This window comes from Bacillus cereus group sp. BfR-BA-01311, from assembly GCF_022664295.1.
In the GTDB taxonomy this organism is placed as follows: Bacteria; Bacillota; Bacilli; order Bacillales; family Bacillaceae_G; genus Bacillus_A; species Bacillus_A cereus.
Genome location: NZ_JAKUHC010000014.1, coordinates 1 through 103,750, shown reverse-complemented (window position 1 = coordinate 103,750; position 103,750 = coordinate 1). Strand labels below are relative to the sequence as shown.

The window sequence follows — 103,750 nt, the reverse complement described above, 5'->3', positions numbered from 1 at the left end:
GTCTTCGTCCTCTTCTTCGTCTTCGTCCTCTTCTTCGTCTTCCTCTTCTTCGTCTTCGTCTTCCTCTTCCTCTTCTTCTACTTCGTCCTCTTCTTCGTCTTCCTCTTCTTCGTCTTCGTCTTCCTCTTCTTCTACTTCGTCCTCTTCTTCGTCTTCCTCATCATCGTCTTCTTCCTCGTCTGTAAAGATAACTTCTGTTTCATCAACATATTGAATTTCAACCTCTACACCATTATGTGTACCAGATTGAATTATTTCAGCTAGAGCTTTTAGAACTTCCTGTAAATCACCATCTGAATTAACACTAAAGCCATTCTCAACATCTAATTTTATTTTTGCTCTTTTCACATCAGCCATTTACCTAACTCCTTCAATATATTTTTATATATACTATGTTGAAAGAATATGAAAAGATTAATCTATTTGCGGAAATTTCATTATCCATTTTCCTTAGCACTCTGTACTAAGTTTGCTATCCATGGGCTTTTTAATGGCTGATCGGGAGTGATAATTTTGACTTTTACTTTCGGCTTTTCTATTGGAGTTGGAACGACCTCATCTTGTTCCGGGTTTTGTTCTTCTAGTTCTATTGCATTTTGAGTCTCTTCATCTTTTACTTTATCAATTATTGTAGGTTTTTGTGGAGATTGCTCTTCTAGTTCTATTGTCTTCTTCTTCTTTTTCTTTTTCTTCTTCTTCCTCGTCTTCTGAATCTCTTCATCTTTTACTTCATCTTTTAACTCGTCTTTTACTTCACCTTTTTCTTCATCAATTATTGTAGGTTTTTGTGAGGATTGCTCTTCTAAATCTAGCAATCCGATTTTGGGTAACTCTTCTAATTCTATTTCCTTAATAATCGCTAAATTCTCTAGCACCGAAGATTCATTTAGTACAATATTTTTTTGCTGCTCATACTCTGACAATTCCCATCCCATTGGACCGGGTGGAGAAAACACAAATTTCTCTAAATCTAAAATAGGGATTACTATTTCTTCTTGTTCTGAACTCATTTTATTTCCCTCCGCTATTGCTCTTGATTTCGTGATAAATATCAGAAAAACTTTGTAAAAATTCTTCCTTAGAGTCTTCAAGTGCTATGATATTTTGCAATGCCCAAATATACTTTTCATCAGACCACGAACGCTTTTGTCCTAAATAGTATTTATGTGCAATTGCACAGAATAAGTGAGGGAACGATAAATCAGTCCAAAGAACACGAAATTGTTTTTCTGATAAGGAATTTTCCGAATCATATGCACTCAACATATGAATTGCTAAATTAGTATCCCAAACTGACATTTTTTTCATCACTTTATTTAAAATGATACGTAGATCCCTCACGGGTAAATCACTTGTAATAGAATGTAGCTCTTTCATAAACACAGCATCATCTATTTCTGCAAACCTTGCTAAAGTAAAATCTTGCTGACAAAAACTATTAGATGCAATAACTTCTTTTGTCCATTGGTCATAATATGGATCATCTATTTCTTGTAATGCTCTCTTACCACGTGCTAACATCTTATCGACGTACTCTAAAAACATCGTTGAAAATACATCATCTGGAAAGGAGAGTGCAATTCTTTTGTTTCCTTCTAATTCTTGTAATTTCCATCTGTATAATTTATGCCATTTTCCTAATCGACTCCGAATTTTACTTTCTTGCATCGGAACATATCCTTCTGATGCTTGATGAAATTTACCTGCATATATGAGTACCTTTTCTAATTGTTCTTTATTATAATAGATGACTTCTTTCCCTTGATGCTTATCATATAGTACATACGCATACCCATCAGATCCGATACAAAAGCCCCCTCTTTTTGTTTTATGAATATTTGTAATTGGTAATCCATTTTGAAGGAGATGTAAATGTGCTCCAGCAATAAATAGCATCCTTTTGGGGTGCATATGTGCTTGTTTTAATATTTTTAATCCTTCTTCTGTTTCAACTTCCCACATTGTTCTCCCACTTCTGCTTGATTGTAAAATGATATTACTTACTTCAAATGGATAAAAGCTAAGGACCTTTTTTAAATGTTCACTCTCTAATCCAGTTGTTTCTTCCAACTTTCATCACCCTCCTCTTAAATTTTATAAAACTTCCCCATACACTTTCATTAAATCCATAGCGACTCGGTTCCAATTAAATTCTTTTTCAACCTTCGCACGTCCATACTTCCCTATCTGTTTTCTTTTATTTTCGTTATTTAATAGATTAATTATCTTTTCTGCATATGCATCAGGATTCTCAAAGTCATTGACAATATATCCATTTTTTCCTTCTTCAATAACTTCAGGGTTACCACCTCGATTACTTGTGATAATCGGTAAACCCGCTGCCATTGCTTCGTAATGTACCCTAGCAAGAGGCTCTTGCCACTGTGAAGAGCAAACAAAAATATCTGACATAGCATAAAGTGTTGAAATATCCTTTGGCTTAACAAATTTAATAAAGACTACATGTTCTGGAAACATCGCACCTAAAGTATATAAATGTTTTACATAATTATTTACATTGTTATCTCCAAACCATTTTGAACCAATAAAAACCATTACAATGTCTGGATTCTTCTCAATTATTTTCGGAAGAGCTTGTAGCAAAATATGAGGACCCTTTACTTTGCTCAAGCGCCCAACAAACAAAACTATTTTTTTATTTTGTAAATTCAACTGTTTTTGCACATGACTTTTAACTTTTGTACCATTCGCGGTCCACGAAGGATAATATTCATTTACATCTACACCAGAATATACTGTTCTTGTCTTTGCTTTTGCAGTTTGAAAGCGCGAAGTAATTGTTTTTCCTATATAATCACTAACTGTTACAATTTTGGAAACAGCAGCAATACATGCTTCGCCCTCTTTATCACTTATCTTTTCGTATGCAAACATTTCATTATGCACACTTAACACGAATTTGGTCTGTGGTGCCGCCTCACGTAAGATTGTAATCCAATTGGGACGATTACATAAATGAACCACATCATATTTTTCCTGTTTCAAATGTTTAATAACATCAGGCAGATACTCCTCTTCTGGAAAACGTATATACCTTACTCCTTTGTTTTTTTCTTCCGACTTTAAATTAGGATCTGTTATAGAAATAACTGTCACATTTTTTCCATTTGAAGCAATAATGGAAGCAACAGAATCTATATAAATTTGAATAGCTCCACCCCGTACAGCTGGTACAGGTAGCTTTTCAGTGGATATTATCGCAATTTTCATTAAATCGCCTCCCTGTTTCATAAAATACAACTTTCTTCATATGTTACGAAGGAACCCTTATATTTGTGAGTTATCAAGCATTATTTCATCTTTTATAATTAAATTTGGTAAATAGTACTTTTTCTTCTTAAAGGCAAATGGCTAGAGCAAAAATGGTCATGTACCATACAGTAATAAGAGAGTATAAAAGGATGGTGGTATATGTGGAGAATCAAAATGAAGAAGCGGTGTATACATTATCGCCCGAAGAGGAGCAAAAATTAGTAGCATTGGCAGAGACAATGATTCAACATTGGGACATTCAAGCGACTACAATCGAATTAATACAAGGTGGACAACTAGCCTTAGTATGGAAAATTCATACTGCAGATGGACCATTTTGCTTAAAGAGAATTCATCGCCCTGAAAAAAAGGCTTTATTTTCTATTCACGCTCAAGATTATCTTGCCAAAAAAGGCATGCGTGTTCCGAGCATAATCCCAAGCAAAGTGAATCAGTTATATACAAAACACGGTCCATTTTTATTTGTTGTTTATGAATGGATTGAGGGAAGACCATTTGAGCTTACAATGCAAGAAGACCTTGAAATGATTATGAAAGGGTTAGCGGATTTTCATGTAGCTTCTATCGGCTACAAACCGCCACCAGGCATACCTATCTTTACAAAACTGGGACGTTGGCCCAATCATTACATTAAAAGATTTCAACAGATGGAGATTTGGAAAACTTTATCCGCAACTATGCCGGATGACCCATTTTCACAATTGTACTTGACTGAAATCGATGCTTTCATTTCAGAAGCAAAACACACACACCAAAGACTATTGGAATCTGAATATACAAAATGGACTGATGAATTACAAGAATTCCCTAATTTATGTCATCAAGATTATGGAACAGGAAATTCCTTATTAGATCCAAGTAATCAAATTTGGGTAATTGATTTAGATACAGTTTCTTACGATCTTCCTATTCGAGACTTGCGTAAAATGATTATTCCTCTCCTAGATACAACTGGTGTTTGGAATGCAGATCAATTTCAAATTATGATTAACGCATATGAGTCAGTTTCCCCTTTAACAGCTGAGCAGAAGAAAATTATGTTTATTGATATGTTATTTCCTTACGAATTGTATGATGTGATTCGTGAAAAATACGTCAGAAAATCACCATTACTTGCTGAAGAACTTGCTGGAGCTATGGAATATGAAAGAATAAAGTCAAAAGCTTTAAATATGTTAATAGAGGAATTTTAATACGCAATACAAACCGTTTTGATGCAAAGGTTACTGTTATCTTTTTCCGACAGAAAGACGCTTCCTCAAAAATGTGAAGGCATGAAACACCCATTTTAGGTGGAAGTTAAATGTTGGTAGGCATAAGTCTACGTTTTTTCGTTTTTACTAGAAACAAGAATAAAAAGCCTTAATTGTGCGAACCATTGTTTGAAGTTGTTTTGTATTTAATCGTTTTCTTTCTATATGGAATCATACTTATAAGAAAGCGGGGTAAAGGTTAACGTATCATTTTTTCACTGACGAGCTAACTCAATTAAAAAAGAAAATGATACGGGAAGCAAGATGTAGTTATATCAAAAACGTTTATTGTTAGTCAGCTATGTTCAAATTGCATTTACCAAAATAAAGACGTTAAAAATCTTAATCTTCGTGAGTGTGATTGCCCTTCTTGTAGTACACATAACGATAGATATGTTAACGCAGGACTAAATCTTAGAAACGAAGCTATCCCCCTCTTAACTACAGGGATAGCTTAATTGATTAGAACCACTAGGGAGTTAAGTGAAGATTGTTTCAGCAAGGTTCTGTAACGAGGAGCATTTAATAAAGGCATAGAACTTACACAGACTGTTCAATTCAAAATTATAATACACTTCCAAACAAAATATGTACAAGCTGACTTTATTTAATGCATGCCCCTAAAAGGAGTTTGTAGAATAGCCCCTTCAATATAGTAATTTTTTGCGTGCAAATAAAAAGAGCATCAACTATTGTTAGATGCTCTCATATATAAAGTGGTTTCCCCACACTCCATTTTATGCTTGTCCTTCTCAAAAGGTGTAAGCAAAAAGACGCTTTATTTAAGCGCCTTCTCAAAATAGTTGATAGCTCTTACGTATAGATGAACATTTCTCGATGTTACTGCTATTCTATGCTTAGAATTATCTAATATGCATCCAGTCCTAGAGGAGTAAGGAGTGTTAATCTAAAATATATTGGAAGTAACAAAGAAAAAAAGATAATATTCTTGATACATTTTTGATTTAATATTTTCATATAATATAAATCAACATTAAAATTCACTCGTTATCCTATTGTTTTTTACATTTTAACTAGAAAACTATTCTACATCACCAATCGCTTGAATAGACTCTAGTTTAACATTAATTCTGTTCGGATAACCTATAATATTACCAGTTGAATTACTTGTTACTTCAACATTTGGTCCACTAACAGTCACTAAATTTTGACTCACATTCATTATAATGCCTTTAATATGAATTCCTTCTAAAAACAATACAGTACGTAAATGAAGTAACTGATAGGCATATAAAAGTTCTCTAATCTCATTTGTTACCCCTGCAAAATTATTGATAGAACTATTCACTACTGAATGATAAGAAGAAGATCCCTTTGATTCTGAAGAAGAGTTAGAGGACATTTTTGATTTTAATAAAGCGTTAGAAGATTTATCTGATTCAGCTGAAGAATAAACCATTCTTCTTGATCTATACGGAGTAAAAAAAGGAATAGGATTTACCTCAAATAATCTAAATTTACGTTCTTTATTTTTAAAATTAGAACAAAACTCACACAACTGTATCCCCCCTATAAAGATATGTACTATATAATAAACAAGTTATAAAAAAATGTACCAGGTATTTATACTACCCAGTACATTTTTGAATTTATTCTTCTGGTTCTTCTGCTTCTTGAGCATCACTAACCGATAAAATATCGTTAATTTTAACACTAATTTGATTTGGACTTTCAATAGCTTCACCACTATCGTTGCTAATCACTTCAACGCCTTCAAGAGTAACTAAAGTTTCTCCAATTCGTGTAATAAGGCCCTTTACATGAAACGACGGTAAAAACAATCCAACTCTTGCTCCTACCAATTGAAATGCTTCTAATAAAGTAAGAATTTCAGTGTCTATTTGTTCTGCAGCCATATTTTAATACACTCCTTTCCTACTAAATATTAATAAATAACTATGAAATCCTATTAAATTAGTTCATCATTACTTATCACAATAGAATATGTTCAAGGTTAATAAATGAAATAGACAAGTTGGCAAATACTTTTTCTAGTCATACATTATTAAGATATAGTATGACTAGAAACAATCCATAAAAAAATCCTTATTAAACAAATTTCATGTTTACATAAAAAATCCACACTTAACTAGACTCCTATACTCACACCATCCTTTCTAGACGAGCATAAGATGTACTGACGAATGAAAGGGGGTAATTTTATGGGTTTTGGTTTTGGTGGAGGTTGTGATTTCAATAGATGTGATGATCGGAGAGATCATCACAGAAAAGAAGAAAGAGAAGACAATCGAAGAGAAAAGAATAACAATCCAGAGTTATTACAATTCTTAAGAACATTAACTCCTGGTACTTGTATTGTTCTTCAATATGATTGTCAACCACCTACAAGTGCAACATTTCAAGGTTTTCAAGGAAACAACGTAATCATTTTATCTGACTTTGATTGTTTCCCAGGATTGGCACGTATTGCAATTAACAAAATTAACGTAATCTCTATAAATTCACCTGATTGTGATCGTTTCTGTTGCAAGCGTAAGCATTGTAGAGAAGATGATCATAAACATGATCATAGCGACGATTATTAAAAATGAATGAATAGAAATACCTTTCCTTTAATTTTATAAGCCACTTTGCAGAAAAAACACCTATTAAAAAATAGGTGTTTTTTCTTTCCTAAATTTACTGAACTGAACGTAAATAACAAACCATTCCACATAGCGGACATATACTATTGTAAGGTCAGCATCCAAATGACCCAAATAAATACCCACGCCAAGAAATAAAACTACAAAGTATTTCTTGGCACCTTTTACATAAAACAAATAAGTTATTAAAAAATGTACAAACCTAATTTAAAACTTACACATATAATGTACTCTACCTCTCTTATCATCTTAAAAAGGGATTTATTTTATATAAATCCCTTTTAAGTATTTAAATACCTAATATAATCTACATAACGTAATCAATCCTCAAACAAATAACATAATAATTCCTAAAAACAAAATAAGATAAGAGCCCTCTCCTCTTATCTTTTACTTATCTTTTACTTATATTTATTTAAAGTGCTATTAAACTACGCGTCGAACACTGATCACGTCTAAGCTTGTCACATTAATGTTCGCAGCATCATCCACCCAAATAAGAAATCCATCCTCTATACGAATAAAGACGCCTGTTCCATTGATCTGAAGTCCGCTTGAAAAAACTTCAATTCTGTCGCCTTCTCGTAAACCGTTTAATCTTGAATTTGCCAATTCTTTCACCTCCTCACAGTCCTTTCTTCATCAGCTTCTATTACGTTTAACACATTCACATTATTTTAAATACTATTAAGCTATGCGTCGAACACTAATAACATCTAAGCTTGTCACATTAATGTTCGCAGCATCATCCACCCAAATAAGAAATCCATCCTCTATACGAATAAAGACGCCTGTTCCATTGATCTGATCTCCGCCTGAAAAAACCTCAATTCTGTCGCCTTCTCGTAAACCATTTAATCTTGAATTCGCCAATTCTCTCACCTCCTTACAGTTCTTTCTTCATCGGCTTCTATTACGTTTAACACATTCACATTATTTTAAATACTATTAAGCTATGCGTCGAACACTAATAACATCTAGGCTTGTCACATTAATGTTCGCAGCATCATCCACCCAAATAAGAAATCCATCCTCTATACGAATAAAGACGCCTGTTCCATTGATCTGAACTCCGCTTGAAAAAACTTCAATTCTGTCGCCTTCTCGTAAACCATTTAATCTTCTTCGTCCTTCAAGATTTCCCTGTTCTCTTCTTTTTCGGTTTCTATTACATACATCACATTCACATCTACGTTCAAATGACATTTAACATACCCCCTTCGCCCTAAAAAATTTATTTGCATTATATATTATGAAAGAAATAGATTAATTGATTAGACTTACTTCCTCTATCAAACATCCAATTAACTAATTTATCAAAAAAAAATCACTAATTTTAATAATTGTACAAGCCATTTTGTATTACTTACATACATTAACAATGAGATGATCAACATCTTACTATACTCCAAATCCCAAATTACCTGTTCGTTAACTATCTTTAAAAAATGGAAAAAAGGCCAGTTTTCAACTGGCCTTTTTTCTTACTTACAAAGATATATATTTTGGAAATTAAACACTCCCTTACTAATAACTACATATATTATATAGTGCTCCAACACACTGCTAAATAAAACTCCACGAACAAAAAAAGAACTTATTTTCTATCTGTCAAGAATTTAGGTTCTTTTTTTTATATTTTAAATCACTTCGTATTGATAATAGGATTTTAATTCCCTTCCATATAATCGATTCTATGCTCTTTATTCAGCATTTCCTTTACTATAGGAGTTCCTCTCTCACCCTCAAAAACTTTTGCAGTATGAAAGCTAAGATTCAGCAACTCCACCTGTGTTATCACCACAATTCTTTTTAATTATTTACCGGTTTGTTGCACGAATCCGACATTTCTAGCAGAATTTCTTGAAATATTTGGAGAGAAGAAACTTTAGATTTCTTGAACGAATAGTTGTAATTCATCAGATACAGAAATAGACATACAAAAATGCTATCCTTTCCTATGATTCTATAGAAAGAATAACGTATTTTTTGCTACTTAGGGATATTAAAATTACTTAAGTTAATAGGAATTTTGTGAGCTCCCCATAAGAACCAGTTTTATTAAAACCCTGTATACCTCTTTCAAATGAAACTTAAATTACTTACAGCATTAGCTTGTAGCGCATTACTTATGGAAATCGCTGCTTGTAGTTCAAATGAGGAGACTGCGAGTGAAGCAAAACCAAAACAAGAAGCTGAGAACGCTACAGATTTAGAACAAAAAAATTTGGAAACATGCGTAAAGATGGGAAACGTATCCTTACTCTGAAATTAGTTTGGGATAAAGCTGGCTGTGTGTTTAAATTTAGTAAAAAAGAAGATTTAAATCAGTCTAAGAAATACTATGATGAGTTAAAGAACTCAGCTCCAATGCTTTTCTCGCATGCCTATGCTAAGGGGGATTTCCTTTTACAGATGAATGTCGATATGAACGATAAAGAGTTTAATAAATATAAAGAAATTATGGATAAAGTAGCGAAGTAAAAAGTAGTATTATTGCGTAATACGATGACATTTACTCGGAGTCCAATACATAGTATCGATATATGACATGAGCTCATTTTGGAAAATTCCTTGTCAAAAAGAAGCATATGTGATGAGGAGGACATATTTTAAACTATATTCCAATGGAAAGGTGGGGAAACTTATATGAATTTACACTACAAAAAAAATTCCATTATAACAAGCACGCCTTATTTTCCACATATTGATTTATCAGGACTTCCTGAAGTAACAAGAATATCTTTATGCTTTCCTAAAACTCCAAAAACGAAAAAAACACCAAAATCCCCCAAATTAAAAACATTGTGCTTTAGGCAATTTATAAAGCATAAAATCCAGTTAGTTCCTCCTGCAAAAAAAGGAACCATCAAAGTTGATAGACAGATATTTACTATGATTGAAAAGGTGTGTTCAGAAGTAGTCACTATTTCAGGATTTATCCGCAAGACTGTTACTTATACGGCATTAGCTTATAACAAGGTAATACCAAACTATAGGATACAAGGTGACATTCCCTTTCAAGGTCTTATAGAATCAAAAGACATTAAAAAGGAGCATCAATTTAGCATCCTCGCTGATACTTTTGTATGTGAAGCCAACTTTGAAAACCCAAAGGAATGCCAAATATACAAATCTCCCCTTGCTTACAATTTTATAGAGACCGATTTCGTAAAAGTTTCCATAAAAATGAGTAATTCGTAAATTAATATTTTCTTATTTTAAATATTAATTTAACTCATGCCAAAGACTAACTTTACAATTCCTGTTCTTTCTAACCTTTTTTATGATTAGATCGGCTCCACATAATTTACATTTCTCTTCAATTTCCAATAATTTTTTAAAAAAATTGATTGCCCTAAAAAATTTCTGAAGAGACGAAAGTCCCGATTGACAAAAGCTAATAATTAGTGTGAGATGGAGAAAACCCTCATTGATTAAAGTTTCACTTTATTTTTTCGTAATTGATGCAGCCTTTTCTTCACCCGTTTTACCAAACTTGAAAAAAAAGTGGAAACACGCATGATATTAATATAGGTAATATCCCTTATTGCTATTTCTTGTGTATTACTACGTTTCCTTAAATAAACATGTTCATTCGTGACTTTGGTAATCCGTCCTGTATAAACTTCTTTTTGATCGTATAGTTTTATATATGTCCCTTCCCATAATTGCAAATGATTTATAAATGCTTCTTCAAAAAATTGTTGTTTTAAATTTACTTGTTCTGCTACGGTTTTTCCAAACTGCAGCATCAATTTTTTTCGGAGATTTTCATCATATATTAAGTGCTGATGAGATGTAGAAATATTAGGTATTGCATACGGGATATTCGCGTTTTGAATCGCTGTATATGGGATAAAAATACGATCCATTAATGTTGTAAGCACAACAAAGTCTCGGCCAATTTCATTTACTTTCGCTATTGTATGTAAGCTACTCCCACCCCGATTTGAAAAAACTTCCACGCGCTGATAACGTTTATGCTTAAAAAACTTCATTAGCATCATGACTTGTTTTCGCTCTGGTAAGCATTCACCAAGTACTTTTAAATTAGTACCATGCATGTATTCTTGGAGCATCTTTAATTCATGAGTCGGTAAAGCACTAGCTGGAGATATATATCCTTCTTCTCTTTTTTCCCTATAATCGAAAACAAGACGATCCTTATCACGAACTTTTATTATGTCCTTCTGCATAAAAACCTCCTATTTTTTCATTCATCATAGATATTTTATGATGGTAACTCATAGTTTAGTATGGAGGTGAAAACACGAATGAATTTTTTAAATGCAATTCTTTTATTTAGCTATTTTTTTATAGCAGCTATTTCATACTTCTATTTATACAAATCTCGGCATCTCATTGGTTATCACTTAGGTATGAATATTGCAATGTTATCTAGTACAGCGATTGGTTTAGCTGTCGGTACCGTTCTCGGATCACAATTCCCTTTAGATGAAGGTGTCATTACAATTGTCACAACGATAATTGCTGTTGCTGTTGGTATTGTATTTGGAGCATTAGTTGATTATCAGACAATTCTAACCGGTGTAGCAAGCGGTATTATGTCTGGACTCATGGGGCCAATGCTTGGTTTACACTCAACACAGCCCGCTTTCTTAATTATTTGTACAACTATCGTCGTATTTCTATCTTTCATTTTGCTGCGCTTTTCCGTTCGAAATTAACGAGTTTTTAGTGGAGGAGCGATTTAGTTATGTGCACACTTCTTAGATGGAAACGTATAATCATCTTATTTAGTTTTATCTGTCTTTTTTTGCAAACAAAACATGTTATTGCAGAAACGAACACCATACAAACGACTCCTAAACCCAATCAGAAATTAACAAATACTCCATCGAATCTTTCAATGACTTTTTCAGCTCAAATCAATACAGAAAAAGCTACTGTTCAAATTTTTGATGAAAAAGGAACGAGTAAGGTTGAAAATTCAATTAAATTTTCGAATAACGAAACAACTTTATCTATACATTTACCTCCATTAACAAGCGGGGTTTATACAGTTATTTATTATATACCCTTGCACACTGGGGAAGTAATTCGTGATTCTTACATATTTACAATCGATACACTGTCAAAAGACAAAGCAAAACAGTCCATCTTTTCGTTTCTTTCACTCTTTCAACTTAAGTATGATTCTCAATTTTGTGGAAATATTTTCGCAACCGTTTCAAACAGCACCTGGATTATACTCCTTTACTTGATGAACGTACTTCATTACGTAAGTATCATTGTATTAATTGGATGGGTTATATGGGGAAGTTTGCTTAAATCTACTGATTCTACAAATTTCAAAAGTTATCAAACTAATCTTTTTATTTTCCAATTATTTTTTTTGCTCGCGACATTACTTTTACTTATAATCCAATCTATTAGTACAATTGATTTCGATATGAATCAAAAAATATTAGCAATACCTATAGATATATTGTATGGAGTTTCCTGGATTTCCTTACTTTCACTTGCTTTCATAGGCTTTTTCTTTCTTTCCCGCTCAAATGTATTCTGTATTATATGGATAATCCTTATACTGTTTTTTAAAAGTATGACAGTCTATACCCTAACTATATTTCCATCTCCTTTTACAATAATTCTTGAAAATATTTATTTATATATTGTTGCTGTTTTAGGAGGAGGTTACTTATTTATAGCTACTTTTCAAAAGCGACTCTTTGTTCAATCACTTCTCCCTAAATTCCATCTATATGCTTGTATTTTGGCAGCCATTTTATTCACCTATAATCTGTTTATTTATTTTACTTATTTGAATTTAAATACATCTGGAGCAACTTTCTTCACAATTCAATTACTAACCATTCTCCTTTGTTCGATACACCTGTACATGTTTATCAAACAGAAAAAAAACACCTTTCTTTCGCTTTGTTTTCAGGTAATTTTATTATTATGTAATATAATAATTCACGACTGGATAGGAGTATATAATCATCTATTTATGTAAAAAAACACCAATAAAGTACGAATATTTTTTCACATCATTTTTTATATTTGAGATAGAATGCCATTCTTTTTAATTAGAAGGGGGCTTGGTATAATGCTGAGGGAATATCATGTGGTTGCCATTCCAATTCGCATTGTTATTAACAACTATGGCGATCACGATCCTGAAGGTAAGATATATGTTTTAAAAGAGAATGTCAGTAAAGTAAAAAAGCTCGTAGAGGAAAATCCTTTTTCAACAGTAGACCTCGTGCAACCACTCGTTATTCGTGCCAATGTAGGAGATACCGTAAAAGTAACCTTTGAAAACCAATTACCTTTTAGCACTTCCATGCATATTCAATTAGCAGAGTACGATGTACAGACTTCAGATGGAGCATTTGTTGGAAATAACAAAAACACTACTGTTCCACCTGGTCAAAAACGAATCTACACTTGGGAAATCATCCGTGAAGAGATTCACCTTTTCTCTGATTTAGGTAATCCACTTTCCAGCGAAGAAGGAAGTAATGTACATGGCTTATTTGGTGCATTAATCGCACAACCAAAAGGATCTACATGGACAGATCCTATAACAGGCTTACCTATTAACAGCGGAATTTACGCTGATATCCATAATCCACTATTACCTTCATTTCGGGAATACGCATGGTTTTTCCATGATGAAATGGAAGTCAAAGATTTAACAGGAGCTAAATCAATTGACCCTCATACATTACAACCTGGGGAGACACATTCGGTTAACTATCGATCTGAACCGATGCGAAACCGCGTTCGTCTTATTCAAGAGGGGATTGTTTGTCCTGATTGTGAAGGTGAAGAAGTTCATCATGATTCCTGGGTATTTGGCGATCCAACCACCCCTATTTTACGTGCTTACGTAGGAGACCCTCTTAAAATTCGTGTTATTCATGGTGGGGTAAAAGAAACACACGTCTTTCATTATCACGTCCATCAGTGGCTATTTGAACGTAACAATGTTAATTCCTTAGAAGTCGATTCATTATCTATCAGTCCGCAGAATACGATAACCGTTTCACCTTTATACGGTGCAGGAAGCTCACAAGGTGCATTTGGCGATGTTATTATTCATTGTCATCTTTATCCTCATTTTGGTGAGGGAATGTGGGGAATGAATCGTATTTTTAATACATTACAAGACGGAAACCAGTTTTATCCAAATGGTGTGCCTATTGCAGCACTACAGCCGCTTCCTGATCGGCCAATTCCACCTGCACCAACACGAGAGAAACCAGGATTCCCGAACTTTATTCCTGGTGTGTTTGGTTGTAAAGCTCCCCGTCCACCACTTGGAATTGTAGGTGGCCGCAAGTCAACAGAGCTTGAAATCAATCAATTTGATCCAAACGCTCGTCCGGGTGCCGTATTTGTGAACCCTTGTCCCGAAGGAACAAAAGTAGAACGGGTTTTTAATGTCGTTGGTATTCAAGTACCTATTATATATAACGAAGAAGGCTGGAATGATCCAGAAGGTCGTATATTTGTATTAGAAGAAGATGAAGAAGATGTGTTATCTGGTCGTAAAAAACCAGAACCTTTTGTCATACGTGCGAATGCCGGTGAATGTATTCGTATTAACTTTACAAATAAGTTTCCAGAAACATTAGGCGGAAATGCATTTCAACTTGTAGAACGAACATATGAAGCAGCTACTCACGTACACTTCGTCAAATTCGATCCTCTCGTTGCCGATGGTGCTAATGTTGGCTGGAATTATGATAGTAGCGCTTTACGAGGTGAAACAATTCAAATGCAGTGGTTTGCAGATGTTGAATTGAAGGCTGTTTTCTTTCATGATCATTTATTTGCGAATTCACACCAACAGCATGGTTTATTTGCAGGAATATGTATTGAACCAAAGGGATCCCAGTTTCTCGATCCTCGTACAGGAAAAATTTTACGGTCTGGTACACAAGCAATCATTACAAATCCACTCATACCTGATTTTCGTGAATTTGCCTTGTTTGTTCATGATTTTTCGCTTTTATTTGATCGTAGGGGTAAACCACTTAATGCACCTGAATTTTCAGGTTCTGAAGGTGACCCTGGCGTTATGGCCATTAATTACCGAAATGAACCGCTATCAGCACGATTAACAAATCCTGAAACTGACCCAGCTTTTGTTTTTAGCTCTTTCCTTCATGGGGATCCTGTGACACCATTATTACAAACTTATAATGGTGATCCAGTACGCATTCGATTATTTCAAGGCGCTCATGAGGAATCTCATAGCTTTAACTTACACAGACAAAGTTGGCGTAGAAATCGTCCGGATTTAGAATCAGAATTTACTCAACAACAAACTATTGGAATATCAGAAGCTTTTACAGCAGAATTTGCGGTTGAAGGCGATGGCGATTTTGATATGCTGTACTATTACGGTGGAATTGATGATATTTGGCTCGGAGCTTGGGGAATTTTCCGGACATTTAAAGAGCGGGTTCCAAAGCTATTCCCTCTACCAGACCGACCGCAACCACCAAAAAGAACAAAACCATTGCCAAAACCTACCGAGGAGCAACCTCCACCAGCAACAGATCCTGGTGAGCCTTGTCCACCAAATGCACCAGTTCGAAAATTTGAAGTTGTTGCATTTCAAACTAAAATTAAATATAACAAAGCTGGTGATAATGATCCCGTTGGTATTATTTTCGCTTTAAAAGAAGATGTTGAAAATATAAAGAACGGGAAAATAAATCCCGAACCACTTATATTACGTGCGAATACCGGTGAATGTGTAGAAGTTACTCTCCACAATCAATTAACAGAGCCATTTCATAACGAAGGAGAACTTCATGGTTATCCAGAAGTGCCCGATGAAGATATTGTTTTCACGCCATCCAGACGAATTTCTCTTCATGCACAAATGATTGCATATGACGTTCTTGGCTCAGATGGTGCTACAGTTGGATTTAATCCAGATCAAACCGTGGCACCAGGGGAAAGTATTACGTATCGTTGGTTTATTGATCGTAATTTTGGCGCTTGTAATCTCTGGGATATGGCTGATTTACGTAATCACCGGCACCACGGAGCTTTTGGTATGCTAATTACAGAACAAACTGGCGCTCTTCATCTCGATCCTATAAAGCGCACACCAATCCGAACGGGTAATCAAGCAGTTATTTCACATCCACTTTTCCCAGAATTTCGCGAATTTGCTTTATTAATGCATGATGGTGTTCGCCTTGTAGATAAAAATGGAAATCTTATTATTGATCCCGAAGCAATTTTTATAGCACCGGAAGAAGGACTAGAAGATCCAGAAGATCAAGGATCTCGCGGCTTTAACTACCGCTCAGAACGTATCATTCATCGCTTAAAGCAAAATCCAGATGTTTCAGCAGTATTTAGTACAAAAATTCACGGAGATCCTGCTACACCGATATTTTTAGCACATGTAAATGATCCAATTATCTTTCGTTATACTTTCCCTGCTGACAAACCTCGAGCACATGCTTTTACAATACACGGACATTCATGGCTTCGAAATGAGAATAATTTAAACTCAACCTATATCGGTCTCCAAGGAGAAAATAGCGTTGGTTCCAGAGCAAATATAGTCCTTGCACATGGAGCTGGTGGTCTAAACGGCAGACCTGGCGATTATATGTACCGTTCGGGTAATATTCGCTGGGACATTGAACTTGGTATGTGGGGGATACTTCGGGTACTAGGAAAGAGTAATGACAAACTCCCTCCTTTACGAACCCCCTAAAAAATAGGCTATCCCCGCTTTGTAGGGATAGCCTTCATATTCATTGTATCAAATACACTCTAAATCACTTCTTCTGCATCAGGTTGGTCAATCACAATTACATCTCCATCTTTAAAACGAATTTCTCTTATATTTACCCATAATATTGTCACTATTACTTTTTGTTTCTGCAATACGCCGATAAAATCTGTTCCCACTTCTTGAATCTTCCCAACAATAACCTTTTCATCATTCTCATCACAACGTATTGTTACTTCTATTCTATTGCCGATATTTTTTAAAAGCTGGAAATTTAATCTTTCCTTTAAACCATTAAAATTTAATGGGACCAACTCTTTACATATAGGATTTCTATTACCTATCGATTTGTTCACTTGTGATTCTTTAACAATGGGGACTTCTATTTTTTTCTCTAAAGTATTCTGTTCCATTTTCCGATTTTTACCTTCTAAACCTTCTTTCTTTTTTACTGATCCAGGAATATTTAATAAAGGGCGTGACACCCCACTATTTTGTTTATCAGACCGCAAAAGACAACCTCTCCTTTGACTCATTCTCTTCTTAGCTTATGAAAAATAGAATAAAAAAGAGACATACCAAAAACAAAAGGTGTTTTTTCTTTTTTATGGAAATAAAGGTACAAACCCCTGCATAATAATAAATTGATAGTAAAAATTCATAATGAAAGGGGGATATGCGTATTTTCTCTTGGTACATACCATGAGATTTCACGCTATACGTATGTCAAAAAACAAATCAAAACCAAAACATGGAAAACGACCACCTGAAACAGTCGATTGTTCACCACCCAAAAAAATCCCTTTAGAAAATACAGCAACTCTACCTGAAAATCAAGTATTTGTCGATTTATTAGGAAAAAATATTTTATTGTCTACACGTGCTGATCAACTAAATATTTTAGGGCAAACATTTCGTCCTATTTTCACTGGAAAACTTGTAAGGGTAACAGATGGCTTCATTACACTTTATCCTGTCATCATTAAAATGAATAATGCACCATTTTTTCAATTCCCTACACCTCTCGATTTTGCAATTGAAATGATCGTCTTCTTCTTACCCTTTGATCCTAATACTAAGTTTCCAATTCCATAATAATAAAGGTGGTGTAAAAAATGGAAAATCAAGATCAACTCAAAGAGAAAAATCCGCTTCCTCCAGTGTGTAAAAGCTCAGTTAACAATCCTTTAATTAATGAATTACGCCGTGCTAATGTTGCACAAGAATTTGCAAACCACATCGGTTCTCGGGTTTTTATTCTAATTGCACAATTTCCTTTTATGATTATCGGTACCATTGTTGAAGTCCAGGGGGATTACGCTTTTATTAAAATTGAAACAACTCATATTAATGAATTTGATAATATGACGGCTCGTTTACATATTGACGAGATTGAAGTATTCTTTATTGAAGACGGGAAATTTAAGATTCCAAACATTCAACAAATCCCAGGAGTTTAAGCTAAAAGGCTATCCCACTTGTAAAGGGCAGGTGATAGCCTTTTTTTCGTATACAATGGGATGAATGATGACACAGAAAGTATGACAAACGCATTTATTATACTAATCATATTTTATGAAACGAAAGGAGCCCTCAAATTATGAAAATGGACAACCCAAACCCAATATGGACTCCAACTTATTTTAATACCACTCCCTGTCCTCCATCATTTACCTGCTTTCCTGATGCCCCACCGGTCTTCCCTTCTCCTAACAGCTCACTTCCACAAGAAGAATTAGATCAATTACAAGCGTGCATTGAAGAAGCAAATAACTTACTCCATATTATTTCAAATCCAAGAAATCCAGAAAACACAAGAGCCTTACAGCTTTTTCTTTTAACACTTCGTGGTTTAAAAGTACAAGCAATTATTGCATGTGACAATACTCAGGAAAAGCAAATAGGCACTTTAACAAATGCAGGGAAGGATTTCATTGAGTTAACCAACGAAAAAAAAGGAAAAATACTGATCCCATATCTACAACTTTGTTTATTGAAACGGGATTGTAATCAAAATCCTATACCTCAACCTTTACCGTTTAACTTTACTCCACCTATTCGCCAAAATTTAATATTACATTTTGGAAAAACAGTAGCAGCAAATCCCCTTTTAATTAATACTTTCTTTGGTATTTCTTTAGCACTTTACTTACAAGGATTTATCGGAAAGAAAATTACAATTCGACTGCAAAATGAAGAAAACCTTATACAAGGGGTTTTAATTAGTGTTCAGGAGGGAGAGGAAGATGCAGATGACGTTTTAAGTCCTCCAGCTAAAATAAAAATAAAAGTTGATAATAAGATTGTAGACGTTGATTTAGATGACTTATGTTTTGCTTCCGTCTGTCCTCGTTAAAAATACTGTAGTGATTGTTTTTAAATATTTCAGCTTCGATTATATAAGCTTATACAAAAACGCTTAAATATGAACAGCAATTTTGTATTTATGTATCTAACTAAAGCCTTTCACTAACGCTCCGGTTATTGACATATATGAGGCGGCACACGAATCTATATGGTCTATCGTGGGAGTATCAAAGGAAGCAGATGCTCAAAGAATAATATAGTAAAGAATAAAGAGATGTTCAATTAATGCAGATATTAACAGAAATACAAGATAGCATGCGCCTTATAGCAAATTCAGAACAGAAGAAATCGTTTTGAAGTCGCTTGTTTGGTAAATAAATTAAAATCTAATGGTGAGGAAAAGTTTTTTCTATTTGAAACAAGATAAGAAGTAGGTTTTCCGTCTATTAATAATATTTAATTTTTAGCACTATAAATGTTAGTCAAGCATATATTATAGTATTGGAATTGGTTTCACTCACTTATTTCAATTTTATAGTTTCCTTCCAAGAACACCAACGGACATTGGTGTTCTTTTTAAGTAGGTAGATTTTGAAAAATAAGAAGTTTTCTTAGTTACAAATTTATAAAACAAAGAAGCACTCAAAATGAGTGCTTCTTTGTTTTATAATGCTATTTGTACTTGTTGTACTTGTAAAACTTTTAAAGTAAGATCTAGTACAATTTTTTCACGAAGTGTGTCAAATGTGTCATTTAATTCCGTTGGACAAGGAGAAAAGTCTAATTCAAAGAAATTAGCGCTGACTAATTCGCAATATGGTTGTTCGTTATAAACAACTGCATTTTCGAAGAAGTATTTGTCCAAACGTGGTAAATCACCGTCTTTTGGGTTAATAAAGTGAGATGTTGTGTCTGAGGAAGCTGCTATTAAAGGTAGTGTTAGAAAATCCCCCTCTGTTAAATCTGCAAAACCAGAGAACGGAACATTTGCAATACGATCAAATAATACTGAATTACACCCGCTACCTGCATATTCAATATTTTTACGAATATAACCTTGTACAAATAACTTTGCTCTTGTAACTCGGCGGAATTCTGTACCTGGTACTGGAGTGAATGCTACAGGAACTAACTTACACTGTGTTAAAAATACGTTTTTTAACACACGTTTAATTTCGGATGCTGAAGGTGCTAATGGGACATCTGATTCTACAACAATTTGAATTGTTCTTTCAGCTAATACAACTGGGATTTTTACAATCGGTGCTCCTGGTGTAAGAATTGGTGTTGCAGTCTCATCACTTAGTGGTGTTTGAGTTTGTCCTACCGTTTGACATGGTACATTGATTGGACATTTTTCGCTCATATTATCTAATCTCCTTTTAAAATTACTTTAGATTTTTAAAACTGTTCAATGGCAATATATTCGTTATTTTTATTGATGTATAAGCTTGTATAATAGGTTTTCAATTTTTTTTATTTTTTGTAGATATTTTATTGGCTTTCTCATTAAGAATTTTCACGAGTTGATACTTTATTAGTCATTCCTATATAAGCGTCGGATATTTCACATTGAATTATTAGAGAAAATCCCTTAAGAAATCAGGGTATATTTTTCGGGAAAATGAAAACAATACAAGGGTTTTCACTGATATAGATGAGTTAACATTTAGAGATTTAATTCAAGCTAGAAAAGAAGCTGGAGTAAACCTCGATCTGGTGGCTTCCTTAGCAGTGATACGAAGACAGAAACCAGAATCACCGATACAAAGCGTGCACTCTTTGATAAATAGGGAATCAGAGGACGATTTAATTCCGCACAGAATGCAATATGAGATTCAAAAATTAACGCATTTATTTCAAAGGCCACTAGAACAAATTGAAAATATGCAAAAAACGATTGAATATTTTACAAAACGAGATACGACTTTTGATAAAAAAATTGAAGAAATTTATCAAAAAGCAAAAAAACTTGGTGAAAGAGATAATAAGATACAAGGTTTAACACTTGCTTGCATTATATTTTTTACCAGTTTCCTAGAATAATAGAAAAATAAAAAAACTCATCCCTTATGAAAAAAGGATGGGCTTTTTTGTTTGCTATCGATAAAAAGACGCTGTGCTAACTATTATAAATACTGTATTTAAGTAATTAGATTCTTGAAATGGAGGTGAATTTTTATATTGTATGAAAAAGGACAGGAGATTTGAAATGCGTAACTTTTGCGCGAAATAAAACAAGTCCCTCATTCCCTTCAATCGCGTTGATACAACTCTGTCTCTATAACATCTCCTTGGACTTCACAAGAAAATGATATATAACAAGATAAAATTACTCATTAAATTACATAAGAACGAAACATAGTAAACGGATAAAATTTAACACTTCATAATTATTGGTATTATCTTACTAATATTACGCATTAAGTAATAATGATATTAATTTTTTTGGAGGTGTACACATGTATAATAAGAAATCTCAAAATGCCTTTAACCCAGATGAATTTTTGAGTGCCGTTACCTTGAATTCAAGTTTAGTTGGGCCTACATTTCCACCTATCCCTCCCTTTACATTTCCGACTGGACCTACTGGCAATACTGGCTCGACCGGCGACACTGGACCTACCGGTGACACTGGACCTACTGGCAACACTGGACCCACCGGCGACACTGGATCTACTGGCAACACTGGACCCACCGGCGACACTGGACCCACCGGCGATACTGGGCCTACTGGCAACACTGGACCCACCGGTGATACTGGGCCTACCGGCGATACTGGGCCTACCGGGCCATCTGGTGGACCAATGGGACCCACCGGGCCTACCGGGCCATCTGGTGGTCCTATTGGTCCAACTGGACCTACTGGACCCATCGGCGACACTGGATCTACTGGCGACACTGGATCTACTGGCGACACTGGACCCACCGGCGACACTGGACCTACTGGCGACACTGGACCCACCGGTGACACTGGACCTACTGGCAACACTGGGCCTACTGGCAACACTGGGCCTACTGGCGACACTGGACCTACTGGCGACACTGGACCCACCGGTGACACTGGGCCTACTGGCAACACTGGGCCTACCGGCAACACTGGGCCTACTGGCAACACTGGACCTACTGGTAGCACTGGACCTACTGGCAACACTGGGCCTACTGGCAACACTGGGCCTACTGGATCAGCTCTTATTAACCAAATTTATGTAGCAAATTCAAGCAGTAACAATGTTTCTGTCATTAATGGAGCAAATAATGCTGTTATTGCTACCATTCCTGTTGGCACCAGTCCAGTTACACCTGGAGTTAATCCATTAACTAATCGGATTTATGTAACAAATAGTACCACCAATGATGTTTCCGTAATTGATGGATTAACGAATACTGTAATTAGTACTATTCCAGTAGGTATTAATCCAGATGGAGCAGGAGTCAATACATCTACTAACCTTATTTACGTTCCAAATTTTAATAGTTCGAATGTTTCTGTTATTAATGGGGCGACCAATACCATAATTACTACTATTAGCGTCGGAAATGCTCCAAGGGGCGCTGAGGCTAACCCATTAACCAATCGGGTCTATGTAACTAATCAGGGTAATAGTAGTGTATCTGTAATTAATGGATTAACGAATACCGTAATTGCTACTATTCCAGTGGGATCTAATCCAATTGGAGTGGGAATCAATTCATCTACTAACCTTATTTATGTGGCAAATACTAACAGTGATAATGTCTCTGTAATTGATGGATCAACGAATACTGTAATTACTACTATTTCTGTCGGACTTGAACCAAGGGGAGGAGTCGGAGTTAACTTATCTACCAATCTTATTTATATACCAAATCGTGGGAGCAATAATGTGTCTGTAATTAGTGGCGCAACTAATACCGTGATTGCCACTATCCCTACTGGAACTCAGCCAGGTAGTTTTGGTTCAAAGGGAATAGGAGTTAACTCATCTACTAATCGAATTTATACTGTTGTATCTGGGCCTCCTCAAAATGTTACCGTAATTGATGGATTAACAAATACTGTGATTACCACTATTTCTGTAGGTTTTTCGCCAAGGGGGATAGGAATTAATCCTTAAAAGCACACTTATACTCAATAGATAGGTAAATAAGCTAGCCTAGTGACAACAAACAATATTCAAAAGCTATTTTCAGCTTCATAACCAATTTTAAGTACTTCTTTTAATATTACTAGCGTTTAATGATTTGAGCAGTTAGCTTTTGCTAGCTGCTCTTTTAGTTAAAATAATACTGTTGTTTAGTTTTATTGTCATCATCTTCCTCACCATTACTAACTAATTATTCTCAAAAAATTGGAGATAACTGGTCTCTTAATATATATTATGGATAGAGAAAAATATTAAATACTGAATCACATAGTTCGCACCGGTGAGACAATTGTTCTCGATTCATTAACAAGGCTTGGAAGAACCATTTATCAATGTAACCTATAATGGAAACGCCACAAATGATATTATTCAAAGTGCTGTACGAAAAGCAACTGCAAACATCCTATCGGCTTTTGCTGAAAAAGAGCGTCTAGATATCAAACAACTACAAGCTGAAGGGATTGCTTTAGCAACAGGATGGTGGCGATTTGGCCCCAACCACTGTTCGGCATTGGTGGCAAAATTCGCTTCCGTGCAGGATATTGAAGTCAGAATAGGTGAGTTGAGGTGGAAAAATCGTAAACCTCAATCCCTCATACATTAGGTTATCTTGATTTGGAGAATGGTTTAATCCTAGAACGTGTGCTACCTCATGCGCCACCAACCATGCAAATCTCTTAGAATCGCCGGTCCCATGAGGACTAAAATTACAATTCACTACTGCTCCCGGCTTTCCATTTGGATAAACCGCACAGCCTGAAGGGAACCCCGAAGAGTCTGTGGTTATATTATCAACTAAATAAATCACCAATTCATTAGGACCAACATAATTGCGATTATTAAAAAGTTCAATTATCTCCTGTGAAGGCTGTTCATTTCTTCTGCATTCGCCCACATGGATATCTTTAAGCTGTTGCAAGTTGGGATTATTACTAAGATCCTCTGTTGTACCTTGGTAAACAGCTATTCCACCTTGTGCAAAAAGATCATGCATAGCTTGAAACTGTTCATTAATCCAATTTATTCTCTCACTAGAAAGAGACACTAAGGTCTTAAAGTGTACAACAACACTGTGGATGGCTCTCGTAAATGACGATCTACCGATGCGAGTTCCAGACCTAAAATCCCAGTCGCGCTCAGGCCCCTCGCCCTCGCCAGTGTATTTGAACCAAAACAGATTATCATCCTGGTCAACAGCCATGATAACATGCCCGATTCCTCCAAGAGTGGTTACGCCTCCGAAAGCATACTTCATGTCCTTCCAGGAGCCACGGTCAATCACATTACCGGAATTAGGATGCCAGCCAAGGGTTCCTGAAAGATCGTCCTCGCCATTGCCGCTATATGAATACCAATACAGCTCCCCATTTTCATGAATTCCGAAGATGGCTCTTCCCGATCCGTGAATGTTTCTAAAGTTTTGCCAACCATTTCCTATCCGATTACCGGAGTTAGGATGCCAGCCAAGGGTTCCTGAAGGATCGTTCTCTCCAATGCCGCTGTATGAATACCAACGCAGATCGCCGTTCTGTTCGACAGCAAAGATTTCGAGCCGTGCCGTGCTGGATCTTCCTGAATACGGACGAACGAAGATACGGATGAATTTTTGCCAACCGTTTCCAATTACGTTTCCGGAATTTTGGTGCCATCCAAGCGTACCGTTCACGTCTAGCTCGCCTTTCCCATTGTAGGAGTACCAGTGCAGATTCCCGTTTGGGTGGATTGCCATAATGTCACCGTCACCGCATCCAAACACATGCAACATATGACCGAAGTCTCGGCCAATCTGGTTTCCTGTGTTAAAATCCCAATTATGCTCATTCGCTGGGTGCCACCATGGCTCACCTTGGCCTAAATATTTATTCCATTCGAGAGAGCCGTCTCGGCCCTTCAAACTATAGAAGATTCCCTGCAAGGGCAATCCACTATCAACCGGCGTCGTTCCATTGCCACCATGAAACATCCTATAAGTTCTCAGCATGTTCATCTCTCCATAATAAGTTGTCATCTGAACCCCGATTGTACGACAAAACTATCCTATCCTTTCCTGTTTGAAATTACATAATTAGATTAGGAACTTTTTCCGATGAATATACGTTCCATAAAATAACAAACTATTGGAGGAATTATCCGGAAGTGGAGAATTGACAAGGGTATACGTGGTACTCAAACAAAAATAAATTCACCTACAATCCATATTCATAGGGGGGAATCTTCACATCTTTTTTATAAATATCGTGACTTTATTTCAAATCTACACATAGCGCTATACTCCTTATTTAAGTTAAGAGAAGGAATATTTTATATTTAAAAGTAATTGGCAATAAAATAGGCGACAAATTTAAATTAGATGGTAGATTTTAAGCGTTTGATAAAAGCAAGACGAATACTTACAGATTTATTGTTGATACAAGTAGATAATATTTTAAAATAGAAGGTGTTTTTAATTCGACTAAGTGATCAATCGCTCAAGTAATATTCCCTCCAGTTGGCAATAAAGAGCATGGTGGAACGTGGAAATAGCCATCATTCCTTTTAACTTTTGGGAACGGTTCAGAATATGCTTTTGCTTATGGTGGCTTCTCCGCTAGGATTAATACGGACATGTTTTTACTTCATCTCATTATTAAAATTTCATATTAAAAAAGGAGCAGCATTGATTATGCTACTCTCGAAAACATTGCGAACAAGTGTAAATGTGTATTTGTGTACATTTACACATATTTCATATTAAAAAAGGAGCAGCATTGATTATGCTACTCTCGAAAACATTGTGAACAAGTGTAAATGTGTATTTGTGTACATTTACACATTTATCATAAAAATAAAATATCGCTAGATCCAATTGTTCATTAGTCTGCTTATAAAAAAAACAGTGTGAATATAAAATTGGAACTTCCCACAACTCCCATCCTGTAATATCAAAATCTTCTTCTTTTATATACGAAATACAATTATGAAGACGTACTAATGATTCATCATCTTCATTTTCATATTTTCTTTTCTCCAGTTCATAAAATTTTAAAAGATACTCTTCTAAAATTTTTTTATACTTCCTGTACTATTTTTCAAGAGTTCATTTGCAATTTCTACCTTCTCCATTCAAAACTCCACCTTTAAAATTTTTTATAGAAAAAAGGAGCAGCATAGACTATGCTACTCCTGAAAATGAGTACATACATTAAATGCTCCAATTACATAACAAAATTAGCTTTGCAATACGTTCCTATTGAGGATTTTCATCAATACAGCATCGATGAATTTTTTATAGATATTACTGATAGCATCCATTTATTCGCCCAAGATCCTTACGAATTCGCTATGAAATTCAAACGTGAAATATATGATCATACACGAGTTGAATGTACAATCGGAATTGCTCCTAACCCACTCATGAGTAAGGTTGCCCTAGACATTGAAGCTAAGAAGAACAAAGATGGAATTGCTTTGTGGCAGTACGAGGATATACCTACCAAACTATGGAGCATACGACCCCTTAATAAATTTTGGGGCATATCATATAAAACAGAAGAAAAGTTAAATAGAAAGGGAATATACTCTAATGGAGATTTAGCCAATTATCCCCTTAAATACTTAAAACAGAGTTTCGGCAAGATTGGAGAAGAATTACACTTACATAGCCACGGAATCGACTTTAGTCGCATTTCAGAAAAATATGTTCCCGCAACAACTTCTGTTGGAAAAAGCCAAATTTTAATGCGTGACTACACAATAGAAGAATTCCCGATTATTCTACTGGAGCATATAGAAGAAGTTTGTTATCGGCTTAGAAGACAAACTAAACTTGCTCAAACCGTTCATTTTTCTGTCGGTTATAGCAAGAATTATAACGGTGGTATTAGCAAAACACATACTTTAAGCCGTCCAACTAACTTAACAATGGATATTTATAAAATTTGTACATACTTTTTACATCAACAGTATACTGGTGAACCCATCCGCAGTATAAACATCTCTTTAACAAACTTACTTCAAGAAGGAGAAGAACAAATTTCTCTTTTTGATCATGTCAGGAAACGAGAATAAGAGGTGAAGTTAACAAAAGTAATGGATGAAATACGCACAAAATTTGGGAAGAACAGTATTTTACGAGGGATTTCCTACACACATAGCGCTACAGCTAGACATAGAAACACACTAATAGGAGGACATAGATCATGATTAACGCTAATATGCCAAAAGGAAGAGGTATGGTGAAATTCACTCCGTTTGCAGCGATGCCTGAACAGTTTGCTGGTATCCGTGAAATCATTAAAGAGAAAAACAAAGTAACTCGGCCGATCTTATTGATCGAGAACATGTTATTGTGTTCCTTATTATCTGAAGAAGAAATACTAATTACATATTATGAAGATGGTTATTTACTCTCTATCTATATGACTGTTGTCGGTATTGACCAGCAACATAGCGCTATAATATGTACGGATGCTTTTTATAACAAGATGAAGCTGCAATTTTCTAATATAATAGAAATGTAGACAGCGATTTTTCATGTAACTTCGAAAAGATTATTTCTATATTACTAGGAACATCTACATTAGTAGATGCATTTCTGAATTTACTTTAAATAAAAAACTGCAACTGATGTTGCAGTTTTTTATTTATTTCTCCTCCTCTTATTTCTTACTGTCCTTATATAAAAAGTTCTTTACTAACAAACCACTTAATAGTTGCATTTCCGAATGAGTAAAGAACTTTTTTATTTCTTATCACTTACTTGCAAATTCAAGATCCAGTCTCCCTGATGCTGATAATCTCAAATGACCATCAAATTCCTTCTCGGATTTCCCCTTCATTTTCTTAATTAATCCTGTTTTCTTTCCATTTTATATTTACAATTTTTCTAAAAATAAAGTTCAACTTCCAAGAACCAAAGATTGTAAAAAAGACCTCAAAACCAATAATGACCCATTCTAATACATGATGGTCTTCATTAGGACTATCACCAGCCATAACAAGCCCCCTTGTTCTCTTCTCAGAAAAATCATACAAAAAAGATAACATAGCGCTATGTTATCTTTTTATCTCTCACGACCTATTTGTGAACTGCCCCCTGTCAAGTAGACAGGGGAATATGAACATTTTGTATTTTGCTTGTAAGAACACAAAAAACTGTTTCTTATAAGGGATTAGATTTTTGATTTTATTTTTACGTCTTATTATATTAAGGAGTTGTAAGGTTATCTTATTCACAAAAGAAAAAGGTTTTTTATACAAAAACTTAAGGACCTATAACTCTTGAACATACTGCTACTATTACTTTAGAAAGGATGCATGATTGATATGGAAAAGGAAAATGTATTCAAATGGAAGCATTATCAACCTGATATTATTTTATTAATGGTAAGATGGTACCTACGGTTTTCGTGATTTGGTGGAAATGCTAGAAGAACGGGGGTTATCTATTTCTCATACAACGATTATGCGTTTGGCTCATCAGTATGGTCATGAATTGGACAAACGAATCCTTAGTCACCTCAGACAAACAAACGACTCTTGGAGGAGCGATGAAACATATATTAAAGTAAAAGGTCAATGGATGCATCTCTATCGTGTTGTTGATTCGTAAGGAAACACAATTGATTTTTCCCTAAACAAACGAGAGAATCAAAAGCTGCAAAGCGCTTTTCCAAGAAAGATTTGTGGTCTTTTTATGTTTCCAAGACCCGTGTGATTACAGTAGACCAAAAAACGGCCAACCCTATGGAAATCGAAGAATTGAAGAAAGAGAAAAAGATGCCTGTAGGCATTCAAATAAGACAGATAAAATAACCTAATAACATTGTAGAGCAAGATCATCGTTTTAATAAAAAAGTCCAACTTATTTACTGGACAAGTCTGTCCAAAATGAAATGAAGTTTATTCATCAACTATTAGGAATCTATATAACTCTTTCAAATAAATGTAATCTTTGCAACAAAACCAATTTTTATATTGTAGCAATAGACATTGTAACTAATCCCTACCTAATAAATTTCATATTCATCTAATATATCCTTCAGTTCAAACCAATCATCATCTTCAAAAACATTATCAAGTTTGGAAAGCTTAAATTTTAATTTCTGTACAAAAATAAAAATGCTATCGGCCAATTCAATTAATTGATTATCATCTAACTTAAAAAGTGTATCTCCATATAAATATTGCCAAACATATTCTGTTACTTCTTTATCTTGTTCAGGCGAATTTTCTATACATTCAATGATGTAAATAAAATCTTCTTTAATCTTTTCGTACACTTCCTCTAATGCCAATTTTTTTGGTATCTGTATTTGATTTTCAGTTAACGATTGTATTAATTTTTCCTTTTGTTTTTTACTCAAACTATCGCTATTAAACTTGGTTTTCAAATCAATTAAACGGTCATATTCGGTATTAATTAAATTTATAATTTTGCTCTGATTAACTCTTAAAAAATCAATGTCGATATCCGTATAAATTCCGTCTGTATTGATCCTTCTAATTAAGCTGTTTATATTCTTACCAATATAGTTTATTTCTTTAGTCAAATCCCTATAAACTTTCATATCGACATTAAGTTTAAAATGAGTTTTTGCTGAATCAATAAGAAATGCTGAAGTCGATTTATATCCTAATTCTACAGCTTTATTTTTTATCATTTCTTTATCTTTTTCATCTAAAGTTATTTGCAAATATGTTTTATGAATAAACCCCATAATTTCACCACCCATTTTATTATTTAATCGAGCGAAGCGACAACAAATATATAAGTGATTTTGTAAAAAATTGCTTATTTATATTTGTAAAGGTCGTAGGAAAATCCTACCAAGTCAAAAACAACGTTTTTGGGGATTACCATGGTAAACCCGTAGCTTGCCCATTTACTAATACCCCAAAATCTTACCACCTTTTCCAGTTATGTGTCATAATATGTTAAACATTTCATAAAGAAGTTGATATGGAAATGGTGAATATAGATGATACACAGAGAATGCAATGGAAGTTGTAGCACAAATCTTTAAATTATCGGCACAAGCCTTATTACATATTTAAAGATCATTAACAAATTTACAAGAAACTAAAGAACAACCTACAAAAGATAATATTCTTGATGAAAACCCCAAAATTAGTAAACAAAAAATCAACGAACTTATTAAAAAAAGAATAAAAATGATAGTGTAATTATTTTAAACATAATTTCACAAATTATGTTTAAAGCAGCACTGAAATCAATACAAAATATCCTATAAGATATGACAATTAGTTTAATAACCACTGACATTTTCAGCAGGCAATGATTATTTTATCTACTTTGAGTAGTTAATTTATTCTAAACAAGAGGGGACGTCCTTCTCTTTATACATTATGCTGATCAAACTTATTAAGAAAGATGGCAAACGAACCTATTTTCAATTATGAATTTTTAAACTAAATAAAAACAGTGACATAGCGCTATGTTACCGTTTTTATTTAGACGCCAACCAGAAAGCAACTCTCCTAAGTATGAAAGCTTATTAATTAATAGAATACTACTTATTGCAAGCCACCCATTTTTCATAAAGCATTCCTTTTACGAAAGCATTGAATCTCTTTACTTGTTCAACCATTAAAATCCTTTTACTTTAATGTTGGTCTAGCCAATAAGCAAATAATTCGCTAACACTTATGTTATGGCTTTTTGCAATTCTACGAGCTTTTTCCTTGTGAGATGGTGTGAACATAAGTGACATTTGTTCCTTTTTTTCTTTTCCTTGTAGAATATTAAGTTCAGGATTTTTAAGAAGCTTTAACCATCTCATATTCCACACCTCGACTCCCATTTCTACAAAGGAATCTGTTAGCTCCCACTTAATACCTTCACTTTTATGTTCTATAATCACTCCTTTTTCATTAATCCACTTATTTCCAACCTCAGTAATTGCTAACATTTGTTGAGTATTTTTCATTTGCACTCTCTCCTTCTCTAATCAGCTAACTATTTTTCATCTACAATATTGACTTACAAATCCCTTAAACTCCTCCACGATAAGGAAAATAATCAAATGTTTGAAAAAGAAATAATCCATATGCATATATTACCACCAAAAAAGGAACATAAGCTCTATAATTACTTAAAATTACTTCGTTATCTAACTTTACTTATTATTAAGTTAGTATTTCTAACTTTTGTGGTATGTAGCTGACTGATTAACTATACTCACACTATGAGAACATTAGGAGAAACTATTAAATATTTTAGAAAAAAGACAGGTTTAACCCAAGAGGTATTTGCTGATGAACATGGTTTTAGTCATGGTCAAATGAAACATTGGGAAACCGATCGACACCAACCAGATGTTGAAAGCATCAAAACTTTAGCGTCGATTTTTCGTATTTCTACAGATGCCCTTCTCAACTTCGAGAATGAACAAGATGATTCACTGCTAGCTTTACTGCAAAGCGACATCAAAAAAGCCTACGAGGAGCTTGATGGGCGTCAGAAAGGACGTTTTGCCAAACAGGTTTCTTTATATGTGGAAATGCTACAAAGCAACAAAGACATATTATAATTTTGATTCCATCATAAAAGAAATCATTCTCGTTTAATAAAGGTAAAGTTTTGCATATTTTTACCCCATTATCCATTGAGGGCTACGGCTCTCTTTTTTTATTTTCTTTCGACGAAATATGACAAAATGGTTGTAACTGAATTTGTTATGATTGGTGCGGAAATCTTACATTATGGTATTTACAAAGTCCTCCCAAGGCATAATAGGTTCTAAGGCTACATATGGTTCCATCCCTTGCTCTCTTGCTTGAATCAATGCCGAACCTAAGTCAGCAAAGTGGATGACCTTTTCATTTACAGCCTTCCCGTTTAATTTTTGTATTTCCTCTTGTGTTTTTCGTCCCTTAGATAGTAACAACGTAATCTGTCTGTCATGAATCTCAAATGCATGATCTACAAGGTCCTGGCTCAGATGAAAAAGATGCAAAACTAGCAAAGCAAACTTTTTATTTTCCTTAAACCTCCGGAAGGAACGCGATTCGTATTTGGAATCTAAGCAAGACAACTGCAATAGTCGTTTGGGATGAATTTTTTTACATCTACCCGTAGCTTTAAATTTCTAATAACCTGTAAACGCTGTATGACTTTGAGAAAGGCTTCCGGAGAAGATTGACCAGGGACCTCTCGAAGCCAGTGTCGTTTTATTGTATACAGGACTTACTTTAAATAGTGATTTCAGCTGTTGCTTTTGCGTATCACTTAGGGGTGATACAACAGATTTAAACATTCGTTCCTCCGCACAATCGTTGTCATAGCAGGTAAAATGACCTTACGTTTTCGTAACTCCTGAATGGTTGCATGAATGAGATATTCTGCATTTCCATTCTCTAAAGCTTGCTGAAGCGTATATTGAGCAATTTTGTGATACTCCTGCAAGGACAGGTTCTGATAACCATACCATTGTCTCAACTCTTCTAAGTGTTCGTTACGGATTGCTACTCGCTGTGCATATTTCGAGTATTCTTGTAGAGAAACCCCAATTTATTTGGAAATATAAGTAATAATTTATTTAGGTACATCTTTGATTTGAAGTAAAGTCCAGCCAGGGTAACGAAGAACACCAAGTTGTACAGCAATCCCTAGTCGGTTATAATCTCTTCCGTGCTTATTGATGAAATCAATATCTTGTGAAGTAAAGGTGTAATACATTTCCACATCATGTTCAATCATTTCATTTGGAATAGATATGAACATGGTCGTTGCTCAGGTGTCAGTAGTTCCTTTCCTCTCATGATACACTTCTCCTATTCACTAGATTATGCTTTCTTACCTAAATAACGATATAAAGTTGTAGCTCCAATTCCTGTGGCTGTTTCGACAGCTCTTATATATCCCTTCATTTTTTAAAATTATAGATTAGCTTTTTAAAGCTAATCACAAAGAATATGTATCAAATAAATACTTTCTAAAAAGTTGATTCCTTAACATACGAGGAGATCGGCTTTTTTTATAGAATTTTTCTTAGCGTATAAAATCCGCGTTTTGCCGTCAGGACCCTATCTAAATCAAATAATCCAACACTAATACTTTTACTCCTCAAGATTTTCTTTGCATTTAATTTAACATTCGGCTCACTCATCTCCAAGCTCTACTAGGGGTATCGCCAGCATTTTGTAAAATAATCTACACTAACCGAAAAAATACAATAAGCTGCCCATATGGACAGCTCATTTACACAATTATCATTATTGATGGCAAACAAAAAGACTCATTCTTTCTTACATGAATGAGTCTTTTTATAAAATTTCTCATAGGAAGTAAAACATCATAAACAATTTTACCAATGTTTTCGATCACAATGATGTTTATGCTTCCAACAATGGCAATGGTGTCTATGCTTTGAACAATCATCATGATGTTTGTGTTTCCAACAATCACAATGGCGTTTATGTTTTGAACAATCATCGTGATGTTTGTGTTTCCAACAATCACAATGATGTCTATGCTTTGAACAATCATCGTGATGTTTGTGTTTCCAACAATCACAATGATGTCTATGCTTTGAACAATCATCATGATGTTTGTGTTTCCAACAATTATTATCCCAGCTCATTTTCTTATCCCCCCTTTGCAAATAAGAGTTATATTATTTTATGTTTTAATAAAAGGAATGCTTGTTTACTAACCTATCTTATATTTTCTTTTTCTTACTTCATTCTTTATATAAAAGTTGAAAATTTAGGAAAGAATAGATTGTTTGTTATCGTTAAGTTTAAAAGCTTAAAAATAAGAATCTCTTTTAATTTTCAAGAAAAATTCTCTATGAATAAACATTCATAGAGAATTAACATAACGTCCTATTATTGCTAGTTGTATCCGAATACCGTAAAAATTGCTAATCCATTAGGGAAATCTAAATCTCCGGCACCAAACTCTCCTACACGTATAGGGGTTGTAGGATTGATAATATTATAAATTTCTATCGTGTCATCATCGATACCGCCCTGTCAGTACTAGATATATAAAGAAATTTATCTTTCACAATAATAGGAGGGACAGCAGGTGGAAAAGCAGGAAAAAGTCTACGACAGCATTTCTTTAGTTTTTGAAAATATGAGTTCAAAATAATTCATCTCTTTTTTTGAAACTTAATATAATTATTTATATTTGAATCTAGTAATTTGGCTTGTATATTTGTTCATATTTATCTAATAAAAAGCAAAATTTTATACAGTTTTTCGGTTAATGCAATAACAGACAAGAACCCTAAAATCGCACCAGAATAGGAATGTATAAAAAAATGCATAGATCCATAGAACAAAAAAAGACGATTCCCCTGTGAGAATAGGAATTCGTCTTTTTCTTCGCTACCGATAATGAGACATTATGTTAACCAAATATGAATATGGTATTCATCATTCATGTTTATTGAAAAAGCACGGACAAGCGTACAAGAAAAAAAGACTTTTCTAACATTTAATATATTAAATATTACTAGAGAAAGGAGCTTGATTATTCTTGTTCTCAAAAAATAGACACTTCAATCCTTACAATCTGTGCAATCCTTGCGCGTTTCCTCCAATTCAAGCACAAGCAGAACCGCGATCAGCGTTTAGGGCTGCCAATGCAGCAACTACACAAAGTGTAGGACCTGCTGATTTGACTCAAATTGCATATCCAAATAAAGTATTTGATTTAAACAATGAATATGACCCAATTACATCAACCTTTACTCCAAAACAGGATGGAATATATTTAATTATTGCAAGTTTGAGTTTTAATCCAAATGTTCCCTCAAATTATAGTTTGAGGATGTTTATTGATATAAATAGGGAAACGGCCGCGGCGGCTGATAACGATTTTTTTGGTGAAGAAGTAACCGTTACGAGTAATCTGTTGAATGTTTCTACCATTACACAATTATCTAGAAATGATAACGTGCAAATTCTTGCACAAGCTACCGTGGATGGTATTACTGTACCTGACCAAATTTTTATGCACTTTGAAGCAGTTAGATTCCCTTTTCTAATATAATAAATAATAAAACAAGTTTATTCTTTTAACTACTGATAACGATAGTTATGTAAATAAGCTGTCCTGATGGGCAGCTTATTGTATGTTTTTACTTAACGTGGTTTTTTCCGAAATGCTGGCGGTACCCAAATATTACTTAACATGGTAAAATAATATTTGGATGGGAGTCCAATACATATTATTAAAATTAAAGTGGTTCAAGTCGGAAGGCACCTTAGGGTGTCTTTTCTTTATGAAAAAATCCCCACACAATGTGCAGTGACCAGAACAACTTCCTACCTTTATCTTAATAAAGTTTAACTATCTTCAAATTGAAATCCGTAATCGTGACCACACCTCAACCACTCTCTTCCAAAACTTCCAAATCCACTATCAAAATAATATAAGGCCCTCCATACTGACCTACCTGTTCTTTTGTCATAAACTTCAAGTCCTAATGTGCCAGTACGTAAACCAGGGGTATCATTATGCCCATTTCTAAAATAATTTTGCCTTCCAGAAGCATTAGGACCAGATAGTATTGCTGAAGTAAAATGGGTATAACTTCGAGGAGCATTTTGGAATTTTCTCCATCTTTCTTCGAAGGTATTCCATCTACCATAATACTCTTTTCCATATTGTTTAATCCATACTCGAATATTATATTTACCTGGCCCTTTTCTGTGATTATAATCAACAGCTACGTATGATGTCCCATGATTTGTAGATGGACAAGAACCAAAACTATCACATCCACATCTTCTTCGAAAATTTGGATTTTTCTCAGCCCAATAGTTAATTAATACAACTGGATCAGCTCTAAGCCCTTCTGATTTATCGTCTGGAACTAAAACACTCGGATTTTCTACAGGACCTCTCCCAAAGTGACTATTTTGATATTTCTGCGGAATTTGTTCGTAAGTTGAATAGTCGGGATACACATATTGAATAGGATAGTTAATCTCAGGATAATAATATCTTTCATAATTTGGTATAAACTCAGTTGGTAAATATAAATTATTACAAGGTACATAATTATAAAATCCATCATAATAATACATTAACATTACCCCCTTTAAATCAATACAACATATGACATGTAATCATTAATTGATTTAAAGGACAAAATAAAAAGGGCTGCCTAAAAATGAACTGTACCCTATAAAATGGACAGTTTAATAAAAAGCCCTGGAAAATCAAGCACTTAAAAGATGGTTCCGATATTCGATCGGAGCCATCTTTTTTAATGTCCACTGATAGGGGTAAATCAATTATTTCACTACCTTATACATAGCTTCTTTATATTTATTAAACTCATCATCTTTCATATCACCATCCATCTGTAAAAAGGAAATTCCCTCCGTACATCCAATTCGGAAGATTTAAACCAAGCATAACAAATCCAGCTACAACTATTTTGTCATATTTATGTAAAATAAAAATAAAAAAGAGAGATTCCGCTTATGTGAAGATCATTTGTCTAGTAATGAGCATTTAATAATTATGATAAGTACAAGCATCATAAGGAGGTGTATACATGAATGAAGAAAATGAATTTTTGAGTGGAGCAGCATTTAATCCGAACTTACTGGGTCCTACATTGCCACCTATCCCGCCATTCACTTTACCCACGGGAGCAACAGGTCCTACTGGTCCGACCGGAATAACCGGATCGACAGGCCCTACTGGTCCAACAGGACCCACAGGGGAAACCGGATTAACGGGTCCAACAGGAATTGGAAGTACTGTAGCTTATGGAGCATTGTATGATAGATCTAATACACTTCGTACAGCAAATGTAGGCCAAAAAGTGATTTTTCAGAATCTTGGTCCATCTTTGGGAACAAATCTTAATTTATTAAATAATAGTATCCAAGTGTTGAGTGGTGGAATATATGAAATTAATATGGATTTAACAGCAAGAGTCTTTAATCGTGATTTAACCCCTGCAAATACAGTTTTAAAATTTAGGTTATATATTAATGATATTACACCTGTTCAAGAAAGTGAATTTGAAGGTACGACATCTATAAGTACAGATGTCCCTGCAAACGTTTTGAATGCGTATACCATCGGGAAAACAGTATTAATTAGATTAAATGCAAATGATTCATTAAGTATTATAATTGATGTTGCACAAGGTGAAGTTTCTTCTTATGGAAATCCATCTTTAGTGGTAACAAGAATTGCAGATTAATATCGGGCGTTAGAGAAAAAATTTTAATAAGAAGATGAATAGTAAAAAGAGGGCCGTCAAGTTCTCTTTTTTACATTTGGTGAAATTATGAAGCGAATGTTTATTTTAAGATGATATGTTTCCGTCTTCTTAACAAATACAGAGTACAAATATCATTTTGTCATCCCGCTGCATTGATTAGGTATGATAAGTAATTCACGGAGGTAACGTATGTCAAAAGAAAAGATTTACATGATGCGGCAGTAGACCAAAATTTAATTGGTCCGACACTCCCCCCTATTCCATCATTCACATTGCCAATAAGGGTCTCGCTAACAAAATACGAATTTCTAAGTTAAAAAACTGGGTTTTACCGTACATTAACAAAGTTCCATAAACGATCGTTTATGGGGAATTAAGACAAAAAATGAGACTGTTTTTGTAACAATTGTTGCATTTTTATATATTTCAATAAGATATAGTATAATAATAATAGATAATATAAAAAAGATATTCGAACATTATATTTAAAACATATTATTCATTAAGAAAAGGATGATGACGATGACAAAATTATCTTATAGTGGTTTAAAATATGGGGAAAGTGATGTAGAAATAAAATTATTGGTGGATATACAAAATGATTAGTTTGAGGTAACACATACCAAGGAAGTGTCTCAAGTAATGAATAAATCAACAGGTGAATATATTATAGTAAATCGAAACACCTTGAAATTTGAGGTTGTTTCATAATACGAATAAAATATAAAACAATTAAACTCTATGCAACTGCCTATATTGTAGACCACTCAACAACCTTATAACTTAATTTTGTGTTAGTTAATTAATTATATTGCAATAGACATTCTATATTTATTATAAGAAAAAGAGACTCTATCGTTTTAATAAAGTCTCCGCCCGCCATAACTAGTTATCTTTCCTTAACGTCTTTTTTAGCCTTTTATTAGCTACATACAAATAAGGTTTGCTCTTAAAAACTCCATGTTTGAAATAAGAATAACTACCTTTTAAAACTGTAATCTGAAATCTTTCAGACTGTAACAGCACCCAATACTTACCTTCATCAAGAACCACACCAGATACATTCTTACCATTAGCAAAACATACAGTAATTTCATCTCCGACAGAAAAAACATATTCTGTTAGTTTTTTATGACCAGCTGTTTTCATTTCCTCTATATAAAAATCATTTAACTCCAATAAAGGAGTATGTTTTACATGTGCAATATAAGATAAGGCACTCTTCATAATTGTACAATAATTGCCTTTCTCTGTTTTGATATACAAATAATAGGCACCCTCAGATAACACAAATCCTTTCATACGCTTACCATCTTTAAATACACAAGAAACCTTCTCCCCTATCTCAAACACAAATGATGTTTTCTTATCCTTAGGATTAAAATTAGGGGATCTTTCTTCAACTGTTGCAAACTCTTCATGCCTAATATATTTCACTTCTGCAAAATTAACAGTTACCTGATAAAAACTATCGTCCCCCTCCACATCTACAACACAATAATATTCTTCAATGGTCATAACTTTCCCTTTTAACAAAGTGTCATGACCAAGTAACTTAATCTCTACAGTAGCCCCCTCATAAATACATAGGAATGTCTATATCTGCCCTTGTTATCACGATCTATAGAATAATTTTTACCCATATAACACACCACCAGTATAATAAATTTCTAAAACAATCTAAGTAATTTCACATACCATAATGAATCTATAACTAACAATAACAAAAAATTAACCCCAAACATCAAAGAAAAAAACATATATTAAACGCATAACGCTATAGCTGTCTCACCAAAGAAGCTATCGTAGATATAATTATGTATTGGCACAGTGGACAATTAAATTCAACCAGCTGGTAACCCCTCGATGATGCTATGCGACACTGTTTCTTCTGCCATAGCGCTATTACTTTTTGCTTGTAATAGGATATTACCCATTTTGGGGAATATCTTGTTTAAATAGCTTAAGTAATTTTCTTTTTTTTGCCCTTTTTCACGTAATGCAAATGAAATTAACATTCCAATTGTTGAAAATCCCGTTCTTGCTGCTTTACCTTTCCCTTCTACAGTCTTATATATTTTATTACTCTTCTTCAAGACAGTATTTAAGGTACTTCTAGGTATATTAAGCGCTTCACATAGCTCTTTTTGTGTAAAGTATAACACAGGTTTATTCTTAGAATTCATTGATAGGAAGGCAGCAATATCAGCTTCCCACTCATGCCAATGCGAACGCACCCGATCTTCACGCTGCTTTTTATGTTTTCTCCAAAAGGCAGCTGGAGATCGAAAAGAATTTACCTGCCCAGGTGTCGTATACATTTGAAGGAGTCGATCGATGTAATCTTTATGTGCAGCTTGGTACTTCCCAGAGTATGCTGACATTACAATTCCTCTAACCTCTTCATGATCTAACGGCTGTTCCAGGTTACTATTAAATTGGTCCATCATATCTAAGGTTTCCCTAATTGACACTTCACTTTGAAAACACGCTAAAGAAAGGGTGAAAATCGCATTGTTTCGCCCTGCTTTTGTTTGTTTTGGTGCAATGTTTGTGCAATTAATAACTTGTTTAAACCATGCTTCTTCTATCTGTTTTGGTTGTTCTACAGGTTTATTTTTAGAAAAAGGTGTCTCAATTACATTATGTTCTCCTGGACTTACAAAAAACTTTTTACCCTTATTATCATCTTGGCGTTTACTCCACTCCTGCAACTCCTTGAAAGAATAAAGATTTTCCTCAAAGAACATAATCATATTCTCTTCCGATGGCATTCTGAAGAAGCCAAAGTGATTACATGTTAAGTCCACTTGTGGTAGGCTTTCAGCAAACATTTCTCTCAAGTTTTGAGATATTCTTTTTGCTGATTTAATAGCGATATAGTTCTTTTTATTTGTTACATATACAGCTTGATCCAATACATAATACACTTGATATCCCTTTGTAGTTTGAAGAATCATAGTAGGCACACCAAAGCCAGCATTTAATGCAACATCGTTAATTGCCGTCATTGGGAATGACTTTGAATCAATATCGATTACAAAGCAATTGATTTGCTGTAAATTTTTTTCTGTATGGCCAACAATTGTACGAAGCCTATTTTCGCTATATGTACCAAAATTATATACATTCGGTGTCCAGTGAGAAGCTTGTCCTACATGATCCAGTACAGCTTCTTCAGAAGTTAATACAACGCCACGCGTCCCGAATTTCGCACTTAAATCTTCTTTTTTACGTGTAATGAAAATAGATCCTTTTTTATTTTTCTTACCGTTTAGAATCTTCTTTTCAAATTTCTCTTGAGCTGCAATAGAAACAAGTGCAGCGTTTGAATTTTGATGTTTATATTTACGAACACCATTATGAAGTATAAGATTAATAGCTTTCTGTACTGTATTCATGTTGGATCTCCTTTCTACTAGATTTAAAACAATAAAAAAAGGTGAGCAGTTAAATCACTGCTCACCTAAATAAATAGACTCCCCGAATTGTATACAAAGTTAGAAAAATCCATAATTAAATACACTTATAGATGCACTTAAATAAGGGTTTCTATCTTTACAAATCTACACTAATTAACTATACTAATAGGAGATATTTCATATTAGTATAGTTAATTAGAACGGTTTGGGAAGTTTACTCACTGATACAGCAGTGACGTAAATGGAATACAAGATGTTTCCAGCAAATTGTATTCACCAAGAAGTAGAAATGTTTCCAGCAGATCTACTTCCTCTGTCCACGAGATTTCCAAGTCTCATAGACAGCCGTTCTTTTTTATTTGTTTTTTTGTTTATGTGTCTTATATATCCTACAAATTCTTCCGAATTTTTTATGTATATTATCAAACTAAATCGAATTGCGTTGAGAAACTTGTTGTCTATAACGTTACAACAAGTTTTTTTGTTTGTAAACAAGGAATTTCAACAAAACTCCTTTCATTTACACATGTGAACATGTGTAAATGTGTAAATGTGTAAATCGCCTCTCATCTGCTTTTATTCTATTAATTAGACAAAAATCATCGGAATGATTTTTACACTTGTGTAAATGTACACTTGTGTAAATGTGGACGTGATTATTCATATTGATCCATTGAAATCTTATTATATCAGCGTTTATCTTTTAAATGTGAACTTGTGTAAATGTGGACATGTGAACTTGTGTAAAAATACATTGATGTTTTTTTAGCCTAGTAGTATAATTGCATTAAAGAGTTTTTACACATGTGAACTTGTGTAAATGTGTATATGTGTAAACGAACGAAAAGTTTTTTGGAGGGATACATATGGAATTAAAAAGACCATTAACTATTACTGTAGCAAACAGTAAAGGTGGCGTTGGTAAGTCTACTATTGTAAGACACTTATCTTATCATTTAGCTTTAAAGGGATATAAAGTTCTAACAGTTGATATGGACCCGCAAGCCAATACAACAAAAACAATGATCTTAACAAGAAAAAGAATTAATGATGAATACTTTGCTTTTGACAAAACATTAATGAGAGCTGTACAAGATGGTAGTTTAGAAGACATGCAGTTGAATATAATGGAGAATTTAGATTTACTACCTTCTCATAGTGACTTCGAAAACTTTGAAACTTTACTAACATCAAGATTTGGTCATACTGAACCTTCGGATCCTAACTATCATCAAGTAGAGGCTAATAAGATTAATTACTTTAGACACCTATTAGAACCTTTGAAACAAAATTATGACTTTGTTATCATTGACAGTCCACCTACAGCATCTTATTATACAAAAAGCTCTGCAATAGCAAGTGACTATGTACTCGTTGCATTCCAAACACAAAGTGATAGTTTAGATGGTGCTAATGATTATATCTCTCGATTCTTAAGAAAATTAGTAGAAGAATTTAATGCTCCACTTGATGTAATCGGCATATTACCAAATCAATTACACAGTGCTGGTAAAATCGATGCAACAGTATTACAAGATGCAAAAAACATTTTTGGAGAAAATAATTTATTTAAAAATTTAATACCTTACGCTAAAAGAATCCAAAGCATTCCACGTATCGGTTTAAATAAAGATCAATATTGGGACAAGAAATTATTTATTGAAGTTTTTGAACCATTTACAGATGAATTTTTAGAACGAATTGAGAAAATGGAGGAATTGAGAAATGAGTAATAACATGGGGTTTTTCGGAAAAAAGGAGGGCGGGGAGAAACCTGGCGCTAAAAATAAAGGAGTGAAAATTGATGTTGGCTATAAAGCTGATGTCATTCCCTCTACACCTTATGATCCTAGTTTACCTGCAAAAGCAACACTAGTGAATGGCGATAAGCGTGGTACTATTCGAATGCCTTTAGAAACTAAACATGAATTTGATGCATTACTTGAGATTTCAGAATATCAATATGCTTATGAACTGCTTGGTGAAATGCATAACTTATATATGGAAAAATTGTCTCCTGAACAACTTAGACTATTCCACGCACAACTTGAAAACATCAAACGCAAAGCTGCTCTTAAAGAAGCAAAGAAACAACAAAAGAAATAAAAATAACATGTGTAAATGTGTACATGTGGTCTTTTACACATTTACACATGTTATACCTAAATAAAACATATAGACTGATATACACCTTATATATATGTGTAGTAGCCATAAACCGCTATATTTTTTTAAAATAAACTCTGTGTACATGTGTACAAGTGCACATGTACACAGCTAGAAAGGAGCGATAACCATGCGAACCCTCGGTATTATAAGTTTAATAGTCATAGATTTAGTACTTTTAAATGTAATTTCTCTACATACAATTGGAACATTATCTCTCATAATAGGGCTTTTAATAGCAATTATGATTGGTACTTACTTTTTATATTATATTGTTCTTAGCTTCCTAGCGCTTTTCACTACTATCGTTGGAATTATTATGGTTATCTGCTCAATTTCTTATCCCTTTCTAGGCTAATGTAGCTAACCCCTGGGAAGATTTATATGAATCTTAATGAAGAATTAAAGATCATTCTTAGATATAAAAAGTTATTACCTGAAGCTTATTCAATTGGAGGAGATGAGGAAATTAAGTTTATTCGTAACGGTCATATATATATGTACTTCGCTATCACTTCACCATATAACGAGACACGTTATTATCTAATAGACGATTCATTGGATACTTATCAGCTTAAAGGCAATAAGTAGCTATATTCCATGACTCTATAGCGCTATAGCTCTTGAGAAAAGAGAACACGAATGATGCCAGAATAAAATAGAAATGACTCTAACATAATTGAGGAAAACATGGATTTCTATAAACTTTCAGTATTGCCTTCCTCTATACCATTATAAATATCTCCAATTTTATTTGCTTTATATTGAAGAAATTCGTTCTCCTTAACCCATTCAAAAAGCTCGTCAATCTCCGTGTTGGTACAAAGAGTTGTGAATATATAGAAATAAGATCTCGCATGTATCGCTTCAAATGAGGCAAATACAGTTAAAACAGCTTTTTCCTGCAAGTCGGTTGCAAAGGCAGCAATCAGATACCGTATTGGTGCTACATTTTGATATCTCGCTTATTTCATTTGCTTCGATACTATTGCTGACACTGTTAGTTTTCGAAGTAGACAAAAAGTTCAATGCCCGAGAACTTTTCATAAGGAAAGGGATGCGGATCCAATTCTATCTACATACAATTTACATCTATGCGGTTATTTACGGTGGAGCACTTGTACGACATATGAATGCAAGTCTTGTTTGTGGAGACTTCCCACTTTGCTCCAATGCTGATTTCTAGCCTTTACGGTTTAAGCATTTCGCAGATGGTGCATATGCTACACCTTGGAGCATCTATGCTAGTACTTATCTGTTCCTTCAACATTATGCTTCAGGTAATCCGCCATTATAAAGAACGTGCAGTGATGGTTAAGGGGTGGATCCTTAACTTTTGCTTATTGGTAGCACAATCTCTTGTGGATGTACTTGCCATCTTCACAGGAATGAACTTATTTATTTCCCTACTGCATTCGTTGATTATCAGCATCTATTTCGGAATCATGACTTATTTTTTTATCCTCTTGTCCTTCCGAAGTGCAAAATTTGAAAGAGATTATTAAAAGAGAGACTGGGACGAAATAAACAAAAGGGGAATAAGACGCAAAAGCCGGGAAATTTATCACAATGTAGCTATAAATTATTAGAAGAAGTATCCCTTTCGGATGCTTTTTCTTTGCTATATAAAATTTACATAATAAATGAGGGATTAACTAAACTAGACATCTAAAATTGTAACAGTAATTAATAGTCTCACACATTGATTCATAACTAAAATATTTTAAATACACGTTTGTTTAATTTTCCTATCCCTAATTTATTCATCAAATACATAAAAAAGATAAGAAAACTCTATTTATATATATTTAAGAATTATAGTTAGAGATAATAATAATTCCATTTTATTTTATTGAATTAAATATAAATATAATCATAGATTTTTAGATAAGAATGCACCATTCTTCTCCATTTACCTATGTCTATATTTTATCTAATTTATTATGATATCAAAATTGATTTAAAACGTTTTATATAAAATCAATAAATGGGATTTTTAGAGGAAAGGCGGGCTTTTATTTTTAATTAACACAATTTTCAAACATTAAAACTCTGGATGTTAATATTTGTTATATAATGGAATCAAGCCGTAATCAATATGGTTTCCCCGTTACGAATAATGTGATAATTTATGTGTCCTGTGTATTTGCTTTTCTTATTGTATTTAGAGTAGAACCTTCTAAATACAATAGAAACAATAAGGAAGTATTTATCTTTCGTTTACTAACTAAAATTTTGCGATACAATTAATGTAGTAGAACCTATGAAGAAATATGATATTAAGCGTTCTTCATTTTATAAATTTACTAAACAGTATGAAGAAGCAAAAAAAGGGAACCCTAACGAATAATTAATGAAGATTCAGGGGGTACCAAATGGAATATAAAACAAAGGTAATGATTGGGGATTACGTTCAATTTTTATATCGTAAAAATCCTAATTTACAATTAATCGGATATGTAGTAAGTGTTCTACAGAATACAATTGTTGTAGATATTACAGAGCTAATGGGAATTGAAGTAGATGATCTTAGGCAAGTAGTAAAACATGGTTGCTATAATAAAGTGGTTCATAAGCAAATCAAAAATAATGTTTCATAAAAATTGCGCCTAGATATATCTAGGCGCAATTTTTATGGTAAGTAGTTCAATTTATTATTTTACATCGAGAGAGGCAATCTATTTCAAGTATCTATATTGCTTTATATAAATGAATTTTCCAAGCGGATTTGTTTGATATAAATATTTTTTCAAGAGATAAATTATTTTCTGCTGCATTTTCAATTGGGACAGCAGAAAATATGTAACGACCACCCATTTTTTTAAAATGCTCTATATTTAGCTCTACATTTTCCAAGCTTTTGTTCGAATTTTTTGTAAACATATAGTGTTTTCCAAGTTCTTCGATGAAAATATAACAGCGGCCACCCCATTCATCAAAATACGTACGAATCGTTTCATTCTTCGCTAGTTCCTTCTCAATTATTTTTCGAAATTCATATTTATATGATAGAGGATAAAAATTGTTATATGTATCAAGTGTATAGAATCCATTGTACTGTGCGATAGCAGGATGTAAACCAATATTAGCGACACGGTACTGCTCCAAAGGTAAATCGATATACTCTTTTATCTTCTGGAATTGTTCTTCTGCAAAAAATTCCTTTACTGAAGGTTTATTTTGAAAAATAATTTCCTCATTAAAAAAGCTTAATAAAATAATTTGAGCAATCACAAAACCTGTTACAGCGTGTCTCCATATTTTCCCTTGTAACCATAAAACTTTTAATCCAAGAGCGAATAATACATAAATAACTAACGGTCGCAAAAAATGATAACGTGCAAAATTGAATGTATCCAAAATGTGAAAACGTTTTGTTAATGGAAGCCAACCTTTATAAAACCAAAAAGCATACCAAATTGACAAAGCTATATTAAACCAAAACAAAAAGACAAAGACTTTTTCTTGCTTCCATTGTTTCTTAGTAATGATAAAATAAAAAGCAATAAGTATGACAGGTAAAATGACAAATGTATGGACTGTCATGACATGGGTATGTCCGAAAAGAAAATTTTTTACTGTGAGGCGGAGAGACCGCCATAACGATAATTTTGCATGAAAATATTCGTCTCTACTGTTAGGTGCAGTAGAGAAAAAGAAGGAAGATACTAAGCGATATTCTACAATCATGTAAATGAGCGTCATATAAATAATTGAAAAAAGAAAACGAAAGTTCCATTCTTTTTTTTTAACTAAGTCTACTAACCAAAGAACCCCTATGCCGCTTAAAAAAAAGAAAAAACCTAAAACAATACTCGAATATAGAGGAATAAGAGTAAGTACGAAATAGTTCTTCCAAGATCTTTCACCTTTTCGAATATTTAAAAATGCCCAAAGTGCAAGAGGCATTCCGAGAGTACTAAGCATTCCTGACGGCCAGAAAGGAGTAAGAGCAAAAGCTAATGAAACTCCTATTGAAATGATCCTCCATTCCTCTCTAGGTAAAAAATGTTGTTTTAAAAGAATATACATCCCTATAAACGCAACCACTCTTGTAATCGTTTGACTCAATGCATACGCAACCATATTTGAAAAAAAAGCATACAACCAAACAATACCACTAAATTCCGTGCTAAATGCGTTTCTTGACAATTTATTGTTTATCACTTGTGGAATGGTAGCATCCATTGGACCTATTATCTCTCCGCTCCTTGCCAAAACCTTATACCAGGACAAATTGGAATCAAGGTTATCATGAACACGAATATGCGCATTTTCTCCAAGAATAAATAAAGGCGATAAATAAAGAATGAGTATAATTGCTGCAAAAATAAGGAACTTGTTTTCTTTTTTATTCTGGTTTAAAAACATTGATTGCACCTCAAGAAATTTTTGAAAAGTTTATTTATAAAATTTCCTAAACGAAAGAAATTATCCTTGGGTTATCAAGGTGCTATAAGTTTAAAGGTGAAATAGAAGGGGGAAACATCGGATGAAAATGGTATTATTTTGTGATCTTGATTAGTTTTAAGAAAGAAAATTGTACGTTTAGACATAAATTAACCGGTTCCTTGTAAGATAAAGAACCGGCTATCTATTTACTGTTTTTTTGATGGGGTTATTGTCTTGTAATGGTGATGATTATTAGTTTGGTTACTATGTTTCTTTTGGTTGTTAGGTATAATTTAACCAGAAAATCCCATATTTACCAAGTTTACTTTGGATGGAATAAATGTGGTACACCTTATGATTCAAGTTTACTAGCAAAGGTAACACTAGTTAACGGTGATAAGCGTGGTACTATTCGAATGCCTTTAGAAACTAAACATGAATTTGATGCATTACTTGAGATTTCAGAATATCAATATGCTTATGAACTGCTTGGTGAAATGCATAACTTATATATGGAAAAATTGTCTCCTGAACAACTTAGACTATTCCACGCACAACTTGAAAACATCAAACGCAAAGCTGCTCTTAAAGAAGCAAAGAAACAACAAAAGAAATAAAAATAACATGTGTAAATGTGTACATGTGGTCTTTTACACATTTACACATGTTATACCTACATAAAACATATAGACTGATATACACCCTATATATATGTATAGTAGCGATAAATCGCTATATTTTTAAAAAAAGAATTTTGTGTACATGTGTATAAGTACACAAATGCACATGTGCACAATTATGAAGCCGCGATAACTATGAAAACCTTCGGTATTATAGGCTTAGTAGTCATAGCTAGAATCAAACCTATAGGAAATGCCAGGACTTCTATCCAACTTATCCCTTCATTTTTCCTTGCTATATAGAACGTAGTTATACCGATAATTAAAACTCCTAATACAATTAAAATTAATCCTAGTGTCATTCACCTACCATCTTTTCCTATTTATATTACCATAAATAAACAGCCTTTATAATTACTTCTTTATAAAATAAAAAAGCAGCGAATTCGCTACTTTTAATTAACAATGATACAGTTGACCACGAATTTCGCCAGTAGGATGCTGTACTGTATGAACATTAATATAAATGTTTCCAGCGATGATTTCATTTACAAGAGCATCTAATGTTTGACCAGCCAACGGCCCAACCAAATCTTCTTGAGTGATTATTCCTGTAAAAGTTGCACACTCTATTGAAACTGGATTTGTTATAGGTCCAAATAAAAAAGCTACAACAGGACCGTTTGTTCCTTTTGCTCCTAGATGCAGATGGGCAACTACTACATTCTCTAAATCGAATAACTCCACCTTAAATTTTAAACTAAGCTCGTCCCGGCTCAATTTAAAGAAAGCTTGTCCTCGTGCATCTGTTTCTACTGGTGGAACTTCATTTCTACCACGTAACTTTGCGAAGAACATATTTATCACTCCTATGCTTTTTATTTACTCCTAATATATTCATGTCCTTCTTAAATGGTGACAAAATAAAAAAGCAGCTGTTAGGCTTTAACTGTTTATTATTTACTTATATTTCTTCTTCATTAAATGATTTTAGTACATCTCTTTTTAAATCCAATCTCTTGCAAACCATCTCCTTGAATTCTTTCATAGATAAGAAATCCACTAATGGATCATTCAACACTTCCCATATACCTATCAGTTCTGTATATTTAGGTGTTCCCATAAAATATTCATGTGATTTTACAGCTTCAAAGTGTCTATAGAATTCCCAATGACATTCTTCACATAAAGGAATAAGGTTTTCATATTCGTTTGTTTCGCCTGTTTTTAACGGAATTTTATGGTGCAGGTGAACATCTACTTTTGAAAAACATTTTTCGCATATTTTAGGTTTCTTAGGTTTCTTCCAGTATTACTTACTTATATTTCGAAATTCCTGCTGTAGCTATTCATATTCCTCCATCATAGTTCCCCCTCTTTTAATTCTTTCGCTTTAGCGTAAATAGTAGAAGGCGGAACTCCCGTCATTTTTGAAATATCATTTACACTCAATCCATTCTCTTTCCTATTAAAGAATAAGTTCATAGCCTGCTTAACCTGTTTTTCATCCTGTCCCTTTCGCCCCATATGTTTGCCTATTGCTTTAGCTCTTTCTCTTCCTTCAGCTGTTCTTTCATTAATCAAATCTCTTTCAAACTCAGCAATAGCTCCTAACATAGTAAACATTAATTTACCCGCAGGCGTTGAAAAATCAATTTGTTCTTTAAGAAATACCACCGCTATTCCTCGATTACTATTAGCTCCACTGTACTTTTCAGAATATACTTTGTCACATCCATCTTCTATTAACCTTTCAATTTGTTCATCTAAGTATTGATCTTTTGTACTTACCCTTGCATAACCAACAATAGCCATCCAAATCAACTCAAAATAGTCTAAAAGTCTTAAGAAAGATATACTTTTAGACTATCTTTTAGCCATTAACAACTATCTGTTTACAAAATTTTTGCACTATAAATTTTAATTGTACAAAAGGATCAATTTTTAGACAGGGAAAAAGAAATTTTCGCCTTCTTTGTGTTCGTTTGTTTTGCTTAAATAGGTTAATCTATTAATTCTTATAAATCTTTAAATTCAATCATTACATATTACCGTTTTATTCATATACTATAGTAGATTGCTAGAAAGGAGGCGTAACCATGGATAGTTGCGTTGTGTTTGTAAATGGACAACCTTTTTTAGTTCTTTCAGTAGCTGGTATTGAAATTGCTAGATTAGAGATTTCTCTTCAAGTAGCATTAGCTCTAAGAGTGCTTGGAATACCAATCTGCGATTAATTACGATATCAAAAAAAGAGGGCATTAGCTCTCTTCTTTTATTTACCCCTTATCTTTCCTTAACAACAAACAAGACACCACCAGATCACGGCAGCGCCTACGATAATTGCTATTGGTTTTATCATGCGTAATTCCATCCAATTCATGGTTACTATTCTAAATAGACCAACGATGTATTATAATCCTTTATATACCCAAGGAGGTTTATCATGCTCAGCTTTCATAAAAAACTACCCATCTTAGGATTCTTTTTGTTTTTATACGGTTTCATCAGTATCATCGTTTTATTACTATTCCTTAACGTGTAGCAACAAAGCGTATAAATATATGTTTAATGTGTAATTTCTATATAACAAAGAAAAAAGCACCCTATTTTCCAGAGTGCCTTAATTTCATTTATTTAAATTCAGTATTTTCCATACACAATTCTTTCATTTGCTCTAATGGCGTCTTTTCAAGATTATTTAACTTAGTCCACGGTATTACCACTTCTCTAGAAGAATCCTTAGCAGTTCCATAATAATTATCACTACTATCGTCCGCTATTTTAATCTCCCAATTCCAAACTACACTTTTACGACCAGTACCTAATGGTTTAGTTACTTTAATTGGTAAATAGACATTCTCTTTGATGTCCGCTATTGTTATTACTTCTTTATAATCCATACCTCATCTCCTCCCACGTATATATATTTGACGTTATATATAGAAATCCTACATAAATAAAAGCCTATTTCTTAATCGAATTAAAAAATTGGCTTTCTAAAGGGGGGAAGAGAGAAAACAAATGGCAAAGTTTCTCTTAGATCAAGGTTGAGTGCTCTCAACCTTCTCCAAGCCACCGCATCAACTAGTATCGCTACACGCCCTGTGTTCAGTGACTGGGGGAAGACTAGGAATCTTCTCGTTTATGCTCCATAGAGCTGTTTCAATACTTCGGCTACTTAATGTCATGTTCACCTTTGCTGGCCAATATCGAATTATAAAGGATTTATATCAAGACGTATGCGTTTCTTCCGACGCCTTGTTTGAACCAATACACTAGAGGGACGGAAGGAGAATGTTTCCGCTGTATTGGCTCAAACAAAGAGTGGAGAGCTCTTTGCTTGCTACATCAATAAAGCTCTTAAGTAATTACTGATGTACTTGGCGAAATAATATTGGTCTTAAAATTTCATGTAAGCATCGCTCATTCAATCATGAGCAACCACCCCCATTCCATTTTCAAGAACCGACATATTAGAGAGAAATAGACTTATATTTATTATCAACCTAGAAGGTGGATTCCAAGTTGATTGATAAACATAATAGAAACAGCATGCCGAATGCGAGTTATCTCACACCCGCCACACTGGAATATGTCATTGTAATTAAATCATTGGTCTTTTCGTCTTAACGCAGGTTCGTACCGCCTTGCCCGCTCTACTATGCGGTATACGTTACCATGACATTCTCGCATAAGAACGTTTCACTTATAGGTGTACTAATCCTCTTCGATATGCGGTTGTCAAAGGGCTGTCCAAAGCTCTTTAATGAGCTTGTAAGATAATGATAAAGCGATTCAAACATCTAGATATCCTCCTCTTTTTCACCACTTTATAGGCTATTTATCGACGTTTTTAACCAAGCATTAATTGTTATTAAATAGAAAACAAAGTAGAATTTACTAGTAAATGTATATAATTATGGAGGTTAATTATGGAAAATAAAGTTAATCTTTACCTCCCAACTCCTCACTCTCTTCACGTATTTGCCCAATTAATGAAATTACAGAACCAACTGCTTGGATCCAACTCCCTACAGTATCTATTAACTGGCCTTCTTCATTTTCATTCGTTTCACTATTTACTTGAGTGTCTGTATCTTTCTCCACATCATTTTCTTGACTGTACTGCTGCTCCTCTCTGTTACTTTTCAACTCGTAAATACCCCCAATTGCCTGCAATGAGTTTCCTATAGATTGCAATAAGTTCCCTATAATATTTAAAGATTCATCTTTATCCGAAGTATCCTCAAATTCATCTGCTAAAGCTGTAAGCCCTCCTAATGCCTGTATCCAATTCCCAGCAATCACTAATTTAATTTGTGTTTGTTCTTTAAAATCAATAATTAATCCAGATATTACAGTTACATTACCAATTGATTGGAGTTCATTCCCAATCTGTTCAAGAGATATTTCCCCTTGACCATCAGCCTCTAAAGAATTTCCAACTGCTTGTAATACGTTCCCATATATATTCAAATCTTTCCTTACATTAACACTTATAAAATGGAAAGGCGTGCTTCCAATAGCAGAAGTAATTGTGCCTATAGCTGCTAGCAATGCACCAAATATTTCTTTCAGTTGGTTCTCCATTTATAACCTATCCCAACATTAAGTAATTACTTTAATCCTATTCAATCACATATCTCTCTGTTAATAATTTTAACTGTCTCTTAGCCTTCTCTTTTTTTATTATAAGTGTCTAATAAAAGGAAATCCCCTTAAAAATTACGCTCATATGTTAAGCGTAACTCTGTATTATTCTGATGCATATCACTGACCCAGCTTTTTAAAACGACTATACCTTTAAACCTATTAAAATACTCTATTCATTATTCTCTCCACATAATGTAAAATGTTCAAAAAACTCATATTCATCAGCGAAACATTCTAAGCAGTTTGGACAGATATACATTTGTATCACCACCTTCTTTTTAAATAAAGTTTTATTCATTTTTATTCCCACATAACATTCACAATTCCATTTATACTATAGCCGTATCTGAACATTACATATCATTACTTATAGAACACCTGATTTTTTTGTAAAATCAGTGGTTAGCTAATTGAGCTACTGCTGGTTTTTAACAATCTTTGTAGGAATACAAGTATATGCATAATTTCTGAAGTGAGATCCATACTATATTTAGGTCTTAACATCTAAAACTCTTATTTCAGCCTTAGACCTAATAAAGCGCCCTCTCTCTTCCTCCGGGCTAAGCAGTTAGCTTTTGCTAGCTGCTTTTTTAAATTCATCTGAATAAAATCCCGAAACTCCCACATAATATCTACAAGCTGTTCAATTCCTGAATAGCAACCGTTTTCTTTTGTTTTCACCATTTAAGCAGGTTTTGAATATATTAAATTCTACCTTTTTCTATAACGTGAGCTGGCCACTTACGCTATTTTTACAAAGGGCACTAATTAATAGTGCTCTTTTTACTTTTTTCTACAAAATGAAATTTTTATTTAACTTTCTTGCATAACATTTTCACTTCTGCTCATACTATGGTTGTAATTCGCAATTACACCAGCAACATTTAATAAGCGCCGTTTTCTTTTTTTACCAGAACAGCTAGCTAATCTCGCTAGCTGTTTTATCATTTATTGAGTACAAAACATCGTTTTTATAAAAAACTTTTCACCCTTAAAACAGACAAGCATATATTATTGTATGGGGCACTCCAGTCCATACGTACACACCTTTTAGTCTAAGAGCACATTTATATGTGTGCTCTTTTTTTATTTACTTTCAAATAACGATTTTGTCTTATTCCTTAACCAACTAAAACCATGTTAAAATTAACCCATAATCTGTAAGGAGGTATGTAAAATGCTTTCACCGTACACATGTGTATCTTGTGATCAACCTCTTATACAACACGATGAACATACGTTTATTCATTACTGCACTAATCAAAATTGCGAAGAAGCAAAATTGCATTTATCTCTGTTGGAAGAGATGGGGTTATGAACCCAATCTCTTTTTCTTTACAATAAGAATTTTGTTAAAAAATTTATTAAATCCTCCATCCTGGTACATTCTATATCTAAAAGGATTAATCATGAAAACCTTAAAATACATCGCTCTTACTATTGGATGAATCACATTAATATCTCTTTGGTATGCTATATTCTTTTTGTAATCATTTCTTTGTCGTACTTTTAGTTTTTTATTAAAAATTATCACCATTATGCAAAAGTCACATATATTATTTATGGATTGTTATTCATAATTTTGGGCGGAGCACCCTGGTCAGGTGCTCTTTTTTACTTACTAATCAAATAACTATTTTATATTAAATCCACACACCCGTTAGAAGCATACATACGATATCATGTAGTATTCTTTTTTAATATTAGTTTTTATCCGTGATCGCTTTGGATAGCGCTCTTTAATTTTCATTACGAGAGCGGATTTTATAATGTTGTACAAGCACTACTTCGCTTTATTAAATAGACTATATAAATATTCAAAAGAAGGGAGCCTTAAATTCATATGGCTGATTACTTTTATAAAGATGGTAAAAAGTATTATAAAAAACAGTCACATTCGAGCAATCAAAAAAACAACTGTTTTATTGAGACGCATACAATTGCAGGTTCTGAAGAAAATGTAAATGGAAATATACCTGTATCTGTTTTCCTTGAAACTACCACTCCACAAACTGTATTTGAGGATTTCACAAACAATCACAATAAAACGTTAATTCAGTTATTTGTTGTTGGTATGAGTGCACCCGTTCAAGTAACTATTCTAACAAGAAGATCTAGCATACCAATTACTACTACATTACAACCCGCTCAAACAAAAATATTTCAAGTTGAAGATTTTCAAAGTCTTACTCTTACAAGACAGGAAGGTCCTACTAGTCTAGTTAGTTTATTTGTTCAAAAAACATTTTGTATCTGCTGTAACGATAATAACGATTCATGTGATGAATATTACCACGAGTGCAATTAATAAATTAAATCACCAGAAGAACTCTTTATATAAAGGGTCTTTTCCTTTGCCTCCCCTCATTGACTCCCGTATCAGTTAACCTAGGGATTACACTTGGTTCTGCCCTGGGATCGGTTGTTATGGCAAATGGAAACATCCAAGACTTATCGGTGGGTTGGGGGACTAGTGGCCTTGATAGCTTCCTTGTTATCATTCATGAGCTATAGATACAGTAATACACAAACAAAAAATCTAGTACAGTGATTTCACCATTTATAAAATGTTTATAAGGTGGAAAAAGCCATTGAGTAAATTCAGTGGTTTTTTCTATTTTTAAGCTGTATAAGATATACAGTTTTACGTCGGGTAGGAAGGCGACCTCTCGATGGCTCCCCCCTCAGAGCCGTACTTGTTAATTTCTTAACATACGGCTCAAGCATACCTTTATCCCAATATCTTAGAGTACACGATTCCTGCTAGTTTCTTGTTATATCTATATTTCTTAGCTGCTGATAACTGATCAGGTGTTGGTATTGGATCTTTTACAGGAAACATACAATGATACTCAATATGGCAACTTTTGATGATTTCCAAAAAATATATCAGTGGATGTTAATATTTTTATATAATATACTTGTCAAAGTATTACCCCTTTAGTTTCTAGGATGGACCTGTAAGATATTTTGTTTGTCCCGTATATTCACCTTTAACTAAAAAGAACTTGTAGTAATTCCTACAAGTTCTTTTTGTTTTTCTGATTAAATTGGAACAGAAACTTTCAAACACCCGTTTACCATTCTTATTTCTTCTTCTTTTCTGTCGGTTGGCTTTGTTTAGCGAAATTTGATGAATCATCGAAATTCGGTTGCTTTTTACCAGCATTATTACTTCTACCTTTTCCCATATGTAATGCACCTCCCCTCACCCTTACTATTCCCAATAAAAAAATCCTCTTGCATCCAAGAGAATTTTTTATTGGGCTCTTATTAATAATGTCCAACTGTGCTCATAGCACTTCCAGTCTTGTCATACCATATTGGATGCTGTTGACTATGAATTAGTCATGCATAATATGTATCATCCCTTATTTTTTATGGCGTTTTACGATTTAGGTCTTGATAACGAATGGCCAGTATGCTGGAACAATACGAAAGAATTAGAGAAATGCTAAATTATTTGAATAAAGTACCAAAATCAATTATAACTGAAGATATGAAAGAACAACTGCAAATAGAGCTTGTGCAATTACTACAAAACAAAGAGAAAATATTGATTTCATACTATCGTGACGGGATGGTCCACGACATGTACATAAATATATTACATATCGAGCCGATGACGAGAACTATATATTGTACGGATGAGTTTAGTTTGGATACCGGGTTTAAGTTTTATGTTAAGATAAATTTATTCAGAGAATGGGAGGGTGCATATATGTATGAACCGAGGATGAAAGAAACTGAAAATAGTGTAATTGAATTTATTGAAAGTGTGGAAAATGAGAAGAAGAAGGCAGATGCCTATCAGTTATTAAAAATTTTTGAAGAAGTAACTGGTTACGAGGCAAAAATGTGGGGTCCTAGTATAATAGGCTTTGGTTGCTATCACTATAAGTATGCATCAGGACGTGAAGGGGATGCACCTTTAGTGGGGTTTTCACCAAGAAAGGTGAAAATTAGTCTTTATTTGACCTATGAAAGTGAAGAAAGAGAAAAATTATTAGTGAAATTTGGTAAGCACACGAAGAGTAAGGCTTGTATTTATGTTAATAAATTAGCTGATATCGATATCGATGTTTTAAAGGATTTAATTAAACAGACAGTAGAAACATATCAGAATCTTTATCCGAACGAATAAAGTTATTGCGTGATTTTAAGGAATCGTGAACAGTTGGGCTAATTCCATTTGATTCCAAAACACTTTAAGGTTCTGACTTTATCGATTTCCCTCTATTTGTTTGTGGGATATAGATTAAGTTCAAACAAAAAGCTATAAGTTCCCCTCTGAATAAAACTCAATATTCCGTTCATACTATAACTACATCTAGAGTTATATCCCTGTTGGAGGCAGTTAACTTTTGCTAGCTGCTTTTTTGTATTAAAATAATAAAAATTTTTGTTCTTTTTTCTTTTTCACATCATATATTTCTATCCTAGACTTTCCGCTCAGAGAGTTACCTCCTGCCTTAAAGAACACTGATGTATGGTGCTCTTTTAATTAAATAAAGATTTTGTCAAAGAACTTCTTCACCTTTTAACTAGACAAGCATATGTTATTGTATGAAGGTTCCCCTTTCATAGAAAACTATCTTTCTTATCAAAGAGCATGCTTATATACATGCTCTTTTTCACTTGTTATGAAATAAGGATTTTGTTAACATTATATAAATGATATTAAGTATGATTTTATGAACATTTCGTATTAATGTGTTCTAATTAATTATGCCTATTATCTAAGATGGCATATCAGCAATAATTTATTATTTTAGCCAAGAAGACTCCTTCCTCAAGGAACGCGAAGTGAGTAGGTGGGAGATGAATTGGCTCCGGCGAAAACTCCGGTTTGACTTGAGACAAATCGTACACGTATTACCTGACCTGCTGCTAAATTAATAATAGGTATATATGGAATTTGGATAATAGAAGTTTCTGTACTGGCAGCTATGGGCAAAAAATCTCGCGTTATGTCTATAAGCATATTAAATGGCACTGCATCTGGACCAAAAGCAACACTAACTGTAAATTGATAAATACCGATTATAGGGGCAGTAAAACTGCTAGTGCCTGCAGAATAACCACCTCCATTTTTAAATATCACATTGCCAAAGCTCATCTATTGTATTAAATCAGGTACGGGAAAAAATTGTTAATCATTTTTTTCTGCACGAAAGTTAATGTTGGGTGCTGATCCCTATTACTCCAGTCAGGCTAGTAGGTCCTGGTGGTAATGTAAATGGTGGAATAAGGTGGAAGTGTCGGACTAATTAAATTAGGATCAAATGCCAGTCCGTTTAGAATCCCATGTGAATTAAACTCATTCTCTTCTGACATACGTCACATCCAAAAATATTTACCATACCTAATAAATGTAATGGGGTGACAAAATGATTTCTTTTTTACTATGCCTATTAAGGTAATATTGTCCCGCAAAAAATAACTATTAGGTGACTGAACTAAAGTTCCGTCTACTTCTGAAATGAATATCACTATCCAAATAACGAAAAAATGGTTAATATAGTCGGACTATCTAAATTCCCACCGTTTCACCATTAGTATTCGCCACATATAGAATATCTCCTGTTATAGCTAATCCAGCAGGATCATTTAAATTTCCACCATTAAACTCTCCTACACGTACTGGAACTGTCGGATTGGAAATATTATAAATTTCTACCGTGTCACCCTCAGCATTTGCTACATAAAGAGTCGTACCTTCTAATTCACTTTCTTGAACAGGTGTAACGTCATTAATATATAACCTAAATTTTAAAACTGTATTTACAGGGGTTAAATCACATTACTATCAAGCTAACAAAATAAAATCACCCCTAAAATGAAAAAGAGGTGAAGAAAACAATAAAAAAGCTTATCATTAAGTGCTAAAAGATAAGCTTTTTTGTCTATACTTATTGAATTTTATTATATTTATTCCATGCTAATACAGTATTGAACTACCCCCTTTTCTAAACGAAGTAAAAGTGGGGGTAGTTCAATTTACAGATGAACAAACATCCTATGATTGTTCATCAGTCATTATTAACTCCTTAATTAATTTAATATTATTAAGGGTCTCCTCATCAGTTGGTAAGTAACGAAGAACCATCTTATTATGATGATAAGTCTGTTTATAGTCTTTTAGCTGAAAGTAGCAAAATGCTAATTGTTTATGCGGTAACCAAGTTTTAAAGGGTTGTTGTTCAATGAAATGAGCAGAATTGGCTGAAGGTGCTTCTATAGCTTGATCATACCAATAGGCAGCTTGAGAAAACTGATTCTTCTTAAGAAAGAATTCACCTAGGCGACAACTAAATTCTGGTTGAGGAACATCATATTCTAAAGACTGAAATGTGATTTCTATTTCTTTTTTAAAATTTCCGATTAGATGATAACAACTAGCTAATTTATGCATAACAAAAAGCCTATGTTCTAATTGGATATCTTCGTAGTCTAAGAACTTGTTATAAAATTCAATGGCTTGTTTATATTTTTTATGTTTATGTAATTCTCGGGCATAATGAAATATATCGTGAACTGTCAGCTTACCTTTATTTTTTTTCAAAAATTGTTCATATAGTTTGAGATTTCGATCTGATTCATTATCGGCATAATTTTTTTTATGGGTGACTATGATGTCACTTTCGAGAGAATTATACTGTTCATGAATACTTAGATCTTCATGAACAACGCCGTGCCATTGAAAATTTTTACTTCTTTTAACTAATCTATTGCGGCGAATGCTAGTTAAAACATTATTAAATTTATCAATTTCTGCGTGATAAATCATGGAAACCGCATCAATTTTTTGAGTGATTGATTGTTTTAAATCAAGTAGCTTTTTACGTTCTTCTGGTAAAAGTATATCATCAGCGTCTAACCATAAAATGTAGTCCATTGAAGCTTGATGGAAAGAATAATTTCGAGCTGCTGAGAAATCATCTATCCATTTAAAATCTAAAATTTGTTTCGTCCATTTACTAGCTATTTGTTTCGTTTGATCTGTTGATCCTGTATCTACAATAATAATCTCATCAGGGATGTCTTTAACTGATTCTAAACATCTATTAAGTGTTTCAACTTCATTTTTTACAATCATACATAAACTAATTGTAATCATCTACGCACCTCTGTTATAGATATCTTTATTTTATTTTAATTTGGATTTTCCACCTAAAACGTAGTACCTAAACGAATCTCAATAGGTGGGGCTGTAAGTAGTTCACGTTGTGGTTCTCGAATTGGTTTTATAGCTCGTAGTTCAACTATCATTTCAAGAACGATATTCCGGTACTTATTCACATCATCTAATATCTCTGCCCCAGTTTTCCCTTGATATTTGTTTGCATCTACAATGATTATAATTTTTTCAATTAACCAATCGCCTCTATACCCATAATCTGCACGCCAATAACAAGGTTGGCAAAAATAATCAAATGAATGTAAAAAATATTGTCTCACATGCGTTGGGTCTTCAAAAGCACTATCACTTGATCCATAAGGCACTTTAAAAACTGCTTTTGCATCTGGTTTAGCAATGCGATGTAACTCTTCCATTAAGAATAAAGGATATTGTATATGTTCTAATAAATGTTCAGCTAAAAATTCATCAATACTATCATTTTCAAAGGGTAAACGCTTATTTTTACAATCATCTAAATTAGCGACAACATCTACTCCATCTTGTTTGACTACATCAAGGTTTATCCAATTTTCGAGAATGGTCCGGCCACAACCTAAATGTAGCTTTTTCTCTCCCATAATATCACCTCATTTTAGTTTATTTTTATTTATGTTTTTCTTAAAAAATGCTAAATGTAATTTTTCACATGAGATATTACCTTAATTTCTGGTACAATCCATGACCATCAAGCTATTTTTTTGAATTATCCCCAAAACGAAAAATTATACTATTAAAAGTAAATATGGAATTAGAATGCAATCAATTATTGCAAGCATGCTATCTAGCTGTATAGCTAATGTTGTGAGTCATACCTAATTAAACGATTTCTATAACAACGAAAAAGACTCTCCTAAAGAATAGAGTCTTTTCTCATAATATTTACATAGTTTTCGGATGTGAAAGTAACCTTAGTTATCACGCCTAGTGTTTTATATTCGGTTTAAGGATTGACTCCTACTCCAAATGGACCATTCCCCACTGGAATAGTCGCAATCACACCATTTGTTAGCCCATCAATCACGGAAACGTTGTTACTATTTAGATTTGTTACGTAAATAAGGTTAGTAGATGTATTAACTCCTACTCCAACTGGATTAATCCCCACTGAAATAGTCGCAATTACAGCATTAGTCGCTCCACTAATCACGGAAACGTTATTATTATAGCCATTTGCTATATAAATTTGATTAGTAGATGGATTGACTCCTACTCCAACTGGAGCCCCCCCCACCGAAATAGTCGCAATCACGCTATTTGTTAGCCCATCAATCACGGAAGCGTTGTCATTATTAGCATTTGTTACATAGATAAGATTAGTAGATGGATTGACTCCTACTCCAACTGGAGAACTCCCCACCGAAATAGTCGCAATAACAACATTAGCCGCCCCACTAATCACGGAAACGTTGTTATTATTAACATTTGATATATAAATGCGATTAGTAAATGGATTGACTCCTACTCCCTGTCTAGTACTCCCCACTGGAATAGTACTAATCACGGCATTAGTCGCCCCGCTAATCACAGAAACGTTGTCATTATTAACATTTGTTACGTAAATCCGATTGGTAGATATTAACCCCGTTGGTCCGGTTAGTCCCATTGATCCTGTTGGTCCGATTGACCCAGTCGATCCTGTCGGAAATGTAAAAGGAGGAATTGATGGAAGTTTCGAACCAATTAAATTCGGATCAAATGCCGATCCGTATAGAATCTCATGTAATTCAAACTCATTTTTCTCTGACATATGTCACCTCCGAAAATATTTATCATAACTTAATAAATGCAGTTAGGTGACAAAATGACATTAATAAGGACTTCCTCTTTTATATGTTGTAAAAATTGAACGGCTGCTTGATTAAATCGTTGGTTCAGTCCTTCTGTTGATGCTTCTAAACAGCTAGATAACTGAGTTAAAGACATCGTAGCGACATTTTGGTTCATAGTTTCGTTGCACAAAACCAACATCTCTAGCAAGAGTTCGTAAGATATTTGGGAATAAAAAGCTTTGAATTTCTTGAGCAAATAATTGTAACTCATCAGATACTGAAATAGACATATAAAAACGCCATCCTTTCCTATGATTCTACAGAAAGAATAGCGTATTTTTTGTTTTTTTGTGCACATGTGTAATTGTACACATGTGCACAAAAATACCCCTTCATACAAAGGGATAGAGCGGTACAAATTTATTTCAAAGGTATATCAATTTACTTGATACAAACTGCATCTACTTATATAAGAAAACTTATAGAACACCATAAAAAAAGGGCTGTAAGCCCCTCCCCTTACAATCCCTCATTAATCACCATTAAAGGATAAAGCGTTCATCTAATACCATATACCCATATAAAATTATACTCTAACTCCACATTATTTATAACTAAAAGGATTCGGAAATCAACTCCTTTTTTACCTATTCCTTTTCTTCATCATATTTCAAATTTACCCACCTATCTTTTAACTTTAGCCCATTTATAGTTGAATTCTCCACCAAAATCGTTGGTCACAATATCTTTGACAAAAGAACGTTGTAAATATGATCTTCCTTGTTGGTAGATCGGCGCTACTGCTCCATCTTCTAATAATATTTTCTCTGCGTGTTTCATTGCTTCCCAACGTGCCTTTTCATCATCAGCTAAATCGGTTTTCACCTTATAAATTAGTTCATCATATTGCTTATTTGAATACTTATCAAAGTTATATGTACTATCTGTCGAAAATAAGTCTAAGAAAGTAATAGGATCAGGAATATCAGGCCCCCATACATCAATACCTATGTCATAATCACTACTTAATAACAATTCAATTTGTTGTTTGCGTGGCTGCGGTTTAACATTCACGGTTAATCCGTTCAAATTCTTTTCAAGTTCCCCCTTAAAATACTCTGCATTTCTCTTCGCTAACGCATTGTCACTAGTTAGCAACTCCAATACTACTTCCTCTTTACCTAGCTCTTGTTTGGCTTTCTTCCAGCTTTCCTTCGCTGCATTCACATCATATTTTGCTAAATTTCCATTTTCTTTCCGGAAGTCTTTTTCATCCGTTCCCCTCGCAAAATTGAACGGTACAATCCCTTCCGCTGGAAGTGAACCATTGTTTAAGAGCTTTTCCACAAAATCTTTCTTATCAAACGCCTTACTGATTGCCAATCTTACATTTTTATTTTTCAATATCTCGTTTTTCTGATTCAAACGTAAGAACTGTACAGTAACTTCAGGACGTTCCTTGAAGTCAGGATTATTTCTATATTTATCAACAAATTCACCTGTTAGCCCTACACGATCAACTTGACCCGATTCATATAAATTCTCTTCTGTCGACTTATCTTTTACAATATCGAAGTTTATTTCATCTAATTTAACTGTTTTAGAATCCCAGTAACTCGCATTCTTTTTAAGTTGAAAACCTTGCTCATGCTTCCAATTATCTAACGTAAATGCTCCGTTATATATTAATTGATCCGCTTCTAGGCCATATTGATTCCCTTTTGATTCAAAGTACTTTTGGCTTATCGGTAAAAACGTTGGAAATGTTGTCAATTGAATGAAATAAGGAACAGGTTGTTCTAATTGCACTTCTAATGTTTTATGATCTATTACTTTTACCCCCAACTGATTTACAGGCAACTCTTTGCTGTTTACCTTCCTCGCATTCTTTATATCAAAGAACAAAAACGCATATTCTGCCGCTGTATTAGGATTCACAGCTCTTTTCCAAGCAAAAGCGAAGTCTTCAGCGGTAACAGGCATTCCGTTTGACCATTTTGATTCTCTCAAGTGAAATGTGTACGTTTTTTTATCTTCACTCACATCATAAGATTTCGCCACACCAGGAACCACTTTATTGTCTTCCCCAAGCGTATATAGACCTTCAAACACATTACGCATTACATTCATTGATTCATTATCAGTCGCTTTTGTTACATCCATTGTTGGGATCTCCGCTATATACGGCAAATTAATGGATTGTTTTCTTTCATTCTTGTTAGTTGCCTTCGCTGTATTACCAGTCTCTTTTTCCCCACTGCTACAAGCTGTTAGTAAAAGACTAGATCCTATAATAGAAGCCACAACCGGTGTAACTTTTTTAAACATCTTACTTTCTTCCTCCCTAAATGTAAGGCTCATTTAATATAATTGTATTATCTGTATATTTAACTTTAAAGACAATAAGAAGAACACTTTCCTTTTTCTAAACGTATTCCAACATCTTTTTTCATTATATATGTTGCATCTAAATAATAAACCTCTTATTACTTTACCATTAAAAACGTAACACTCTAGAGATTATTGTGTCAATCGCTAAAGTTTATTTTTATTACGGTACGTGAAATTATTAAAAATAATAATAAAAAAGGGCAACAAGTGAATGCTACAACCTCTTATTACAAAACAAATAAAAGTAAACACGAATAGCCCCATATTGATTTAGGGCAAATCAACCAGGCGATTTTCACTATGTATTGTTAGTAAATCAAATAACAACATATATCCCTATTGTGACATTTTTTCATACACTTGAAATATATAAGTGCACCAGGCTATGTATGTGCTCTGTTGTTCTCAAAATTCTTTTATTTCATATAATTCAATTCTTATATAAATTACGGTATGTGGAATTATAGTTTAGCATAAATAAAAAGGACAAGCATATTTTCCCTTTTATCACAGAAATGAGTACACTTAACAATAAATGTACTCATTTCCAAAACTTCCACCAGGATTTCCTTTTTGCTGCCGCTATTTCTTCCTGTGCTGATACAATAGTACGTTTAGCATCTTGAATCTCTCTGACCATCTTCATAAGATTATCATCTCTTAGCTCTAACCTTTTTTCTATCCTTTCTTCACGTTCCTTACGATCTTTCATATCTTCCATTATTACTTTATTTCTTTCTTTAATATCCTCTTCGATTAATTTGTTTCTTTGATCTATACGATTACCGAGTCTCTTTTCCATTTCTAATAGATTCGCTTGCTGCACCTTATTAATTTCTTCTATCATAGCGCTATATTGTTGCTGGAATTGATACTGCATCTGATAAGGAACTGGATCTGTCCCCTGGGATTCCTCTTTCTTATTATCAATTCCAAACTGCTTCGCAATCATTTTCGCAGCTTTTTCTAAAGTCATACCATCTTGCTTACTCAACTCTACTAACTGTTCAATAAGCAAAACATCAAACTCTGTATATTCCCTTCTCCCTCGACTATTCTTTCTTACATCATACCCTTCACGTTCAAGAACATCCGAATACTTTCTAAGTGTGCTGCCACTTACTCCTAAACGACTATAGACTTCATTGCTGGTATATACTATCTCTGCTTCTGACATAGCGCTACGCCACCTCCTATAAGGAAAATTCCATATTAAAGGGCTAATACCTCTTAAAATCCATCGACGAAGCTCGCACATTCTTTGCAATGTTTTGTCGGAATTATACACATCCACATAGCGCCATAGTCAAAGATAATCCCCTTATAAACAAACCCATTACACAGTAAAAAAGAAAATCACCTGATTCAAACTAACCAGTTGTTTTCTTTTTAGTTCCCTATGAATTTAATTTGTCCCTTCGCAATCAATGTGGGTGTTTAAGTTTTTCTTGATAAGTCACCTAAAGGGTAAAATATTAAGGGACGATTAAAACACTGTTCCAAATAAAAAACACTTCTCTCGAGTTAGAGAAGTGTTTTTCTTTCATTACTGATTTGAGCTAGAAGATTATGATTTTTTTGCAGCTGATTGTGCATTTTGTTTTTGCACAGAATGCACATCTGTTTCAGTTGCAAACTCTGTGCCATAACTAGCATTCGCACTTTGAGCACCAGAAGATTGCGCTTTCTTTGCTTCTGATTGTGCATTTGCTTGTTTTACTGCTTGTACATTCGTTTCAGTTGCAAACTCTGTACCATAGCTAGCATTTGTACTTTGAATGCTAGCACCAGAAGTTGCCTTGTTATACCCTTGTTGTTTTTTGTTCATCTTTCTCACCTCCACAATCAATAATGTAACCAATCCATTTAAAAGCTATTCTTAATTATATTTTTAAACTTCCACATATTATTTTAATCCTCATTCAAACTACATATTATAAAGATGAAAGTATGTATATAGGACGAGATATGACTGAACTAACTATGCTTTTAAGAAATGAATGGAAAGAAGAAAAAATATTAATTACATATTATGAAGATGGCTATTTTCTCTCAAGTTGTATGACTGTTGTTGATATTTATCCGCTAAATAGTGCTGTTATATGTACCGATTCTTTTTATAATAAGATGACACTACAATTTTCTAACATAATGGACGTAAAATAGAATAGATTTAAGTAATCACATTGGGATTGTTAAGGAGTGTATAAAATGCAAGGGAATCAGATAAGAAAGAATACAGCAAGAACAGTTATTCATAATGATATAGAGAACTATCCCTATTTAAGCATACCTACGATTATAAATGAGAAAGATGGAATGCTTTATGAAATTTTAAGCACTGGTTTTCATACTAATAATGCAGTAGCAATGATAAAAACAGAAGGTTTTGCTACAACCAGGGCAAATACACCGATTGCAACAGTAAAAAACACTGATGGTAGTATTCAAGTATTCCGCTTACCTTTAGAACTGGAATATTGGGTACTTTCTTGTATGCGTAATGCTTCAACAGAAAAAAATCCTTTCCCATGTAAAGTTGCTTTTGGAATCATTGACAATAAATTTCATGTAGAATTTAAATAAAAAAGAAGGGGCTACTCAATTTGAGCCCCTTCTTCCTTAAGTTATATAAACATCACTTCTCTGTATTGTTTATAGGAACAAATCCATTCATTACTTCCACTGTTAGAAACTATTCTCCTTATCTTCAGGTTTATAAATTTAGCGCACTCTAAGTGCAATATAAGGCTTCATTCCCCAAGTAGTAGATACTGTATTTCCACAAGCCATATTTCTACCAGAATATCTTATTGCCCCTGCTTTAAAATCAAATGTATCAAATCGTTTAAAGGTCTCTAATGGACTTTTCCCTTGAATTGCTCGTCTAATAACATCTGCAGCTATTTCATTAGCTACTCTCCTCATCTCAGCCGTAAACTTGTGTTGTGCATCAGTTTGTATAGATGAAATAGTACGATTTACTAATTCATTTATCCAGTACAAAAAAGCAGTTGGATTAGCGCTAAATACAGATACACCTGCAGCTACTACTCCCTGTAATACATCTTTTTCTGCAATGTCATCAGACCAAGCTGCAACCCAACCACCATTTTCGATTTTATGTTCTAATTCAAACTTATTTGTCAGGTATCCAGTATGACCGTGACACACAGGAGGTATTACAGAAGAAGGATGATGTACTGCATGATCTATCTCATGCCCTAAATAATCTAACCCACTGCTCACCCAACTCATTCGTTCCGATTCAGAACTATGAATATCATGTATTGACGTTCCATTGTCTTCATTATTCCATCTCCCATAATCCCAATTAACATAATAATTATAATGATACTCTGGATAATATAATGAATACAATGGAGTTAATCTAGATAAATATTGTGGAGAGTAATTACTAAATTGACCACATTGAATTATATATAAACCATATGGATTAATTAACATCATAATTCTACTTTTGAGAGCAATATATGGTAAACAAGGTTAGTTAGGTACTTGTTTAAATTTAAATGGGTATAAATTGGAGGACTTAATAAAAAGAGAATTTGATAATAATAGACAAAATTCCGAATATGAGACTATTTTCTATTTTTCACATCAAAAATAGACTGGACCATCCATTTTCAGCATACACATTTCTCTAACAAATTTAATCCAGGAAGGAGAGAAATAAGTTTCTCTTTTGGATAACGTAACGCAGTAAGAACAAGAAATGAGTTTAGCGAAAGTAATAGATGGAATACGTAAAAAGCATTGGAAAAACAGCATTTTACGAAGGATTTCCTACACGCATAGCGCCACAGCTAGATACAGAAACGTGTCTATAGGAGTAGCATCAAGAAAAGCTGAAACTGAAACTCTTGCATACTATATAATTAGGAAAAACAGTTTTGGAAACAAAACGCCCTTTCCATTGGGACAACCCGAAGGGAAGACCGATGTTTTCCCGCCCTACATAAAAAGGCCACCTTAGGGTGGTCTTTTTAGTTCTGGTTCAGAAATTATTTAATAACATGTCTATCAGGTTAAGAATACAAATCGTCCCATGTACATCAACTTAAGAATTCCCACTACCACCAAGTGCACCTGTATATTTTTATATATGAATAAAACGTAATTACAAGTGCAGCTGTAAGAACAACATTTACACCACCGGAAGTAGCGAAACTTTATAATTTTCCATCCTTAAATTGTAAAGAACAATGTATTACAATCGTTAAATTCGGTAGCGGATACCAAAAACTTCCTTCTTCTAATTCGAAAGTAAACTTTTGAATAGAAATTCACTTTCCATTTCATCAATAAGAAAAACCACAGCAATTGCTATGATTTTTCTTATTGCTCTGGCTAAAACTATGTTGTAAATGCTCATGGCATTGTATGTTGAATTTCAATTTTAGGTTCCAATGTAAACATTCAGATATTAGTTTACATTCATATCCACTGGTACCCTTAAAACCACTAACAGAAATATATATTCAAAACACTATAAATAAAGAGACTAAAATACCTATTAATAACTATATACTTTTTTGTTTTTATCACTATTCGTAATCAAATAAGCTCAAACCATATATGGGGTACAGACTGCCAAACGGAAAAAAACACGCTAAGGATTTTCGAGTCATTTTATCGCTAATTTAAATTATATTGTATTCAAAATTAAATTGCTTTGATAAATCGCTTTGCATTAATAACTTTTTTCATTGGTATTCTCATGCCTTAAAGCAACACAAATGATGGTTTGTTATATCAGAATATTCTTAACGTGGTTTATTTCGAAAATCCTGGCGGTATCCCTAACAAAAAACAATCTCACCTTTAAGTGACTTTACATAAGCTTAGCTCAAATAGCGATGGAGGCCCCCACCCATCATCCAAAGAAAACTAGCCAAATAACGAAAAGATAGCCATTCCTATAGGCTGATTTAAATTCCCACCATTAAATTCACCTCCACATACTGGTAATATCGGATTTGCAATATCATAAATTTCTATCATATCATCGCCATTATTAGCTACATAAAGAATTATACCTGTAATAATTAACCCCGCCGGTCCATTTTTAGCAGGTAACGGCACACGTTTTGCAGCATCTAGAATTCCACCTCCTTCCAACTAAAAAATACAGTAATTCAAATTTTAGAAGGTACCTTAGGGCGTCTTTTCTTTTTTAAAAGGACCTGCTCAATTACTCTATAAAAACATAAGATAAAATGAACCCGTTAAGGCACTTGAGTGAACCCTTGTTTTACCCTCTTATCAAAAGGAGGATCTATTATGGGATTTGGTGGTAGTTGTGGCGGCGGTTTTGCTGGTGGCTTTGCTTTATTAGTTGTATTATTTATTTTATTAATCATAGTTGGAGCTGCTTGCTTCTGCTAAAAAACTATCAGAAAAGACACTCATATAAGAGTGTCTTTTCTTTATTTCTAAATGTGGCTTTAAAATAGTGTTTGATCAAAATTACCTTTCAAACTCGTATTTTACGTTAAATAAAAGGAATCCGTTTTGAAAAAAGATTGATCAAAACGGATTCTTCTCTTGTGAATTAGTATAGATCTTTTATAAAAAAGTTTGATTATTTTATGCCTGTGATCTTCCACAATCGCGCCCTTTAATGGAATAACTAAAATATTTATCAAATCCTATACTCATTAGTCATACTCTAATGAAAGTTTCCTTGTTCTCTTCTTCAATACAAAAGGTGTTAAATGCACAGCGAACTTGATATTCGGTACGTTCGTTCTAATATACATTTCCTCTCCCTTCACAACTGCAAAGGTGGGTGATGATTTCCCCTTTCAAAACCTTCAACAAGTTTTTGAAATGCTGGTATTGGAGAGTATTTGTATCCTTAAAATTGGTGATTCGTCATAAAATTTCTGTTTAAATAGAAAGAATATCTGATAAAAATAAGTGCAAGTATAACGAATAATCCACCAATCCAGCTTAAATTTTCTATATTAGTATATTGAATAATGATTCCTCCTAATGCAGAGCCAATCATCATTCCCACATTCATTAAGGCGGTATTAAAACTGAGTACTGTTTCAGAGGATTGTGGTTTCAGTGAAATCAGATAAAACTGCTTTGCAGGTGTCGTTGTCCAAGTTGCTACTCCCCAAAAAGCTAGTGTGACAAATACACCAACTGTCCTATACTGTGTAAATGCCAGTACAAATAAAGAGATGATATGAACACATAAACTTAATGATATTGTTCTATTAGGTCCCCATCTGTCTACCGCATATCCTCCAAAGCGTGAACCAATAAAAGCAAAAGTGCCTAAAACAAATAAAGCAATACTTGTCATTTCAATAGAAAAGCCAGCAGTATGACTTAATAATGGAGCAATGTAGGCAAATACCATCGTATATCCTAAAATCCAAAAGATCGTTGTCATTAAACCCGTAAGGATTCGTTTATCTTTTATAATTTGTAGCTGTTGTGTAAATGGCATCGGTTGATTTCCTTTTGTAGCTGGTAATAATTTGTAAAGTCCTATCATTAAAAAAAATGTGCCAAGCGCAATGATTAAGAAAATATAGTGCCAATCAAAATGTCCAGCTAAAAATGTTCCGATAGGCACTCCAAGTACTAATGAAACAGTGAAACCTGTAATGACTGTTGCCATAGCACTACCTCTTTTTTCTGGAACTGCAATTTGCGCAGCATAATTGGTGGCAACAACAATGTATAGCCCTCCACTCATCGCCATAATGACTCTGGATAACATAAGAAGGACAAAACTATAGCTGAAAAATGCAACTAGATTTCCTAAAATAAATAAAGAGATAGCATATAAAAGCACTTTTTTACGGTTCAATTTAGACGTTAGCATGACCAAGATCAAAGCTCCAATAGCATAAGATAAAGAATAAATCGTAATCAACTGACCAGCCATTGAAATTGAAATATCTAATTCAAAAGAAATCAGTTCTAAAATTCCAGAAACAACAAATTCTGCTGTTCCTGTTACAAAAGCCCCTAAAGCTAAAAGTATGATGATTAGTTGATTCATATTATTTTTCAATTTGTACATCTCCTTATATTTGAACTACTGTTTTTATTTTATGTTCCATGTTAACATAAGTAAAATTGATGTTTTTAATAAAGGAGATGAGTAATTACTCATGACTATTGTGCGCTACGAAATCATTGCAAAAGTGGTTGAGCTAGGAAGCTTTACAGAAACTGCTGAAACATTAAATATGACCCAATCTGCCGTGAGTCATGCAGTTGCGAGTTTAGAATCTGAATGGGGAGTTTCTTTATTAATTCGTGATCGAAAAAAAGGAATAACACTTACAGATATAGGACAAAAAATTCTGCCGCATATTAGAGAAATATTGAAAAGAGTGGAAGTCATTAATCAAGAAATTACGCTTATGACAAGCTTGGAAACAGGTATTATTCGTATCGGCACTTTTGCAAGTGCTTCTTCCTGCTTATTGCCTAAATTACTTGCAAAATTCCGGAAAAAGCATCCAAAAATAGAATTTAAATTTTACGAAGGAACCTATGAAGAGATTACGGAATGGTTAGGTTCAGGCATTATTGACATTGGATTTGTAGTAAAAGGAAAATCAAACCCAAATTTCGATTTGGTTCCTTTGATTAAAGACAAGATGGTAGTCGCTTATCACCCTGATCATCAATTTCATTCTAAAGAAATAGTAGAAATGAATGATTTAATGTATGAATCCTTTATTATGCCCACAGGGATGTACCAATCACATGTTGAGGAATTATTTGCAGAAGCGCAAATTAAACCATCTATTCTTTTTGAAGTACACGACTGTACAACCATCGCTAATATGGTACAGGAAGGACTTGGCGTTACGATAGGTCCAGAATTATTTTTAAAGACACAGCAAAACATAAAAATCAGCAAACTAAATATTGAAAACAGCCGTGAAGTAGCACTTGCCTGTCAATCAATTGCAAATGCTTCTCCTGCGGTTAAGGAATTTCTTCATGTAGCAAAAAATAGAAATTATTAATGAAACACTAAACTACTCCCCATAGTAAGCCAATCCTATTCATGGTTTGCGACGCTTTGAACGCCCAAACCATGGCAGGACTGGCCCTTTAGTTTAATAAGATATCCTACAATTCTTAAAGAATAGAAAAAGAGAATACTGAGTACTAAAAAGATTTGAATGATAATTCCCACCACACTACAAATTAAACCGGAAGTAGCTAATCCACTACCACTTTGGTTTTTTTCTACAATTTCTTTTGTCGCTTTTCTAGCAACTACAACTCCTAAACCACCAAAAAAAACGATCAATGGTATTAGGATCTAAATAATACCAAGGTTTAAAGAAATTACCGAATTACTGTTTGTTTGAGCATTTTCAACCATTTAGATTTCCCCCTTTACAACCCTTTAGTTTAAGGGGAAATCTTCACAATTTTTTTGCTCCATAATTATTTTCATTAAAGTGTTACTCAAGAAAATGGCCCGTTTGTTGAACAAGAAAAAATCCTGCATATCAACACAGGATTTTTAATCAAACTTTATAATAAATTATCGATCTTTATTATAAATAATCAGACTTTTTTCAAAAGCTACACTAAACAGACTTTCTTATTCATTCCATAAAATATACAGTACTGTAAAGCCATTAAAACAACATTCTATCCCATTGTTAGGTCTTCTAATTAAAGGAGAAAAGTTTATGAGTTACGGTGGTTCTTGCAGTGGATTTGGTAGCAACTTCGCTTGACTGATCATTCTATCTTGTTAATCATTATCAGATGTAGCTGTTAGAGCTGTGAATTCGTATATTAGGAAATATAACTATTATTAGAGTTCCTATTCTATACACACCACCTAAATAATGAATATGGATACATTCTATAAAGCGGCTTCTTTTAAAAAGCATAACATATCGTTCATTTTAACGAACTTCAGCCAGAATTCTCCTTCCTCTAAGCACAGCGTAAGTGGGAGATGAATGGTCCTACCTAAAAAAAGCATCATAAAATTTATTTATAATAGAGGTATCAGAGCAAACATTCGAAGGTGACGATATAATGAAATTGAGTTGGACAATTAGTCCAACTAGATGATAATGCTATAGAAATAGGTGGAATTTTTATTCTCCCTAAATTTAGAGGTCTACAATTGGCTGGGAAACTTGTTTTGTTTTAGTAGAAACTGCGAAAGAAGTTGTTCCTCCAATTATTCAAAGAATATAATTGTTGTTTGGATAATTACGATAAACATGTAATATTATTTAAGTTGGGATTTTTCTAAAATGGAAGTGAATACACGCTGTATCTCACCGCATGTTTTAACATAGATTTATCCTGTTTCACCTAGTCAAGTAACTTGTTTTAAAGCGAGACATCATTATTATTTCACCTCTACTTTTAATACATGTTAGTTAGATTATTTGCAAACTTGCTAGCACCCTTTTTGTTTTCATCTATTACATACTCCTGAAAAAAATTTCAACTGATTGATGGATATATGATCATTTATGTAACCCTCACAATAACTTCCTGTTTTTGTAATAATTGGATAGTTAATTCCAATACAATATTTTGCATTAACTGATAACGCTTATCGTGATTTTTACTTTGTTCTGATATAAATTCAATACATTGAAATATATATCCTTCTACACATAAGCTTCCTTTTTCAATTATAGATGGATTATGTTCTTTCTTTATTATTTTTGGCAATAAGAATTCTTTTTTTGTCAAAATAATTTCCTGTGACACCTCTTTTATTTCTATAGTTTTCCCTTTAAAAACTACCTTTTCTATTAAACTAATTTCACCTTTATACCTCCCTATCTCTATTGGTAGTTTCGCAGTTATATAATTATTTACATCTGCTTCAACGTCCTTCTCTAATATCATACTGTGGATAGGAATCCACGAAGATTGGCCTCCCCAACGTTCTTCCATATTCCCTTTTACTTTTTGATTAGAAAGTTCTAAAAGCACTCTCTTTTCATGAAGGTTTGAAGAAACTAAATTACAGTTAATTTCTTCAGGATAATTTTGCATTGTAGTTAATAACTTAGAATCCAGTTCACGCCCTCTTACATCTTTTTCACTTCGAAATACAAATGTTTCTTGATTTTTCACCTTAATATTAGGGAATTTTATAAAACTAGTAACATCCGAAATAATAGAAAATGGCGTTTTTACTTCTATTGAACGTACTGAAGTCGCTATTTTTGATTCCGAATCTATACTTTTTTTCTGTGATTCATTCGTTTTATCTACTTTTGCTGATTTAATTTTCACCTCTTCTTCATCTAATTCATTCGCTTTCGCTTCTTTTTCTAGTAAATTCTTTTCACTTTCTTTCTCAAACCCAATTATTTTATCTTCTTTTTTTGATCTTGCTTCTATTCTTTCTTTCTCCGTTTGTATTACTTTCACTTCTTTTTCTGACTCTGGTTCTTTTCTTTCTTTCTCTGTTTGTATTGCTTTCACTTCTTTTTCTGACTCTGGTTCTTTTCTTTCTTTCTCTGTTTGTATTGCTTTTTCTTCTTTCTCTGATTCTTTTTTTTCATTTTTCTTATTTTTTCTTATTTCGCGTGAATCATCTTGCTCATTTAGTATTTCCCCTTTGTAAAATTTGTTCCATATTCGCTTACCAACCAATGGCTTTTCCATCACCATCCCCCACTTATGAAAATCATAAAATATGTTTTGATACGTGACCGTTTCATCATTATATATGTTTTATAATAATAAAAAAGACATTGTCTTTTTTATTTTATACTTGTACTTGTGAAATTTTAACAGTAATATATAGTATAATTTTTTCGCGAAGAGTATCAAATGTTTCGTTTAATTCTGTTGGACAAGGAGAAAGGTCTAATTCAAAAAATTGAGCACTGACTAATTCGCAATATGGTTGTTCGTTATAAAAAACTGGATTTTTAGAAAGTATTTGTCTAAGCATGGTAAGTCACCATTTTTTAGGAATGATAAAGTGAGGTGTAGTGTCTGAGGAAAAAACAACTAATGCTAGTAATGGCAAATAACCTTCTGTTAAATCTATAAAACCAGAAAATAAAATATTCGCAATACAATCAAATAGTAGTGAATCCAATCCACTACCTGCATATTCAATGCTGTTACGAATATATCCTTGTATAAATAAATTTTCTCTTGTAACTCGGCGGTAATTTATACCTAGTGCTAGAGTGAATACTACAGGACTAATCCTGCAGCCATTATTTCCATTTGTAAGTTCAAAACAATTAGTATCATTGGAGAAATAACAAATAGATGTACCTGAACACTATACAAAAATAAAGAAGGAAAAACGTATTGGGGTGGCAACATGTAATGTTAACAAATAGAGATAAACTCTCGGCTCAATAATAGTCAACCTATTATAAAACGAATTAATAAAGTAAGTATAACCCTAAATGATATAGTCTCTAAAATTTCTAGAAGCAATGAGAGTAAAAAAAATTATCCCTTTCTTTGTGTTATTTTTTGTATTCTAGTACACTCAAGTGTATTCCAATGCAGTTTCATTTGCATAGAGATGATTGTATCGCATGAAAATATACCAATTTGTTGACTATTAGTCAACAAATTGGATATAATGAAGACATAGTATTCGCACATAAATTTTTCAATTTGTTCATTGGAGAATATGAATACCGTGTATAAGTTTATAAGCTTTTTGCATAAAATAAAGAAGACAGAAGCCTGAGAAACTTCTGCCTTTCGCAACTTAAACTTGCTATTTGGGAAGATAGTAGGCGCGGTTGTTTTACAATTTAATTAACTTTGAGATCGAGAACCGTCCTTATTATCTTTTCCGAGTAGGGCGGTTTTCGCTTTTTTATATAAGAAAGGGATTATAGTAATCGTTAAGGTCCCTAAACCTATTCCGATACCTTTAGCATATCCACTTGCTAATTCAATTAAAAATGCGATCATTCTATCACCTCCCTCCCTACTGGATGGAAGTGAGATGACCCGCCTACTATATATAGCAATTATTTTAAGTTACTCTTTAATTGTATTATGAGATGCAATAGGATACAAGTTATATCACTAAATTCTTTCTTTTATTAACTTGTTATTATTACCTTATCTTCTAACTTAGATAGGAGTACAATGCATATCAGTGAACTATCCGCCACTTCACGTCCTAACGGACTGTTTGAAGTGGCGGCTTCTCGGTTAGTCGTTACTTTTGATAGCTAACGAACTCGTCCTAAGGCAGTCGAGCTAACTCCCTTGTTCCAAAGGTTGTTTTATTACTATTTATGCTAACGCTAATAGGCGTATTGCTTCATTTTTGATATTGATAGCTGCGTTATAATCTCTATCGAGATTTACACCGCAAATACAAGAATAGACTCGTTCAGACAATGTCATATTTTTTACATTTCCACAACTGCTACATGTTTTTGTGGCAGGAAACCATTTGTCTATTTTCACAAGTTGTTTTCCTTGTTCATTTAGTTTATAAGCTAAGAAAGAAGTGAACATACTCCCCATTATCAGCGACACTTTTTCCAAGGCGTTTAAACTTAATTGCCAGTAAATAGCCTTTTTCAACTAACAAAGGTGTTAATTTAATATCCAAGTATTGTTCTAATTGTTCCGGTGTTACCTTAATCTGTGTGCCCATTTCAGTCTTTTTTATATTAACAAATTATAATATAGCATTAATTTATGTGAGACTATCATTCAAAAATCACAAGTCCAAAAAGGGCAGGTGAAGGGCTATTTTTCTAATTTCTATCATTATTTATTATTTTCATTTGCTAAAATCTACAAAGACATCAGGGTGTCGGAAACCCTAAAGGGTTTTCCGACACTTTGAGAAAAGGACGCTTGTGAGAACGTCCTTTTTTATTCCTTTAGAAGGTAAGTTACCTTGTTTGAAATAGCTTCAATTTGTTGTGCATTTTTACTATACATTTCACTTGCCGTTTTTGATTTCGTTTCTAAAGAAAATAGTTCAAGATCAGCATGGCATTTTTTTAAAGATGCTAATAATAAAAGTTTGTTTTGAGGAGAAGGCATTTGGAGTTTATCATTATAAATGTCGATAGTAAGTTGTCCGTATGAATCAACTTGACCGAGAAAGACATTTTCAATAACAACACCGAGTTTTTCTAGTTCAGAATGTAACCAAGCGCGGTTATGCCCACTAGCTGAAAGAGGTTCATCTAGTACATTTCCATCCATAATAACAGTTTGTGGTTCCTTTTTACTTGGTACTTTCAAGCCAATATCTTTTGCTGTAAGTGGTTGAGATTCTTTCTTTAATAATACATTTAATTCTCCGCTTGGTTCTAAGACGGCAAATTCTACTTCGGATATACTAAAGGCTCCGTTTCCTCTGAGAAGTTCAAGTAATTCATCACTGGTATACTTTTCTTTCTTTAAATTATCCTCAAGTATTTTGCCATCCTTTATTAAAACTATAGACTTACCTTCAAAGAAATCTCTCGCGGCTTTGTTTTTTAAGGAAAGAATTCCTACGAAAAAAGGTACCGACGCGAAAATAAGTATGGCAAAGACGCCATGGAAAATTTTTTGGTCTAGCCCTGTAGATACTTGAGCGGCGATACCACCAATTGTCATTCCAGCTACGTACTCGAAAAAGGAAAGTTGAGAGATTTGCCTTTTTCCTAAATATTTTGTAATAGTAAATAAAACAATTAATATGAATACAGAGCGGAGAATGACAAGCGTCCATTCGGGTAGGTGAGACATAGTAATTCCTCCATTCTACTTAAAACCCTTTATATTGAGGTTCTTCACGTTCTAATACGGAAACTCTATCCTTTAAATCAGCAATGCATGTTTTTACATTTTTACTGGTGCCGTTGGAGGTAAATTGTTATCACTAATTTAAATAAGTCATTTATTTAGTAAATGCTACCATAATGTTGGTAGTTTTTTTGCTTTATTAAAGAGGATTGTAACCACCAATCAAAAATATTTTTTATCCTTATTAACCTAATTAGCTAGAAGAAAATAGAAAATAAGATTACTCAAACATACAAACACCATTGTAAGTGGTGCTTGTATGTTTGAGTAATTATTTATTGAGGTAACATATAACCAATTAATGTTCTATTAAGTTGGATAAAGGAATTTCTTGTTCATTCTTGGGTTCATTAAGAGGAAATATTCTAGCTGTTTCATTATTTTCATCCACATTTTGAATATAAATTGGAACTCCATTATACGTTACATTAGCCATGACTGGTGAAGCGGCAATCTCTTGTGCTCTTTGTATGTTCATTATAATGACCTCCTTTTGATTTGTAACAGTTATAATATTTACTTCAAACTACTTAAGTATTCTTATTACTCAATAATAAGTAAACAGGGAGCTAGTTTTAATTATGGTTACTTGACTAACGAAGGCAATGGTTAGATTTTGATTTCCTAGTTAGTTGCGGGATTAGTTTATGTAGAAAGTAAATATTTTAATTTTTATAGCTAAGCCTTTTCTATACTTAAATATTTCTACATAGATAAAAAATAAAGAACCGCTACCGGTTCTTTATTTTGTACATTTGACATGGGATTAGGACAAGGGATTTTGTGTTGAATACCTTGTGAGTTTAGAAGTTCGATTAGAAACTTCTTAAGCACTTTTAGTATGTAACGTATTTCCAGTTTCATTTAAGTTATACCATTTATTTGAAAAGGTTTAGGAAAGAAACTTTCAACGATATTTTCGACAACAATAAAAAAAAGCAATAGAACAATTCCGATTACAAGCCAATTCATCCCTATCATCCTTTCATTCCATATCCATTATCGACATGATCAAAAAAGATTAAACAGATTAAGATAAAAATGAATTTAGAAATTTTTCTAAATATAAAGAAGCGTTGTGGCATTTTATATTTTAACAACTTTTTGTTTTAAGATCAGGATGCTTAGCATGAATATTTTGAAAAGGTGAGTAGCATGGTTACAATGACTATTGTTAGGAAATAAGAAGTAACTTTATAAATTTCTGAAATGTACCCATGAACAGAAAACACCTCTTGTACCATATCTAATAAAATAAGGTATAAGAGGTGTTTTTTCTTGTTTTATTCTATTGGGTTACTCTATATCGTTCTACTTCAATTAGGTTCTCCTATATTTAAGAACCCGCTGTAAGCCAATAATAATCTTTACATTAACCTGTTATTGATTATTCTTTTCTTGAATTTCTTCAGAAGGTTCTTCAGTTGGATCTGGCTCATTCTCATCAACGCCATTGCAACCGCACAAGAAACCTACAGATAAAATAGTAGACATGATAGCAAGTAGATATTTTCTTTTCTTCAAGTGATTATTGCTCCTTTCAAATAAATATTTATGTTATTATCATCCGCCTAAAAAAAAAAAGAATATGCTAAAGTCTTCCCGACATTTTTTCCTTTATATCAAATTTAATAATTAAGGGATTGACTAAATGTCTGTAGTTTGTTCCAAAACATATCTCAAGAAAAAGTTACTTTAGTAAAAAAATATGAAAGATTATGTACTGCGATTTATCAAAGATATCGTCAGGAATGTTTCAAATCTACAAAAAATATTTTTCTATATACATTTATAATCCAAATAACAAAAGAATTAAATAAATATGAAATATTGCCAATAACTATACTAGTTAAGATTCCTATGAAGGCACTTCCTATGATATCAAATGGATAATGATGCCCTAGCCAGATACGTGAGAATCCTGTCAAAATTGCTAAAAACCACATGATTGATCCAAATAAACGTTCACGAAGTAAGACGGAGGTTGCTAAGGAAAATGCTACGGCTGTATGTTTACTAGGAAATGAAGAATTATTCTTTGATGGAATAAGTAAACGCACACGGTGTCTAACAAACGGACGAGGTTTAAAATAAAAGAACTGGATAAAACGGTTTATACATAATGAAAATCCTACTGATACCCCTGCAAATAAAATAATTTTTTTGTAAGAATTGTTTCTAAACCACATTAAGGCTAACAAAAAAATGTACAGGAATCGAGTCTTTTGTGAAATAAATATCATAAATGTATCTATGGTTGAATTACGACCAGCTAGACGATTGATAGCCCTAAACATTTTGTAATTCATGCAGATGCTCTCCTTTGTTTTTGAAATGTTTATATAAATATAATGCCCTCGCGAAAGAGAATTATGTAGTGTGCATGTCCTTTCTTATTATGCTACTCGGTATAAATAGATAAATAATATAGTTGCAAATCGAACATGTTTAACGTGATAATGCTCCTCCTACTGGTTATGTACATTTTTAGTTTAGGTACGCGAATCATGCTGTGAATATAGCTATTTTCTTTGTGAATATCTACTAGGCAAGACCACTTTCCTCATTAAAAAAGCTGTTCTTAAGTGTACACTAAGGCAAACAGTTCTAAGTACTCTGTATACGAAACTGCGATTTTTCAAATACTTTAAGTAGAAAGCCTTTCAATAGGAGTGAAAAAAGTGATAAGAGACAAAAGTAAAATGATTCATCTATTTTTATTATTAATTGTTACCACAGTTTTTATATGGTCCGTTATTAAGCCTGCGAGATACTCGACATGGGCAGCGGAAGCTATTCCTGCCGTTCTCGGTCTAATCATTATAATTTCAATATACAATAAGTTTCACTTTACCACTCTCTCTTATATCATTATTGCAATACTAGCCATTATAATGTTCATCGGTGGTCATTACACATACTCAAAGGTTCCACTTTTTAATTGGATAAAAGATGCTTTTGATTTAAATCGAAATCACTACGATCGATTTGGACATTTGATAAAAGGTTTTTTTATAATTGTGATAAGAGAAATATTATTACGGAAAACTCAACTAACCGAAGGTCCTTGGTTAGTTACGATTAGTATAAGTATTTCGCTTGCTATTGCTGCATTATACGAAATCATCGAATGGTTAGCTTTTAAAATAGCAAAGGGAGGAAAAGCAGCAAAAGACTTTTTAGGTATGCAAGGTGATATATGGGATGCACAATGGGATATGTCACTTGCCTTAGTAGGTTCGATTCTTGCGTTACTCACCCTTTCGACATTACATAACCGATTATTAAAAAAGAAGTCATAAAGTTCCAATCTAATAATACATAACTTTTCATTTCCTTTTTTAATTTTTTATAAAACTATTTTGCGCATTTCAGTAAAAAACACTTAGGTACTATTAGGAGGTTCCGGTTTAAAAATCAAGAATTATTAGTATAAGTTGGCATCATAAATTTCTATAAAATATTGCATCATAAATTATGTGAAATTGAACCTAGTGTTTCTTTTTACGATCTTTTTACAGGGGAGGACAAAAATGAATATCCTTAACTTCTTGATTTCATTATTCAATTCTAAAAAAACAACTCAACAAATGTTTGAGTTATTCGGAAATAAAAAGAAGAATAATAAAGGATGGATTTGGGCTTCGTTACTAGGATTAGGAACAGTTTTTGGATTATTAGCAACACGTAATTCAAGTATGATGAGACCTATAAAACATACGTTCCAAGGTTTTCAAAATAAAACAAGAACATTTATTCCATCCAAAGTAAACTTGGCAAATATAGAGTTTGCTGATGAAATTAAGCCTAACACACAAAAGAAACAAAGTAATCCAAACTAGTAACTGTCACTATTAAAAGACAACAACTCTATAAAAAAGCAGATAGCCGGTTCCTTGTTTTACAGGAAATCGGCTAATCTGTTTTAATACGTAAAATTTTCTTTTTTGGATATGGGGATCCGAATTAATTTTTCAACATCTCCACTTGTTAATTGTTATGTATCTTCCTTTGACTCATACCTCCATTGTCCATTAGGTTCATGGGGTACTTTTTTACATCTTCAATTTTCGAAATCCCCTGTTTCCACAATTTAATTTCTAATTGATCTACTGTTCATCATAATTTTTTTAAGTTAGAAATAAAACTCATACCGTTATCCTTTTTGAAAATATAAATTTATAATCCCCTTTAGGATTTGAGATAATACTTTATGATTTAAGAACTTCTTTAGGCACCTTAGCATGAGTACAAACAAACTGCTCAATCATTTGATTTAACTCTGTAGCCGCTTTTGTTGGTATTTGATGTTTTGCACCAGTAATAAATCTTAATTCATTACATGGCAATTCTTCATGTAGTAAGTTTGCATGACTATAAAAAGTTTTGTCATTTTCTCCATAAACCAACAACATAGGTAGATGAATGTCTTTAAGTTGATTGGTACAATTATATTGCAAACTGTAGCGATAATATTGTTCGATATTTTTGGCATTACCTTTCCGAGCTTCTCGAAACATTTTTTTGAATAATTTTTTTGTATTGGAGTTCCCCCAAGAAATGGCAAATGCTAAAAATGAAATTGCTCTTGCTTTCGCCAATTGGACACCAAGAGAAATCTTATTTTTTAAATAGCCTTGACGCACTTCTGACATTCCACCTATTAGAATCCCACCTAAATTATTTTCGGGATATGTTAATAAAAATTCCAAGGCAACTGAGCTTCCTGTTGAATACCCACATACAAAAGACTTTTTTATTTCCAAATAATCCAGTAAACTCTTCATATCTTTAGCAATTAGTGAATACGTAATTGGCTGACTCGAACTCTGACTGTTGCCATGTCCTCTAACATCAAAAGCAATTACTTTAAAATTTCTAGATAATTCTTCTAGTTGATATTCAAAATTTTCACAGGTAAGTGTAGGTGGGTGGATAAAAATGATAGGCGTCCCTTCTCCTTTTACTATGTAATAAAGGTTACACCCCTCTACATCTAACTTTGGCATGTATTGAATCACCTCAACAATTTATAATCTCTTAGTAAAAGCTACTGATTTCATAAGTATTTCACCCTTAATAATTTGTATAAAAAGAAAGAAATATACTCCCTTTCTATTTTGTTAAAGGATTCAATATTCATTTCCCTCTTCAAAAAACATAAAATGTTTAAAAAAGTTCATTTTAATCAACGAAACATTCTACACATTTTAGACAGATATATACCTGTTTTACTAGTCACTTTTGGAATAAAGCTTTTAATACTTTTTATTCCTGCATAGCTCTCCTCAACTCGCTTATACTATAACTGTAACTTCAAGTTACAAATTACTACTCGGTACGCGTGGGCTGCCTTTTTACTACACATAGTTAGTTTACTTAGTTGCTCAAAATGAAGGTTATTAAACGTTCTACACCTCTAAAAATATCGGATAGTAGAATATTATGGTATTAAGTAATATTAAAAAGGTGAATGATATGAAAAGATTTCTAACTTTGTATGCCTTATCTTTAATTTTAGCGGGATGTTCAGAAAAAACACCCTCTCTTAAAAAGAATGAGTTACAAGTTAAACACAAAGATAACAAATTGACTCAAAATACAACACATTCATTTCCCAAAAGTAAACCCTTACAACCATCCCCCACTTCAGCCACTAAAAAAAACATTTTAGATGTGCCGCTTATATCGCAAAAGCCAGAATTAAAATATGGATGCGAAGTTACAAGCTTAGCGATGGTATTACAGCATGCAGGCATTAAGGTTAATAAAATGGATTTAGCTAACGAGATAAAAAAAGATCCTACCCCACTGTCTACAAATAAAAGTGGAGACATCATTCAATGGGGAGATCCTAAAGAAGGTTTTGTTGGAGATATAACTGGGAAAAATAAGGGATACGCCGTCCACGTTCAACCGTTACAAGAATTAATGGAACGTTATCTTCCAAATCGTACAGTAAACTTAACAGGAAAAACTTTTAATACTGTGTTAGCTCAAATTAAGCTCGGTAAACCTGTGGTAGTATGGACTACAGGAGATTATCGCCTTCCAGATAGATGGGAGTCTTGGAAACATGATGACAAAAAAATTACAGCCCCTTTGGATCTACACGCTGTTGTTATTGTAGGTTTTGGGGACAAATACATTTATATAAATGACCCATTAACTGTGAAAAAAGGACATAAAGTGAGCCAAGATATCTTCATTCAATCGTGGGAAGCATTAGGGAAACAAGCATTATCATATCGCTAATCCAAATTTTCTAAATATCTAATACTTTTATTAGTTGCATTCTTTCTATATAACAAATAAAAAGGTCATTTGATGATAAACATAATTTGTCTATAGAAGTACAAAAAATAAAATACTTTTTAAACCCGTTTTCATTTTGCATACTATTTCTAATGTGATTTATACTATATATGTAACTGAAGGCTACAAATCATTGCTGTAAGCGTGGGCTTGTTATGTGTAACAAAGCAGTTAGTTCCATTTACTAATTACTTTATTGCACAGAATTAAGGTTATTACAATTTAACTAAAAACCACTATTTTCAAGTAAGGTACCGCCACATCGCTATCAACTCAAGCGATTTTAATACCCCTAATTACCAAAAAAACGTTATTCTTTCTAAAAAAGCTAGATTAGAAAGGATAGCGTTTTCTTATGAATATTTCGATTCAAGATGAACTACAATCATTTGTTGAAGAACTACAACGATATGTGACACCTGTATTTTTAGAAGAACTTACAAGAGAAATTGGATTTATAAAACGAAAACGTGAGTTTTCTGGATCAGACTTAGCTACTATTTGTATTTGGATTAGTCAACGGGTGGCAAGTGATCCTTTAGTTCGATTATGTAGTAGGCTTCATGCAGCTACAGATACTTTACTCAGCCCTTAGGGCTTAAATAAACGTTTAAATGTGAAAGAAGTTTTGTTTTTAAAACATATTTTTCTTTACTATTACAACAAAAGGTATATGAACAAATGCAAATTTCTAACCGTCTCTTTTCTTATTTCCAACGAATCCGCATCCTAGATGCCACCGTATTTCAAGTGCTAAATGCTTTAGAGAATGAATATCCAGGTGCCCAAACAGCTGGAATCAAAATTCAACTAGAATATGATTTGCACAGTGGGGAATTTCTTAACTTTCAAGTTGGACCAGGGAAAAATAATGACAAAACATTTGGTACTGAATGCTTAGATACCTTACGACCAGAAGATTTATGTATTCGTGACTTGGGTTATTTTTCATTGGAAGACTTAGATCAAATGGATCAACGAGGTACATACTATATTTCTCGTTTAAAATTAAATACAAATGTATATGTGAAAAATCCAAACCCAGAATACTTTAAAAATGGTGCAATTAAGAAGCAATCGGAATATATACAAATTGATGTGAAACAGCTTTTAAACCAACTACAGCCCGGAGAAATATTTGAATTAAAACATGCTTATATTGGTGATAAACAACAACTGTTTGCACGTGTTATTTTTAATCGATTAACAGAAAAACAACTTCAAAAAAGACGAGCAAAAATCTTAGAGAAAGAAAAATCCAAAAATAGAACGTACTCAGAGAAAAGTAAAATGGTAGCGGGATTAAACTTGTACGTGACAATACACCTTGGAAATGGGTTCCGATGGAACAGGTACATGAGTTATATACTTTGCGTTGGCAAATAGAGATTGTCTTTAAAACCTGGAAAACTAATCGCTATTTTCCTGTGCTCCTCTACTATATTTAAAATGCGCCAACTTCTTTTGCAAAAAAAGAATAGAGAATTAAGCGACTATAAAGCGATAGGAATGATCCAAGATTATCTATACCTTTTGGATCAAGCTATACAGAAAGACACTCAAGAAATAACAAAGATTCTAATACGTCTATTCCACCTGCTACAGAAAAATGGACGGAAATCTCATCGATATGAGAAGAAAACAATCTTTAATATTATGGGTGTTGTCTATGAGTATAGTGAACTTAGAAAACAAAAGAAAGCTGCATAATCTTTAAAAATGATACCTATCTAGGTTTATTTAGCATGCTCATTTTTAAGAATAAAAAACATTTTAAAAGTGTTATATTTTATTTGAACGAAAGTTCATTTTGTTTCCGTTCTTAAGTTGATGGGTATGTGTGACTATGGTAAAAGAAATACTTAGTCATATTAGACCATAAATCAAACTCGAACATATTAGGTGAATTAAGAAGGTAATGATGGTATTATTAAACAACTTTCATATTTACATAAAAAATCCACATTTAACTAGACTCATGTACTCACACCAACCTTTCTAGACGAGCATAAGATGTACTAACGAACGAAAGGGGGTAATTTTATGGGTTTTGATTTTGGTGGAGGTTGTGATTTCAATAGATGTGATGATCGGAGAGATCATCACAGAAAAGAAGAAAGAGAAGACCATAGAAGAGAAAAGAATAACAATCCAGAATTAGCACCATTCTTACACACATTAACTCCTGGTACTTGTATTGTTATTCAATATGATTGCCAACCACCTACAAGTGCAACATTCCAAGGTTTTCAAGGGAACAACGTAATCATTGTATCTGACTTTGATTGTTTCCCGGGATTAGCACGTATTGCAATTAACAAAATTAACGTAATCTCTATAAATTCACCTGATTGTGATCGTTTCTGTTGCAAGCGTAAGCATTGTAGAGAAGATGATCATAGCGACGATTATTAAAAATGAATAAATAGAAATACCTTTCCTTTAATTTTATAAGCCACTTTGCAGAAAAAAACACCTATTAAAAAATAGGTGTTTTTTCTTTCCTAAATTTACTGAACTGAACGTAAATAACAAACCATTCCATATATCGGACATATGCTATTGTAAGGTCGGCATCCAAATGACCCAAATAAATACCCACGCCAAGAAATAAAACTACAAAGTATTTCTTGGCACCTTTTACATAAAACAAATAAATTTATTAAAAGTGTACAAGTTAATTATCAAGTTTTTTATATTATATATTTAAGGATTAGAAGATCCTACTATACCACCAATCCATAAAGTTACCTATATACATTTAACCATCTAAATGTACAAACCTAATTGAAAATGCTTCATTTTGAAACAACCAATTCATGTGCTAATTCTCCCACAGTAAATTTTTTCATTAGATTAACCATCATAATCATTTCATTTAATCTTTTAGCCCTAGATATCGAATCTCCTACATAACTTAGTTAAGATAATGACTTTTCACATAATATAGATTGTTATGCCTACGAAGTATGAAAGATAATTACACTTGGATAAGAAGGATGATGGTAATTGAATATGGACCCTTTCATGTAAGGATTTATATTATCGTTGATATGGGTCTTAAAGATGGAACGACAGGTGAAGAAGAATTGCTAAGTAAACACATGAATAGTGGTATTTATAAGAATTATGTAGTTTCAATAGTTGGGGCTACTTATTTACATTTATTTTTAAGATATATGATCCAAGTTAGTATTTTATCTTTTTCCGACATGCGTCTCCTCAAAATAAATAGAGAGACACTTGTCTCTCTTCAAAAGGTACTTTTGGGAATTTTAAATTGTCCCTCTTAGTATCAAACCTAGAACGGCCATAATTATCGTACTTATAATTATGCGTAAAATCCAAGAGGTATTTGTGCTTATTTTTTCTAATTGCTTATTAATTGTTGAAATATCTTTCTCGTTAATTATTATTCGTGTTTCTAAATTACGAATATCACGCATGATCTCTTTTTGTTCTGATTTCAGACTGTCAATTTTCACATGTATGTCTTCCATATATTCACGCCCTTACAATATCTTAATAAACCAGTCTTAATATATTATGAGACAACCTTTTTCGATGTGAACGTATACGATTTATTTCCATGTTGAATCTATATTTCATACATCTTTCCCGATCGTATTAATCATCACTAAACTAGTACCAGCATTTGTTAATTGACTGACGGTTGTACTAATTAATCAAATTCGAATGTTTTGTTAGAACTTAAATCTAACCTCAACTATATTCTTTATATTTTAATATTATCAATAAAAAGTTTAGAAAATCCATGAACAAAAACGAGTGCAGTGAGAAAACACTCTTTCAAATAATTTTATTAATTTCAATGGTTATTACTGCCTCTATGTTTACACGTACCGAACATTAAGTGTCCATCTTGTTCAATAAAAAGAGAGCATCCAGGACAATAGATGCTCTTACTGTGTGAGGGGTTCTAACCAAAAATTAGAATAGAGGAGGGGTGATCAAGCTCGTCCTCTACTCTAATATATGATTGTTCTCCTTGAAAGGTGAAAAATAAAAAGACACCTTAATTAGGTGTCTTTTCGGGTATAAGAGATAGATACCATGTGAAAAGCCTTTCTGTATCATTGTATGATTATCAATTCTCGTTATGCTTAAAATAGCTTATAAATACGTTTATTGTGTATTTTGATAGTGAATGATTTTGTCGCGAATAGCGGACGTAATAAATTCCTCAATAGTGCTGTTTGTTTCTTCGACTATTTTATTAAGTACTTGATATTCTTTACTGGAAATCGTAACTGGTTTTGTCACACTGCTGCTATCTAAATAGACGCTATTATTAACACGTTTCACTAATTTTCCTTCAATTAAATATGGTGAGAGGCTCTCAACCCACTCCATTTGCATACCCATAGGCAATTCAATAAGTGACTGTCTTACATCTAAATACCAAAAACCCTCCTCTTCTGAAATCTTTATATTTCTTGGTGAGACATATTGAAGTATTAAGTCAACTTTTTGGAAAGAACTACTACGTAATTGATCAGACTTAGGTAAACGGAACTTAATAAATCTTTGATGATGGCTCCGAGGTTTATCAGTCAACTCATAAGCTGGTTCATACCCTAATTTTTTTGCTTCTTTTAAGGTAAGTTCATTTCCGAACTCATCAATTAACATAATATCTCCACGCTTTGGAATGGAAATGACTCTTGCTATCGTATTCCCCTGCATGTATCTGTGGAATAAAACGGTATTATACTTTTGAGAGTATGTATAAAGTGCATTTGCCTGATCTAATCGATGTACAAGCTTGAGTAACTCTTCTTCTCTTATGAATTTAGTTTCACGATTACGATATTCTTGTATAGTGGCTGTTAATTCCCCATCTTCTAGCCATCTTTCTAATTGATATGTACTCACATCATATTTTTTGCTAGCCTGGTACAAAGTAAGACCTTCAGGTTCTCTTGCTTTTTTTATTGCTTCTACATCACTTCTTCTGAAAAGGAAACTCCCATCTAATCGCCATGTATCTTTGTTAATTGGAACTAATTGTCCCTTTTTTACCAGTTTGTTTACAATGAAATTACTAATCTCCAAAAACTCTCTTACTTCTGTTGTATTCATATTGAGTTGCTGATTTTCATCCATATTATTTCTCCTCGTGTATTTAATTTATATTTAATAAATTTATTGATTAAATTTAATTTTTATTTTATAAATATATACTTAGATTTATTATATCATAGGCAGTGTTCATTTTTTTCAAACAGATATACGAAATCATTTTTTGTTTACTATTTAAATTAATTTTTACATTTAAATAAATCTTTCTATAAATTATTTAAATATAAAAATTGATTATTAACATAGAAAATAGGACATTTTCTATACTTGTTATATAAAATCATTTTTACAAAAATTAATCTTATTATAAATAAAATTTCACATGTATATAGAGTATAATAATAGATATAAAGTTAATTCATGAGGAGTTGAATCTTGTTGAAATTTGAATTGAATTCGATTCATAACGAAACTTCTTTAGAAAACATAGAAAACAATAAACAAAATTTTGTAAACATAATTTCAGTATGGAATCGTGACTATATAGATAATGCTGAGTTTAAAAAGGAAAATAACGAAAGAGAAGATTTTTATACATACGAGGGGTTTTCTGATGAAGAGATTTTGTACTACTATTTAAATCGACAAACCCACTTTAATCAAGAAAAACGTATTAAAGATGTATCTAGGACTTTATATGCGCGTGATTTAAGCCAGTTTTACTTCTTTATTAAACAAAGTACAGAGTTTCTGCAGCAAGATGTAAAAGATTTTAAAAATGGCCAAGTTTGGAGGAATCTTAGAAAACGCCATATCCGTAACTATCAAAGATGGCTCTCCCAAGAGGCAATCTCCTATCAATCGAAAGAAAAATACAAGACATCTACAGTTAGTCGAAAATTAGGAGTGATTCGCTCTTACTTAAGGTGGTTATATGAAATTCAATATATCCATGAACCTCTTCATGTGGAGATTCTTAGTACAACAGTAAACGAGCAACATAAACCAAAACGCGAGTTATCCTATGAAGAAGTGAAGCAGCTGCTAAACTTCTACAAGGATAATGAAATTAACTATGGATTATTATCGGTCCTTGCTACTACTGGGTTACGTGTGGCAGAGGTAGCCCATGCAAAGTGGGAAGATCTTGAGTATGATGCTATACGAGGACGATACTATTTAACCGTAGATACAAAGGGCGATGGTGAACGGATTGTTTCTATTAATAAGGAAATTTTTAATCGTATTGTTGCGTTTCGAATCCGGAGACGGTTACCTGTGGACATTGGAAATAAAAATGGAAAGACTATATTTCAAACAAAGAATCATACTGCTTATAGAGAAAATTATTTATCACAATATATTTCTAAAATCATTAAGGATACAAAGTTACCCTTTACGGAGAATATACGAATTACTCCTCACTTCTTTAGACATTTTTATGTACAGTACTTATACGACTACAAGGGACTCGCACCTCATGTAATAGCAGCTGCAGTAGGTCATAAAAATGACAGGACAACAAAAGAAAACTACCTAAAACAAAGATTAACGAAAGATAACGATGCTGGAAATCTAATTAAGGAAGATGAATTCTAATTTCGTTCATATTAATATTAATTATATAATTTATACACAACAAAGAATAAGAACCTGTTATGGACACCTTTTTATACGAAAATATATTAAATTTAATTGGTGATGTATGCGTTGATATAAATTCTAATGAAAAAATTATTAGTAGGCTTAATCATTACATCATTGATACGAACTAACTTGTTTTTTAATCATTTCCCATATATTTAAATAGACCTATTTTACTCCACTCCTGTATTGTTAATTTATTTGCACAATTCAATTCAAATTTACATATACTACTATGCACATGTATTCAGATTACATTTGGGCGTGTGATCTGAAACCTACTTTTCAAAAAGCGCTATATAAGCGCTTTTTTTAATGTATAAATAAGCTCCATAAAATGGGGTTTTTATACAAAAGACACAGGATTAAACAAACATAACTTCATATGATATATTGCATCCTTTCTTTTTAGAGTGGATAGTCGTTGCAAAAGGGCACTTTCCGAAGTGCTCTTACATTTTCATACCAAATAGCGGTTTTATAAAAAACTTCTCACCTTTAAATCAGACAAGCATATATTATTGTATGGGGCACTCCACTCCATACGTTCAACCCTTTTAGTTTAGATGCACACTTATATGTGTGCTCTTTTTTATTCACTTGAAATAACGATTTTGTTCAATAAAAAGAGAACATCCGGGGCAGTAGATGCTCTTAATACGATTGGAGTTTTAACTGAATAAATGGAATAGGATTGGTTAAGCTCATCTTACACTTTAATATATATAAAATATAAAAAGACACCTTAACTAGGTGTCTTTTCAGAGTGCCAGAGGTAATTTATATGTTGGATACACCGTACTATATCATTGTATGACCATCAATTCTTATTATGCCTAAAAAAAGATTTAAATACGTTGATTGTGTAGTTTCAATATAACAAAGCATAAGAACCTGTTATGAACGCTTTTTTGTACAAACAAGATATAAAATTTAATTTAATTAGTGATGTATGCATTGATATACATTCTAGTGAAGAAATATTAGCAGGCTTAATCATTACATCATTGATAAGAGCCAACTCATTTTTTAAATTATTCCATATTTTTAATTAAGAATTATTAATTGTTTGGAATACATGTTAAATTTAAGCTCTGCTCCACTGTTCATAAACACTTTTACTCTATCCTCGTATCTTTAATTTGTTTGCACAATCCAATTTCAAATACACTACTGTATGCACCCGTATTCAGATCACATTTTAGCGTGTGATTTGAAACCTACTTTTCAAAAAGCGCTATATAAGCGTTTTTTTCATATCCGTCCATTAAAATAATCCACAATAATTGTTCGGAACGCAAGTTAAATTTATACTCTTTCCCATCATTCATAAACATTTTTACTCCACTCCGTTATTGTTAATTTATTTGCACAATTCAACTCAAATTTCCATATGCTACTGTGTACTACACATACATTTAGATCATCTATGGGCAGACATGATCTGAAATCCACCTTTTAAAGTGCGCTATATAAGCGCTTTTTTTCATGCGTAAATAATCTCTACAAAATGAAATTATTATTATATTCCCTTCCGAATAACATTTCCAATCCAGTTTATACTATAACTGTAGCTTTAAAGTTACACACACTAACTTGTAGGGCCTAATTTTCCTTTGTGCAACAAGTGGGTAGCTAATCAAGCTGGCTGCTTTGTTGTGCTAAATGAAGTTTTCACTCGAATTTCCGCTTCAATTCTTTCCATACCAAACACACACCTTTTTAGAGTAATAATATCAGGATGTCAAAGTTTTATAGATTTTTTGCACAAGAACCAAAAATAATTTTTATTAAACCAATTTCATATTTACATAAAAAATCCACACTTAACTAGACTCCTATACTCACACCATCCTTTCTAGACGAGCATAAGATGTACTAACGAACGAAAGGGGGTAATTTTGATGGGTTTTGGTTTTGGGGGAGGTTGTGATTTCAATAGATGTGATGATCGGAGAGATCGTCATAGAGATCATCACCGAAAAGAAGAGAACAATAGACATGTGAATAATAATCCAGAGTTATTACAATTCTTAAGAACATTAACTCCTGGTACTTGTCTTGTTATTCAATATGATTGTCAACCACCTACAAGTGCAACATTCCAAGGTTTTCAAGGAAACAACGTAATTATATTATCTGACTTTGATTGTTTCCCAGGATTGGCACGTATTGCAATTAACAAAATTAATGTAATCTCTATTAATTCACCTGATTGTGATCGTTTCTGCTGTAAACGTCGCAGACATTGTAAAGAATGTGACGAACATAAACATGATCATAGAGAAGATTAATAAATTTTAATTAAAGGAAAAATCTTTCCCTTAATTTATAAGCCAATTTGCAAGAAAAAAACCTATTAAAAAAATAGGTTTTTTTCTTTTATAAATTTTACTTAACTGAACATAAATAACAAACCATTCCATATATCGGACATATACTACTGTAAGGTCGGCATCCAAATGACCCAAATAAATACCCACGCCAAGAAATAAAACTACAAAGTATTTCTTGGCACCTTTACATAAAAAAATTAAATTATTAAAAAAGTACAAACCTAATTGAAAATCTGTACATATAATGTATTCTACCTTTCTATTAATATATTGAAGGGATTTATCTTATATAAATCCCTTCTTTTTTTAATATTTAAATATTTCATTCAATCTACATAACATAATAATCCCTAAAAACAAAATAAGAAAAGAGTCTTCCCCTCTTATCTTTTCTTAATATTTATTAAAAATTCCATTAAACTACTCGTTGAATACTAATAGCATCTAGGCTTGTCGTATTAAGGTTCGCAGCAGCATCCACCCAAATAAGAAATCTATCCTCTATACGAATAAAGACTCCTATTCCATCGATCTGATCTCCACCCGAAAAAACTCTAATTTTATCGCCTTCCCGTAAAGCATTTAATCCTCTTCGTCTTTTAAAATCCCCAAATTTTCGTACTTCCTCACGGTCTCTTTTTCTTCGATTTCTATTACATTCATCACATTCACACCTACGTTCAAAGGACATTTAACATAACCCCTTTTTCCTAAAACACTTATTTGTACTATATATTATGAAAGAAATAAATTAATGGACTAGATATTCTTCCTTTATCAATTGCCCAATTAGCTAATTTATTTAAAATAAAAATTACTAATTTCAACAATTGTACAAGCCATTTTGTATTACTTGCATACATTAACAATGAGATGATAATCATCTTACACCCCAAAACCCTAAATTACCTGTTCGGTAACTATCTTTAAAAGATAGAAAAAAGGACAGTTTTTAACTGTCCTTTTTTATTTTTACTAAGATACATATTTCGGAAATTAAACACCCCTTACTAATAAATACATATATTATATGGTGCTCCAACACACTGCTAGATACAACTTCATTAACAAAGAAAGGACATATTTTCTATCTATCAAGAATTTAGATTCTTTTCATCACTTTAAATCCTATTACATTAATATATTAATATACATTCCATATAATCGATTCTACGCTTTTTATCCTACATTTATTAATCAGGAGAATTCCCCTCACCCTCAAAGAACATTCTTAGCGCTGTTAAAATTTTCTTAACAAGAGGTTTTTTGGATCTGTGGTCTGTATCCTTCACAATTAAGCTAATAAAAAGATATGCTCCTAAAAATCGCTCAATTTGATAGGCTTTTTGTGAGACGCCCATCAGAACAGAATGCCTATCACCCTAACATTTTGAAGTACCCCCATAATAAAAATTCTCTTCATTATTAACTACTGATAACGAGAGAAATGTGAAATATACCCTTTTTAAAATAAATATAAGGTAGAATTTTTATTTTTAGGTATATTACATGGACTGGAGTTAGAAGTCAGTTTTTTGTTTCTTAACTATTTATACAGAATTTTCTTTTATTTCATTTGTCATTTCCAAGGAACCTTGATAAAATATGAATTACATATCGAAACACCCTGATTAGATACCTGCGCCTCCCTGTGCAGGTATTATTGATGTTAGTTTTTAAATAAAGAATATATTTTTCTCATTCCTTCCTGATGCTTTTACGCATCGAAATATCATTTCTCTTTCAAGAAAATCCAAATCATTTTCACCATTTGAAATTCGTCTAAAGGTATCCATTTAACATCGGTTTAATTTCCATCTAGATTATCGGAAAGACAAGGTATCTCCCCTTCTTTTAACTCATATTCAAAAATCATTGCTAACGAAGGAACTGTTCCACACTTCTCTTTATTTTTAGAAGGTGCATGTTCATATGAAAATTTAACTTCCTAATTTATTTTCGCCTGTTCATCCAAGTGTAGGTAGATGCAGCCATATAATGGGAAGTAAATTTAGCATGAGTATGATCTTATTAAGTGAACAGTTCCTACATATTCATACAAATTCAGGTAAACAACATGATCCAATTTTATTTTAAATCTAGTATCTTTTCTTTCTTATATTATTTTTAATGTATTCATAAATTTTATCCATAACAAACGTTTCATGTTCTATCCAAATGGCTTCAGCTTCTTCTAATGTAACTACTCTTACTAATTTCTCAATTGCTGTGTCTTTAACTAAAAATGTAGCTACAGCACCTGTAGCTGTTGAATACTTACTGATAACTAAATTTATAATGCTATCAATCTCTAATACTGTATCGTTATGAGAACTCTTCTCATAATGACTAATTTTGTTTGTTATTTCTTTATCAGATAGTTCTTTTAATCGGGAATTTAGAGTGAATTCGACATAACCTATTGGAGAACTAATATCTGAACGAAATCTTATATCCTCAATTATTTCTAATACAATTTCTTTATGAGCTTCCCATCTTTTTAACACTTTAGGAAATACTTTTTCTTTACAGCGTTCTTCAAATCTTTTAATTTTTTGTTCAAATGTATTGGGCTGTTGAAATTTATCTAAATTCTTTTCAAAATGCACTAAATTGTTATCTTTCTTTTTTTGGCTATAGATAATAAATTTGATTTTTTGTACTTTCCTGCCTAATTTAATTTCTTCAAATTCAAAAGAAATATCTGTTTTTTGATCTAATTCTTTTTGAGAAGGTTTTAACACACGTTGCTTAAAATTTGCATAGTTAGGGTATATATCCATTGCATCTAAGTAATACCTTAAATTTTCAAGACTAATTGTACGTTCCTTTAAATCTTCATACTGTTTTAATAATTCATAAATACGTATAGCGTATGTACTTTTCAATTTAATAACATTAGCTAATCTATAGCTTGTAAACTTGTTGCTTAATTCTAATAAAAATGGCTTTAATAGCGGATCGAAACGCATATCAATTGTTCCTTTATTTCTATTGTAAATTGCTGAAGACAGCCAAGATACCTGTATCAGCTCTTCCCCAGTACGAATTTCAATTACTTTTGATAATAATTCTTTAGTAATTTTACTTAACTCCGAATATTTAGTAGATCCATTTAGACCAAGTAGATTATGAAAATGTTTAATCGAGAATGTGTAGGTTTTAAAATCCCAATCATTAGGTTCAATATTACTAGCCAAACAAAGTAATATTTTTTGTTCTACTAAATTCAAACGTGAATTTGCTTCAATTAAAGTATTTGATTTTGAAACAATATTATTTTCTTTAATCTGCAAATCTTTCCTATCAGGCATACCTACATACGTCCCTTCTTTCTTACCTCTACTGTTCTACTAACTATAACAAATATGTTACCTTCCCTACAATTTATTTTATTAATTCAGAAAATTAAATTCTCACTATTACAGTGAAAAAGCACTTTGTTCTATATAAAAGTATTCCGAAAGTCAGTTGAATAGAAAATATTATTTCAAAAATATTTACAGTTACAAAGTATATAAGCAAATTTGTTATTTTTAGAACCATTTTTGTTATAGTTAAAACTATTATCTTTAGAATTATTTTTGCTAGATTTAAACAATCAGATTTGTTACCTTTAGAAATGTTTTTGCTAGGATTAGGCAACCAAATTTGTTACCTTTAAAACCATCTTTGTTAGAGTTAAGCAACCAAATTTGTTACCTTTAAAACCATTTTTGTTATAATTAAAACCAAGTTTGTTACCTTTAAAACCATCTTTGTTAGAGTTAAGCAACCAAATTTGTTACCTTTAAAACCATTTTTGTTAGAGTTAAAACCATTTTTGTTATCTTTAGAACCACTTTTGTTATAATTAGGAGTTATAATCCCTTATATATCAAGAAGTTCCATGCTCTTAAAACATATAAACATATAAAACATATAAAACAACTAATATATAAAACAAGTAAAACATGCGGTATTGAGTGCATATACTTATTATCATTTTTTAAATAATATTCCCACGTTATACAACCAAATTTGTTATATTTAGCTTAGATAGACAACTGAGCATCTATTAACCACAACCTTTTGGTAATATTTAACTGTATTTTAGTTATATACTTGATTAAAAATTCATACAATAAAAAAGCCCCAAAAAGGGACTTATGAGTTTCGTTAGAAAGGAATGTCTCTATATATTATATGCTTGTTGCAATAGAATGTGAGAGAATACATAATAGTTTCTTTTGGCGGAGAAGTGAAGCAGCTTAATTGGAATGGAGGGATAGTTGAAGGTATCCTTTGAATGGAGATGCTGTTTTATGAAGATTAAGACTCAGTATCACGAACTTTTTTATAAAAACAACTGAATATTTAGAAAGGAAATAAAAAATCTGGATTGACACTCCCTTGACTAAAGTTGAGAGCTTTAATTCTAACGGATGAACGAACCAAAATCTTGGATGACTAAGAGTTCGCAATTCATTTTTTGTTGTAAGGAAATACATATAATAGCATTTTCCATCGATTATAGGTATGAATGTGTATTAGGTTAGCAAAAATTTCGGTAAGACCCCGTTTCTTAATAAAACAATGATCTGTTCCTTGATGTTATCTAGATATTTTACTTATCTGATTGAGATGCCTACGGATATCTTTTTTCTTTTTGCAATTACAATCGGTTATTGTTCCCTTGCGATAACACGGGTCTTTAAAACATGAAAAGACCCAAGGCTTTTTGAAAAATAAATTTGCAGCAATATAATTCCTTTTCTTTTTTTAATGAAAATCGATTGTATTCTCTTCTGATTCAAAGGTACGATATAAATGTATTTAATTACCTAACTTATATATATGTTTCATCAACTCTTCAGGAATCGCTTGTTGACCTCAAGTATATGTTTTCTGAATCCGTTTTCAAAATTATTTTTCACCTGTTTTATTTTGTCCATATATAAGATTAAGAAGCTGCATATATTCATCTTCTTGTCCGATGTCAAATCGTTTCCCTTCAATCATTTTTCCATATACTTTTTTAGTCATAATTAAAGAATGAATTGCATCTGTTAATTGATATTCCCCCCCAACACCAGGTTGAATATTTTTTAATAAAGGAAAAATATCAGGCGTAAAAACATATCTACCAATTACTGCAAGATTAGATGGAGGATTTACTTTTGGCTTTTCTATTATATTTGTAATATTCATATAATTATTCTTCACAATATTCCCTTCAATAATACCATACTTCTCTATGCACTCATCTGGTACCGTATGAATGCCTATTACACTATTTTTCGTCTCTTTATAAACATTAATCAACTGATTTAAAGCAGTTTCTTTATCCGAAACTACAATATCATCTGGCAAGAGTACAGCAAAAGGTTCATTACCAATAAATGTTTCACCTAATTTTATCGCCTCGCCAAGTCCTCTCGCATATGGCTGCCTTATATAATGGATTTGAACATTAGGAATAGCAAGCCCTTTTAACAAATGGGCTTTTTTTTCTTTTTCTAAAAAAGCCTCCAATTCTAATGAATAATCAAAGTAATCAACTATTAAATCCTTTCTGCTAGAAAGTACAATTAATATTTGCTCAATACCTGAATTTACAGCCTCTTCCACAATATAATGAATCGCAGGTTTATTACCTATTGGAAACATTTCTTTTGGAATTACCTTTGTAATTGGAAGGCTCCTTGTGCCGTAACCGGCGGCTGGAATGATTGCTTTTTTTATCACTAATCTCTCGCTCCCTCGAGTGTTTACAATATTAATATTCAGTAACTACCTTACCTGCGCATGGCGATTCCAAAAGAGGCTTTTACCTTCTGATTGCTTTCATTGCTTATATGAATAGGCCTTTCATTTGTCACCAATCCAACTTGTCCCTCAATATACTGTAACAACTAGTACTATAGTACTAAGTTCAGAGAGGTGATTATCATATGGATATATGTATTATAGGCTCTGGTTATGTGGGAATCACATCAGCAGCAGTATTAGCAGATTTAGGTCATGATGTTATATGTGTAGATAAGGATCAAGAAAAAATTCATTCTCTTCAAAAGGGGGAATGCCCCATTTATGAACCAGATTTAAAGGAACTTATTCACAAAAATAGAAACCGATTACGATTCAGTTGTGATATCGATAATGCTATTCGACAATCACCCGTTATTTTTATCGCTGTAGGAACCCCTTCTACATCAAGTGGAAAGACGGATTTAAAATATATATACTCCGTCATTGATCTACTAGTTCCAGCTATAACATCGTATAAAACTATTATTACGAAAAGTACAGTTCCACCAGGTACAAATCAACTATTATATGAGACACTTATTAAACGTGGGGTTTCATCCACCTTATTCAATATTGTCTCCAATCCTGAATTTCTACGCGAAGGCTCTGCTGTTCACGATATGCTCATTCCAGATAGAACTATTATAGGTATCCAAAAAGGTGACGCAACGTCGTTAAAAATCATACAGGATATATATAAAGGGATTAGTGCTCCTTTCCTTTGTACAGGTTTAAATGAAGCAGAGATGATAAAATATACATCTAATGTATTTTTGGCTACCAAAATATCTTTTATAAATGAAATTTCTCGAATTTGTGATGCATATAACATTGATATTGTTGAAGTGGCAAAAGGAATTGGCTATGACTTTCGAATTAACCCTCATTTTCTTCAGGCGGGGATGGGATATGGCGGATCATGCTTCCCAAAAGACTTACATTCACTCATTTATACAGCAAATGATAGGCACGTAGCAGTTCCTATTTTACAAGCTGTACAATCCATTAACTCCACACAGATAGATCTCTATGTTGAAAAAATTAAAAAAGCTATAAAAGAACCCTCTTCAAAAAAAATAACGGTTTTAGGAATTGCCTTTAAACCAAATACTGATGATATTCGTAGCTCCCTTGCTGTAATACTTCTTGAAAAGCTAATCCCTCATGGCTATGATCTACATGCTTATGACCCCAAAGCTTCTCTTCCTTCACATTTAAAAAGACAAGTTACCCAGCATGATAACCTAGAATCTTCAATTGCAAATTCTGATTGTATTATTATCGCCACGGACTGGAATGAATTTAAAACACTTAATTGGAAACAAGTCAAACAAGTTATGAAGGGATGCACAATCGTGGATGGACGCAATTGCATTGAAAAAGATGAAATAGAAAAATACGGATTACAATATATTGGAGTGGGTCGGTCATGAAAATACTTGTAACAGGAGCCGCTGGTTTCATTGGCTCACATTTGTGTCAAGCATTACTTAAAAATAGTGCATATCATGTAGTTGGAATTGATCATTTCATCGGTCCTACTCCAGCTACTTTAAAAACAGGTAATATACAATCTCTCGAATTGAATTCACGTTTTCAATTCATACGAGAAGACATTCTAAATACAGATTTATCAAAACTATTACAAGATATAGATGTTGTTTATCATCTAGCTGCTATTCCTGGCGTGAGATCAAGTTGGGGAAAAGATTTTCAGCCTTATGTTACAAATAATATAATAGTTACACAGCAATTACTTGAAGCCTGTAAACACATAAAATTAGATAAATTTATTCACATATCCACATCTTCTGTTTATGGTGAAAAATCTGGCGCAGTTTCTGAAGATTTATTACCTACCCCTCTATCTCCATACGGTGTTACCAAATTAAGTGGTGAGCACTTATGCCATGTTTATCACAAAAATTTTCACATACCAATTGTTATTTTAAGATATTTCACAGTGTATGGGCCAAGGCAGCGTCCTGATATGGCATTTCATAGATTAATTAAACAACTGCTAGAAGATAAACCTCTCACAATATTTGGTGATGGAACACAAACACGTGATTTTACCTATATTGATGACTGTATACGAGGAACGGTGGCCGCTTTAGAGACAAAAAAAAATATAATAGGTGAAGTTATCAATATCGGTGGAAAAGAACAAGCATCCATTTTAGACATCATTTCTATGTTAGAAAAAATATCCGGGAAATCAGCAACCAAAAACTTTCTAAAATCAGTTCCTGGAGAACCGAAGCAGACATGGGCGGATATATCTAAGGCCAGTACATTACTGCAATATTCCCCAACAGTTTCTCTATCCGACGGACTGGAAGCAGAATATCATTATATAAAACAACTATACAAAGGGGAGTAGTTTATGAAAATTGCATATATATGTACAGAAAAATTACCATCTCCAGCGATTAAAGGTGGAGCAATTCAAATGATGATTGATGGGGTGTCTCCCTATATAAGTCAAGATTATGAACTTACTATTTTCTCCATTTCAGATCCAAATCTTCCAAATCAAAAAACACAAGATAATGTCAATTACGTATATTTGCCTCAAAAAGATTATGAACAGCACGTTATAAGAACACTCCAAACCAATACCTTTGATATTATACATGTCTTTAATCGTCCTAAAAATATACCTCTATATAAACAAGCTTCTCCACACAGTAAATTTGTATTAGGTCTTCATAACGATATGTTTGCTGAACATAAACTATCTATTTGTGAAGGCAATCTTATTATTGAAATGGTTACCGCCATTGTGACTGTTAGTAACTATATTAAACAAACTGTGATTGAGAGATTTCCACAAGCTGAAGAAAAGATTTCCATTGTCTACTCTGGTGTTAATTTAAAACAATCTCCCTCCATCTGGACACCAACAGGACAAAAGATAAGAAATGCATTTCGTACAAAATATGGTATCCAAGATAAAAAAGTGATTCTATTTGTTGGCCGATTATGCAAAAATAAAGGTCCAGACTTGCTCATTCAATCTATGAAGAAGATTATTCAAACGCATAAAGATACGGTACTTGTAATTGTTGGTGGTAAATGGTTTAGTGATAACCGAGTAAATAAATATGTTAAAAGGCTATATAGACTAGCTAGACCAATTAAAGAGCACGTAATTTTCACCAAATTTATTCCTGCAGATCAAATTCATAATATATTTCTAATGGGGGATATATTTATATGTAGCTCACAATGGAACGAACCATTGGCACGTGTTCATTATGAAGCAATGGCTGCTGGAATCCCAATTATTACAACAAACCGTGGGGGAAATGCAGAAGTTATAACAGATGAATATAACGGCTGCCTAGTAGAACAATATAATAATCCAATGGAGTTCGCCAGACTTGTCCAGGCTTTGTTATCCCAACGAGAATTTGCACAATGGATTGCTGAAAACGGAAGAAAAATTGTGGAAGAAAACTTTACATTTAAGCATACAGCAAAAAAACTAGATCAGGTATATAAACAAGTAGCAGAATCTACTAATCAACCTGCTAGAAATCTAATACGCCCTCTCAAAATTCTAATTGTTTGAACTGCCCAGCATTTAACGATCTGATGGGCTGTTTGAATTGAGGGATTCCTCTAAATACAGAAACTTAACGGTTTCTAACTAATTAAGCTATTCCTGTAGTTCCTAGGGGTAAGAGGTGGAGCGCTTTGTTGCTAAGATTCTGTCCTATATTAACATCTCAATCGTAATATGCGTGATAAAAGAAGAGAGATCCTACTCAAGAAGATGTAGATTCTTAACTTTTTTATTTTGATCAAAACAATTCGAACATAACTAACTAGAAATAAACATTATTGATACAACTACAATTTTCTTCTCGTACCATTTTGCTTTTTATTGAGGAAACTCAGCAGAGCAAGAATGGTACGTTAATGTTTTCCCCATTTATTTATAAGTATGATTTCGCATAGCGAGGAAACGATTGAATGCAAAACGGCTATAAACAATGGTTCTCGCAATTCAGACTTCGTTTTCCCGATTCTTATAAATGAGAAAACTCCAAATGTTATTGATTAATATGGATTGCACCTCGGCTTTATGTATGGTCCCTGTATTGTACAAAATAAGATAGACTAATGCTTGCCGATATTCAAACTCTTCCTAAATTTAGTAATTCAGATCTTTATATTTTTGAGGAGAGAGCCTTCTATCGAAAAAATAAATACGTGTATTTGATATAAAAGATATATAAAGGCTGCCTATTATGTACACGTTAAAGAACAAAAAACGCTTGGAGAACCAAGCGTTTTTTAGTGCTAATTATTTTATGCGTCTTCTTCTTCACCATCGTCGTCCTCATCCTCATCATCATCATCATCGTCTTCATCTTCCTCTTCTTCGTCTTCATCATCATCATCTTCGTCTTCATCTTCATCTTCGTCTTCTTCGTCTTCATCATCTTCGTCTTCATCTTCATCTTCGTCTTCTTCGTCTTCTTCGTCTTCATCTTCATCTTCATCTTCGTCTTCTTCGTCTTCATCATCTTCGTCTTCTTCGTCTTCCTCTTCGTCTTCATCTTCGTCTTCATCTTCGTCTTCTTCGTCTTCATCATCTTCGTCTTCTTCGTCTTCCTCTTCCTCTTCATCTTCGTCTTCGTCCTCTTCTTCGTCC

At 33.0% G+C, this 103,750-nt stretch carries 90 protein-coding genes and 22 pseudogenes; 50 read left to right on the top strand and 62 right to left on the bottom strand.

The annotated features are described in order from the left end of the window. The 4 genes and pseudogenes from MR136_RS23905 to MR136_RS23890 form a co-directional block, all read right to left on the bottom strand. Positions 1 to 357: pseudogene (locus tag MR136_RS23905) on the bottom strand (ATPase); the annotation flags it as partial. Between the two features lie 80 nt (positions 358 to 437). Beyond that, a complete protein-coding gene (locus MR136_RS23900) occupies positions 438 to 1,010 on the bottom strand; it encodes a hypothetical protein (protein ID WP_071729562.1) in 573 nt (190 codons plus the stop codon). 1 nt (position 1,011) lies between these two features. Next, a complete protein-coding gene (gene cotS / locus MR136_RS23895) occupies positions 1,012 to 2,070 on the bottom strand; it encodes a spore coat putative kinase CotS (protein WP_071729560.1) in 1,059 nt (352 codons plus the stop codon). A 24-nt stretch (positions 2,071 to 2,094) separates the two neighbouring features. Beyond that, positions 2,095 to 3,231, bottom strand: coding sequence for a glycosyltransferase family 4 protein (locus MR136_RS23890; RefSeq protein WP_061401377.1), 1,137 nt, complete (start codon positions 3,229 to 3,231; stop codon positions 2,095 to 2,097). A gap of 152 nt (positions 3,232 to 3,383) precedes the next feature. Between MR136_RS23890 and MR136_RS23885 the strand changes: the two genes are divergently transcribed. Both MR136_RS23885 and MR136_RS23880 read left to right on the top strand, forming a co-directional pair. Beyond that, positions 3,384 to 4,487, top strand: coding sequence for a CotS family spore coat protein (locus tag MR136_RS23885; RefSeq protein WP_071729558.1), 1,104 nt, complete (start codon positions 3,384 to 3,386; stop codon positions 4,485 to 4,487). A 311-nt stretch (positions 4,488 to 4,798) separates the two neighbouring features. Next, positions 4,799 to 5,005: pseudogene (locus MR136_RS23880) on the top strand (zinc ribbon domain-containing protein); the annotation flags it as partial. A 584-nt stretch (positions 5,006 to 5,589) separates the two neighbouring features. Here the strand turns inward: MR136_RS23880 and MR136_RS23875 are convergent. Together MR136_RS23875 and MR136_RS23870 are read right to left on the bottom strand one after the other, a co-directional pair. Continuing rightward, positions 5,590 to 6,066, bottom strand: a complete 477-nt coding sequence (locus MR136_RS23875; RefSeq protein WP_071729556.1) for a hypothetical protein — start codon at positions 6,064 to 6,066, stop codon at positions 5,590 to 5,592. Between the two features lie 91 nt (positions 6,067 to 6,157). Further along, the gene (locus MR136_RS23870) at positions 6,158 to 6,424 is read right to left on the bottom strand and encodes a hypothetical protein (RefSeq protein ID WP_071729553.1); all 267 of its coding nucleotides are present in this window, start codon (positions 6,422 to 6,424) and stop codon (positions 6,158 to 6,160) included. Positions 6,425 to 6,730: 306 nt separating this feature from the next. On the opposite strand from MR136_RS23870, the gene MR136_RS23865 reads away from it, so the two are divergent. Beyond that, positions 6,731 to 7,114 (top strand): hypothetical protein, encoded by a 384-nt coding sequence (locus MR136_RS23865; RefSeq protein ID WP_071731117.1) that lies wholly within the window; start codon positions 6,731 to 6,733, stop codon positions 7,112 to 7,114. Between the two features lie 486 nt (positions 7,115 to 7,600). Here MR136_RS23865 and MR136_RS23860 read toward each other — a convergent pair whose 3' ends face one another. From MR136_RS23860 to MR136_RS23850, 3 genes are all read right to left on the bottom strand, one after another. Further along, on the bottom strand, positions 7,601 to 7,795 hold the full coding sequence (locus MR136_RS23860; protein WP_071731118.1) for a hypothetical protein: 195 nt from the start codon (positions 7,793 to 7,795) through the stop codon (positions 7,601 to 7,603). Between the two features lie 66 nt (positions 7,796 to 7,861). After that, positions 7,862 to 8,056 (bottom strand): hypothetical protein, encoded by a 195-nt coding sequence (locus MR136_RS23855; RefSeq protein WP_061401383.1) that lies wholly within the window; start codon positions 8,054 to 8,056, stop codon positions 7,862 to 7,864. Between the two features lie 66 nt (positions 8,057 to 8,122). Beyond that, the gene (locus tag MR136_RS23850; RefSeq protein ID WP_071731119.1) at positions 8,123 to 8,380 is read right to left on the bottom strand and encodes a hypothetical protein; all 258 of its coding nucleotides are present in this window, start codon (positions 8,378 to 8,380) and stop codon (positions 8,123 to 8,125) included. Between the two features lie 880 nt (positions 8,381 to 9,260). Here MR136_RS23850 and MR136_RS23845 point away from each other — a divergent pair. Together MR136_RS23845 and MR136_RS23840 are read left to right on the top strand one after the other, a co-directional pair. Then, positions 9,261 to 9,658 (top strand): annotated as a pseudogene (locus MR136_RS23845) (stress protein). A 165-nt stretch (positions 9,659 to 9,823) separates the two neighbouring features. Beyond that, positions 9,824 to 10,378 (top strand): hypothetical protein, encoded by a 555-nt coding sequence (locus MR136_RS23840; RefSeq protein WP_078421184.1) that lies wholly within the window; start codon positions 9,824 to 9,826, stop codon positions 10,376 to 10,378. 233 nt (positions 10,379 to 10,611) lie between these two features. Here the strand turns inward: MR136_RS23840 and MR136_RS23835 are convergent, their stop codons facing one another. Further along, positions 10,612 to 11,373 (bottom strand): hypothetical protein, encoded by a 762-nt coding sequence (locus MR136_RS23835; protein WP_078421185.1) that lies wholly within the window; start codon positions 11,371 to 11,373, stop codon positions 10,612 to 10,614. A 78-nt stretch (positions 11,374 to 11,451) separates the two neighbouring features. On the opposite strand from MR136_RS23835, the gene MR136_RS23830 reads away from it, so the two are divergent. From MR136_RS23830 to MR136_RS23820, 3 genes are all read left to right on the top strand, one after another. Continuing rightward, complete coding sequence (locus MR136_RS23830) at positions 11,452 to 11,865, top strand: hypothetical protein (protein WP_071731122.1); 414 nt, start codon at positions 11,452 to 11,454, stop codon at positions 11,863 to 11,865. A gap of 29 nt (positions 11,866 to 11,894) precedes the next feature. Continuing rightward, positions 11,895 to 13,157 carry a copper resistance CopC family protein gene (locus MR136_RS23825; RefSeq protein ID WP_078421186.1) on the top strand — a complete coding sequence of 421 codons (1,263 nt, stop codon included), beginning with the start codon at positions 11,895 to 11,897 and terminating at the stop codon, positions 13,155 to 13,157. A 93-nt stretch (positions 13,158 to 13,250) separates the two neighbouring features. After that, a complete protein-coding gene (locus MR136_RS23820) occupies positions 13,251 to 16,895 on the top strand; it encodes a multicopper oxidase domain-containing protein (RefSeq protein ID WP_078421187.1) in 3,645 nt (1,214 codons plus the stop codon). Between the two features lie 59 nt (positions 16,896 to 16,954). Here MR136_RS23820 and MR136_RS23815 read toward each other — a convergent pair whose 3' ends face one another. Beyond that, a complete protein-coding gene (locus tag MR136_RS23815; protein ID WP_078421188.1) occupies positions 16,955 to 17,425 on the bottom strand; it encodes a hypothetical protein in 471 nt (156 codons plus the stop codon). Between the two features lie 211 nt (positions 17,426 to 17,636). On the opposite strand from MR136_RS23815, the gene MR136_RS23810 reads away from it, so the two are divergent. The 4 genes and pseudogenes from MR136_RS23810 to MR136_RS28475 all read left to right on the top strand — a co-directional run. Continuing rightward, positions 17,637 to 18,008 (top strand): hypothetical protein, encoded by a 372-nt coding sequence (locus MR136_RS23810; RefSeq protein WP_242259642.1) that lies wholly within the window; start codon positions 17,637 to 17,639, stop codon positions 18,006 to 18,008. 20 nt (positions 18,009 to 18,028) lie between these two features. Beyond that, entirely contained in the window at positions 18,029 to 18,373 is a 345-nt protein-coding gene (locus MR136_RS23805; RefSeq protein ID WP_078421190.1) for a hypothetical protein, read from the top strand. A gap of 140 nt (positions 18,374 to 18,513) precedes the next feature. Beyond that, the gene (locus tag MR136_RS23800; protein ID WP_078421191.1) at positions 18,514 to 19,269 is read left to right on the top strand and encodes a hypothetical protein; all 756 of its coding nucleotides are present in this window, start codon (positions 18,514 to 18,516) and stop codon (positions 19,267 to 19,269) included. Positions 19,270 to 19,490: 221 nt separating this feature from the next. Next, positions 19,491 to 19,577, top strand: a pseudogene (locus MR136_RS28475) (DUF3967 domain-containing protein); the annotation flags it as partial. A 307-nt stretch (positions 19,578 to 19,884) separates the two neighbouring features. Here the strand turns inward: MR136_RS28475 and MR136_RS23795 are convergent. After that, positions 19,885 to 20,586, bottom strand: coding sequence for a CsxC family protein (locus MR136_RS23795; protein ID WP_078421682.1), 702 nt, complete (start codon positions 20,584 to 20,586; stop codon positions 19,885 to 19,887). 368 nt (positions 20,587 to 20,954) lie between these two features. Between MR136_RS23795 and MR136_RS23790 the strand changes: the two genes are divergently transcribed. The 3 genes and pseudogenes from MR136_RS23790 to MR136_RS23780 all read left to right on the top strand — a co-directional run. Continuing rightward, on the top strand, positions 20,955 to 21,266 hold the full coding sequence (locus MR136_RS23790) for a hypothetical protein (RefSeq protein WP_078421683.1): 312 nt from the start codon (positions 20,955 to 20,957) through the stop codon (positions 21,264 to 21,266). A 416-nt stretch (positions 21,267 to 21,682) separates the two neighbouring features. Further along, entirely contained in the window at positions 21,683 to 23,317 is a 1,635-nt protein-coding gene (locus tag MR136_RS23785) for an exosporium leader peptide-containing protein (RefSeq protein WP_242259641.1), read from the top strand. A 264-nt stretch (positions 23,318 to 23,581) separates the two neighbouring features. Continuing rightward, positions 23,582 to 23,819, top strand: a pseudogene (locus tag MR136_RS23780) (recombinase family protein); the annotation flags it as partial. Here MR136_RS23780 and MR136_RS28685 read toward each other — a convergent pair. Both MR136_RS28685 and MR136_RS23770 read right to left on the bottom strand, forming a co-directional pair. Next, entirely contained in the window at positions 23,814 to 25,310 is a 1,497-nt protein-coding gene (locus MR136_RS28685; protein WP_370658448.1) for a tachylectin-related carbohydrate-binding protein, read from the bottom strand. The pseudogene MR136_RS23780 and the gene MR136_RS28685 sit on opposite strands and share 6 nt — an antisense overlap. 508 nt (positions 25,311 to 25,818) lie before the next feature. Further along, a pseudogene (locus MR136_RS23770) lies at positions 25,819 to 25,953 on the bottom strand (toprim domain-containing protein); the annotation flags it as partial. Between the two features lie 562 nt (positions 25,954 to 26,515). Between MR136_RS23770 and MR136_RS23765 the strand changes: the two are divergent. Both MR136_RS23765 and MR136_RS23760 read left to right on the top strand, forming a co-directional pair. Then, positions 26,516 to 27,529 (top strand): annotated as a pseudogene (locus MR136_RS23765) (DinB/UmuC family translesion DNA polymerase); the annotation flags it as partial. After that, the gene (locus MR136_RS23760; RefSeq protein WP_071728669.1) at positions 27,526 to 27,846 is read left to right on the top strand and encodes a YolD-like family protein; all 321 of its coding nucleotides are present in this window, start codon (positions 27,526 to 27,528) and stop codon (positions 27,844 to 27,846) included. The pseudogene MR136_RS23765 and the gene MR136_RS23760, both read left to right, overlap by 4 nt. Before the next feature lie 322 nt (positions 27,847 to 28,168). Here MR136_RS23760 and MR136_RS23755 read toward each other — a convergent pair whose 3' ends face one another. After that, the gene (locus tag MR136_RS23755) at positions 28,169 to 28,321 is read right to left on the bottom strand and encodes a hypothetical protein (protein ID WP_170879416.1); all 153 of its coding nucleotides are present in this window, start codon (positions 28,319 to 28,321) and stop codon (positions 28,169 to 28,171) included. Positions 28,322 to 28,651: 330 nt separating this feature from the next. Between MR136_RS23755 and MR136_RS23750 the strand changes: the two are divergent. Further along, positions 28,652 to 29,358: pseudogene (locus tag MR136_RS23750) on the top strand (IS6 family transposase). On the opposite strand, the gene MR136_RS23745 reads toward MR136_RS23750, so the two are convergent. Beyond that, entirely contained in the window at positions 29,335 to 30,045 is a 711-nt protein-coding gene (locus MR136_RS23745; RefSeq protein ID WP_071728667.1) for a hypothetical protein, read from the bottom strand. The pseudogene MR136_RS23750 and the gene MR136_RS23745 sit on opposite strands and share 24 nt — an antisense overlap. A gap of 906 nt (positions 30,046 to 30,951) precedes the next feature. Continuing rightward, positions 30,952 to 31,275: a hypothetical protein gene (locus MR136_RS23740; RefSeq protein ID WP_071728666.1), complete on the bottom strand. Its 324-nt coding sequence runs from the start codon at positions 31,273 to 31,275 to the stop codon at positions 30,952 to 30,954. A gap of 258 nt (positions 31,276 to 31,533) precedes the next feature. Between MR136_RS23740 and MR136_RS23735 the strand changes: the two genes are divergently transcribed. Then, positions 31,534 to 31,878 (top strand): helix-turn-helix domain-containing protein, encoded by a 345-nt coding sequence (locus MR136_RS23735; RefSeq protein ID WP_078421270.1) that lies wholly within the window; start codon positions 31,534 to 31,536, stop codon positions 31,876 to 31,878. A gap of 165 nt (positions 31,879 to 32,043) precedes the next feature. Here MR136_RS23735 and MR136_RS23730 read toward each other — a convergent pair whose 3' ends face one another. The 4 genes and pseudogenes from MR136_RS23730 to MR136_RS23715 form a co-directional block, all read right to left on the bottom strand. Beyond that, positions 32,044 to 32,313: a hypothetical protein gene (locus MR136_RS23730; protein WP_242259640.1), complete on the bottom strand. Its 270-nt coding sequence runs from the start codon at positions 32,311 to 32,313 to the stop codon at positions 32,044 to 32,046. A gap of 263 nt (positions 32,314 to 32,576) precedes the next feature. Continuing rightward, positions 32,577 to 33,026: pseudogene (locus MR136_RS23725) on the bottom strand (DUF4158 domain-containing protein). 522 nt (positions 33,027 to 33,548) lie between these two features. After that, positions 33,549 to 33,893 (bottom strand): hypothetical protein, encoded by a 345-nt coding sequence (locus tag MR136_RS23720; RefSeq protein ID WP_071728664.1) that lies wholly within the window; start codon positions 33,891 to 33,893, stop codon positions 33,549 to 33,551. A gap of 314 nt (positions 33,894 to 34,207) precedes the next feature. Then, positions 34,208 to 34,440: pseudogene (locus MR136_RS23715) on the bottom strand (LVIVD repeat-containing protein); the annotation flags it as partial. Positions 34,441 to 34,835: 395 nt separating this feature from the next. Here MR136_RS23715 and MR136_RS23710 point away from each other — a divergent pair. Continuing rightward, a complete protein-coding gene (locus MR136_RS23710; protein ID WP_016125301.1) occupies positions 34,836 to 35,351 on the top strand; it encodes a hypothetical protein in 516 nt (171 codons plus the stop codon). 296 nt (positions 35,352 to 35,647) lie between these two features. Here MR136_RS23710 and MR136_RS23705 read toward each other — a convergent pair whose 3' ends face one another. Further along, on the bottom strand, positions 35,648 to 36,397 hold the full coding sequence (locus tag MR136_RS23705) for a hypothetical protein (RefSeq protein ID WP_139365866.1): 750 nt from the start codon (positions 36,395 to 36,397) through the stop codon (positions 35,648 to 35,650). 470 nt (positions 36,398 to 36,867) lie between these two features. On the opposite strand from MR136_RS23705, the gene MR136_RS28500 reads away from it, so the two are divergent. The 3 genes and pseudogenes from MR136_RS28500 to MR136_RS28675 all read left to right on the top strand — a co-directional run bounded on the left by MR136_RS28500 (position 36,868) and on the right by MR136_RS28675 (position 38,259). Beyond that, the gene (locus MR136_RS28500; protein ID WP_078421271.1) at positions 36,868 to 37,527 is read left to right on the top strand and encodes an exosporium leader peptide-containing protein; all 660 of its coding nucleotides are present in this window, start codon (positions 36,868 to 36,870) and stop codon (positions 37,525 to 37,527) included. Between the two features lie 257 nt (positions 37,528 to 37,784). Continuing rightward, complete coding sequence (locus MR136_RS28680; protein WP_071728685.1) at positions 37,785 to 37,865, top strand: exosporium leader peptide-containing protein; 81 nt, start codon at positions 37,785 to 37,787, stop codon at positions 37,863 to 37,865. A gap of 205 nt (positions 37,866 to 38,070) precedes the next feature. Beyond that, positions 38,071 to 38,259 (top strand): annotated as a pseudogene (locus MR136_RS28675) (hypothetical protein). Positions 38,260 to 38,433: 174 nt separating this feature from the next. Here MR136_RS28675 and MR136_RS23695 read toward each other — a convergent pair. Together MR136_RS23695 and repS are read right to left on the bottom strand one after the other, a co-directional pair. Beyond that, a pseudogene (locus MR136_RS23695) lies at positions 38,434 to 39,191 on the bottom strand (hypothetical protein). Positions 39,192 to 39,392: 201 nt separating this feature from the next. Beyond that, positions 39,393 to 40,949: a replication initiation protein RepS gene (gene repS, locus MR136_RS23690; RefSeq protein WP_078421272.1), complete on the bottom strand. Its 1,557-nt coding sequence runs from the start codon at positions 40,947 to 40,949 to the stop codon at positions 39,393 to 39,395. Positions 40,950 to 41,836: 887 nt separating this feature from the next. Here repS and MR136_RS23685 point away from each other — a divergent pair. From MR136_RS23685 to MR136_RS23670, 4 genes are all read left to right on the top strand, one after another. Continuing rightward, a complete protein-coding gene (locus MR136_RS23685) occupies positions 41,837 to 42,703 on the top strand; it encodes a ParA family protein (RefSeq protein ID WP_071728659.1) in 867 nt (288 codons plus the stop codon). Continuing rightward, complete coding sequence (locus MR136_RS23680) at positions 42,696 to 43,076, top strand: hypothetical protein (protein ID WP_078421273.1); 381 nt, start codon at positions 42,696 to 42,698, stop codon at positions 43,074 to 43,076. Before MR136_RS23685 ends, MR136_RS23680 begins: the two co-directional genes overlap by 8 nt. A 190-nt stretch (positions 43,077 to 43,266) precedes the next feature. Beyond that, entirely contained in the window at positions 43,267 to 43,494 is a 228-nt protein-coding gene (locus tag MR136_RS23675) for a hypothetical protein (protein WP_071728771.1), read from the top strand. Between the two features lie 26 nt (positions 43,495 to 43,520). Then, positions 43,521 to 43,727: a hypothetical protein gene (locus tag MR136_RS23670; RefSeq protein ID WP_071728770.1), complete on the top strand. Its 207-nt coding sequence runs from the start codon at positions 43,521 to 43,523 to the stop codon at positions 43,725 to 43,727. Positions 43,728 to 43,834: 107 nt separating this feature from the next. Here MR136_RS23670 and MR136_RS23665 read toward each other — a convergent pair whose 3' ends face one another. After that, positions 43,835 to 44,044 carry a ribonucleotide-diphosphate reductase subunit beta gene (locus MR136_RS23665; protein ID WP_242259639.1) on the bottom strand — a complete coding sequence of 70 codons (210 nt, stop codon included), beginning with the start codon at positions 44,042 to 44,044 and terminating at the stop codon, positions 43,835 to 43,837. Between MR136_RS23665 and MR136_RS28670 the strand changes: the two genes are divergently transcribed. Further along, the gene (locus MR136_RS28670; protein WP_139365867.1) at positions 44,008 to 44,322 is read left to right on the top strand and encodes a COX15/CtaA family protein; all 315 of its coding nucleotides are present in this window, start codon (positions 44,008 to 44,010) and stop codon (positions 44,320 to 44,322) included. The genes MR136_RS23665 and MR136_RS28670 overlap by 37 nt on opposite strands. Positions 44,323 to 45,511: 1,189 nt before the next feature. Continuing rightward, the gene (locus MR136_RS23660) at positions 45,512 to 45,736 is read left to right on the top strand and encodes a DUF2187 family protein (protein WP_071728768.1); all 225 of its coding nucleotides are present in this window, start codon (positions 45,512 to 45,514) and stop codon (positions 45,734 to 45,736) included. Positions 45,737 to 45,827: 91 nt separating this feature from the next. Here MR136_RS23660 and MR136_RS23655 read toward each other — a convergent pair whose 3' ends face one another. Then, positions 45,828 to 47,507, bottom strand: coding sequence for a DUF6044 family protein (locus MR136_RS23655; RefSeq protein ID WP_078421274.1), 1,680 nt, complete (start codon positions 47,505 to 47,507; stop codon positions 45,828 to 45,830). A gap of 260 nt (positions 47,508 to 47,767) precedes the next feature. Here MR136_RS23655 and MR136_RS23650 point away from each other — a divergent pair, with 260 nt between their 5' ends. Then, positions 47,768 to 48,145 (top strand): hypothetical protein, encoded by a 378-nt coding sequence (locus MR136_RS23650; RefSeq protein ID WP_242259638.1) that lies wholly within the window; start codon positions 47,768 to 47,770, stop codon positions 48,143 to 48,145. 462 nt (positions 48,146 to 48,607) lie between these two features. Here MR136_RS23650 and MR136_RS23645 read toward each other — a convergent pair whose 3' ends face one another. The 3 genes from MR136_RS23645 to MR136_RS23635 form a co-directional block, all read right to left on the bottom strand. Further along, entirely contained in the window at positions 48,608 to 49,006 is a 399-nt protein-coding gene (locus MR136_RS23645; protein WP_071728561.1) for a CHRD domain-containing protein, read from the bottom strand. A gap of 106 nt (positions 49,007 to 49,112) precedes the next feature. Further along, positions 49,113 to 49,433 carry an HNH endonuclease gene (locus MR136_RS23640; RefSeq protein WP_071728562.1) on the bottom strand — a complete coding sequence of 107 codons (321 nt, stop codon included), beginning with the start codon at positions 49,431 to 49,433 and terminating at the stop codon, positions 49,113 to 49,115. Positions 49,434 to 49,510: 77 nt separating this feature from the next. Next, positions 49,511 to 49,963, bottom strand: coding sequence for a recombinase family protein (locus tag MR136_RS23635; RefSeq protein WP_071728563.1), 453 nt, complete (start codon positions 49,961 to 49,963; stop codon positions 49,511 to 49,513). 284 nt (positions 49,964 to 50,247) lie between these two features. Here MR136_RS23635 and MR136_RS23630 point away from each other — a divergent pair, with 284 nt between their 5' ends. Continuing rightward, the gene (locus MR136_RS23630; RefSeq protein ID WP_000376554.1) at positions 50,248 to 50,385 is read left to right on the top strand and encodes a DUF3956 domain-containing protein; all 138 of its coding nucleotides are present in this window, start codon (positions 50,248 to 50,250) and stop codon (positions 50,383 to 50,385) included. A gap of 396 nt (positions 50,386 to 50,781) precedes the next feature. Here the strand turns inward: MR136_RS23630 and MR136_RS23625 are convergent, their stop codons facing one another. Both MR136_RS23625 and MR136_RS23620 read right to left on the bottom strand, forming a co-directional pair. Beyond that, the gene (locus MR136_RS23625; RefSeq protein WP_071728564.1) at positions 50,782 to 51,051 is read right to left on the bottom strand and encodes a hypothetical protein; all 270 of its coding nucleotides are present in this window, start codon (positions 51,049 to 51,051) and stop codon (positions 50,782 to 50,784) included. 1,045 nt (positions 51,052 to 52,096) lie between these two features. After that, entirely contained in the window at positions 52,097 to 52,741 is a 645-nt protein-coding gene (locus MR136_RS23620) for a DUF6944 family repetitive protein (protein WP_078421275.1), read from the bottom strand. Positions 52,742 to 54,647: 1,906 nt separating this feature from the next. Here MR136_RS23620 and MR136_RS23615 point away from each other — a divergent pair. From MR136_RS23615 to MR136_RS23605, 3 genes and pseudogenes are all read left to right on the top strand, one after another. Further along, complete coding sequence (locus MR136_RS23615) at positions 54,648 to 55,112, top strand: exosporium protein D (protein WP_071728566.1); 465 nt, start codon at positions 54,648 to 54,650, stop codon at positions 55,110 to 55,112. A 1,104-nt stretch (positions 55,113 to 56,216) separates the two neighbouring features. Further along, positions 56,217 to 56,471 (top strand): annotated as a pseudogene (locus tag MR136_RS23610) (YolD-like family protein); the annotation flags it as partial. Between the two features lie 54 nt (positions 56,472 to 56,525). Next, a complete protein-coding gene (locus tag MR136_RS23605) occupies positions 56,526 to 56,948 on the top strand; it encodes a DUF1801 domain-containing protein (RefSeq protein WP_071728589.1) in 423 nt (140 codons plus the stop codon). A 1,070-nt stretch (positions 56,949 to 58,018) separates the two neighbouring features. On the opposite strand, the gene MR136_RS28665 is transcribed toward MR136_RS23605, so the two are convergent. From MR136_RS28665 to MR136_RS23570, 10 genes and pseudogenes are all read right to left on the bottom strand, one after another. Next, positions 58,019 to 58,141 carry an exosporium leader peptide-containing protein gene (locus MR136_RS28665; RefSeq protein WP_071728568.1) on the bottom strand — a complete coding sequence of 41 codons (123 nt, stop codon included), beginning with the start codon at positions 58,139 to 58,141 and terminating at the stop codon, positions 58,019 to 58,021. 196 nt (positions 58,142 to 58,337) lie between these two features. Further along, positions 58,338 to 58,526, bottom strand: a pseudogene (locus MR136_RS28660) (hypothetical protein); the annotation flags it as partial. Positions 58,527 to 58,823: 297 nt separating this feature from the next. Then, complete coding sequence (locus tag MR136_RS23600; protein ID WP_071728569.1) at positions 58,824 to 59,924, bottom strand: tetratricopeptide repeat-containing glycosyltransferase family 2 protein; 1,101 nt, start codon at positions 59,922 to 59,924, stop codon at positions 58,824 to 58,826. Positions 59,925 to 59,977: 53 nt separating this feature from the next. After that, positions 59,978 to 60,565, bottom strand: a complete 588-nt coding sequence (locus tag MR136_RS23595; RefSeq protein ID WP_071728570.1) for a class I SAM-dependent methyltransferase — start codon at positions 60,563 to 60,565, stop codon at positions 59,978 to 59,980. Between the two features lie 362 nt (positions 60,566 to 60,927). Next, complete coding sequence (locus MR136_RS23590) at positions 60,928 to 61,470, bottom strand: YncE family protein (protein ID WP_283160154.1); 543 nt, start codon at positions 61,468 to 61,470, stop codon at positions 60,928 to 60,930. Between the two features lie 33 nt (positions 61,471 to 61,503). Continuing rightward, a pseudogene (locus tag MR136_RS28655) lies at positions 61,504 to 61,734 on the bottom strand (exosporium leader peptide-containing protein); the annotation flags it as partial. Positions 61,735 to 61,799: 65 nt separating this feature from the next. Then, positions 61,800 to 62,046 (bottom strand): annotated as a pseudogene (locus MR136_RS23585) (IS4 family transposase); the annotation flags it as partial. A 394-nt stretch (positions 62,047 to 62,440) separates the two neighbouring features. Continuing rightward, positions 62,441 to 64,084: a peptide ABC transporter substrate-binding protein gene (locus MR136_RS23580; RefSeq protein WP_078421278.1), complete on the bottom strand. Its 1,644-nt coding sequence runs from the start codon at positions 64,082 to 64,084 to the stop codon at positions 62,441 to 62,443. Between the two features lie 604 nt (positions 64,085 to 64,688). Continuing rightward, positions 64,689 to 65,324 (bottom strand): DUF3967 domain-containing protein, encoded by a 636-nt coding sequence (locus MR136_RS23575; protein WP_071728572.1) that lies wholly within the window; start codon positions 65,322 to 65,324, stop codon positions 64,689 to 64,691. Between the two features lie 390 nt (positions 65,325 to 65,714). Next, positions 65,715 to 65,990, bottom strand: coding sequence for a gamma-type small acid-soluble spore protein (locus MR136_RS23570; protein ID WP_071728590.1), 276 nt, complete (start codon positions 65,988 to 65,990; stop codon positions 65,715 to 65,717). Positions 65,991 to 66,115: 125 nt separating this feature from the next. Between MR136_RS23570 and MR136_RS23565 the strand changes: the two genes are divergently transcribed. Beyond that, positions 66,116 to 66,313, top strand: coding sequence for a YolD-like family protein (locus MR136_RS23565; protein ID WP_071728591.1), 198 nt, complete (start codon positions 66,116 to 66,118; stop codon positions 66,311 to 66,313). Positions 66,314 to 66,358: 45 nt separating this feature from the next. After that, positions 66,359 to 66,733: a hypothetical protein gene (locus tag MR136_RS23560; protein ID WP_242259637.1), complete on the top strand. Its 375-nt coding sequence runs from the start codon at positions 66,359 to 66,361 to the stop codon at positions 66,731 to 66,733. Positions 66,734 to 66,871: 138 nt separating this feature from the next. On the opposite strand, the gene MR136_RS23555 is transcribed toward MR136_RS23560, so the two are convergent. Continuing rightward, positions 66,872 to 67,615, bottom strand: coding sequence for a hypothetical protein (locus MR136_RS23555; protein WP_078421280.1), 744 nt, complete (start codon positions 67,613 to 67,615; stop codon positions 66,872 to 66,874). 127 nt (positions 67,616 to 67,742) lie between these two features. On the opposite strand from MR136_RS23555, the pseudogene MR136_RS23550 reads away from it, so the two are divergent. Beyond that, positions 67,743 to 68,000, top strand: a pseudogene (locus MR136_RS23550) (Y-family DNA polymerase); the annotation flags it as partial. A 1,058-nt stretch (positions 68,001 to 69,058) separates the two neighbouring features. Here MR136_RS23550 and MR136_RS23545 read toward each other — a convergent pair. Then, positions 69,059 to 69,289 carry a hypothetical protein gene (locus MR136_RS23545; RefSeq protein WP_078421281.1) on the bottom strand — a complete coding sequence of 77 codons (231 nt, stop codon included), beginning with the start codon at positions 69,287 to 69,289 and terminating at the stop codon, positions 69,059 to 69,061. A 162-nt stretch (positions 69,290 to 69,451) separates the two neighbouring features. Here MR136_RS23545 and MR136_RS23540 point away from each other — a divergent pair, with 162 nt between their 5' ends. After that, entirely contained in the window at positions 69,452 to 69,556 is a 105-nt protein-coding gene (locus tag MR136_RS23540; RefSeq protein WP_000505684.1) for a YjcZ family sporulation protein, read from the top strand. A 472-nt stretch (positions 69,557 to 70,028) separates the two neighbouring features. Here the strand turns inward: MR136_RS23540 and MR136_RS23535 are convergent, their stop codons facing one another. Further along, positions 70,029 to 71,216, bottom strand: coding sequence for an MFS transporter (locus MR136_RS23535; RefSeq protein WP_139365869.1), 1,188 nt, complete (start codon positions 71,214 to 71,216; stop codon positions 70,029 to 70,031). 91 nt (positions 71,217 to 71,307) lie between these two features. Between MR136_RS23535 and MR136_RS23530 the strand changes: the two genes are divergently transcribed. Continuing rightward, entirely contained in the window at positions 71,308 to 72,177 is an 870-nt protein-coding gene (locus MR136_RS23530) for a LysR family transcriptional regulator (protein WP_071728578.1), read from the top strand. 1,049 nt (positions 72,178 to 73,226) lie between these two features. Next, positions 73,227 to 73,439 (top strand): annotated as a pseudogene (locus MR136_RS23525) (GNAT family N-acetyltransferase); the annotation flags it as partial. 224 nt (positions 73,440 to 73,663) lie between these two features. Here MR136_RS23525 and MR136_RS23520 read toward each other — a convergent pair. The 9 genes and pseudogenes from MR136_RS23520 to MR136_RS23485 form a co-directional block, all read right to left on the bottom strand. Beyond that, entirely contained in the window at positions 73,664 to 74,818 is a 1,155-nt protein-coding gene (locus tag MR136_RS23520) for a BC_2427 family protein (RefSeq protein WP_071728579.1), read from the bottom strand. A 103-nt stretch (positions 74,819 to 74,921) separates the two neighbouring features. Then, positions 74,922 to 75,380: pseudogene (locus MR136_RS23515) on the bottom strand (CsxC family protein); the annotation flags it as partial. Positions 75,381 to 75,946: 566 nt separating this feature from the next. Beyond that, positions 75,947 to 76,105: a hypothetical protein gene (locus MR136_RS23510; RefSeq protein ID WP_170879422.1), complete on the bottom strand. Its 159-nt coding sequence runs from the start codon at positions 76,103 to 76,105 to the stop codon at positions 75,947 to 75,949. Between the two features lie 330 nt (positions 76,106 to 76,435). Then, positions 76,436 to 76,691: pseudogene (locus MR136_RS23505) on the bottom strand (zinc ribbon domain-containing protein); the annotation flags it as partial. Between the two features lie 338 nt (positions 76,692 to 77,029). After that, positions 77,030 to 77,899 carry a DUF421 domain-containing protein gene (locus MR136_RS23500; protein WP_071728581.1) on the bottom strand — a complete coding sequence of 290 codons (870 nt, stop codon included), beginning with the start codon at positions 77,897 to 77,899 and terminating at the stop codon, positions 77,030 to 77,032. Between the two features lie 19 nt (positions 77,900 to 77,918). Continuing rightward, positions 77,919 to 77,984, bottom strand: a pseudogene (locus MR136_RS28785) (DUF1657 domain-containing protein); the annotation flags it as partial. Positions 77,985 to 78,254: 270 nt separating this feature from the next. Beyond that, positions 78,255 to 78,434, bottom strand: a complete 180-nt coding sequence (locus MR136_RS23495; RefSeq protein ID WP_071728582.1) for a small acid-soluble spore protein H — start codon at positions 78,432 to 78,434, stop codon at positions 78,255 to 78,257. A gap of 902 nt (positions 78,435 to 79,336) precedes the next feature. Then, a complete protein-coding gene (locus MR136_RS23490; RefSeq protein WP_000746491.1) occupies positions 79,337 to 79,480 on the bottom strand; it encodes a hypothetical protein in 144 nt (47 codons plus the stop codon). 221 nt (positions 79,481 to 79,701) lie between these two features. Beyond that, positions 79,702 to 80,265: an undecaprenyl-diphosphatase gene (locus MR136_RS23485; RefSeq protein WP_071728583.1), complete on the bottom strand. Its 564-nt coding sequence runs from the start codon at positions 80,263 to 80,265 to the stop codon at positions 79,702 to 79,704. A gap of 372 nt (positions 80,266 to 80,637) precedes the next feature. Here MR136_RS23485 and MR136_RS23480 point away from each other — a divergent pair, with 372 nt between their 5' ends. Both MR136_RS23480 and MR136_RS23475 read left to right on the top strand, forming a co-directional pair. Then, positions 80,638 to 81,258: a DUF2238 domain-containing protein gene (locus MR136_RS23480; RefSeq protein WP_071728584.1), complete on the top strand. Its 621-nt coding sequence runs from the start codon at positions 80,638 to 80,640 to the stop codon at positions 81,256 to 81,258. Between the two features lie 231 nt (positions 81,259 to 81,489). Next, a complete protein-coding gene (locus MR136_RS23475) occupies positions 81,490 to 81,798 on the top strand; it encodes a hypothetical protein (RefSeq protein WP_071728585.1) in 309 nt (102 codons plus the stop codon). Between the two features lie 369 nt (positions 81,799 to 82,167). Here MR136_RS23475 and MR136_RS23470 read toward each other — a convergent pair whose 3' ends face one another. Next, positions 82,168 to 82,965 carry an alpha/beta fold hydrolase gene (locus MR136_RS23470; protein ID WP_071728586.1) on the bottom strand — a complete coding sequence of 266 codons (798 nt, stop codon included), beginning with the start codon at positions 82,963 to 82,965 and terminating at the stop codon, positions 82,168 to 82,170. 469 nt (positions 82,966 to 83,434) lie between these two features. Between MR136_RS23470 and MR136_RS23465 the strand changes: the two genes are divergently transcribed. The 3 genes and pseudogenes from MR136_RS23465 to MR136_RS23455 all read left to right on the top strand — a co-directional run bounded on the left by MR136_RS23465 (position 83,435) and on the right by MR136_RS23455 (position 86,686). Then, positions 83,435 to 84,211, top strand: coding sequence for a C39 family peptidase (locus tag MR136_RS23465; protein WP_071728587.1), 777 nt, complete (start codon positions 83,435 to 83,437; stop codon positions 84,209 to 84,211). 415 nt (positions 84,212 to 84,626) lie between these two features. Then, a pseudogene (locus tag MR136_RS23460) lies at positions 84,627 to 85,981 on the top strand (IS4 family transposase). A 333-nt stretch (positions 85,982 to 86,314) separates the two neighbouring features. Further along, on the top strand, positions 86,315 to 86,686 hold the full coding sequence (locus MR136_RS23455) for a hypothetical protein (protein ID WP_078421283.1): 372 nt from the start codon (positions 86,315 to 86,317) through the stop codon (positions 86,684 to 86,686). An 860-nt stretch (positions 86,687 to 87,546) separates the two neighbouring features. Here MR136_RS23455 and MR136_RS23450 read toward each other — a convergent pair. Both MR136_RS23450 and MR136_RS23445 read right to left on the bottom strand, forming a co-directional pair. Next, on the bottom strand, positions 87,547 to 87,771 hold the full coding sequence (locus tag MR136_RS23450; protein WP_061401364.1) for a hemolysin XhlA family protein: 225 nt from the start codon (positions 87,769 to 87,771) through the stop codon (positions 87,547 to 87,549). Positions 87,772 to 88,417: 646 nt separating this feature from the next. Further along, positions 88,418 to 89,398: a DNA-binding protein gene (locus tag MR136_RS23445; protein ID WP_071728813.1), complete on the bottom strand. Its 981-nt coding sequence runs from the start codon at positions 89,396 to 89,398 to the stop codon at positions 88,418 to 88,420. A gap of 354 nt (positions 89,399 to 89,752) precedes the next feature. Between MR136_RS23445 and MR136_RS23440 the strand changes: the two genes are divergently transcribed. Together MR136_RS23440 and MR136_RS23435 are read left to right on the top strand one after the other, a co-directional pair. Next, entirely contained in the window at positions 89,753 to 90,913 is a 1,161-nt protein-coding gene (locus tag MR136_RS23440) for a tyrosine-type recombinase/integrase (protein WP_078421284.1), read from the top strand. A gap of 1,949 nt (positions 90,914 to 92,862) precedes the next feature. Beyond that, on the top strand, positions 92,863 to 93,252 hold the full coding sequence (locus tag MR136_RS23435) for a hypothetical protein (RefSeq protein WP_071728811.1): 390 nt from the start codon (positions 92,863 to 92,865) through the stop codon (positions 93,250 to 93,252). A 457-nt stretch (positions 93,253 to 93,709) separates the two neighbouring features. On the opposite strand, the gene MR136_RS23430 is transcribed toward MR136_RS23435, so the two are convergent. From MR136_RS23430 to MR136_RS23415, 4 genes are all read right to left on the bottom strand, one after another. After that, a complete protein-coding gene (locus MR136_RS23430) occupies positions 93,710 to 93,985 on the bottom strand; it encodes a hypothetical protein (protein ID WP_061401368.1) in 276 nt (91 codons plus the stop codon). Positions 93,986 to 94,022: 37 nt separating this feature from the next. Further along, positions 94,023 to 94,178, bottom strand: a complete 156-nt coding sequence (locus MR136_RS23425; protein ID WP_170879424.1) for a hypothetical protein — start codon at positions 94,176 to 94,178, stop codon at positions 94,023 to 94,025. Positions 94,179 to 95,393: 1,215 nt separating this feature from the next. Next, complete coding sequence (locus MR136_RS23420) at positions 95,394 to 96,608, bottom strand: replication initiation protein (RefSeq protein ID WP_078421286.1); 1,215 nt, start codon at positions 96,606 to 96,608, stop codon at positions 95,394 to 95,396. Between the two features lie 1,591 nt (positions 96,609 to 98,199). Continuing rightward, positions 98,200 to 99,021 (bottom strand): UTP--glucose-1-phosphate uridylyltransferase, encoded by an 822-nt coding sequence (locus MR136_RS23415; protein ID WP_071728182.1) that lies wholly within the window; start codon positions 99,019 to 99,021, stop codon positions 98,200 to 98,202. A 206-nt stretch (positions 99,022 to 99,227) separates the two neighbouring features. Here MR136_RS23415 and MR136_RS23410 point away from each other — a divergent pair, with 206 nt between their 5' ends. From MR136_RS23410 to MR136_RS23400, 3 genes are read left to right on the top strand one after another with little or no spacing between them, the layout of a single operon-like run. Then, positions 99,228 to 100,517, top strand: a complete 1,290-nt coding sequence (locus MR136_RS23410; protein ID WP_071728181.1) for a UDP-glucose dehydrogenase family protein — start codon at positions 99,228 to 99,230, stop codon at positions 100,515 to 100,517. Then, the gene (locus tag MR136_RS23405) at positions 100,514 to 101,467 is read left to right on the top strand and encodes an NAD-dependent epimerase/dehydratase family protein (protein ID WP_071728180.1); all 954 of its coding nucleotides are present in this window, start codon (positions 100,514 to 100,516) and stop codon (positions 101,465 to 101,467) included. Before MR136_RS23410 ends, MR136_RS23405 begins: the two co-directional genes overlap by 4 nt. Before the next feature lie 3 nt (positions 101,468 to 101,470). Next, entirely contained in the window at positions 101,471 to 102,661 is a 1,191-nt protein-coding gene (locus MR136_RS23400; RefSeq protein ID WP_061401373.1) for a glycosyltransferase family 4 protein, read from the top strand. Positions 102,662 to 103,024: 363 nt separating this feature from the next. Here MR136_RS23400 and MR136_RS28490 read toward each other — a convergent pair whose 3' ends face one another. Together MR136_RS28490 and MR136_RS23395 are read right to left on the bottom strand one after the other, a co-directional pair. Continuing rightward, the gene (locus MR136_RS28490) at positions 103,025 to 103,099 is read right to left on the bottom strand and encodes a helix-turn-helix domain-containing protein (protein ID WP_303394793.1); all 75 of its coding nucleotides are present in this window, start codon (positions 103,097 to 103,099) and stop codon (positions 103,025 to 103,027) included. A 305-nt stretch (positions 103,100 to 103,404) separates the two neighbouring features. Further along, the coding region (locus MR136_RS23395; protein WP_242259636.1) for a hypothetical protein at positions 103,405 to 103,750 on the bottom strand (346 nt) is incomplete at its 5' end.

Bases quoted from the DNA above. Each gene is read 5' to 3' on its own strand.
- MR136_RS23430 (WP_061401368.1), bottom strand. From the start codon at position 93,985: ATGTCCTTTGAACGTAGGTGTGAATGTGATGAATGTAATAGAAATCGA.
- MR136_RS23735 (WP_078421270.1), top strand. From the start codon at position 31,534: ATGAGAACATTAGGAGAAACTATTAAATATTTTAGAAAAAAGACAGGT.
- MR136_RS23675 (WP_071728771.1), top strand. From the start codon at position 43,267: ATGCGAACCCTCGGTATTATAAGTTTAATAGTCATAGATTTAGTACTT.
- MR136_RS23555 (WP_078421280.1), bottom strand. From the start codon at position 67,615: ATGTTAATTAATCCATATGGTTTATATATAATTCAATGTGGTCAATTT.
- MR136_RS28665 (WP_071728568.1), bottom strand. From the start codon at position 58,141: ATGTCAGAAGAGAATGAGTTTAATTCACATGGGATTCTAAACGGACTG.
- MR136_RS23575 (WP_071728572.1), bottom strand. From the start codon at position 65,324: ATGTCAGAAGCAGAGATAGTATATACCAGCAATGAAGTCTATAGTCGT.
- MR136_RS23615 (WP_071728566.1), top strand. From the start codon at position 54,648: ATGGCTGATTACTTTTATAAAGATGGTAAAAAGTATTATAAAAAACAG.
- MR136_RS23755 (WP_170879416.1), bottom strand. From the start codon at position 28,321: ATGGCTGGTGATAGTCCTAATGAAGACCATCATGTATTAGAATGGGTC.
- MR136_RS23630 (WP_000376554.1), top strand. From the start codon at position 50,248: ATGGATAGTTGCGTTGTGTTTGTAAATGGACAACCTTTTTTAGTTCTT.
- MR136_RS28670 (WP_139365867.1), top strand. From the start codon at position 44,008: ATGAGGCAAATACAGTTAAAACAGCTTTTTCCTGCAAGTCGGTTGCAA.
- MR136_RS23475 (WP_071728585.1), top strand. From the start codon at position 81,490: ATGAATATCCTTAACTTCTTGATTTCATTATTCAATTCTAAAAAAACA.
- MR136_RS23810 (WP_242259642.1), top strand. From the start codon at position 17,637: ATGTCAAAAAACAAATCAAAACCAAAACATGGAAAACGACCACCTGAA.
- MR136_RS23410 (WP_071728181.1), top strand. From the start codon at position 99,228: ATGGATATATGTATTATAGGCTCTGGTTATGTGGGAATCACATCAGCA.
- MR136_RS23540 (WP_000505684.1), top strand. From the start codon at position 69,452: ATGGGATTTGGTGGTAGTTGTGGCGGCGGTTTTGCTGGTGGCTTTGCT.
- MR136_RS23900 (WP_071729562.1), bottom strand. From the start codon at position 1,010: ATGAGTTCAGAACAAGAAGAAATAGTAATCCCTATTTTAGATTTAGAG.
- MR136_RS23625 (WP_071728564.1), bottom strand. From the start codon at position 51,051: ATGGATTATAAAGAAGTAATAACAATAGCGGACATCAAAGAGAATGTC.
- MR136_RS23650 (WP_242259638.1), top strand. From the start codon at position 47,768: ATGGTGATGATTATTAGTTTGGTTACTATGTTTCTTTTGGTTGTTAGG.
- MR136_RS23850 (WP_071731119.1), bottom strand. From the start codon at position 8,380: ATGTCATTTGAACGTAGATGTGAATGTGATGTATGTAATAGAAACCGA.
- MR136_RS23670 (WP_071728770.1), top strand. From the start codon at position 43,521: ATGAATCTTAATGAAGAATTAAAGATCATTCTTAGATATAAAAAGTTA.
- MR136_RS23840 (WP_078421184.1), top strand. From the start codon at position 9,824: ATGAATTTACACTACAAAAAAAATTCCATTATAACAAGCACGCCTTAT.
- MR136_RS23885 (WP_071729558.1), top strand. From the start codon at position 3,384: ATGGTCATGTACCATACAGTAATAAGAGAGTATAAAAGGATGGTGGTA.
- MR136_RS23645 (WP_071728561.1), bottom strand. From the start codon at position 49,006: ATGTTCTTCGCAAAGTTACGTGGTAGAAATGAAGTTCCACCAGTAGAA.
- MR136_RS23865 (WP_071731117.1), top strand. From the start codon at position 6,731: ATGGGTTTTGGTTTTGGTGGAGGTTGTGATTTCAATAGATGTGATGAT.
- MR136_RS23470 (WP_071728586.1), bottom strand. From the start codon at position 82,965: ATGCCAAAGTTAGATGTAGAGGGGTGTAACCTTTATTACATAGTAAAA.
- MR136_RS23800 (WP_078421191.1), top strand. From the start codon at position 18,514: ATGAAAATGGACAACCCAAACCCAATATGGACTCCAACTTATTTTAAT.
- MR136_RS23740 (WP_071728666.1), bottom strand. From the start codon at position 31,275: ATGAAAAATACTCAACAAATGTTAGCAATTACTGAGGTTGGAAATAAG.
- MR136_RS23560 (WP_242259637.1), top strand. From the start codon at position 66,359: ATGCAAGGGAATCAGATAAGAAAGAATACAGCAAGAACAGTTATTCAT.
- MR136_RS23425 (WP_170879424.1), bottom strand. From the start codon at position 94,178: ATGATTATCATCTCATTGTTAATGTATGCAAGTAATACAAAATGGCTT.
- MR136_RS28500 (WP_078421271.1), top strand. From the start codon at position 36,868: ATGAATGAAGAAAATGAATTTTTGAGTGGAGCAGCATTTAATCCGAAC.
- MR136_RS23890 (WP_061401377.1), bottom strand. From the start codon at position 3,231: ATGAAAATTGCGATAATATCCACTGAAAAGCTACCTGTACCAGCTGTA.
- MR136_RS23655 (WP_078421274.1), bottom strand. From the start codon at position 47,507: ATGTTTTTAAACCAGAATAAAAAAGAAAACAAGTTCCTTATTTTTGCA.
- MR136_RS23500 (WP_071728581.1), bottom strand. From the start codon at position 77,899: ATGTCTCACCTACCCGAATGGACGCTTGTCATTCTCCGCTCTGTATTC.
- MR136_RS23795 (WP_078421682.1), bottom strand. From the start codon at position 20,586: ATGAGCGAAAAATGTCCAATCAATGTACCATGTCAAACGGTAGGACAA.
- MR136_RS23745 (WP_071728667.1), bottom strand. From the start codon at position 30,045: ATGGGGTTTATTCATAAAACATATTTGCAAATAACTTTAGATGAAAAA.
- MR136_RS23685 (WP_071728659.1), top strand. From the start codon at position 41,837: ATGGAATTAAAAAGACCATTAACTATTACTGTAGCAAACAGTAAAGGT.
- MR136_RS23600 (WP_071728569.1), bottom strand. From the start codon at position 59,924: ATGATTACAATTAGTTTATGTATGATTGTAAAAAATGAAGTTGAAACA.
- MR136_RS23580 (WP_078421278.1), bottom strand. From the start codon at position 64,084: ATGTTTAAAAAAGTTACACCGGTTGTGGCTTCTATTATAGGATCTAGT.
- MR136_RS23870 (WP_071729553.1), bottom strand. From the start codon at position 6,424: ATGGCTGCAGAACAAATAGACACTGAAATTCTTACTTTATTAGAAGCA.
- repS (WP_078421272.1), bottom strand. From the start codon at position 40,949: ATGAATACAGTACAGAAAGCTATTAATCTTATACTTCATAATGGTGTT.
- MR136_RS23420 (WP_078421286.1), bottom strand. From the start codon at position 96,608: ATGCCTGATAGGAAAGATTTGCAGATTAAAGAAAATAATATTGTTTCA.
- MR136_RS23405 (WP_071728180.1), top strand. From the start codon at position 100,514: ATGAAAATACTTGTAACAGGAGCCGCTGGTTTCATTGGCTCACATTTG.
- MR136_RS23455 (WP_078421283.1), top strand. From the start codon at position 86,315: ATGGGTTTTGATTTTGGTGGAGGTTGTGATTTCAATAGATGTGATGAT.
- MR136_RS23660 (WP_071728768.1), top strand. From the start codon at position 45,512: ATGGAATATAAAACAAAGGTAATGATTGGGGATTACGTTCAATTTTTA.
- MR136_RS23620 (WP_078421275.1), bottom strand. From the start codon at position 52,741: ATGGAGAACCAACTGAAAGAAATATTTGGTGCATTGCTAGCAGCTATA.
- MR136_RS23595 (WP_071728570.1), bottom strand. From the start codon at position 60,565: ATGGGAGAGAAAAAGCTACATTTAGGTTGTGGCCGGACCATTCTCGAA.
- MR136_RS23485 (WP_071728583.1), bottom strand. From the start codon at position 80,265: ATGAATTACAAAATGTTTAGGGCTATCAATCGTCTAGCTGGTCGTAAT.
- MR136_RS23825 (WP_078421186.1), top strand. From the start codon at position 11,895: ATGTGCACACTTCTTAGATGGAAACGTATAATCATCTTATTTAGTTTT.
- MR136_RS23530 (WP_071728578.1), top strand. From the start codon at position 71,308: ATGACTATTGTGCGCTACGAAATCATTGCAAAAGTGGTTGAGCTAGGA.
- MR136_RS23400 (WP_061401373.1), top strand. From the start codon at position 101,471: ATGAAAATTGCATATATATGTACAGAAAAATTACCATCTCCAGCGATT.
- MR136_RS23635 (WP_071728563.1), bottom strand. From the start codon at position 49,963: ATGGCTATTGTTGGTTATGCAAGGGTAAGTACAAAAGATCAATACTTA.
- MR136_RS23465 (WP_071728587.1), top strand. From the start codon at position 83,435: ATGAAAAGATTTCTAACTTTGTATGCCTTATCTTTAATTTTAGCGGGA.
- MR136_RS23435 (WP_071728811.1), top strand. From the start codon at position 92,863: ATGGGTTTTGGTTTTGGGGGAGGTTGTGATTTCAATAGATGTGATGAT.
- MR136_RS23785 (WP_242259641.1), top strand. From the start codon at position 21,683: ATGTATAATAAGAAATCTCAAAATGCCTTTAACCCAGATGAATTTTTG.
- MR136_RS23820 (WP_078421187.1), top strand. From the start codon at position 13,251: ATGCTGAGGGAATATCATGTGGTTGCCATTCCAATTCGCATTGTTATT.
- MR136_RS23520 (WP_071728579.1), bottom strand. From the start codon at position 74,818: ATGGAAAAGCCATTGGTTGGTAAGCGAATATGGAACAAATTTTACAAA.
- MR136_RS23705 (WP_139365866.1), bottom strand. From the start codon at position 36,397: ATGTTAATGTATTATTATGATGGATTTTATAATTATGTACCTTGTAAT.
- MR136_RS23605 (WP_071728589.1), top strand. From the start codon at position 56,526: ATGTATGAACCGAGGATGAAAGAAACTGAAAATAGTGTAATTGAATTT.
- MR136_RS23450 (WP_061401364.1), bottom strand. From the start codon at position 87,771: ATGGAAGACATACATGTGAAAATTGACAGTCTGAAATCAGAACAAAAA.
- MR136_RS23535 (WP_139365869.1), bottom strand. From the start codon at position 71,216: ATGTACAAATTGAAAAATAATATGAATCAACTAATCATCATACTTTTA.
- MR136_RS23760 (WP_071728669.1), top strand. From the start codon at position 27,526: ATGATTAACGCTAATATGCCAAAAGGAAGAGGTATGGTGAAATTCACT.
- MR136_RS23445 (WP_071728813.1), bottom strand. From the start codon at position 89,398: ATGGATGAAAATCAGCAACTCAATATGAATACAACAGAAGTAAGAGAG.
- MR136_RS23830 (WP_071731122.1), top strand. From the start codon at position 11,452: ATGAATTTTTTAAATGCAATTCTTTTATTTAGCTATTTTTTTATAGCA.
- MR136_RS23495 (WP_071728582.1), bottom strand. From the start codon at position 78,434: ATGAACATACAAAGAGCACAAGAGATTGCCGCTTCACCAGTCATGGCT.
- MR136_RS23680 (WP_078421273.1), top strand. From the start codon at position 42,696: ATGAGTAATAACATGGGGTTTTTCGGAAAAAAGGAGGGCGGGGAGAAA.
- MR136_RS28685 (WP_370658448.1), bottom strand. From the start codon at position 25,310: ATGTTTCATGGTGGCAATGGAACGACGCCGGTTGATAGTGGATTGCCC.
- MR136_RS23835 (WP_078421185.1), bottom strand. From the start codon at position 11,373: ATGCAGAAGGACATAATAAAAGTTCGTGATAAGGATCGTCTTGTTTTC.
- MR136_RS23805 (WP_078421190.1), top strand. From the start codon at position 18,029: ATGGAAAATCAAGATCAACTCAAAGAGAAAAATCCGCTTCCTCCAGTG.
- MR136_RS23565 (WP_071728591.1), top strand. From the start codon at position 66,116: ATGACTGAACTAACTATGCTTTTAAGAAATGAATGGAAAGAAGAAAAA.
- MR136_RS23720 (WP_071728664.1), bottom strand. From the start codon at position 33,893: ATGATGATTGTTCAAAGCATAGACATCATTGTGATTGTTGGAAACACA.
- MR136_RS23510 (WP_170879422.1), bottom strand. From the start codon at position 76,105: ATGATCGCATTTTTAATTGAATTAGCAAGTGGATATGCTAAAGGTATC.